Below are 113,366 nucleotides of genomic sequence, written 5' to 3' on the forward strand. Positions count from 1 at the left end.
AAACCATTTGTTCGCTCATGCGTAATATTTTGCTCACGGTCTTGGGCGACTCTCCTTCGTGCAAAGCCAATAAACCCAAGGCGCGTGGGCGAAAATTGGCGTGATGATGCTGTTGCGCCATGCTCTCTAACATGACGATTTCATCGGGCGTGAGTGGTTGACCTAAAAGATTACGTTTCAAGCTTGGCTCCTATGAAGAGCCTATTTTGAAGCAAAATTCATTCCAATTAGTTGCAAGGAACTACTTACGAGGTCTTGGGTCGCTAAAGTACCCGAAGCAGGGAGTAGGTACGATGAGCGCAGCGTAATCGGAGAAATAACACTACAGAGACAAAAGGTATTGTACTCGGCGTTCTAAGCCCTCTGGATTGGCCAAGTATGCTGATGGTGCATGGGTGATAGCAAGCAGCCTAGCGGCTTGAATCATGCTGATACGCTCTAATGGAGTACCAAAGTAGTGCTCGGACGCAAGAGAAAAGCCATAAATTCGATTTCCTATATAGGCCGTTGAAATATAAAAACTTTCTATTTCAGCGTCTGAAAGATGCAGTGGCAACAATATGCCAACGCAGAATTCGGTAAGCTGGCGATGCATTGTTTTCATTTCTTTGACTTGGTTTGAAGCAGATAACGCATTTCGGATTACAGCGTATATGAGGCGTGAGCCGTAAGCTTTTCGAACCATGTCCGTGACGATTTTAGGTGGCTTGCGCTCACTTGGTTTTGCTTCGCTTAGGGTACGTTCAATGTGGAGCACAACGGGTCTAACCATCAAGATGTCGAATACCAAGGTCGCCAGACAGATACAACCTATCAGTACAACAATTGAGATCGCCAACCGACGCAATAAACGTTGCATGGTAATGTCCAATATTCGAGTTAAGCACCTAGTAGTAGATACGATTAGCGCAGCGTAATCGTACGCAAGTCATTTCTCCGATTACGCTACGCTAATCGGGGGGCTGTCCGAAATTCGGTGTAAACCTGCTATCGATTATACGGTTACTGACTGTCCGTTTCTGGCCAACCTCAGCCAAATCACCCCGGCTGCGCGCCGTCGTACCCTTCCACAATCACCAAATCAATCTCGCATGCGCCGTCGCGTAGTGTTTTTGCGGATTGGTATAGGGCGGAGTGGTAGCAGTCGACGGCGGATTGGTAGCTGGGAAATTCGACGATAGTGTTTCTAGTGAGGGTATTGCCTTCTGGCACAGTGTAGCTGCCCGCTCTAGCCAGATACCTACCACCGTATTGGGCAAGCGCCGCAGCATTAGCGGTGATATAGGCTTGAAAAGGCTCAAGCTGGGTGATGTCGAGCCGGACGATCCAGTAGCCTTTGGCCATGGTGTGCTCCCTGATATGAATTGGAAGCAAAACCATACCACAAAGTCAGCGATGCTCGGACAATCAGGTTTCGATCAGCCCGGCCTGTTCCTGCTCGACGCTCTGGTGCGCCAGCGCCAGGTATTCTTTTGATTGCATCTCGGTCAGGCGGCTGGCGGTGCGGAAAAATTCGCTCGCTTGTAGGCCAGAGACATACACCTCTTCCACCGGCACGTCGGCAGCGATGATCAGCTTGACGCGGTGATCGTAAAACACGTCGACCAGCCAGGTAAATCGGCGCGCCAGATTGCTTTGCTCGGGTTTAAGCTTGGGCAGGCCGGAGAGGAAAACGCTGTGATATTCCTGCGCCAGCGCCAGATAATCGGCCTGACCGCGCCCATCGCCGCACAGCACGGCAAAATCGAACCAGATTGCGCCACCGGCGCGGCGACGCGCTTTGACCTTGCGCCCTTCGATGATGACATGCGAATCCTGATCATTGCCGGTGGCCATTTTGCCAAACAGCTCGGCCATTTCGGCCATCGTCGCTTCGTTATTCGGCTGCAGATAGGTGCGCGCGGCGGTGAGCGTGCGCAGGCGGAAATCCTGCCCGCCATCGACATTGAGCACGTCCAGCTTGGCTTTGAGCAATTCAATCGTTGGCAGAAAGTTGGCGCGCTGCAGGCCATTGGGGTACAGGCCGTCGGGCGCATAGTTCGACGTCGTCACCAGCACCACACCGCGATTGAACAATTGCTCCATCAGTCGGCCCAGAATCATCGCATCGGCAATATCGGAAACATGAAATTCGTCGAAACACAGTACACGCACGGCTTTCGCCCATTTATCGGCCACTTTGGCCAACGGATCGTCGCTGCCCTGCTGGGCGCGCAGCTCGCGGTGGACTTCCTGCATGAAATGGTGAAAATGCAGACGCTTTTTGCGTTTGTACGGCAGCCCGGCGTAAAAGGCATCCATCAGAAAACTTTTGCCCCGGCCAACGCCACCCCAGAAATACAGGCCACGCGGCAAATCGGGCGTGGGCAATAGCGTTTTACCAAACAGGCGATTGCGTTTTTGCTTGAACACCATCAGCGCCTGCCACAGTTTTTCCAGCTGCCCGATGGCGGCCGCTTGCGATTCATCGGCGATAAATCCATCTTGCGACTGCAGCGAGCGATACCAGACCAGCGGGCTGACGCCTGATTGTGGCGGGGCAATAACATGTTGCGACATAGATTAATCCGGCAATTCAAGTTGCGCGATTATAGAGTTAACTCGAAAAAAAAGCCCTGTGAATCACAGGGCAATCCATCACTCACGCAGTGAGGCACCCTTGCGGGGAGAGGGCGGGGGGCGTGGGAACAAAATATTAGGCGGCCATCAACACCACCTTATTACTGATTTACACGTCTTGGCGGATGTACATATCTTGCCGCCGCAAAAAAGCCCCGCGAACGGGGCTTTTCCTTTATTCGCCAGTGAAACCCAGCGAATTACAGCGCTTCTGCGTGTTCAGCCAAGTAGCTTGCAACGCCAGATGCATCGGCTTTCATGCCTTTTTTACCTTTGTTCCAGCCAGCTGGACACACTTCGCCGTGCTCTTCGGTAAATTGCAGTGCGTCGATCACGCGCAGCATTTCGTCGATATCACGACCCAGCGGCAGATTGTTCACCACTTGGTGTTGTACCACGCCGTTTTTGTCGATCAGGAAAGAGCCGCGCAGCGCAACGCCTGCATCAGACAATTCAACGTCGTAAGCCTGGCAGATTTCGTGTTTAACGTCGGCAACCAGGGTGTAACCCACTTGGCCGATACCGCCTTTTTCTACTGGCGTGTTGCGCCATGCAGCGTGCGTGAACTGGCTGTCGATTGATACGCCGATCACTTCAACGTTGCGCGCTTTGAATTCGGCCAGACGGTTGTCAAAAGCGATCAGCTCTGATGGGCAAACAAAAGTGAAGTCCAGCGGGTAGAAGAAAATCACCGCGTATTTGCCAGCGGTAGCCGCTTTCAGGTTGTAGCTATCAACGATCTCGCCTGAGCCAAGTACGGCAGCAGCGGTAAAATCAGGGGCTTGTTTAGCAACGAGTACAGCCATGGAGATGCTCCTAGTGGGTTAATTAAAACAGGATGATTTGCTGTATATCAGGGCATGGGCTTTTAAAATCAAGTCGGCCTGATGCGCTAATTGGCCGATTTTGTCACAGCTTTTGAATGCGGTAAAACAGCCATTGCCTTTTTGCTTACAACTTGCCATGATCAAACCACTGCGACTTTTCGAGGAAACCACCATGCGCTTCATTTCACAATTCGCGCTCTCCATGACCTTTGGCGCATTGGCGCTATCGGGTCACAGCATGGCCAGCGAAAAAGTCATTACCATTCTGACCCAGCAAGACGTATTTAATGATTACCAGAAATTCATCGGCCAGCGTGATCCGCTCACGCTTACCCAGTACGGCGGCCCCGGCTCGCGGCGTGATGTGGTCGAGCTGGTGCTGGTGCAGCAGGCACTCAAGGCTGGCGGCAATGAATTGCCGATCAAGATTGTTAAAGTCGACAATAGCAGCGATTCGTACAGCCGCTTTATCAAGGAAATCACCACCGGCAGCGCCACCATGGGCGGCAATAGCGCCTGGCTGATCGATCTGAAACCGCTGGCCGACAAAGTGCATATTTCCGAGCCGGTGATCCGGCAAGGCGAGTTTGAAGCTGGCTTTTACACCACTGCTGATAATGCCGACGCCCGGCTCACCCGTACCCTGCCCGATCTGCAAAAGCTCACCGCCGTGGTGGCCGAAAGCTGGAAGCCCGATGTGGCCACGCTGGAAAGCCTGAAGTTTGCCAATCTGCTCAAAACCCAGAGCTGGGATTCGATGGTGGGCATGCTGAATAAAAAACGCGCCGATGTTCTGCTGGCACCGTTTCAGCCAACGCCGGACTTGTCGATGGATGTCGGCGGCAAGAAACTGGTGCCCATCCAGAATGTGAAAGTCGGCCTGCAAGGCAGCCGCCACTTTCTGGTGAGCAAAGCTGATCCGAACGGCGCGCAAGCGGCTAAGCAATTAAACGCGGGGCTGGAAAAGCTGCGCGAAAAAGGCCTGATCGACAAAGCCTACCGCGACTCGGGCTTTTTCAATAACGCCACCAAAACCTGGAACCGGCTCAACTAATCCTGCACTTTAGCCGAAAAAAACCCGCCACAATCTGGCGGGTTTTTACATCCATGCAGCCAATCTCACTTAATGGCTAGAACCACCCAGCGGCAATACTTCGCGGCCATAAATCTCGTTCAGAATCTGCCCCATCGCCGAGTAAATCGCTGCTGCGCCGCAGATAATGCCTTCGTAACCGGCAATCGTTTTAATCGCCGCACTGCCAGTGAAATCGCCAATGGCCAGCAAGGCAAACAGCAGCGTGAGCGAGCCAAAAATAAACTGGGTAATGAAATTCATGCGCAAAGTGCCAACAAACAGAAAGGCCGTAAAAATACCCCACATCAGTAAATACCAGCCCATAGCGGATTCACTGGCTTTTGGGGCAATACCCCATTGCGGGAATACAATCAGCGCCACTAGCGTCAACCAGAACATGCCATACGACGTAAATGCCGTCATCCCGAAGGTATTGTTTTTCTTCGACTCCAGCACGCCGGCAATCACCTGGGCCAAACCACCGTAAAAAATCCCCATCGCCAAGATCATGGCATTGAGCTCGAACAAGCCGGCATTATGCAGATTGAGTAGGACAGTGGTCATACCAAAGCCCATCAGGCCCAGTGGCGCAGGGTTGGCAGATTGATCTTGCAGGGTGAGCGTGGTGGCAGCAGACATATTGCGTCCTTGGCAAAACTGAAAAAGGAGCGGCATTCTATACTGCAAAACCCTTAGTCGCACTTGGCGCGGATCAATATTTCAGCCCGCAAGGGCATATTTACACGCGCAAGCTGCTTCATATCAATACTGGGCTTAACAAGCTTGCAGCAAAGAGATTGCCGGCCTTAAATATTGTCAAGCCACCATTACCGCGTGCGAAGAAACTGCGAATACGGCAGCGTGCGAGCCATTTTGGCCACCGCGGCTTCATAGCGTGGCAAATAGTGCGCCGCTGTAGGACGAAAAGCGGCGCACAGCTCAACGGCAGGCTCAGGCAGATTAATCATCCGCAACTGCTCACCCAGCCCTAGCCGCTGTATTTCCCGCTGAACCGATAGGGCTTCCGGGCTATAAAAAGCGTTCATTCGCCCCAGCGCCACCTTTTGCAAACTGCGCGCCACAATGCCATCACCCGCCATCAGATCCAGCTGCGCGCTGGACTGCGTAATCAGCGGCGAGCGATAGCCATCTTGCCAAACGCCGATACTAAGCCCCGCCAGATCATCACGGGAGCGAATGCGCTGGATGGGGCCTGAGGCCTTCACTGTCAGCGTTCCCTGCATTTTTAGCCAGGGCTGGCGGCTAAAACGCAGCTGTTTTTCGCGCTCGGGAGATTTGCCCAGATAGAGAATCAGGTCAATCTTCTGATCTTGTAGTAAACGCGATAAGGGCAGCTGGGTATAAACCACTTTGCTCACGCCCATCTGCCTGGCAATCAGATCAAAGTAGGCCAGCGCCGCGCCGGTATGCTGGCCCTGGCGGAACTGGGCGTGCGGCGGCAAATCGAAATAGCCCACATTCAGCGTCTGCCCGGCCCACACCGCCACCGAGCACAGAAAGGCTCCTAAACCCACCCAGATTCGCAACATAAACACCCCGGATTGCATTGATCGCTTTCTGATTTATAGCGCCAAACCGAGCTTGGAAGCAGTTCAATGTGAGCGATGCGGAGCATGTACGATAGCTAAATCAGCGGGCAAGGCTTTTACACTGCCAGCGCGCGGCGCGGATCGCTGCACCATTCGCTCCACGATCCGGGGTAGAGCCGTCCGCCAGTCAGGCCGGCACTTTCCAGCGCCAGCAGATTATGGCACGCCGTTACCCCACTACCGCATTGGTGTACAAGCAGCTCTGGGCTTAACTCACCGAGTAATACCCCCCACTCCTGCTGCAATTGTTCGGCTGATTTAAAGCGGCCATCGCTCAGATTATCCATAAAGAAACGATTGGCTGCGCCCGGAATATGACCACCAACGGGGTCCAGCGTCTCGCCGATGCCGACAAAGCGCTCGGCCGAGCGGGCATCGACCAGCTGGAATTGCGGCTGCGCCAGATTGGCCTCAACCTCTTCAACGCCCACCGCCAGGTGCGGCTGCAATTGCACCGGCAGGTGCTGCGGCTCAATTGCCGCAATGCGATGTTCCAGCTCACCACCTGCGGCCAGCCAAGCGCCCCAGCCGCCATTGAGCACCTGCACCTGGTCATGCCCCAGCCAACGCAGCAACCACCATAGCCGAGCGGCAAATGGGCCGCCACTGGCGTCATAAGCAATCACGCGCGTCGTCGGGCCAATGCCCAAACCACCCAGTTTCAGCGCCAGCGTCGCCGGATTGGGCAAGGGATGGCGGCCATTGCGCCCGGTTTTAAGGCCAGAGAGATCATCATCAAGCGAAATAAAATGCGCACCGGGCAAATGGCTCTGCAAATACGCAGCCCGGCCCGCGTCGGGATTCGCCAGCTCGTGCCGACAATCGATGAGCACCACATCGGCCTGCCCCAGCAGCGCCTGTACTTGGGCCACTTCAATCAATACACCCATTCCCTTCTCCATTGTTTAAGTCTCACAGGCAGTGGTGATGCTGCGTTATTGCGTGAGCAGAGCCACGGCAGCAGCACGAAAGCCGCAGAATACGGCCAATCACAAACAGCGATGTTCTCAATACGTGTTGATCCGAGGCTCGCTGGTGCATCTAGGGCTTTAAACCCCCTTTCGCCCATCGCCGAGGAAGTGGAGCGAGACAAACAGCTTTACCGTTTGGCTCGCGACCGACCGAGGGAAGCCCGGAGGGCCGCCTTCTTTTACTTACTTTTCTTGGCGGAGCAAGAAAAGTGAGTCCCCGTCGCGGATTGCGACTGAAAAACATCGCGCCGAAGGCGCTAAAAGCGATCAACACAAGTTGAGAACATTGCCTCACATTCAGGGGTATAGCGCTACACAGCGCTCATAGCATTCAGTGCAGCCTGATACACCTGGGAAGTAGCTGCAGCAATTACCCGGCCAGCGCTCTGGCGGGTCAAGGCTGCGCCTTGCCAGTCGGTCATAATACCGCCTGCGGCAATCACCACCGGAGCAACTGCGGCAAAGTCGTGCAACTTCAGGCCTTCTTCAATCACCAGATCCAGCCCGCCCGTGGCCACCAGCGCATACTGATAGCCATCGCCGCCGTACACAGTAAAGCGCCCGCCTTGCTGCAATTGCATAAAGGCACTGCGCCCCGCCTCGCTAAAATATTGCGGCCCGGTTGTGCCAATGCGTGCGCGGGCAAAATCGCTAATCTGGCTAATGCTCACCGGCGCATCATTCAGCGTGCAACCCTGCCCCACCACGCCCACCCAGCGCTCGTTGGCAATCGGCTGGTTAATCACGCCCAGCACCGGCACGCCTTTGTAGAGCAAGCCGATCAGCGTCACAAACAGCGGGCGGCCAGTGATAAAAGCCTTGGTGCCGTCAACCGGATCGAGCACCCAGACCCAGTCTGCATCATCGCGCTCGGCGCCGAATTCCTCGCCAATAATGCCGTCTGCTGGCCGCTCGGCGTTAATCAGTGCGCGCATCGCCAGCTCGGCTTCACGGTCGGCCTGCGTCACCGGGCTATCGTCGGATTTGTCATCGATCGCCAGACCGCTGCGATAATACGGACGAATCACCGCCGCGCTGGCATCGGCAAGTTTTTTGGCAAAGGCAATCTGTTCTGGGCTGGCAATCACGGAATTACTCCAAAAAATAATCAGCGTATTTTACGAGCTTTTTATGTCAGTTAATATGCAGCCCCCTATTTTCACGATGGCTTGCGCAGCAAGCTAACTGGCCATCGGCGTTTTAAAACAAAGGCTTGAATGGTTTGAGAATTGTTTTTATTTATATTTATATTTCTATTCAATTACTTAGCTTGAAATTTTCATTTGAAATATCCGACTAAAAGCGTACACTTTTAAACAATCACTGCGGCCAATACCAGCCGCCCACTTCCCAAGACTGGGCAAACCAGCAAGGAGAAATCACGATGCAAGGCGATAAAAAAGTCATCAAGGCACTCAATGGCGTTCTGGCCAACGAGCTGATCGCAATCAACCAGACCTTTCTGCATGCCCGCATGTACCGCAACTGGGGCTTTAAAGGCCTGAACGACAAGGCGTATCACGAATCCATTGATGCCATGAAACGCGCCGACAAGCTGATCGAGCGCGTGCTGTTTCTGGAAGGCCTGCCCAATCTGCAAGATCTGGGCAAATTGCTGATCGGCGAAGACGTACCGGAAATGCTGGGCTGTGATCTGAAACTATTCAGCGCATTTCTCGATCAAGTACGCGCCGCAATCAAGATCTGCGAAGACACACAGGATTATGTCAGCCGCGATCTGCTGGCCGAGATTCTGGAAGACGAAGAAGAATACGTTGACTGGCTGGAAACGCAGCACACGCTGATCAAGGAAATGAGCCTGGCCAATTACCTGCAATCGCAAGCCTTTTCCGCATAAGCCGGTGCCATTCAAGGAGAGATGATCATGAAAGGAAGTAATAAAGTCATTGCCGCGCTGTCCGAATTGCTCGCGGCCGAGCTGACTTCAGTCGACCAGTATTTTGTTCATAGCCAGATGTACCACAACTGGGGCTATAGCAAGCTGTATGAGCGCATCGACCACGAGCGCCAGGATGAAATCGGCCATTCCACGCTGCTGATTGCGCGGATTCTGTTTCTGGAAGGCATCCCGAATGTCGCTGCCCGCACGCCATTGCGCGTCGGCAAGGATGTAAAGGAAATGCTCGAATTCGATCTGCAAACCGAATACGAAGTTGCCGCAGCGCTGAAAAAAGTGATCGCCATTTGCGAAAAAGAGCAAGATTACGTCACCCGCGAAATGCTGATGACGCTGCTGGAAGACACCGAACAGGACCACGCCCACTGGCTGGAACAGCAATTGCATTTGATCAAGGCCATTGGTCTGCCCAACTATCTGCAATCGCAGGCATCCTGAGTATTTCAGGTAGGCACGGCCGATTTGCCGGGCAAGCCCGGCCCGACCGTCGCTCCCAGCCCGGGTTCGCCCGGGCTTTTTGCTGCCCGCGCCCTAGGCTCTGTTGACGTTTGGTTTGCGAGTCGCGTTTGTGCTGGTTTTGGCCTGACACAAGGCGCAAAGCCTGCTACATAGTCATTCTATGAAAAGGTTTTGCAACGCAGTGTTAGACCAAAAACAGCCAAACCCGCAGGGCTGGTCGCTTTTCGCGACCGTAAACCAAACATCAACAGAACCTAGCTACGGGCGTAAAAAAACCCGCCGTGGCGGGTGGGTGCTTGCGACAATGTGCTTCAGGCAAAAGCCAGATCCTGCAAATCGGCCAGCATTTTCTCTTCGTAGGCTTCAACTGATTCTTTCAATACCTGCTTGGCGCAGCTGCTGCATTTACCGCAGCAAGTACCGGTTTGCGTGGTGCGCTGCAGCTGAATGTAAGTGCGCACGCCATCTTGCTCGACGGCTTTACGAATCGCTTTATCGCTCACATTATTGCAAACACAAACAATCATGACTGAGAACCTAATTAATATCCGTTCTCATTATCTTCAAAATCACCGGCACTGACAAGCGTCAACTCACCATCAGCGATAAACGGTCAAGTAAACTATGGGCATCATCAGCAAAAACTATCAGGACTATCCCATGCACCTTATTCACATTGAACGCGCTATCAGCGCCGAGCGCCAAACCGAGCTGGGCATCAAGCGCTGGCCTGTCTGGGAAAAAGAGGTCTCCACTTTTCCATGGACGTATAACTGCAGCGAAATCTGTTTGCTAATCGAAGGGGAAGTGATTGTGACGCCGAGCGGTGGTGAGCCGGTCACGATTTATGCCGGGGATCTGGCGACTTTTCCGGCCGGAATGAGCTGCACATGGCAGATTACTGCGCCGTTGCGTAAGCACTATCAATTTAACTAAAGCCCCCTGATGTCAAGCGGCTAGGCTTGAAAAGCATCCAGTGCCCGCCTCAGGCACTGGCTACTTGGCCTTAAACACTCATCGCGGCAACGCGAGAGACCTGCACCAGATCTTCATCGTGCCATGTCTTATAGCAAAAAGCCGTGCAATCCTCTCGCAAGGCGTGCACGGCTTTGAGTGCGAAATAAAGGATGCTTTATTTCGCACAAACCGGGTCAGTGTCGTTTTCAGCTTGGCCAATCCAGCTCCAGCTTGGGTAGAGCATGCCATTGACCGTGGCATTATTACCGACAAACAATGAGTGCGGCTTATCGAGTTTAGGCCAGCATTTGGCGCTAGGTTCATTCAGTTCAAACACCACATTCCCATAAATCCCATACGGTCCAGTGACGGTGGATTTAGCGTAGGCGGCAAATAGAGTTTGCCCGCCCATACCTAGATTGCCCACAGTGCTTTGGCGCGTGATTTCAGCAGAAGATTTGCCCCTGATGCCCAGCGCATCAATACGCGCCTGAAATCTGCCAGCAAATAGGCATTGGCCGAGAGTTGCACCCGTTTGAAATGATTGCCAGTGCCGCTTGATTTGGCTGCCGATGTGTCACGCACATCAAGCTCAAGTGCCGAATTGCCCGCTTCAAAATCGGCCGACGAAGCGCCGATAACCAAAACCTCCGCGCCTTTCAAATTGGCGAGGAATAAGCTGCTGCTGTCAGTGGCGATAAACTGGGCGCGCGGGGCATTCCAGTCGCTTTTCGTATCCGTCGTGATTCATTGAGATAAACAATCGCATTGGCTTTGGCCTTGACTGCGCTCACGCCGCCAGGCACGGTAATATTGAAGTTGATCAGCTTCACAGTGGCTGAGAGCACCACAATCGCGGCATCTTCAATGCCGTTTTGTATCACACGCAAACGAGCATTTTGACACGAGTTACCGCTGATTTCTACGCCATTACGCTCAATGACGAGCGGGCCATGGCATTAGCCAGTGATCACAAAACGCTGTTTCTCTACATCACGAACGCGGCGCTCGAGCGCACTTTTCAAGGCTTTAGGGTTGCTATTGCAATTGACCTTGATGCTAGAGCCGACGTTATCCATCGTACTGATTGTCGCTTCATTGGCCAATGCTGCTATTGATAAGCCCATCAATACGGTAGCAAATAGGTTTTTGGATAATTTCATGTTGGGTCTCGACTCATTTTTTTGATTTTGCACACCCTGCCGCATATTGGGCAGGGTTGGTGTGGACTATTTTTTAATCAAGTTCTCGTAGATGGTGTTAACCAATTCAGCACCAGTCGTGTCTTGAGATAACTCCCAGGCCATCATCCCACCGAGTTTTTTCTTTTTGGCGAATTCAATTTTTTCTTTCAGTAATTGAACATCGTCATAAACAATGACATCGTTGCCATTCACTTTCCAAACCGCACGCGTTTTCTCATCACGGAATACCTTGCCCGGCAGGTTTTTGACATAGTGATATTTCAGCGTTGATTCACCATCGGGGCCTTTGACAGCAGCCAGGCTCGGCTGGTAAAGGCCGTTGTTTTCTAGGCTGTTCACTTTCCAGCCATAGCCATAAAACGGTACGCCCAATATGAGTTTGTTGGCTGGAATACCACGCGCTAAATAGTCATCGACCGAGCCATCGACCGAAACACGATCTTTGGCCCCGCCATTCAGAACGGCATGATGCCCCGTCGTACCAGACCATGGGCCAGTGAAGTCATAGGCCATCAGATTGATCCAATTGAGGTATGGAATGATTTTTTCTAGCTCGATTTTTTCCGATTTGGACGACGAGGCAGGCGCGGCAATCGTCAGCAGCAAGCCCGGTTTTACGGCATCGATTTGTTTACGAAATTCGGCCAACAGCGCAGTGTAATTTTGCGTGTCTTCTTCGCGCACGATGTTACCTGCATTGCCCGGAGAGGCTGGGTATTCCCAATCGATGTCAAAACCATCAAACACACCGGCGGCAAGACCAGGGATGATCTTGCCTTCTTTGTTGGGCACATTGCCTTTGATGTAGGCATCAACACATGATTTGACGAAAGCTTCGCGATTGGCAGGCAGCGCTGCGTCAGAGAAATATTTAGACCACGTCCAACCGCCAAGGCTGATGACCACTTTGAGGTTCGGATTTTTTTTCTTCAACTGCTTAAGCTGATTCCAGTGGCCAAATATGCCGTTGTCGCCTTCATCGGGCAATCCATCCAAAGTCGCCTCTTTAGGCAATGCGTCCCAGTAGTCGTCACCAGCCGCACCCTCGCCTTTTTTATCTACGCCGATCACGCAGCGGTTGTCTTTGACATTGCCAAAAGCATACTCAAGCACGGTGATTTTGCTGGCCGCGCCGCTGATATCGAGGTTTTTAACATTGAAACCACTGTGTTTACCCCACGCGGTAAAGTACATCACCGATTGAGGTGTAGATGGGCCAGCAACGCCAGCGGTAATCGGCACTACTTTGGCTTCTTTTGCCTCACTGGGTTTAGCCGCCTCCAGCAAGGTCAACTTCACATTATCGATGTAAGCATCTTTGCCAACGCCTTTAGCCGAATCCCATTGCTCCCATTTCAAATGGAAATCGAATTTGCCTTTGAATTCGAGTTCGTAATGCTCCCATTTCTTGGTGTCTTTCAGCCGCTCAGGAAAGCCAGAAGCGGTGCTGGCAATCCAGTAGTATTTTCGACCGGGCAGGCCTTCATCAATGCCCAATGTTCCGCCACAGTTGCCCCCACATGTGCCCAGATAGTCAAAAGAAACCTTATATTTACCGGCTGGAAATTTGCTGCGGGTAAAAATATCACCCACATTCACCGGTTTATCAAATCGAGCAACTTTATTATCCGGATTGAGTGGATCGACAACGATGGACGTATAAATTGGCGACCGATCTTCACCGCCTTGACCGATCCACTGGCTTAAATCCTTTTCAAAATCTTCCGCGAATACGTAATTTGTTGGTGTCGTTTCAGCTTGCGCAAATGCAGATGCAATCAGTAGTGGTAATAGTAGTTTTTTCATGTCGATCTCCATCTGGGTTGAGAGTCAGTGCAGAACGCCTGTAAATCAGGCAAGGTATTCCAATTGAAGAAGGCAGTACCGATTTATTGCTAATGTCGAGCATAGTTTTACCGAGTAGCCACAGGCACAAGCCCACCAGAGAGGGAGGTGATTTTTTTATGCTGCTCTTCACGCTCCCTACTCCTCGTGCGCTGATCGCGATATCAGGGAGCCCCATTAATACACCCCTCAGAAGTAGGCGGGGTCAATAAAGCTCGCGTTTCCGTTAATCAGCGATCAAGCGGCGGACTCTAGTTGCATTTGCCAAGGTTGCTCCAGACACTCCACTCCTGCTTATTCGGGCGCTCGCCAATATTCCACCATTTGGCTTGCATGATCTGGTTATTAAAGGTGACTTTGCTGCCGGCTTGATAGATCTGTTTTTTATTCCATTGCTCGCTGGGGCACTCCGGTAATGGGTTGGCGCGCTGATTGCCGACACCGAGATTCATTGCATTGAGGATATCGCCGTTGTCTTGGCTTAAGACCCAAGCCATGACACCACCTAGTTTGTGCGTGACGGTCAGTTTGCCCTTTTGCTCAACATCACGCGGGTCGTCGTAGCCGATAAAGCTCTTTGTGCTTTCATTCCAAAGATAATGCGAGCCGATATTTGTGTCGTAGCGCACTTCGTAGCCATTTACCCCCAAGCCCTTGCTCCCAATATGGTTTGCATGCAGATCTTTGTAGATAAACTCACCCGGACCCATAAATTGGGAACCAAAGTTTCCAGTTTGGCCTTTACCTGTCATTGGGTTGCCAGGCTCGCGCATGTCCGCCACGTTGGTCCAGCCACGCCCATACATTGCGACACCAAGCACTACTTTTTCAGCTGGCACTAGGCGCAGATAGCTTTGCATGGCGGTATCCAAGCAGAACTGGGTATAGCTGGTGCATTTGAGATTGGTATGGTGACCGACATCGTTTGACCATGAGCCTGCATAGTCATAGCTCATGATATGGACGTAATCGACAAACGGAGAAACCTTATCTAGTGGCAGATCCAGGTAGCCACCTGCTGCGGCAGCGCCCAGTGCGGTGGTCAGTATGTAGTTGCGACCATTCTCATGCCCAAGCGCGGTAAATGCTGTGCGTAAATCGCGCATCAGATCGATAAACCCTTGCCGATCCTCGGGACTACCCAGTTTCACCCCGTCTTGCCACATATTGTCAGTAGGGGCTTCCCAGTCGATATCTATGCCATCGAGTGCAGTGTGGCTGCGTAGGTAATCGACGACCGATTGAACAAAAATGGCGCGTTTGGCCGGATCATTTGCAAAGAAATGAAAGGCATTACCACCTCCCCAGCCGCCAATGGCCGCAGTAATCTTCAGGTGAGGAAAACGCTGCTTGATCTCAAGCATCCGAACATGAGCAGCTACGTCCGAGGTATTTTCATTGACGGCCAGACGATAGTCCGAGCCATTTGCACCGACTTTGGCTCGGTTGGCATCGCATATTGGCTTGTCACCTGAATACTCACCGGGGCCACATACGCGTAAAAATGCGTACACCAGATGCGTTAGATTATTGCCGGCAATCTGGTCGGCAGATTCTTGGCCCCCGAAATACGCGGTGACGACTTTGCCCGACGTCTGCTTAAACGGCTGTGACTTACCGGCAAAGTAGTTGTAATTATCATCGGCGTGTACGCTCGCCATGCCGACCAGCAGGGCTGCTGCGATTAATGTTTTTTTCATACTGTCTCTTCCATCCTTAATGCACTTGATGCGCTTTTTATAGATTGCATCTGGCCCAACCTCTGTTGGCCGGATGTACTGCTGAATTGGCGACAGCAGATGTCGCCAGCTTCCCGCCGCCATACTTTCAATAACGACGAAAATCTAAAGTTCACTGTGCTGCACTAGCCGCAGTCTTTGCATCAATGGCGGAGCAAGGTGTTTGCCCTCGCCCCGCCCACTGCGACAACTGGCATACTTGGGTGAGGTGATGAGTGGGCTCTCACTCAAGATCTGTGCTCAGTGAGCACATTTGCTTACACTGGATTACGTACAAACAAGTGGATATGCTGACTTCATTCTAGCGAGCAGCTTGTTGCGATAGAATGTTCTAACTTGGCAGTAAATTTGTTCAAATATGCGCAAGGAAGTTGAAGTAGAAATAGTGCAAATGAGTCATAGCGGGGCCGCAAACTTTTGTGCAGAAGAACTGATCGCAAGGATTTTGTGAAAACCAGTTTGCACATCAAAGGGGAAGTGATTGTGACTCCGAGCGGTGGTGAGCCGGTCACGATTTATGCCGGGGATCTGGCGACTTTTCCGGCCGGAATGAGCTGCACATGGCAGATTACTGCGCCGTTGCGTAAGCACTATCAATTTAACTAAAGCCCCCTGATGTCAAGCGGCTAGGCTTGAAAAGCATCCTGTGCCCGCCTCAGGCACTGGCTGCTTGGCCTTAAATACTCATCGCAGCGACGCGAGAGACCTGCACCAGCTCTTCAATCGACAGCATGCACAGCTGATGCTGACGGGCAAATTCAAGCAGCGCCTCGCCCCGCATCATGGTGCCATCAGGCTGCATCAATTCGCAGAGCACCGCCGCATCACCACATCCGGCCAGCCGGCTCAACTCAATCGCCCCTTCGGTATGTCCGCGCCGCCCCTGCACGCCCGCGGGATGGGCAATCAGCGGAAAGACATGACCAGGCCGAGCCAGATCCGCAGGTACTGCATCGGGGTGTATGGCTGCAGCAATGGTTGCCAGCCTATCAGCGGCAGATACCCCCGTGGTAACGCCTTCACGCGCTTCGATTGAAACGGTGAATGCGGTGCCATAGCGGCTCTGGTTTTGGCTGACCATTGGCGGCAGATCCAGTTGTCTGGCGCGCTCCGGCGTCAGGCATAAACACACAATGCCGCTGCAATCACGGATCAGCATGGCCATCACCGCGTGACTTAAGGTGCTGGCCGGGCATATCAGATCGGCTTCGTTTTCACGATCCAGATCGTCGAGCAAAATCACCGGACGAGCCGATTGAAACGCCAGAATGGCCTGATTGACACGCAACTCGGCGCTGGAACTGGAACTGGAAGTGCAAAAAGTGGTAGCAATTTCGTTCATGTAAAACGCTCCTTGTAGTGGGCAAGAAAGCGTTCAGGGCACTCTACGCAAAGCGCAAGCGAAAACAGCGCACTCATTGCAAGAATGAATACGCTGCATGTCTTCTCTCATCCGGACTATACCGTCGGCTCAGGCATTTCACCTGATCTGCTGACCCTGCCAGCGGGGAGCTTGCAGGCGCTCGCGGGCTCATCGTTACGATTTACCGCCGGTGGGGAATTTCACCCCCCCTGAAGACGCAAAAGCCAGAAGAATCTGGCTTTTGCAGCATACCACAAGCAGGCTTTTAAAGGCTTTGCAGCTTGAGCCCGATGCTGCCCTTGATGCCCGCAGCATCCAGACCACATTCGGCCAGGATCTGTTTTTGTTCGCCGTGTTCGACGTAACTATCGGGCAGCCCCAGCTGCAGCACCGGTTTGCAGACGCCCGCGGCCATCATGGCCTCGATCACTGCGCTGCCTGCGCCACCCATGATGGCATTGTCTTCAACGGTAACAATCAAATCATGGCTTGCGGCCAGCTCCAGCACCAGCGCGGTATCAAGTGGCTTGATAAAGCGCATATTAGCCACCGTCACGCTCAAGACATCGGTCTCATTCAACGCTTCAGCAGCTGTTAGTACCGGTTCAAGCACCGTGCCGAAAGCCAGAATGGCGACTTTTTTGCCTTGCTGCTCGGCCGCAGGGCGGCGAATTTCGCCTTTGCCCCAAGGTAGCAAGGTCATGCTTGCGTCCACCGCAACGCCCATCCCGCTGCCACGCGGGTAGCGTACACAGGCCGGGCCTGTATGCTGGTAGGCGGTGTAGAGCATCTGCCGGCATTCGTTTTCGTCGCCCGGCGCCAGAATCGCAACATTCGGAATACAGCGCAGGTAAGACAAATCAAAGCTGCCCGCGTGCGTCGGGCCATCGGCACCAACCAAGCCAGCGCGGTCAATCGCAAACGTCACATCCAGATTTTGCAGCGCCACGTCGTGCACCAGCTGATCATACGCGCGCTGCAAAAAGGTCGAGTAAATCGCGACCACGGGTTTAAGCCCTTCACAGGCCAGACCACCGGCAAAGGTCACTGCGTGCTGCTCGGCGATGCCGACGTCGAAATAGCGCTCGGGGTGCTCGGCATGAAAGCGCACCATGCCGCTGCCTTCGCGCATCGCAGGCGTAATGCCGACCAATTTGTCGTCGATTTTGGCCATATCGCACAGCCAATCGCCAAATACTTGGGTAAAACTCGGCTTGCCGCCGCCCTTGCCTGCGGCCATGCCGTCTTCCGGCGTAAAGGGTGTCACAGCGTGATATTTCACCGGGTCAGCCACCGCCAGCTTATAGCCATTGCCTTTTTTGGTGACCACATGCAAAAACTGCGGGCCGCGTAGCGATTTGATATTCGATAAAGTTGCAACCAGCGTTTCCATATCGTGACCATCAATCGGGCCGATATAGTTAAAGCCGATTTCTTCAAACAGCGTGCCCGGCGTTAGAAAGCCTTTAACGCTTTCTTCGCCTTTTTTGGCCAGCTCTTTGAGCGGCGGCATCGCATCGAGCACCTTGCCCGAAGCACTGCGGATACCGTTGTAGAATTTACCCGACAAGAGTTTGGCCAAATAATTATTAAACGCGCCCACATTCGGTGAAATCGACATTTCGTTGTCGTTCAAAATCACCAGCAAATCGGTCAGGTCACGATGGCCGGCGTTAAACAGCGCTTCAATCGCCTGCCCTGCCGTCATGGCACCGTCGCCAATCACGGCAATCGCTTTGCGCTTTTCGCCTTTGAGCAAAGCCGCTTCGGCCATGCCCAGCGCAGCGCCAATCGACGTTGACGAATGCCCGACACCAAAGGTGTCATATTCGGATTCGTCGCGTTTGGGAAAACCTGCCAGGCCGCCCTTCTGCCGCATCGTGTGCATGCGCTGTTTGCGACCGGTAAGGATTTTATGCGGATAGCTTTGATGACCTACGTCCCACACCAGCCGGTCGTGTGGCGTGTCGAACACATAATGCAGCGCCACAGTCAGCTCGACTGCGCCCAGATTCGAGGCGAAATGGCCGCCGGTCTGGCTGACCGAGTCGAGCAGAAATTGCCGTACTTCCTGCGCCACTTGCGGCAAATCTTTGCGCTCAATCTGGCGCAAATCGGCAGGACAGTCGATGGTGTCGAGCAAGGGATATTTTACGGGGCAAGTCATGAATCTATCATCCCATCCACAGGGGTATACCCCTGTAGAGATTATCAGTATTTGCGGTCAACGATATACCCAGCAAGGGCATGCAGTAACTGGGCTTTTTCGCCAAACGGAGCCAGCGCGGCAAAAGCCGCCTGTTTCAATTCTTCGGCTTTCTCTTTGGCGCCTTTCATGCCCAATAAGGCGACATAAGTGGGCTTGTTATTGGCCGCATCCTTACCCGCAGTTTTACCCAAAGTGACGGAATCGGCTTCACAATCGAGAATATCATCGACCACTTGAAACGCCAGCCCGATACATTTGGCGTAATGATCCAGCCCACTACGCTGCTCGTCGCTCAAGCTTGTACCGCAGTAGGAGCCCAGCAGCACGGCCGCGCGAATCAGCGCGCCGGTTTTCAGGATATGCATGCGCTCAAGTTCGGGCAGGCTCAAACTCTGACCCACGCTATACAGATCAATCCCCTGCCCGCCACACATGCCCAGACTACCTGAAGCGCGCGCCAGGATATTGACCATTTTCAATTGATCGCTAGGCTGATCGGCCAAAGTGCTGGCACTGAGCACATCAAACGCCGCCGTTTGCAGCGCATCGCCCGCCAGCAAAGCCGTCGCCTCGCCAAAAGCGACGTGAACGGTGGGTTTGCCACGGCGCAATACATCATTGTCCATCGCCGGCATATCGTCGTGCACCAGCGAGTAGGCGTGGATCATTTCCAGCGCCGCGCCAACGGCTTGCAGGCGTTGCGGATCGGCATCGACCACCTGCCCGGCAGCAAACACCAGCAAGGGGCGAACGCGCTTGCCGCCGTCGAGCACGCTATAGCGCATCGCATCGTGCAAACGTTCCGGGATATGCGTACTGGCAGGCAGGTAATGCGCTAGCGCTTCTTCCATTTGCGCCTGCACCTGTGCCATCCAGTCTTTAAAATCGATCACTGCCGTCATTTAAGCCCCCGCTTCCGGCATGGCTTTCAATTCGCCTGCCTCAAGAATCTTGACCTGTTGTTCGGCGGCAGCCAGCTTGCCCTCGCAAAAGCGCAGCAGCTCGGTGCCACGCTGATACGCAGCCAGACTCTCTTCCAGCGGCATCTGACCGGCTTCCATTTGTAAAATCAGCGCATCAAGCTCGGCAACGCCAGCCTCATAGCTTTCGGGTAAATTCGCTTTCGCTGCTTTGGCCATCAACAATCTCGCAGTCTATCCAGCCGCCATTTCAATACCGCAGGCGAACTTGGGGCTAATTCTAAAGGCCGCTATTCTACCTCAGCAGCAATTTTTTGGCCTTGGCTATCATGCGGCCATGCACAAAATAAGCCGCAGCAAGACCATCGCCCAGAAAGCCAGCTTTCAAGTCGGCTCACTGACAGCTAGGATAAAGATATTCTGAATACAAAGCACACCACGATGAATATTCTGCTCGGAGCCATTGCCAGTAGCGACGCCAACACCCTTCTGCAAGAGGGCTGCTCGCAGCTGCCAGATCAACCGTATCATTTTGCCCATGTCTGTGCCTTTAACGATGAAATCCTGATCCGCCAGGAAGAACATTACCCGAAACCCAGCCGGACTTACCCTGTGGGTTTGCTCTGTCTGGGTTTTAATCAGCATGATTCTGGGCTGACGCTGTTTCGCGAACGAGTGCTGGTGGCACTGCTGGGGCATCTGGAAAATACCGAACAGATCATGAGCAAGCTGACCTCACTGGGTTACTCGCACAATCTGGGGCAGAGCGAAGAAGTCATCGCCGCGCTGATCGACTGGTACGACCGCATCCACAAAAATTTTGCACTGGCTGTTCAGCTGGCGCTCAAGGAATGCCGGGGCTATTTTGCGCTGGCCGCAATCAAGAAAGGCAGTGCAGATAATCTGTATTGCGCCACATTGGGTCCCAGCCTGTTTATTGGGCAAAATCAGGATGGCTGCCATTTTGCCAGCGACGCCGCGCTGATCCGCACCCGATCCTCATTGCTGATCGAGCTTGAATGCGGTGAAATGGCCGAGCTTAATCCACGGCATATTGCCTGCTTTGATACCGAGGGCAAGCCGTGCAAGAAAAGCCCGCTACCTGCCCATGCAGCTGGCCATTTTGACTATCATATGCAGGCCGATATTGCTGCACAGCCCCTGCTGCTGGCACAACTGATCAAGCATTATCAAAACGCACAATTATCCGGCTTTTTGGAGCAGCTGGCAGCCGGGCACCAGTACCAGCGCGTGTTATTGCTGGCCAGCGGCTCGAGCCATCATGCAGCGGCAACGGCGGGCTTCTGGATCGAGCAAATTGCCCAATTACCCGTTCATGTTGAATACGCCAGCGAATATCGGTACCGCAACCTGATTGTCGAGCGCAACACGCTGGTGATTGCCATTTCGCAATCGGGCGAAACCGCCGATACCATTGCGGCCTTGCGGCATGCGATTCAGGCCGGACATCAGGACACACTGGCCATCACCAACCACCCGGCCAGCACCCTCAGCCAGCTGGCCAAGTATCAGCTCACGCAATATGCCGGTGAAGAAATGGGCGCCACCTCGACCAAAACATTTTCGACCCAATTGCTGTGCCTGTATTTTGTCGCACTCAAGCTGGCGGCAGGCAAGCGGATTGATATCAGCATCGCCGCAGCTGAGCTCAATTTGCTGCCCAACGCGGTGGCCGCCGTGCTGAATCTGCAAGATGCACTCAAACAATGGGCACAACAGCTGGCCAAGGTGGAAAACCTGTTTCTGATCGGGCGCAATCTGCATTTTCCGATTGCGCTGGAAGCGGCACAAAAAATGAAGGAAGTCAGCTACATCCACGCCGAAGGCTATCCGGGCGGAGAAATCAAGCACGGCCCCGTCACCCTGATCAACCACACTGTGCCAGTGCTGGCCTGCCTGCCCTGGGACCTGATGGCCGAAAAAATGCTGGCCAATCTGCAGGAAGTGCGAGTCCGTCAGGGTGAAATTTATGTCCTGAGCGATGTGGGTTTAAGCTCGGTGGAGGGGTTTTACTGCATCCGGATGCCGCGCAAGCTGCCGCTACTCAACCCCGTTCTGTATGCGATTGCATTTCAGCTGCTCAGCTACCTGACCGCCATTGCCCGCGGCAATCAGGTCGATACACCACGCAATCTGAGCAAAACACTCGATAAGGAATAAAACGCCTAGGCTTTAACAGCGGCAAGGCATAAAAAAACGCCACGATCTGTGGCGTTTTTCATTCAAACAAAATAATTGGCTAATTATTTTGCTGCGTTAATCATATACAGTGCCGCAGCTTTAAATTCATCATCAGAACCGCTGTAGCCACCTTTGGCCGGCATCGCATTGATGCCTTTAACGCCGTTGGCAATCGCAGCGTCTACACCATTTTTCAGACGAGGCGCCCAAGCTGTCTTGTCAGCAAATTTAGGTGCGCCAGCAGCACCGGAATCATGACAGGCCATACACACCGAGGCGTAGATTTCTTTGCCTTTCACATTAGGATCAATTGCACCGCCAGCTGCTGCACCAGCAACGGCAGGCTCTTCAAACTTGCCACCCACTGCATTGCCCATAAAAGCAACCGCACGTTTGACTTCGTCATCGGTCAGATCAGCCGCGCCACCTTTGGCTGGCATGGCGTTAAAGCCGGCAATCGCGTGCTTGCTCAGCGTTTCAAAACCTTGGGCAAGACGCGCAGTCCAGGCAGCCGCATCGCCAAACTTGGGTGCGCCAGCCAAGCCGGCGCCATGACAGGAGATACACACGCTTTCGTACACGCTCTTGCCGCTGCGTGAACCCGGAGCACCGCCTTCTACAATTTTAACAGCGCCAACTGGCTGCAAGCGCGCCGAAACCGCTTCACCAGTCATTGTGGAACTCGTCAGATTGGTATCCATGCCCGATGTAAACAGCTTGATCAGCAAGTAAACAATCAGTGGCACGCCAATCAAAGCCGCCAGCACCATGCCAGCAACACCTTTCGACGCAGTTGCGTTGGATCCGCTCATGCTGTCATCCCTTGTAGAAATCGTTATAAAAGTGAGCCTAATTCAGCTTCTGTGCGGCAATTATACCGATAATCGCAGCGACCACAAAGCATTCGCCAGCTAGACGTACCCTGCGGAAGCAGTTATTATCTGCCCTCCTCGGATGCACCCATAGCTCAGTTGGATAGAGTGTCAGTTTCCGAAGCTGAAGGTCGCAGGTTCGATTCCTGCTGGGTGCGCCAATCAAATCAAGAGTTTAACCTAAAGCGCCAAGCTCTTACAGCTGACAGAAAATCTCCTCCCTATAGAAGCCAAAACTTAATCGTCGTTCAAGCTGTTGCCACAATTGCGACACCTCAATCCCCGCATATGGTTTTGCTTGGCAAATACTCAAAAAGACAAAATACATTTGCAGTATTCAATTCGCCAAAATACAGGTTTTTAAACAGACACAAAATCATGGACTCAAACACGATAATTGAGCTGGCCATGGGTCAGATCCGGCAGCATCTGCAGCGCCATCCGCAGGCGGCGGATACGCTGGAGGGTGTTCATTCGTGGTGGCTGGCTAGCCAGGAGCCACCAGCCATCACCGAGATGGCGCTCAGGCAATTGCAGGCGAATGGCGAAGTTGAAGCGCTGAATATCTGCCCTCGCCTACTGTGGCGCGCACGGCGTGTACTTGATGAGCCTGGCACGGACATCATCTAGACGTCATCAATTGGCACTATAATCACGGCTTTCTTTATCTGGCAGGCCAGCATGTCCGGCAAATCCCAAGCGAAATGGCAACAAATCAGCAGCACGCTGGCGGATGAAATCCACCACAAGCAACTCTGCGGCCAGTTGCCGATTGAGCCCGTGCTGGCCGAGCGTTTTGGGGTGAACCGCCATACGGTGCGGCGAGCTTTGCAGGAGCTGGAAAATCTGGGGCTGGTGCGCATCGAGCAAGGGCGCGGCACTTTTGTGCAGGAAGACCTGATTGCTTACCGGATGGGGCGCAAGGCGCGTTTTTCGCACAGTCTGGCGGCGCAAAGCCTGGCTGGGCAAAGCAAAATCACGCAGCATTCGGTGGTACTCGCACACGATGAAGTCTGCAAAATGCTGGAAGTGCCCGAAGGTAGCGAGGTACTGAAAATTGACGCGCTCGATTATGCCGACGAGCAAATAGTTGGCGTGAATACCGAATATCTGCCGCTGCCGCGCTTTGCGCAGTTTGCTGAGTTGTTGCGGCAACACGGCGTGATGAGCGAAGCACTGCGTGCCGCTGGCGTGCAGAATGTGTCGCGCAAACTCTCACGCATTACCGCCCGCCTGCCCGGCCCCGAAGTCGCCGCCCAATTGGCGCAGCCCAAAACCCAGCCAATTTTATACGTCGAAAGCGTGTATCAGGATGAAGCTGACCAGGTGATCGAATATGGCATTACCCGCTTTGCAGCCAATACGATTCAGCTGTTGATCGAGCCAGAATAAGGCACCACAGCAAGATTACCCAGTACGAGTATTGGCCTATAGATTAGATCAATATTAATCTACAGGCCAATACCCCTTAGTGATCTGCCTTGCCGGCCGCAGCAGCAAAACGCGCCAGCCATTGATCCAGCCAGCGCGGCGCTAGTCCGGCATCCTCGGCAGCTTCTTTGCGGCGGATCGCGTTGCGCACCATGATTGAACCCAGCCAACGAATCGGCTCAGGCGGGAAATGCCCAAGCGGGCCGCTGACCAAAGCACAAGTGCGCCAGCCCTCTTGTTCCTCGCGCACCATGCTGGCCAAAATCTGCCCGCCAAGATAGCAGGTGCTAACCCCATTACCGGAATAACCAAAGCCATACACGATATGAGGCTGATCCACCAAATAGCCAAAAAATGGCAGCCCCGTTACCGAACGATCCGAAGCGCCAGTCCACGATGCGGCAATCGGTACATCGGCCAATTTTGGAAAAAAGCGGCGAATCGCTTGCTGTAGCATCGGCACGTATTGGCTGGCCTGATCAAAGCTCGCCAGCATGCGTCCGCCAAAGGCAAAGGTATTGCCGCCTTTGCCCAGCATCAAGCGGCCATCGCGGGTGCGGCGATAGTAATGCACAAAAATCCGCGAATCACACACCGCCGCGCCGTGGTTTAAGCCTTGTTGTGCCAATTGATCGGGGCAAGGCTTGGTGATCACCATATCGGATGACACCAGCGCAATGCTGCGCGCAAACTGGCGAAACTGGCTGGCCATCCACGCATTGAGCGCCAGCACGACTTTAGTGGCGCGCACCAATCCGGCGGGTGTACGCAGCTGCGCGGGCTGACCGTAGTTCAAGCTGAGCATCGGGGTATGTTCATAAATGCGCACCCCCATCTGCTCGGCAATCCGTGCCAAGCCGCGCACCAGCAGCGCCGGTTGCACGCTGCCGGCAATCGGTGAAAACTCGCCGGTCAGATGCGCATCCGAGCCCGTTTTGGCTTTGAGTTCTGCGGCCGATAAGCTGCGCCAGCTATTGATACCCTGCGCATCCAGCTCGGCCAGCACCGCATCCATCGCGCCCAATTGGGCCTGATTGGTCGCGGTATATACCGCACCATCAAGCTCCAACTCGGCATCGAGCTGATGCGCGCGGCAAAAATCGGCCATCGCCAAGACCGCTGCTTCCGATCCTTTGACGATGCGTACCGCTTCATCCTCGCCAAACAAGCGGCGTAAAGTCAGGTATTTGGGTGCCAAGGTCAGCACGCAACCGCCATTACGCCCCGACGCGCCGCTGCCGCACAGGTTTTTTTCCAGAATCACGATGTTTAACTCGGGTTGCGCTTGTTTGAGCTGGATGGCGGTCCACAGGCCGGTGTAGCCGCCGCCGACAATACACACATCAGCGTTGATCGTTTCAGCCAGTGGCGTCCGATGGCTGGGGGCTTGGTATCGCTCCTGCGCCAGCGCTTGCGCCATCCAATACGGCTGAAACTCGTCGCGCAAACTCATGGCCGTTCACCGCGCGCCAAGCGGGCCTCGATATCGGCAATCACCGGCATTAAATCAGCGATACTATCAATCACATAATGCGCACCAGCTTGAGTCAGTTTTTCACTCGCCACGCTGCGTCGCTGCACTTGTTGGTCTGCGTCCAGCGCATCCCATTCGTCTTGCGTTAGCCCTACTTCATTGCCGCTAATGGCCAGCCCCACCGTCCACATGCCCGCGTTCAGGCCTTCGGCAATGCCGGGGATGGTGTCATCGACTTTGACGCAGGCGGCTACTTGCACTATGCCCAGCTCAATGACATTGGCCAGCGCCATCCACGGGCCGGGACGCGAGCCCGCAGCCAGATCATCGGCCGCCACAATATGATCAGGGCTAAAGCCGGCTTGCGCTGCCAGCGGAATCAACTGCGTCATCACCGCGCGCGGGTAGCCGGTGCAGCTGCCGATTTTGAGGCCCTGTGCGCGTAGCTGCGCGATGGTGTCAATCGCGCCACGAATCGGCTGCGAAAAATGGCCTACTTGCTCAATTTGCAATGGCATAAATAGTGCATAGATGCGATCAACATCGGCATCGCTCATTGTGCTGCCAAATTTGGCCTGCCAGCGCGCCGACACAGCCGGGATTTGTCCAACCGCTTTAATGTGATCCCATTTGGCCATCCCCATCGGCACGCGTGCCTCGGCCAAGCTGATGTCCACGCCAATCTGGCTAAAGGCCTGCACCAAGACTTGGGTCGGCGCAAACGAGCCAAAATCCAGTACGGTACCAGCCCAATCGAAAATCACCGCCTCAAGCGGGCCGCGTTTTGAGGAAAGTGATGAGTTTATTTGCATGGTATTTATCCTTTTTAGAGAGTTCATCACAACCAGCCGTGCTGGCTGAGCACATCAATCATCGCGTGCGCGGCTTGCTCTAAAGCGGCGGCTTCAATCGCCCCAATGCAGCCGACGCGGAAGGTTTCCACTTCGGTGAGTTTGCCCGGATACAGCAAAAAGCCGCGTTCGCGCATCGCTTGATAAAACGTCGCAAAACGGTAGTCGGGATGCGCTGGCGCATTGAAAGTCATGATGATCGGCGCTTGTAGTTCAGGCCGTAAAAACAGGCGCAAACCCGCGGCTTGCAAGCGGCCAATCAACACCGCGGCATTGGCCTGATAGCGTGCCAGCCGCGCCGGGCGGCCGCCTTCTGCCAAATATTGATCCAGCGCGGCGCGTAAAGCGGCGACCACATGGGTTGGCGGCGTAAAGCGCCATTGGCCAGTGCGCTGCAGATAGTCGTATTGATCGGCTAAATCCAGCGCCAGCGAGTTTGAATTGCCTTTGGCCAGCGCAATCGCAGCGCGCTTGGCCAGCACAAAACCCATTCCCGGCACGCCTTCTAGACATTTACCCGAGGCGGCAATTACCGCAGTGATCGGCTGGCGTTGCAGATCAATATCGAGTGCGCCAAACGATGACATCGCATCGACGATCAAATCCCTCCCCAGCTCGGCCACCGTTTGCGCGATGGCATCGAGCGGGTTCAGTAAGCCGGTGGCCGTTTCGCAATGAATCACGCCAACATGACTAATGCTGTCGTCGGCGCTCAACGCTGCGCGCACGGCGTTCGGGTCAACGGGCGTGCCATCCGGCCAGCGCAGTACGCTGACTTTTCGATGCATCGTGCTAACAATTTTGGCCATGCGCTCGCCATACGCACCATTGGCCAGCACCAGCATATGCCCGTCGCGCGGCAGCAAAGTACCAATCGCCGCTTCAACCGCAAACGTGCCCGAGCCTTGCAGCGGAATGCAGCAGTGGCTGTCGCCGCCATGGGCAATTACGAGCAGATCGGCGCAGACGCTAGCGGTAAGCGCATTAAAATCGCCATCCCACGAGCCCCAATCTTTCAGCATCGCGGTACGGGTGGCCAGGCTCGTGGTCAATGGGCCGGGTGTTAATAGTAGTGGAGCTTGTAACATATCAACCTCATACATCTAGATGAATTTTTAATACCTTAAAAAGCGCATTGCTGCGCTTGATAAGGGGTATTGCCATCGGGAACATATCAATACTGGCTTGCAAACATATACATCACAAGGTATTAATCACGCCAGCGCTGGCTCTTGCGCTGTAGTAGCCAACTCAATACCGCAAAAATGGCGCAGGCAAGCGCCGAGCTGGCGACAATCAGGCTGGCCATCGCTGCGGCTGCAGCAGTATCACCAGCGTCGTCCATATTCAGTACCGAGACCGAAGCGAGCATCGTGTCGGGGGTATAGATAAACACCACCGCCGACACCGTGGTCATCGTGCCAACAAAGAAATAGCGCGCGATATCGAGCACTGCAGGCAGGCACACCGGCAAAGTCACGCGCCATGCGGTGAGCCAGAATGGTACTTTGAGTGAAGCGGCCACCGCTTCAAACTCGCGATCGAGCTGCTTGAGCGCCGTGACGGCGGTTAAATGCGCGGTGGTATAAAAATGCGCAATCGAGCACAGCACCAGAATCGCCTGCGTGCCGTACACGCCATGCAGCGGATTGGACGGATGGTTAAAGAAAAACACATAGCCCAGGCCCAAAACCAAGCCGGGCACCGCCATGGGCAACATCGCCAGCAAATGCAAAGCCTGTCGCCACGGCTGAGCCGCTGCCACTTTTTCAGTCAACCACGCGCCAACAAACACCAGCAGCGTGCCAAACACGGCGGTGCCCAGCGACATCAGCAAGCTGTTATAAAACGCCCCCCAGCCGCCGCCATCAACGTCGTCAAAATTGAAGTGATTGAGCGAGAATTGCATTTGATACGGCCACAGCTTGATAAACGCCGCGGCCACGGCCATCGCCAAAATGGACAGCAAAGCGCCGCTGACTAGCGTGCAAAATAGCAAGGCCAGGCCATCGCGCAGCGGCTGGCGCTGCACCACCAAAGGCTGCGCGCGCGCGCCAAGCATGGCCTGTTGTTTGCGCTGCGCCAGATGATCGAGCACAAATGACAGTAATGCAGGTATCAACAGCAGCACGCCAATCACCGCGCCACGGCTAAAGTTTTGCTGGCCAATCACCTGCTTGTAGGCTTCTAGCGCCAGCACATTAAATTGCCCGCCGATCACTTTGGCCGCGCCAAAATCAATCACCACCAGCGTAAATACCACCACCGCAGCCGAGAGCAAGCCGTAACGCACGCTAGGCAGTGTGACAGTTAGCCATTGGCGGATTTTGCCCGCGCCCAATACCGTAGCGGCTTCATACAGCCGCGCATCGGCCACTCGCAACGCGGTGAGCAATATCATCAAGGCATGCGGAAAGGTATAAAACACCTGCGCAATCACAATGCCCCAAAAGCCATAAATACTGCCGTCGGGAAACCATGATTTCAAAATGCCTTGATTGCCAAACAAATACACCAAGGCAATCCCGGGCAATAAGGATGGCGCCAGCAGCGGCAGCAAGGCCAGCATGCGCATCAGACCTTTGCCCGGCATCGCGGTGCGGCACAAGGCGGCGGCATAGAGATAAGCCAGCGGTAACACAATCAGCGTGGTCACCAAGGCCAGCTGCACGCTATTGAGCGTGCTTTGCAACATGCCCGGCGCAGCCAGACTGGCCGCCATACTCTGCCAGCCCCATTGGCCAGACGCAGGATCAATAAATGCCTGACTTAAAATCGCTACTAGCGGGCCAATCAGCATCATCGCCAAGACCAACACACACAGCCCGGCTAGACCCCAGGCGAAGATTTCACTGCGCGGGCGTTGTTGTGCCGCTTGCATCATTGCTGCGCTCATACCCGTGCCCCACTGCCAAAACTGCGCAAGCGCCCGGGCGGAATCCGCACCGGAATCAATTGGCCATCATCGATGCGCAAATTGGCCATCTCGCGATGCGTGGCCACAATTTGCAACTCGACACCGCCCCATTGCGCCACAGCGACACGCAGCCGGTAGATGCTGCCGATTAATTCACGGTGCAGCAGTTTGCCCAGTGCGGTGTGCGATTCGGGATCCCAGCTGGGCAGCAGCTCGATGTCTTCGGGGCGGATATAAAGCTCGCATGGCTCGCCTGCGCGCAAATTTTGCTCAGGCGCCGTCAGCAAATCGGCCTGACCTAATGTCACGCTGCGCGTACCGCTGGCCGTGGCGCTGAGCCAATTGCAATGCCCCACAAAGTTGGCGACAAAGCGGCTGGCAGGCTGATGGTAGATTTGCTCAGGCGTGCCAATTTGCTCGATCACACCGTGATTCATCACCACAATGCGGTCAGCCATCGTCAGCGCTTCTTCCTGATCGTGCGTCACCATGATGGTGGTCACGTTCAGCCGTTGTTGCAGCGACTTGATCTCGAAGCGCAGGTGTTCACGCACCTGCGCATCGAGCGCTGATAAGGGTTCATCAAGCAATAGCAGACTTGGTGAGGTCGCCAGCGCACGTGCCAGCGCCACACGTTGCTGCTGGCCACCCGAGATTTGCGCTGGGTATTTGCGATCCAGCCCGGGCAGGCCGATTAATTCGAGCAACTCATCAACCCGACGCTGACGGTCTTCCTGCCTGCCTTTCAAGCCATAGGCAATGTTGTCGCGAATATTCAGATTGGGAAACAGCGCATACGACTGAAACACAATGCCATAGTCGCGCTGCGCAGGGCTGGCGCGCGTGATATCGCGGCCCGCTTGCAAAATTTGCCCCTGCTCGCAGCGCTCAAGGCCAGCAATCATGCGCAGCAAAGTGGTTTTGCCGCAGCCCGAAGGGCCCAGCAGGCAAACAAATTCGCCTTTGTTGACGCTCAGGTCGATATTTTTCAGCGCCGTAAAGGCACCAAATGATTTACCCAATTGCCGGATGTCTAACTCTCGATGGTCTAGTTCAGTTTGCATATCACTATTTCACAGTGGGCTCTGCGCTGTGAGTGACACAGCGGCAGCAATAGAGAGGTAATCGGCAAGTGAAGCGGTTGGCAGACCGACTACCTTGGCCTGATCGTCAAAGCGGCGTAGCTGCACGGCGTCAGCGGCATACGGGCGAGCCGCAAATTTGGCCACTTCGGCCTGATTCATCACGCCGCCTTGCAGCTGTAGTGATTGCAATGAGGCGGCCGATAAGCTCGCCAAGTAATCGGCTTCAATCGCACATAAATAGCGCTTGGCTTCCACGTGCAAGGCAATCGGCATCAGTACCGCAGGGCCAAATAGCGGTTTGAGCGCAGTCACTGCAATCGCTTCATGGTGATCATCAATCCCCTGCTCGACATCGTGGTCTTGCTGATTGGCTAATAGATGCCCCAAGTCGTGCAGCAAAGCGGCAGTGATTAAACTCGGGCTGGCACCGGCCAATTGCGCAAAATGTGCGCTTTGCAGCGCATGCTCAAGCTGGCTGATTGCTTCGCCACCATAGAGCTGCACGCCTGCGCTGGCATACCAGCGCCCTAGTTCAGGCAGGGTTTGAATTGTGGGGAACATGCTTTATCCAGACTCGGCCAGCAGGATCGCCAGCCGAGTTGATCAGGTGGGTCGATTACTTTTTAGCTTCTGATTTGCTGTCGTAGCGTTTGGTCCATTCAGCCAGAATGCGGTCGCGATTGCTCGCAGACCAGCGCAGATCCTGCTTGATCAGGCGTTTTTCGTAGTCCGCCGGGATAAAGTTGTTGGGCTTGGCAATGCCGGGCATCGCAACGATGGCGAAGTTTTTTTCATACAGCTCGTTCGCAGATTTGGAAGCCGCCCAATCGGCCAGCTTTTTCGCCGCGTCCAGATTTTTGCTGCCTTTCATAATCGAAGTGGCTTCCAGATCCCAGCCCAAACCTTCTTTCGGGAAGACCAGATCAATTGGCGCGCCTTCGACTTTGAGCTTGGCTGCACGGTATTCAAACGCAATGCCAATCGGGAATTCACCCGCTGCGGCCTGTTTGCAAGGTTTGGAGCCTGAATGGATATATTGCGCGATGTTGTCGTGCAATTTATCCATATACGCCCAGCCTTCTTTCTCGCCGAAAATCTGCAGCCATGCGCTTACATCAAAATAACCCGTACCGCTAGAGGCTGGATTCGGCATGACGATCTTGCCTTTGTATTCGGGTTTGAGCAGATCTTTCCAGCTTTCCGGTTTTTTCAAGCCCAGTTTGGCCGCTTCAACGGTGTTAAAACACACCGTGGCGCCCCACACATCCATACCAACCCATGTTGGCGGATTGCTATCGTCAACGTATTGCTTGCTCAGCTTTTCCACGCCTTTCGGTGCATACGCGTGCAACATGCCTTCTTTTTCAAATACCAGCAGCGAAGAAGCTGCCAGGCCCATCACCACATCCGCTTGCGGATTGCTTTTTTCAGCCAGCAATTTGGCAGTGATAATGCCGGTTGAATCACGCACCCATTTCAATTTAATGCCCGGGTTTTCTTCTTCAAATTTGGCCTGATAGGCCTTGAGCTGATCGGCTTCCAGCGCGGTATAAACCGTCAGCGTGGTATTGGCCAGCGCCAGCGTTGAAGTCAGCAGCGCAGAGAGCGCCAGAGATAGAGCAGTTAGTTTTTTCATTGCGCAGCTTTCCTTGAGGGAGTGGGTTTAAGCGTCACAATTATGTGCATTGCTCCATTACAGCGGCATTACGTCTAGACGAATTTTTAATGTCGCGGCTGCAATCGGCTTGTAGCTTGCCTTGCGTATGCTGCCAAGGTTTGTGCCGGGGTCTGCGCCGGGATTTATTCAACAGGCGATGCAATTTATCAAGGAGAAACCATGCTCACCAGCTGGCTCAGAATCTTTCTGGAAGTCACCCGCCAGGGTGGCGTGATGGCGGCGGCGCGACATTTGCAAATCAGCCAGCCCAGCATCACCAGCCAGTTGCGCAAGCTGGAGGAACACTTTCAGCTGGAATTATTCGAGCGGCGCAATGGCAGGCTGATTCTTACCGACACTGCCGCCAGCCTATTACCCAAAGTTGAGCAATTGCTGCAACAGGAAGCCGATCTGGAATTCGAGCTGCGCCAACACAGCGAGCGCCAGGCCGGGCAATTGCGCATCGGTGCCACGGGTCCGTTTTATCTGCTGCCGCTGCTCGCCCGCCTGCACGCAGCCCAACCGGCACTGCAAGTCGATGTGCAGTTTGGTAATTCGGCCGTGATGCTCGAAGCCCTGCTCAATTATCAGGTCGATCTGGCCGTGACCTCGCAAACGCTGGACGATGCGCGGCTGATGTGTCGCCCGCTGGCCAGCAGCCCGCTGGTCTTACTGGTGCCCAGTAGTGATCCGCTCGCTCACCTCAGCGCAGTGCCTTGCCAGCAGCTGCAGGGCGCGACCCTGCTCACACGCGAGGCTGGCTCGGTCACCCAGCAGGCCGTGGATGCCTTGCTGACCGAGCATCAAATCAGCCTGCAGCGCCGATTGCAGCTGGGTAGCCGCGAAGCGGTGCGCGAAGGGGTAGCACACGGTTTGGGCTGGGCTTTGATGGCCGCCGGTGAAGTGGGCGAACATCCGCGCCTGCGGGCGATTGCACTTAGCGATAGCCAGCATGCCGTGCATGAATATCTGTATTTATTGCGCCAGCGGGCCGAGATGCGCTCGATTCGCAGTTTCTTGCAATTGTTATCGCACAGCGCCGCGACGGGTAAGGCATAAATAAATGCCATCGTAGTTGTACAGTCAGCACTGCGCGTGCTCATCTTTTTTGCCTCAACGTCGTCAGCCAAACCTGATTCCCACTGCACAGAGCAAGACCAAAAAATAACGCCGGGCAATGCCCGGCGTTATTTGCCACGACTCCCCATCAATGCCCACGGCTTCACCGTGGGCGGGAGTACTTACTTGATTTTCACACTGCCAGTCATACTCCATGGCGTCCAGTTCAGACCGCTATCGCGCAAGCGCACGCGGTAGTACCAGGTTTCACCGCTGGCGAGTTGCAGGGCGGCGGGTTTGCTGGCGAAGCGATCATAGCTCGACACATGCGTGCACTGCCCGCCGCGTGAGCCGGTCAGTGTGGTGCAGCTAGCACCTTTGGAGAGTGACCAGCGCTCGAAGGCTTCATTGCCGCCGTCTTGCAGAATCTCACGCGCTTGCAGGGCGTTGGCTAGTGAGAGTTCAGTCATCGACTTACCCGCACGCGTATTGGCAAAGCTCGCTTCGGTGCTACCGGTGTAGAACCAGTTTTCTTTACGCGTCTGGTTGCCCCAGATGTCAAAGGCATCGCTAAAATCCGCATTTTTCGCCAGCTGCCAATGCGCTTCCAGCCCATCTAGCCCTGCTGGTGGCACAAATTGCAGCGTAAGCTCAGCCAGCGCCACCTCGCCCAGATCACGTTGCGGCAAGCTTGGTGGCACCATCAGCGGCTGCTGGGTAATCTGCAGCTGATCAGTCACCGGGAAGGCGGTATTGGTGCCGGTAATCCCGCTGGAGCGGCGCACCATCGCCAAGCTTTGCTGCGGCCCGAAGCGGAAAGTGAGCGTGTTGTAGCCAAATTCATCGCGGGTAATGGTGAAGATATCGAGATCTTTGCCATCACTACCTTGATTGCCGCCCCCTTCCAGCCCACCGCTGGCGCTGGCGGCATTGAGCCACAGGTGTTTGACATCCATCGAATGCCCGCGCGCATAGCTATGCACGTGGCCAAACAGATTGCCAGTGATGGCCTGCGTGCGGCGGCTGTAGTCTTCCAGCTCGGACACAAACTCGCAGGTGGCCATCACTTCGCCATTGCGCCATTTTTCCGACAGACACGGGCCGTGGTTGATGCTGAATACATACGGCTTGGCTTGCTGCTCGGCGCTGGCGATTTGCTGCTTAAACCAATCGAGCTGCGCCACACGGAATTGATCCCAGTACATCGACATCGGCGTCCAGTTGCCATGCGCATGGCGGCCAGAAATCGGCGTGGTATCTAGGCTAATCAGTTTGAGGCCCAGATAGTCGGTACTAAACCAGAAGCCGCGATACAGCGCCGAGCCATTATCCGGCACGCCGGCAAAGTATTTGCGATAGCTTTGCATGGCTTTATTCAGATCAGGCTGCGCCACCTTGGCTGGATTACCCATCTCTTCGGCGAAATACTCGTGATTACCCGGCGCTGGAATAATCGGCACATAGGGGCTCAGTGCCTGCAGGCGGCCAAAGAATTGATTGCGCCACTGATCACGCGAACCGCCACTGGCCACAATATCGCCATGGTGGATAATGCCGGCGATTTTCTCGCTACATTGCACCGGATCGGTACTTTCACATTCGAGCGGAATCACGCCTTTGTTCACGATATCGGTAAAGATCGTGCCACGGCCATCTTGAGTATCGCTAAACAGCACAAACTTGGCCTGCTCGACGCCATCACCGGCTTTGGGCCAGGTTTTGAAGGCATAACGCTGCGAGGTATAGGCTGCCATCCCATCTACACTATGCGTTCGAACGTAATACTCATACAGGGTATTTGATTTTAGCTCGGTGAGCGCCGCGTGCTGCACGGTGGCGTCTTTCGAATGCGGCACCGCGGCAAAGCGGCGGAAGACTTCGCCCGTACCGTACGGCCGCACCCACACTTCGCCTTTCACCTGTGCACTTTCAAACATCACGGTCATCCGATCCGGGCCCGGGCCTTGCAGCGAAGGCGCAATACTGAAGGTCGGCAGGCCAACGCCTGTTGGTGGTTGCTGTGGATCGGGGCTTGGCGTGATCGTCGGCGTGATACTTGGGCTAGGGCTAGCCGATGGCGTAGCGCTCGGCGTTGGGCTAGGCGGCAAAGTGGTCGGCTGCGGTTTCAATGCAGCCAATGGCGCATCCGCTCTGGCGAGGCTTTGCACTTCGGCATCGCTAAGCGAGCGCTGCCATACGGCCAGCTCGTCATATTCCAGCGCAAAGCGCTCGGCCGGATAGCGGCTGTAATAATCACCGCGCGCATCTTCATTGAGCGCCCAGCGATTAAAGCTTGGCAAGATATTCCCCAGCGCCGCGAAATTGAGCTTGATGCGGTTCACAAAACCTTTGTCGTCGGTGGCGGCGGCAGTCAGCACCTTGGCCTGCTCATCGACGGTGAGCGCGATATAGGCCCAGCCTTTGCCTGCGCCCGGCAGATAGCCATCCAGACGCTTGCTGCCATCGCCGATATTGATTTTCAGCCGGCCATCATTATTGCGGCCAATCGAAATACCGGGGTTGAGGCCGGTTTCCCAGTCTTTATTGGCCAGAATGCTGGCGAGCTTATTGCCCATGTCCTCAGGCATGCGCAGCCAGAAGCCGATGGTGTAAGTGCCGCTCAAAGCGCGCGGCAAGAAGAGCGCTGCGCCCTGCTTGGCATCGAGCAACACGCCATTGGCAAAGCGGCCAGTGGCGCGCTGCTGCGGGCCAACCGCTTGCAAGGTGATGCCGGCTACGCTGTCGCTCGCGCCTTGCTCCAGCGGGTAGTAATGCACCAGACCTTGCGTGAGCGAAGCCATCGGCAAGCTGGCTGGGGTGGCGCTCGGTGTTGGCTCTGCGCTTGGTGTAGCGCTGACCACCGGGCTTGGGGTCGGGCTGGGTGATGCTGTTGGTGATGTGGTTGGAGTAATAGCGGGTGTCGGCGCTGCGCTAGGTTCTGGCGTAGCAGTCGCTACTGCGCACGCGCCCAGCTTGCGCCAAGGGCCCCATTCGCCGGATTGGGCGGGTTGATCGCCGCGCGTCCACCATTTGGCTTCATAAATCACCCCTTGCACCTGCACGCGCTGGCCTGCGATATACACCGCTGTGGCTTGCCAGAGCGTGCTGCACTCGCCCGCTGCAGGCGTTTGGGTTGGCGTAGGAGTTAGGCTGGGCTGGCTGGTCGGTTGGCTGCTCGGCGGGACTGTCGGGGAGACTGTCGGCGTCCCAGTGAGAGTTCGCCACAGCACGGGGGTCGCGGCCGGATTCCAGTTCGCGCCCTGAAAGGCCGTATGTGTAACCAGAGAGGTATATTCACGGGAACCATAGCTAACAACGCTTCCAGCAGGATACGTCACACCTTCTTGCCATGGCTCACTGGCAATCGCTTGCCCCGCGCCCAAAGTCAGACAGATTAATTGCGCCAGTAGGGTCGGCGTTTTCAGTTGCTGCATTTTCTCTCTCCATCATCCATGAATTTGAACACCAGTCTGGTGATGGACAGAGATAGTAAAAGCCGACGGTTGCGCCAGAATGTCAACTCACCCCGAACTGCGTGGGTGAGCTATCAGCGATTGAGGGTGTTTTGCAATGCGCAGGCAATTCAGTCCAGCTGCAAAGTATCAAGCTGCCAGACCGAGCGGTCGTAAAAACGCGGCACAGCCTCCGGCGCAAATTTGTCGTAGGGATAGATCACAAAGATCGGGCCTTTGTCGCGTGCAGCCATCGGCTTGCCATTGAGCCGTAGCGCCAGAATCACCTCGTGCTGCAGCGCATCGCTAAACGGGATTTCAACCGCATAATCATTGATCGCAATCGCCTTGATCCTTGTTCCGCTCCCGCCAGCAGCGTTAAGCACATCACGCAGCAAGGGGCCGCGGAAAGTTACTTTGCGTGGATACCATGGCGTGGTGACGGTATGCGATACCTGCGGCAAGGCTTCGAGCATGCGCAAATCAAACTGCGCCAGCTTGCCCTGATTGGGTTTGCTCACTTTGCCCGAGATCGTCAAAATCACCTTGCCAGCCGGTTTGTCCATCGCGCTGGCCGTATTGGCCGCGCCAAGGCCAGCCAGCGCGGCGAGTGCCGCCGTCAGTAGCAGCGCACGGCAGGCGGCTGGCAGTTTTTCCATCGTCGGCGTTTGATTCATCATTATTCAATCCTTGCTTGCGGTAAATTGACTCTTCAATGGGCTGCGGGCATGGCCAGCTGAACCAGCTGCTCGACATCCACCTCATCGAGCTGGGCTGGCGACATAAAACGCTGCGCGTAATCAAACCAGATACGGCTACGCAGGAAATAAACAAACAACTGGGCGTCAATATGCTGGTCTTTGCCCATCAAAGCCATAATGCGCAGCGACTCGGATACGCTCTTGGCCGATTTGTAAGGCCGGTCTGCTGCCGTGAGCGCTTCAAAAATATCCGCAATCGCCATAATCCGGTCGGTCAGCTGCAGCTGCTTGGCGCCAATACGCCGTGGGTAGCCTGTACCATCCATTTTTTCATGGTGATTGGCGGCAATGTCGGGCACCCGCTCCAGATGCGCAGGCCAGGGCAGTTTTTTCAGCATGATCAGCGTTTGCACAATATGGTCGTTGATGGCAAAGCGGTCCTCATCGGTCAAAGTGCCTCGCCGCACGCCCAGATTATGCAATTCGCCCAAGTCTTGCCGGTTGGCAGGCAATTTCATGTCAAAGCCATATACATTTTGCGGATCGCCCCGCTCAACAGGCGGCTTGCGCTCGCCCCAGGCCACCTGATGCTCCGGTTTGTCGGCCAGCACATATTCGCTGGCAGGCAGCTCTGCAGGGGCTGGACGATGACGCGATAGCCGCTGCAGCTCTTCGGCCGATAAACCCAGGCTATCATCAAAGTGGCGTAGCCAGGTTTGCGAGCCGATCTGCTGCAAGCGCGCCAGCGCCTGCTCGGATAAAAATTCCCCGCCCTGATTGCACTGCGCAACAAAAGCAAAATCGGCCTGCAACTGCGCCTGTCTGGCCAGACACGACGCCTGTGCAGCGAGCGCATCGTCCCCTAGCGCAATGGCACGGGCGCAATCGAGCTCGGCATCGCGCCACAGCACTTCAAAGCGCATGCGCACTTCATGAATGCGGTTGTAAATCACCTCAAGTTTGGTGGCTTTATCAACTATGTGCTCAGGGCTGGTGACTTTGCCGCAATCGTGAAGCCAGGCGGCAAGGTAGAAGGCGTAGCGCTCTTCTTCATTGAGGCTGAAGGCGGCGTAGTTGCCGGTGTTTTCGTGAGTCAGCTTATCGGCCAGCATCATCGCCAGCTCGGGCACTCGCTCGCAATGCCCGCCGGTGTACGGGCTTTTGGCATCAATCGCATCGGCCAGCACACGAATCACCGCGTTGAATAATTTCTTTTGCGCCTCGATCAGCTGCCGCGTCTCAATCGCCACCGCCAGCATGCCGCTTAAACGGCTGGCAAATGACATAAATTCGGTAGCGGCATGCTCCTGATCGTCGGGCAAACGCAGTGCCAGCAAGCCTTCCAGCCGCCTGCTGCGGCCCCGCAACTGCAGCATCAGCCGCCCTTCATGCCAGTAGGCATCCTGTGCGGAATCCGATGGCCGATGCGCCAGCGTTTCGGCAAACGAATCGGGCGTGCCGCATTCGGCAGCACGCAGCAGGGAGTCGGAGTCTTGTTGCAGCAGATAGACTGCGGCGGCATCGCAGCGCGTCGCAGTCATGAATTTGCTCAAGACCTGTGCGAGCATGGTTTCAATACGCGGCTCGGCACCGAGCACACGGCTGATCGATAAAAAGGCTTCTATGGTGTTGCTAACATTGTCGATCACCTCACCCAGCGTCTTTACTTCCCTGAGCCGTGGCGGCGGACTTTGCGTGCGACTAAAGTCAAAGCTCATCATCCGCCTTGCCCGCTCGGCAATGTTTTCCATACTTTTACCCATGGCATTACCGGCCAGCCAGCCAAAGGGCAGGAAAAAGACAATCAGGCCAACGGCGATCAGAATCAAACGGTTGCGGCTGCGCTGCAGATCACCCAGCAACTCGTCGGCCGGTGCAGCAACCAGCAGGTGCAGATTACTACCCTCAATCGCGTCAAACGGCAAGGAAACACCCAGCCATTCCTTGCCTTCGATATGGTAGGTCATCGCCTGCCCCCTCTGCGCCGAACCTTCCAGCGAGGATAAGGCTGGCACATCCATTTCTTTGATGTTTTTAAAGCGGATTGTGTCGGTATTGGGCTGCTGCACCAGCACTTTGCTCATATCCTGATAAGCAATCACCAGACCATCGGCATTCAGTAGCGCCAGCTCGGTACCCGGTGTGATATTGAGCCCGCTCAAGCCTTCGGCCAGATCATCCAGCGCCATATCCAGACCAACGATAGTGTCACCATTGCTCGCCAGCTTGGACATGCTGGTGCCAACCTGCCGCGTGGAGAAAAACACATAGGGATTGGATACGACGGTATCTATCGTATCTTTGGCAGCGACGTACCAAGGACGGACGCGCGGATCAAACTGATAATCAGCCATCGGGCGACGCATTTGCAGCTTGTTTTCCGCATCGAAATAGTAAAAAGCCCCTTCCCTGCTGCCATCGGCGCGCTGTGTGACGGTCTGCACCAGAAAGTTGGCTTCGGCGGGCGCCTGAAAGCGCTGGCGAAGCTCGCGACTATCGAGCGGGCGTACCAGCAAAAAATCACCATTGCTGTACGCGACATAGATAGCAGAAACCAGCGGATTGGCCGACAGCTCTTCGGCAAACACGCCGATCCGGCTCAGGCGATCATCCAGCGCCTTGGCCGACACAATCGGATCAAAAGCCAGAATGCGCAAAGTTGCCGCGCCAGGCTCGATCATGCGGCGCGCACGCTCCGAAACAATTTGTCCGGCATCTCTGGCGGTACGGCTGGCCGAATCGAGCAAAATATCGCGTGTTCCCACCCAGCCGATAGAGAGCAGCACGGTGGCAGTGACAATCATCACCAGCATCAGCAGGCAGGACATCACCAGACGAGCAGGCCAGACACGATGAAAGTGGCTCAATTGCGGCTCCTTTGAGCGGTTAACAGTAGAGGGCATTAGCACCCGTTTTTATAGCTTATCTGACACCTAAATTCCCGTATTACCGCAGCACAACCCAGAACTTCAGTAATAAATAGCAAGTTGGCTGTATTTTTTGCACAACCAGCCATCGCTTACAGACTTGAAAACATGAAAAAAATTGTCTGTGATGAAGAACTTAACTTCCAAAACTCTCTTGGCTGCGTACTTTCAAAAAGGAAAGATCATGACCACAGCCCCACGCTCCAGCATTAGCGCAGTAGGCACGATCACGATTGACGAGCAGGGACTGATTTGCTCATTTGATGCTGTATCCGAGCGTATTTTTGGCTACACCCAGGCCGATGTGCTGGGTCGCAATATCTCCATGCTGATGCCAGCGCCCTACCAAAGCGAACATGATCAGTACCTGGGTCGCTATCGGCAGGAAGGCGCGCCGCGCATTATCGGTCAGGGGCGTGAAGTCATGGGCCTGCACCGTAACGGGCATAGTTTTCCGATCTGGCTGGCGGTTAATGAAGTGCGGCTGGGTGGCGAACGGGTTTTTGTCGGCTCAATTGTCGAGCTGTCCGAACAAAAAAGTATCGAGTCTGATTTACTGCAAAGCCAGGAAACCACCCGAGCCATTCTGGCCACGGCGATCAACCCGATTATCACCATCAATGCCAAAGGGATTGTGTGCTCTTTCAATCCGGCGGCAGAAAAGCTGTTTGCCTATGACAGCCATGAAATTCTGGGGCAGAACATCAAAATCATCATGCCGCAGCCCTATCACTCCGAGCATGACGAATATCTGGCACGCTATCTGCGCGAAGGGCATCCGCACGTGATTGGCAAAGGGCGCGAGGTTGTTGGCAGAAAAAAGGATGGCTCGACTTTCCCCATGCATTTGTCGGTAGGCCGCATGGAAATCGGTGGCGAGCCGATGTTTGTTGGCATTATTGTCGATATGACCGAGCGCAAGGCCGCCGAAGCCGAGCTGGCCAATAGCCTGGAAACCACCCGTGCCATTCTGAATACAGCGATTAACCCGATTATCACCATTGATGCAATCGGTCAGGTGTGCTCGTTCAATCCGGCAGCCGAAGCCTTGTTTGGCTACGCCCGCGAAGAAGTTCTGGGGCAAAACATCAAAATCATGATGCCCGAACCTTATCAGTCCGAACACGACGGCTATTTGTCACGCTATTTGCGCGAAGGCAATCCGCATGTCATCGGCAAAGGGCGTGAGGTCATGGGGCGTAAAAAAGACGGCTCTACCTTTCCAATGCACCTGTCGGTCGGGCGCATGGAAGTGGGTGGAGAGCCGATGTTTGTCGGCATTATTGTCGACATCAGCGAGCGCAAAAAAGCCGAAGCCGAATTACTCAAGCACCGCGACCGGCTGGCCGAAATGGTGGCCAGCGCCACCGCCGAGTTGCAGCAGGCCAAAGAAGACGCCGAAGCTGGCGCGCATACCAAATCGGCTTTTCTGGCCAATATGAGCCATGAAATTCGCACACCGATGAACGCGATTATCGGCTTTGCCGAAGTTGTACTGCAGGATGAGACGCTGAGCGAAGCCACGCAGGGCCATGTCAGAACCATCTTGCGTGCCTCGCGCTCATTGCTGGGCATCATTAATGATGTACTGGATATTTCCAAGCTGGAAAGCGGAAAATTTACGCTGGAGGACATCCCTTTTCATCTGCCCAATGTCCTGCGTGATTTGCAGCACACCATCGAGCAGCAAGTGCAGGAAAAAGGCCTCAAATACCAATGTCAGGTCGCCAGCAATACGCCGATGAAAGTGATGGGCGACCCAACCCGGCTGCGGCAGGTTTTACTTAATCTTCTGGGTAACGCAATCAAGTTTACCGATAAGGGCGAAATCGGCTTGCTGGTCATGGCAGGGCCAGAGCCCGACATGTTGCAGTTTTCAATCAGTGACACCGGCATCGGCATGACCGAAAAGCAGCTGGCCAAAGTTTTTGACGCTTTTTCTCAAGCAGACGCCAGCACCACGCGCAATTTTGGTGGCACCGGGCTGGGCACTACCATCAGCAAGCAGATTGTTGAACAAATGCAAGGCCGGATCTGGGCTGAAAGCCTCTGGAAACAAGGCTCGACCTTTCACTTTACCGCCAGGCTGCCCGCCATCAGCACCGAGCAGCGCTGTTTTAATGAAGATGAAAGCCTGCTCAACGAAGCCTATATCTCGCCACGCCTGTTTAATGTACTGTTGGCCGAAGACTTGGAAACCAATGCCTCGCTGGCCTTGCTGCGCATCTCGCAGCAAGGCCACCGGGTAGACTGGGTAAAAAACGGTCGCGAAGCGGTGCAGGCCATGATGCGGGGCGGTTATGAAATCATCCTGATGGACGTGATGATGCCGGATATGGACGGGCTGGAAGCCACCCGCCGCATCCGGGCTTACGAAGCGGCGCACAATAAAACCGCCATCCCGATTATTGCACTCACCGCCAGCGTATTGCACGAAGACCATGTGCGCTGCCTTGGCTCGGGCATGAATTTTGTTGAAGGCAAGCCGATTGACTTCAATATGCTGTTCCGGGCGATGGAAGAAATCGCCCCGGCCAATTTGGGTATCGTGCGCGATACCAGCGCATCGCCCATGGTGCCGATGCTTGAGCCGCTGGCCAAGGAATTTGTCGAGCTGGCCGACATTGTCGATTTGAAAAAAGCGCTGGCCGTCTGGCAAGACCCGCAAATCTATGAAGACGCCTTGCTGCTGTTTTCACGCCAGCAGGCCAATACGATGGCTGCGCTGGGCTCTGCACTGGGGCGCAACCCGCCCGATTATGGCGATGCCTACCGATTGCTGCACGCGCTCAAGGGCATGGCGGGCAATCTTTATCTGAGCCAGGTGTTTAATCTGGTTTGCCAGCTGGATGCTCAGGTCAAGCCGCTGCTCACCGCAGGCGAGAGCAGCGAAAACACGCTGGATCTGCGCACACTGACGCAGCTGGAACAAGCCATGCAGCAGGCCATTACGTCGATTGAAACGCATGTGCAGCGCGAGCAGGCCGAAGAACAAACCGCTTGCTATGATGCAGAGCAGGTTCGCGAGCTGATGAAGCGGCTGCAGGAAGAGCTAGCCCAGCTTAACCCGGATACGGTCGAGCCACTGCTGAAAGATTTGCGCAAATTTTTGCCCTCGGAACAGGTGGCACCACTGTCACGGATGCTCGAATCGTTTGATTTCAATGCCGCACAAGCCCACCTGGCTACACTGGGCGAAACTTTGGGGCTGACAACATGAAAAAAATCCTGATCGTCGACGACGAGCCCAATAATCTGCAAGTTTTGCGGCAAATATTGCGCAGCCATTTTCAGCTCTACTTCACCACCGATGGCCAAAAGGCGCTGGAAGCCGCGTCGCGCTATCTGCCCGACCTGATTTTGCTCGACATCATGATGCCCGAGATGGACGGCTACGAAGTCTGCAGCCGCTTGAAGCAGCAAAAAGAAACGCGCGAAATACCGGTGATTTTCATCACAGCCATGTGCGAATACGAGGACGAAGCACGCGGCTTTGATGTGGGCGCCGTCGACTATATCCAGAAGCCGATTTCGGGCCCCGTGGTTCTGCGCCGCATTCAAACCCATCTGTCGCTGGTGCGCGCCAGATCGCTGGAAGACAGCCAGCGGGAAACCATTTACATGATGGGAATGGCCGGGCATTTTAATGATAACGATACGGGCCAGCATATCTGGCGCATGGCGGCATATAGCGGCTTTCTGGCTCGCGCCATCGGCTGGGACGAAGACATGGCCGAACGCATCGAATTGGCGGCACCGATGCACGACACCGGCAAGATCGGCATTCCCGATAGCATATTGAAAGCCGCCCGCCCGCTGGAGCCGGACGAATGGGAGATTATGAAAACGCACGCCCAGATCGGCCATCTGATTCTCAGCCGCGGCCACTCGCCGCTGTTTGCGCTGGCCGCTGAAATCGCGCTGACCCACCATGAAAAGTGGGACGGCAGCGGCTACCCATCAGGGCTCTCGGGCGAACAAATTCCGGAATCCGGGCGCATTGTCGCACTGGCCGATGTATTTGATGCACTGACCACCAAGCGCCCGTACAAACAGGCATGGAGCTTGGATTCCGCAATCACCGAAATCCAGCGCGGCTCGGGCACGCATTTTGACCCAAGGCTAGTGGAGGCCTTTATGGCTAATCTGGACGCGCTGATTGCGCTGAAAAATAAATGGGAAGAACAGGATAGCCTGACATTTGAAAAAGAGATGCTGCAAAGATAAAGCCGCTTAATCGGGCGCGCAGCCCATCTCGTCCAGCCGCAATAAAATCTCAGTTTTTCTTTCGCGCTTGATCTGCTGCCAGGGGCAGTTTTCCTGTGCGCCTATCATGGCATACAGCAGATTGAGCGATACCCCTCGCTGTTGACGCTGCAGTTGGGCGTATAGCTCGAACGGATCAGCCGCCAGCAATTGCGCCGCATTTTCTATGCCGATCTGCGCCAGCATCTGCTGGCTTTTCGGCCCTAGGCCTTTCAATTTGGCGATTTCCACTTTGCCTCAGACGATGTTCATTTCGCGTACTAATCTATGAGGGGCGCAAAAAAATTTGCCAGTCCCTGTCAGAAAGCCATCACCTTATCCGACCAAGCATCAGACGCCAATCATGGTGTCGCTTAAACCACTTCTGGAGCAAACGATCATGAATAAACAACTCATCCTGAGCACTGCCCTGACCGCTGTATTGGCTGCCGGTGTTTCCGGTACAGCCCTCGCTGCCGACAAGGAAAAATGCTATGGCGTTGCCAAAGCAGGCAAAAACGATTGTGCGGCCAACGGCCACGCTTGCGCTGGGCAAGCCAAAAGCGACAACAATGGCAAAGAATGGAAATACGTTGCGGCAGGCACCTGCGTCGAGATGAAGGGCTCGCTCAAACCAATGTAAGCGCGAAGCAGATCGGGGGCAATACCGGATATACACCCAATGGTATTGCCACCCAAGTTACATTCCAATTAGCCTAGCAAGATATACCCTATGAAAACCACACTACCCCAACTGAGCGGACTGGGCTTGCGCTCTCCCCATTTGCCCACCGTGCTAGAAACCCGCCCGGACGTTGGCTGGTGGGAAGTGCATAGCGAGAATTATTTTGGCGGCGGGCAAGCGGTGGCGCAGCTGCTGCAAATCCGCCGCGATTACCCGCTCAGCCTGCATGGCGTCGGGCTGGGGCTGGGGCGGCTGGGCGAACTGGATGCTCGGCATCTGGCGCAGCTTAAACAGCTGGCCGAGCGTGTCGAGCCTTCAGCCATTTCCGAACATCTGGCGTGGAATCATTTTGCTGGCCGCTATTTTAACGACTTGCTACCCGTACCGCGTGTGCAAGGTGTGGTCGAGCATCTGGCCAGCCACATCATGCAGGTGCAGGATGCGCTGCGGCGCCCCATTCTGATTGAAAATGTCTCGGCCTACGTTGGCTTTGCCGAAGAAATCATGTCCGAGGCCGAGCTGATGGTCGAGCTAGCCCGGCGTACCGGCTGCGGCCTGCTGGTGGATGTGAACAATTTTTACGTCAATACACTCAATCTAGGGCTGGACGCCGAAGCCGAATTAGCCCGGATACCGGGCGAGCTGGTTGAAGAGATTCATATTGCGGGGTTTGAATGGTTTGAAGGCACGGCCGTCGATACGCACGGCGCAGCAGTCAGCACCGAAGTCTGTCAGCTGCTGGGCAACGCCCTGCAGCGCTGGGGGCACAAACCCGTCTTGCTTGAGCGCGATACCCAGCTGGGAAGCTTTGCCGATTTGCACCAGGAGTATATGCAGCTAGAGCAGATGATAAAAAAGCCCCAAGCCAATACCTGCGGGGTGTATAAATGAACTACGCTCAGGCCATCAGCGCATTTGCCCAGGTGCTCAATCATGAAGACGACACCGATCAGCCGCCTGCGGCCAGCGGCCTGCACTTTGCGCACAGGATGCGGCACTACCGTGCCAATTGCCGCCTGAACCGCATTGCAGCGCTGCAAGCGACATTTAGCACCGTCGAGCAATTGCTGGGGGCTGATTTTTTTCGCGCCATGGCGCGCGAATACGTCGATAGCATCCCGGCCACCTCGGCCAATCTGCACGAGATGGGCGGCGAATTCCCCGGCTTCATCGCGCAATTTGCCCCCGCCGCCGCCCTGCCCTATCTACCCGATGTGGCGCAGCTCGATTGGGCACGCTGGCAAGCCTGGCTGGCACCCGATGCGCCAGAGCTGGCCGCCGATCAACTGGCTTTTGTCGCCAGCGACGACTTTGCCAGCTATCGCCTGCAGCTGCACCCCGCCATGCAGCTGGTGGCCTCGGCCAGCTGGCCCATCGCCGACATTCTGGCCATGCACGCTGGTGGCCCAAGCGCCAATCTGGACGCTGGCGGGCAGAAAATCATGATCAGCCGCTACCAATGGCAAACCGTTAGCGACGGGCAATGGGCTTTTTTTAGCGCGCTGCAACAGCGGAGCAGCGTGGGCGATGCACTGGAGCAAGCGCTGGCGGTGGACGAGCACACCGACATCAATCAGGCGCTGTTGTGGTTATTTCAGCAACAACTGGTCTGCGCAGCAGACCGCAGCGGCACAGTTTGCGAAGATACACCCCCACCCCACGCATAAGAGCCGCGCAATGACGCAAGCACTGAACTGGCTGACCGAACATGGCGATGTACTTTACAGCTTTGCCCTGCGCCGCCTGCGCGACCCGCATCTGGCCGAAGAAGCAGTGCAGAACACCTTACTGGCCGCCATTGAGCAGAGCGCCGCATTCAGCGGCGCATCCAGCCCGCGCACCTGGCTGATTGGCATTTTGAAATTCAAAATCATTGATCTATTCCGCGCCCAGCAAAAAGTCACCCAGCTGGACGACGAACAGATGGAATGGCAAACGGTGGGCGAAGACGATCTGTTCGATCAAAAAGGCCACTGGGCTGTGCCACCGCAAGACTGGCACGACCCGGCACGGCTGCTTGACAGCAAGCAGATCAAACAGCAAATCGACGCCTGTCTGGCCCGCTTGCCGCGCCGCATGGCGCAATTGTTCTGGCTACGCGAGCTCAACGACGAGCCCGCCGAGCAGGTTTGTGCGCAGCTGGGCATCAGCAGCGCCAATCTGTACCAACTGCTGTACCGCGCACGCCAAAGCCTGCGCCAGTGCCTAAGCGAAGGAGGCCGCCATGTTGAACTGCCGTGAAGTCAGCTATATGCTCACACTCGCCCCTGAAGAGCCAATTAGCCGCTACCGCAAAATCGGCCTAGGCCTGCACCTGATGATCTGCAAACACTGCCGCCGCAACCAGCAACAACTGCAAACCATCCGTCAATGGCTGGCACAGCAATCCGCCGCCGAAGCCGAACACGCCGACCATCCGCTCCCCGCAGACGTGCGCGAACGCATCGCACAGCAACTGGGCACGCAAGACGAGCACTGAAGGGATTGGTAATTGATAGTCTTGGATTGACCGAGAAGATGCGTCCCAAAGACCAATCAATGCCCCTCGCCCAGAGCGGTTAGGGTTCGGCCAACGCAGACACTCCCTCTTCATTGATGGCTTAATCAGTTGGCCGCTCGACTTTCCGTACGAAGTAGAATCAACGCTTCGCTCAAAACTCAGCAGCGGGGAGCAAGATGTACATCGGTGAGTTAGCCAAAATCACAGGTCTGAGTATTAAGGCCATTCGGCATTATGAAGAGATTGGCTTGATTAAAGTCCCGGCCCGAAAGGGGCAATATCGCATATACGATCAGAGCTATGTGCCGGTTTTGGGCATGATCACCTTGGCCAAAAGCCTTGGTTTTACATTGCTTGAGTTGCAAACGATAGTGCAAGCCAAAACGCAGCAAGGCTTAGTGCCGATCGATTTATTGCGAAACGAAATCGGGATTAAACGTGCTGCGCTCACGACTCAACTAGAGCAAATCAATGGCATGCTCAATGGATTGGCACTGCTAGAGCAAAGTGTGATTCAACATAATCAATGTTTGCTGCAATCTTTGCAAAACCCGCTTGACTCTCCTCTTTAGGGGAGAGTTTATGCTGATGGCTCGATTCAGTTTATGGGAAAACCCAATATGAAAACGGCCTTTATCACTGGTGCAACTTCCGGTATTGGTTTGGCGATGGCGCAGCAATTGTCACAGCAAGGCTACGCATTGATTATTCATGGGCGAGATGCCCGCAAGCTCAGTGAGCTACAAAAAACGCTGCCGAACGTGTGCCATACGATCGTGGCCGATTTGGCCGAGCTGGCACAGCAAGATCGCTTGCTCGCTGAGCTAGCGCAATACCCAGGGCAAATTGATGTAGCCATCAATAATGCGGGTTTCGGTTTGTATGGCAAATGCCTTGAATTATCGGCAACAACCGTTGATGCCATGCTGGCGGTAAATCAAACAGCCGTTCTCAAACTGAGTCGGTATTTTGCATGGCGGATGAGCCAGCAAGGTGGCGGCCACATTCTGAATGTGGCCTCAACGGCAGCATACCAGCCCCAACCCTTCATGGCGGCTTATGCTGCGAGCAAAGCCTTTGTAGCGCATTTTACTGAAGCTTTTGCAATGGAAATGAAGCCGCTCGGTGTTCATCTGATGGTCTTGTCGCCAGGCCGCACCGATACGGGATTTTTTAAATTGAATGGTCGTGATCTTGCTCGGAATGGGAGTGGCACCTTTGCGGCCAAACACAGGATCTCGCCTGCAACCGTGGCGCGAATTGGCCTAAGGGCTTTGTTCAAAGGGCAGCTACGCGAGATTCCGACTTTTGAAAATAAACTCTACGTCTTTTTAAATCGCTTGTTACCTAAGACGTGTGTACTGCATCTCTACAATAAGGCCATGCATAATATTTGATTCTTCATCCAATGGTTTTAGGTTGACAAGCGTGATGTGTAAAGGAAACTCAGGGCTTTTCTTTGTATCAGGCAAAGTGGTGGCACTTTGATTTAAGTAGCCCAAAAAAAGATCTTGTCTGTCTGCTAGGGCCAAGGCATTGATGTTCTGGCTGCAATGAAATAAAGGCCGCAAGCGAATGCTTTGCGGCCTTTCATTTTTAACCTCATGAAGTAGATCCAGCTACCATCGTCAGAAATTAGTCAATCGAGCAAAGTTTGCTGTGTCGTACAAACGATCTGATTTTGCTGGGTTTGAAGCAAGCACGCGAATCATGGGCTTTCTTTAAGTAGCACAAGATCTGCAGTGCCACAGGAGGAGACAAAAGCGTGTTTTTAGCCACCTCGGTTGATTGCAAGCTGACGATTAGAACGGGATGTCGTCTTCAAAGTCGTCAAAGCTTTTTGCCGGGCGTGCTGCTGGCTGTGGTGCGGCTTGTGGGGCCTGGCGTGGGGCTGCTGGGGCGCTGTATTCCTGATTGAAATCATCACCACCGTAGCCACCCTGAGCACCTTGCGAGCCACCCATGCCGCCACCTGCACGGCCGCCGAGCATTTTCATCTCGTCAGCGATAATTTCAGTGGTGTAGCGGTCTGCGCCGGTTTGCTTGTCTTGCCATTTACGCGTTTGCAGTTTGCCTTCGATGTAAACCTGGCTGCCTTTTTTCAGGTATTCACCAGCGATTTCAGCCAGGCGGCCGTACATAGTGATGTTGTGCCATTCGGTTTTTTCCTGTTTGGCACCGGTGTTTTTGTCTTTCCAGCTCTCGGTGGTGGCAATTGAGAAATTGCACACTGCGCCGCCGCTCGGTAGGAAACGAGATTCAGGGTCTTTGCCCAGGTTACCGATCAGCAACACTTTGTTTAACGATGCCATTTAGTTGGTCTCCGCAATCAGTTGTTGTGCTGCCGCTTCATCCCAGCCGTCTTGCAGGACTTTGAGCAGGGCAACACGTTCTTCAATTAATACCACGGCCTCTTTTACACCGCGAATGGCGCCTAGTTTAGCAGACAGTTCGGCCGCATTGCCCGACCAATCTTCGCCAATGTGAAACATTTGGCTCTTCACCGGCAGCGGTGGCTGCATGCCCCAGGCCACCAGCAGCCAGATCGCCATCAAGGCCGTACACAGCGCAAACACCGGCGTGGCGCTGTTGTAATGCTGGTAAAGCCAGCCAGCCAGGGCCGAGCCCATAAACATACTGGCCGACTGGCAGGTATTGTAAACGCCCATCGCCGTGCCCTTGGCGGCGGTCGGGGCGATTTTGGAAATCAGGCTAGGTTGCGTCGCTTCCAGAATATTGAAGGCGATAAAATAAACCCCAAGCCAGAGCACAATCGCCGTCAGGCTGGGCAGCCACAGTGTCATGCCCAGCTGCGCCAGCAACATCAGCGCAATGGCAAACACGAAAACTTCTTTCAGATGGCGCTTTTTCTCGCCGTAAATAATCGCGGGCACCATCAGCACAAAGCCGACCAGCACCACCGGCAGGTACACATACCAGTGATGTGCCACATCAATCCCGCCAATGTCTTTGAGCAAAAGCGGCATCACGGTAAACATCGCCATTTGCGCTGCATGCAGCGCAAATACGCCGTAGTTAAGGCGCAATAATTGCGGGTGACGCAACACCAGCGGCAAGCGGGATGTATTGGCCTCGGCATCCGAATGAAAGCGGCTGATGGCCGGATTGGGAATCACCTTCCACACGCCAATCAGCGCCGACACCGCCAGCGCCGCGGTCAGCAGAAAAATCCCCGGCAGGCCTATCCATTGCGCCAGCTTGGGCGCTGCCACCAGCGAGACGGCAAACGTCGTGGCAATGCTGGCCCCCACCATCGCCATGGCCTTGGTACGGTTTTCTTCGCGCGTCAGATCGGCCAGCAGCGCAGTCACCGCCGCCGAGATCGCCCCCGCGCCCTGCACGGCCCGGCCCAGAATCAGCCAGATAATATGGTCGGCCAGCGCGCACATGATCGAGCCCAGCGCAAACAGCGCCAGCCCGATATAAATCACCTTTTTGCGCCCAACCCGGTCAGACCACATACCGAATGGCAATTGCAGCAGGGCTTGCGTCAAGCCATAGGCACCAAAAGCCAGCCCGACCAGCGCATGGTTTTCACCGCCGGGCATTTTGCCCGCGTATACGGCAAACACCGGCAAAATCAAAAACATGCCCAGCATCCGCAAGGCATACAAACCCGCCAAACCACTGGCGGCGCGCAATTCCAGTTTACTCATCATCTCGCATTACATCCGGCTGGCCCGCAACCCGCGAAAACACGGACCACGTCATCAAGCCGCCCATTTTACCCGATTGCGCCGCATCGCCACTTTTCATGCGGCTTTTATTTGAATTAAACAGGGTATTACCATGTAGGCAATAGCTAGAAAGCGCCACAAAGCAATACCCCATACCTCATTTCTTCAGCCCTCTACCGGCACCGCCAGCCCCCGCAAGCGCACGGTGAACAAACGTACTATGTACTATCAAGCCACTGCATAAAGCGCTACAATCGAAGGCTATTTAATCGCCGGACAACGCCATGTATCGCCCAGCTTCGTTTGCGCCCGACCAACCGATGATCCGTATTCGCGGTGCGCGCACGCACAACCTGAAGAACGTCAATATCGACTTGCCGCGCGGCAAACTGGTGGTGATTACCGGGCTTTCCGGCTCGGGCAAATCATCGCTGGCGTTTGATACGCTGTACGCCGAAGGCCAGCGCCGTTATGTCGAATCGCTCTCCGCCTACGCGCGCCAGTTCCTGCAGCTAATGGAAAAGCCCGACGTCGATTTGATCGAGGGCCTCTCCCCCGCAATCTCGATCGAGCAAAAAGCCACCAGCCATAATCCGCGCTCCACGGTAGGCACCGTCACCGAGATTCACGATTACCTGCGTTTGCTCTTCGCCCGCGTCGGCACGCCCTACTGCCCCGAGCACAATCAGGCCTTGCAAAGCCAGACCGTCAGCCAGATGGTCGACCATGTACTCGCGCTGCCCGAGGACACCAAACTGATGGTGCTCGCGCCGGTAGTGATCGGCAAAAAAGGCGAAAATGCCGACCTATTTGAAGAGCTGCGCGCACAAGGCTTTGTCCGCGTGCGCGTTGATGGCGAAGTATTCGAGCTCGACGAAACGCCCAAACTCGACAAAAACAAAAAACACACGATTGAAGTCGTCATCGATCGGCTGAAAGTGCGTGCCGATTTGCAGCAGCGCTTGGCCGAAAGTTTTGAAACCGCGCTGCGCCACGCCGATGGCCGCGCGATTGCGGTGGAGATGGATTCGGGCAAAGAGCATTGGTTCTCGGCCAAATTTGCCTGCCCGGTCTGTAGCTACAGCCTGCCCGAACTCGAGCCACGCCTGTTCTCGTTCAACAACCCCATGGGCGCCTGCCCAAGCTGTGATGGCTTGGGGCAAAAAACCTTTTTTGATCCAAAACGCGTCGTCGCGCACCCCGAAATCAGCCTCGCCGCTGGCGCGATCAAGGGCTGGGATAAGCGCAATCAGTTTTACTTCCAGATGCTCACCAGCCTGGCGGCGCATTATGGCTTTGACACCGCCACGCCGTGGGAAGAGCTTGATAGCAAATTACAAAATATCATCCTGTTCGGCTCGGGCTTTGATGAAATTGCGTTTATTTATATGAACGAGCGCGGCAGCAAATTCGAGCGCGTGCATAGCTTTGAAGGCATCATCCCCAATTTAGAGCGCCGCTACCGCGAAACCGACTCCATGTCGGTACGCGAAGAATTATCCAAATACCAAAACAACCAAGTCTGCCCCGTTTGCGACGGCGCACGCTTGCGCAAAGAAGCCCGCCATGTACGTGTAGGGGGTAACAACCTGCATGCCCTATCTAGATTGGCTTTGCGAGACACACTCCACTTTTTCCAAAGCTTGGAATTAGAAGGCAGCAAGGCGCAGATTGCCGAAAAAATCGTTAAAGAAATCAGCGAGCGTTTGGGCTTCTTGGTTAACGTCGGCCTCGATTATCTATGCCTAGAGCGCAGCGCCGACACGCTATCGGGCGGCGAAGCGCAGCGGATTCGCTTGGCCAGCCAGATTGGTTCCGGCCTAACCGGCGTGATGTATGTGCTCGACGAGCCATCAATCGGCTTGCACCAGCGCGATAACGACCGACTGATCGGCACGCTAATGCACCTGCGCGATTTGGATAACACGGTCATCGTCGTCGAGCACGACGAAGACGCGATGCGCGCCGCCGATTATCTGGTCGACATGGGCCCCGGCGCGGGCGTGCACGGCGGGCAAGTGATCGCCGTTGGCACACCAGAAGAAGTGTTCAACAACCCCGATTCGATCACCGGCCAGTTTATGACCGGCAAACGCAAAATCGCGCAGCCGGAAAAACGCCGCGTGCCCGATCCAGAGCGCTGGCTGCACCTGATCGGCGCGACCGGCAATAATCTAAAAGACGTCACGCTCGAATTGCCTGTTGGCCTGATGGTTTGTATCACCGGCGTATCGGGCTCGGGCAAATCAACGCTGATCAACGACACGCTGTACAGTATCGCCGCGCGCGACTTGAACGGCGCCGGATGCGAGCCAGCGCCGTACCGCGAAGTAAAAGGTTTGGAGCATTTCGACAAAGTCATCAACGTCGATCAATCACCCATCGGCCGCACACCGCGCTCGAACCCCGCCACCTACACCGGCCTATTTACGCCGATCCGCGAGCTGTTTGCTGGCGTACCCGTTGCACGCGAACGCGGCTACGGCCCGGGGCGTTTCTCGTTCAACGTCAAAGGCGGTCGCTGCGAAGCGTGTCAGGGCGATGGCGTGATCAAGGTGGAAATGCACTTCTTGCCCGACGTCTACGTGCCGTGCGACGTCTGCCACGGCCTGCGCTACAACCGTGAAACGCTGGAAGTGCAATACAAAGGCAAGAGCATCACTGAAGTGCTGAATATGACCGTTGAAGACGCGCTCGAATTCTTCAGCGCCGTACCCACCGTGGCGCGCAAACTACAAACCCTGCTCGACGTCGGCCTCGGTTACATCCGCCTCGGCCAAAGCGCGACGACGCTATCGGGCGGTGAAGCGCAACGCGTCAAACTCGCGCTCGAACTCTCAAAACGCGACACCGGCCGCACGCTGTATATCTTGGACGAGCCAACCACCGGCCTGCATTTCCACGACATCGATTTGCTGCTCAAAGTCGTACAACGCCTATCCAGCCACGGCAATACTGTGGTGGTGATCGAGCACAATCTGGATGTAATCAAAACGGCGGATTGGGTGATCGATCTGGGCCCTGAAGGCGGCGCAGGCGGCGGCCAAATCGTCGCCACCGGCACGCCGGAAGATGTGGCGCATAATAAGGCCAGTCATACGGGGCTGTATTTGGCGAGGGCGCTGGGGATAGCGCGGGAGTAATTGGTTTATGGGTATATGGCTATAGTCAATTATTAGATTGGACTGCAGACATATACCCATACAGCACCAGCGTAGGGCGGGTTAGCCGAAGGCGTAACCCGCCAATTTAGGCGATTGATTTAAACAACAGCTCAGCGCGGGTCTTGACCCGCCCTACATGACTTTTCAATTGGGTAGAACGTTAAGCAAAAGATAAACATAAAATTGAAACTATTAAATCAATCAATTACCGTCTAAAGACAAGCGTCTCTTTGAGTGACGAATTTTCCTATCTAAGCGGGCTAGACGACAGTGTTAGAGAGTTCTTTTTTGAGATGAAAGAAGCATAGAAATTACTTTTTAGAGAATGGTAAATTGTCAGAGTCAATTACAGCTAAACAGATGCAAAACGGAGAGTTGATGATATTGAATGGGCACCATAGGTGGTGGGCTGCAATACAAACTGGATTAGGCAAGGTCGGTGTTGTTATTAGTAAATAACTAAGGAGTTTAAATGGGCGCAGAGAGCTTTAACTTTTCTTTAGTTCCTCCTGGAGTTGAGCCAGTCCTTAGAAATTTTAGTGATGAATTTGGCTCTTCGGTAGCATTTTTCTATGAGGGGAACAGCCGTAGAGGTATAGGTGAAATTTTCAAGGCTAGAGATTTTTTTGATACTTTTGAAAAAATAAATCTGACCCGCTTTGCTTTGGAAAAAAAATACTTATTTCCATTAATTTAAGAATGGAAATGATCACTTATTTTCAGGTAGAAGCTTGCCTGCCTTATCTGGCAGATTTGGCTCTGTGGCGGAAACTAGCCTATTCTTTTTATGATTATCAATTTTTTCATGCGGATATTGGGGTTTTTTCTTCAAATGCAGTTGATATCTTTATTGAAAAACTAAATTAGATAAACAAAGTCAGGCTGGCTTCATTTTTTGATAATTATGGTAACTTTCTTGAAAAAAATACATCATTGCCTGGCAATTGTTTTTACGAAAAAATTAATAGGGATGTGTTTTGAGCCCGCATAGCTCCGTATATGGCCCCCTCCCGGTTTGCAAGCATTTCTCAGCGCAGTAGGGCGTAATCGCCGAAGGCATTACGCCACCTGCATAAAACCTCAAGACCGCCTGCCACGGCGGTTTTTATTTGCCTGCAATTTGTAATCCACCACGGATTGGCGGCTATGCGCCGCGGCACATACCTACCGCAGTGTAGCCCTGAAGGCTAATTTCAAATTAACCTTCATTGATATACCCATGCCATTGCAGTGAGGTCGGCTGAAGCCGCCCCTACAACTACAGCCAATTTGGACGAGAAGCCCGTGGAGCCGCGCCGTTCGGGAAGCGGTTGGCAAGGTTTTAAGATGCGGCTATTTGAGCGTTGCGACGCTAGTGCAACGCGAGTTTGCCGCATCGCCTTGCCAATTGCTGGACGAACGGGGTTTCGCGGCGATCGGGCGCGTTAGGGTTATCAGGGGCAAGGCAAGACTGCCCCTGATTCGTCCGGCGGGCGAAACCGCCGGTTCACCGCCTGCGCCAGCAGGCTATGCCATAGCCAAACAGCCACCACATACTCGCTCGACGCAACTTAGGGGAATTAGCGCAGACCAACGATTTATGTATATACCTGCCGTAGTGTTGCTCTGAAAATTATTCCTTGATTGGCTCTAGTGGACATACCCCCACTGCCAATTAGAACAAATTGCCCGTGGAGCCGGGCCGTTCGGGAGGAGATTGGGCACGACTTAAGAAGTGCTTGTCTGACTGAGCCGATGGCGAGCGGTACATAACGCAAAAACTAATTTTTGTTTCAAATACAACGCTTTGCAGCTGAAAAACTAATTCCTATTGTCATCCCCATAAAAGCATGACAACGTTAGCCACCCTAGCAGCACTAGGGTTTTCCCCAATAAGCATAAGGCTGACGAACCAGCCAATGGATGGAGACACACCATGGAATATCCAACACCGCTAAGATTCAAACTACTCGGGCTCAGCTTAGCCACTTTACTCACATCGCACCTTGCGCAAGCAACCTGCGTTGCTCCCCCACCCTCATTAAATCTTTACCCAAATAATCTCGCCAATGACGAACATAAATTAGGCTTTATGCCCCAACTCACGACCGCTGGCTCTGATTACAGCTGCCCTCACCCATATCTGAAACCAGATGGAACTTGGGGTTATGAGATGCGTGTAGCATACAGAACGGCTACAGTGCTTAATAAGTCGATTGTTCATTCCTTATCCGATAGCGACATGCAAGCGATTGGTTTAGGTAATTTGCCTGCAAGCACAGCGCCACAATGGAGCAGCGACACCATCTACCAGCAAGGCAATAAGGTGCAATGGCAAGGTAGCGAGTACACCGCTCAGTGGTGGACACAAGGTGAAGTGCCAGGCTCATCAGCACAAGGAGCTTGGCTCAAAGCCAGCAATGCTGAATTAAGCGCATGGGATGCCAGCCAAATCTATCAAGCCAATGCCAAAGCGATTTACGACAATAAAGTCTGGCAGGCGCGGTGGTGGAATCAAAACGAAATACCTGGTAGCAATGAATGGGGTGCGTGGCAAGTCACTAATGATGCCTTACCTGCCGCGGGTATGGGACGCTTTAGCGCAGCATTAGAGCTTGAAGCTCAAGGTGCGGATTGGTTCTTAAAGATCAATGTAATGCCCGCTAAACCTAATTTAGCAGCACCATCGTATATCGAAGTACGAAAAAATGGTTTGGCGATTGGCCGCCTGACTGAATTTTCGGTGAGTGCAGTTCAATGCCAAACAGCAGACAGCAATTGCCTGCCCGGTATGTATTGGAGTGCGACAGGATCTTTGAAAGATAGCACTCCATTTACCTTGACTTACAATGGCAGCCTAAGCAATGGCGTGGGGGCGTTTTACAGCGTATGGGCTTGTACCGCAGATAGCCAATGCAGACCAACTAAACTTACTGCGTTTGCGAATCTAAGCTCCATGTATGGTCACAATGGTTACATGACATCAACCATACATCCGACCGAGCCATTTCCACTACGTGACTAATCCTTTCTGACTTCAGCCAACACAGCCTCAATCCTGACTAGATTGAGGCTTTTTATCGCTAACTCGATTCAAATCAAGCTCTTAATCTGCAGTTTTACAGCGCTTATAGCTCCAATTTGCGCAGCAACCGCGGCGCTAATTTATAGACCAACATCAATACCCCCACAAAACCGCTGCGGTATAAATCGGTTAATGCCTCAATGAGCTTGTGTAACGTCGATGTTCAACGCCAATTCCTTCCGCCTGCACCCACGCCGCTTTTCGTCGTGGATTGATATTAGCCACGCCAAATATGGCGGGCGGGTGCAGAAGGTGTCGGTGGCGGCGGATTTTACTTGCCCGAATCGGGATGGCACAAAAGGCCAACTGGGCTGCACTTTTTGCAATAACGCCGGCTTCACCCCGCAGTATGCGCGTGAGAACCCCAACAATATTGGCCTACAGCTCGATACAGGGCTGGAGTTTCTACGTCGCCGCTACCCGCGCACCACGCTCTGGGTCGCCTATTTTCAGGCGTATAGCAATACCCACGGCGAGATCGACCGTTTGATCGAGACCTCGTAGCTCCGATTAGCGCAGCGTAATCGGAGACTTCGCGGCGAAACATCAAATGGGCGATTACGCTATGCTAATCGCCCCTACCGTGCTCGGCGCAGCTGTAGGGGAATTGGTGCAGACCAACGACTTCAGGGTATACATGCCATGGTTTAACCCTAAAGATCAGCCTCAAATTGATCTGTATTAACATACCCCGTAGGGTGCACTGAACTTAGCGAATTGCACCGAATAAATACGCTAGATATTTTCTGCTGCTGTGGTTTTGCTTTGGCGCATAAACACCCATGGTATTTAGCACGGCCTGCCCGTGGAGCCGCGCCGTTTGAAAAAGTTACGACGAGGTTTTAAGCCGCGTTGTGTTTGAGCCACGCGACGTTAGCGCGTGGCGAGTTGAAGCGGCGCCTCGCCGTGGCTTTTTCAAGCGGGGTTTCGCGGCGATCGGGCGCGCGAGGGTTGCAAGGGACGGAGCAAGACCCGTCCCTTGCTCGTCTGGCCGGCGAAACGGCCGGTTCACCGCCTGCGCCAGCAGGCCATGCAATCGTTATAAATTCATGCAAACTGACGATTTTTCACATACATGCCATGGTATTACTCTGGAGATCAATTCTGCTGTTAGTTTGGTTGATATACCCAAACACTAAGTAGCGCCCGTAGCTCCGAAAGAGCAAAGCAAAATCGGAAGGCTTATGCCGCGTCATTTGGTATCTTGCATGCGTTATGCCTCTCTGCTCTCCGATTTCGCCAGGCGATCACGACTCATCCAAATTTGATATTCGAAAAATCATCCGCCACCAGTTCTAACTCACCCGATTCATGCGACCAGATATAAACGGCAGAAGAAAATTCATTATCTTCAATATCTGTGCGAATAAAAACAAGCTGGTCACCACAGCCATTGCCTGCGATGGCAACCGCCTGATCAGGGAAGAAACCACAGTCGCGATAAAAAGCCGTTTCTTTAATGATGTGATTGCAGCTACGCACAAGACGTTTTCGCTCCGATGTATCTGCAATCGGATATTGCTGCCATACATCTCCAGAGACCTCGATACTGCCGCCATTTTCTTTTTGCATGGCAAGGCGGTAAGACTCTGGGAGCGCGGCGCCTAGCGCCAGCTCGGCCGCCTGGATGTATTTTTCATCTAGATTAAAAGGCTTGTTGTTGAGCCATGAAGTTGAAATCAATGTAAGCAAAACAAAAAGGCCTTGGACGAATCCAAGGCCTTTTTACTGATGATCAATCTTGCACACGCAATCGCGCAACTTCATCACTTACGGCAAACCAAGCGCCAATGAATTAATTGCTACCGAACATCCCCAGCAATTTGTCCAGCCACTTGGAGGCGGTCAGGCGTTGCGGCATGGTGCCTTTGTAGAGCATTTCTTCAAGCTGGGCAAAAGCTTCCTTGCGCTGGCCGTTTTCGATACAGCGGGCGATTTCCTGTAAGGCCGGGTCGTCGGATTTAAAAATACCGGCTGTCGAAGTTGGTATCACCGGCTCCAGCGGCGATGGCATCGCAGGCGCCAGCGGACTTAATTCGATTTCGTCGACCGTCTCAACGGCATCAATCTGAATCTCGTCCACTTCGGTGGCGGCGATTGCATCAAGTGCGCTACCGCCCTGATATTGGGTCGTGTCATTGACGCCCGACGTATCCTGCGGAACGTCAGCGACCAGCTCAAAAGTCGGCGCTTCATACTCCACTTGGGTGGTGCTGCTATCGAGGTCAAAGTCGAACTCATGCCCGGTCTGGAGCGTAGACGGCGCGGGAGGCGACTCCAGAACTGCCACTTCATCGGGCATATCCAGCCCCGCTCCGGCGTGAAGGGCGCTGGCAAAGGCCAGATCTTCATTCTTGGCAAAGCGTGGCTCTTCTGGCAGGAGCTGAGGCTCGTTATTCAGATCAAGCGACTGGTACAAAGGATTGGCGGGGTCGATGGACAAGCCCAGCTCCTGCACATTTTTCCAAAGGGCATCGCTGGCAAACTGCAGCCGGAATGCCACCGCTTTTTCCTGAAAAGCCTCTGGCATGCCATTACGCTGGAAAATCTCGAATAATTTCATCCACAAGGCAAGGGCTGCTGGAAATTGCTGGATTTCATGACTCAGCAAATTGACCGCCTGCGGTACTAGGCCGTGATCAAGCAGTAATTGGGCTTCTTCGGTCACATTGCCCGGAGAGACCACGTCCATGTCTTCACTATGCCATTCTTCGTTCTGATCACGGTGAATCGGCGTGCCAATCTGCTGGGTATCGAGCCCGCCAAAGGCCACCGACTGGGCGTAGCCGGCGCTAGAATCAAGCCGTGATTGGGTGCGCAAATACGCGGTGGATGGCGAAATCACGGTGTATAGTTCATCCGGCTCGCTATTTCGTTCCTGCCAGCGACGCCAGCCCAAATAGAGCACCGGAATCAGCAACAGCGCCAGCAAAGGCCACAGCCAGCCCGCCAGAGCGGAATCAGCTGTTTTCGCCGTATCTTCATCCACTTGCTCATCGCTACTTTTGCTACCACCATTTCTCAGGCTGGCTAGCTGCTTTTCCAGCTCGGTCACCTGATATTTCAGCTGCAGCATCTGCGCGGCCTGATCATCCGACTCAAGCGAGAGCAGACGCTCACGCAACTGCAGCGTTTGCTCCGGGGTCAGCGTATTGGGTCTTTGCGTATCAAGATTGATTTCGGACAGACGTAATCTGAATTCGCCCGAACCGCGTGCCAAGTTCGCACTATTGGGAGTGGATGGCTCGCTTTCCAGGCTCAAACGCGGCAGGCTTTCCAGTGGTTTAGCTGCGGGCAGATCAAATTGCAGGGCAGGAATCAACGGCGCGGGAACCGGAGTCGCTTTTTGCTGCGGCATGGGAAGCTGGATACGCCAATCGCCATTCAAGCGCGCGTTGGTATTCTGTGGCAGATCAGGGTTCAGATCATAAATGGCTTCGATCATCGCCTGCTGGCGTGCTTTATCGCGCGGATAATAGCTGGCCGCAATCTTGGCAACCGAATCACCTTCTTCGCTCAGCCAGCTCCCACCGAGCGCGGGTAATTTGCGCCGGATCGTGTTTTTTACAGTGGGCAGCACCGTGTCTGTAGCTTGCTGCGTTACACCCGAGCGATATTCCGGCGGATCAAGGAAAATCCGGTAGTCCCGCTGAAAAACCCGCTCGTCTTCGCCAGGGCATTTGACTTTGACGCCCAGCGTAACCAAAGGCTCGCTGGTGCTTTCTTCGCCACGGATAAGCAGACGACCGCCGCCTACTTCGTACTGATAGACCAGGCGGGCACGACGCAAAACACCGGAGGCATTTTCATCCTGGGGTGACACCAGGCGAAAGCAGTTGGCATTCAGTTCTTCGTCTTCCGCTGCAGCCACAGTAATCGAGGCATTAAAGCGCTCGCCCAAGGCCGAGCGCACGCTGATCTCGCCCAGCATGGCCGCCTGCACGGATGAAAGGGTAAGCGCAGCCATCAGCGCCACAGCAATCTGTCGCAGCAGGTAAACAGAACTAGATTTGGCAGTCGTCAACTCGGTCAAAACAGCGCCCATCACCTAAACGATATCCAAATGGTCAAGCCCTGCCAACACATCACGCTGTTTCGCATCCGAACCATTCAGCTTGATCTGCAGACGCAAATCATTGACCGAGTCGGCGTTTCGTAATGCATCTTCATAAGTGATCCAGCCCGCTTCAAACAAATCAAACAGGGATTGATCAAATGTCTGCATTCCCAGCTCGCGGGATTTTTTCATGATTTCTTTGATTTCGTGAACTTCACCCTTGAAGATCAGCTCGGAAATCAGGGGCGAGTTGAGCATGACTTCAACCGCAGCAACTCGGCCTTTGCCCGATGCATGCGGCACTAGACGTTGCGAAACAAAAGCTTTCAAGTTGAGCGACAAATCCATCAGCAATTGCTGGCGGCGCTCTTCGGGGAAAAAGTTGATAATCCGGTCCAGCGCCTGATTGGACGAGTTGGCGTGCAGCGTGGCCATGCACAAGTGGCCGGTTTCGGCAAAAGCAATCGCGTAATCCATTGTTTCGCGGTCACGAATCTCACCGATCAGAATGACGTCCGGAGCTTGGCGTAGCGTGTTTTTCAGCGCAGCCATCCATGAATCGGTGTCCACACCGACTTCGCGTTGGGTAATGATCGAGTTTCTGTGCTCGTGCACATACTCGATCGGGTCTTCAATCGTAATAATGTGATCGTATGCATTTTCATTGCGATGGCCAATCATGGCCGCTAGCGAAGTCGATTTACCCGAGCCTGTACCGCCGACAAAAATCACCAGGCCACGCTTGGTCATAGCAATGTCTTCCAGCACCGGCGGCAGATTCAACTCGTTGAGCTTGGGTATTTCGGAGTTGATCGTCCGCAGTACCATGCCAACCCGGCCTTGCTGCATAAAGGCATTCACCCGGAAGCGCCCCATCGTGCCGGGGCTGATCGCGAAATTGCATTCCTTGTTGGCTTCAAAGTCTTCCGACTGTCGGTCGTTCATAATCGCCCGCGCCAGCTCTTTGGTGTGCTGGGCGGTCAACATCTGATTCGACACCGGTGTTACACGGCCATCAATCTTCATTGCAGGCGGAAAATCCACCGTAATAAACAAATCCGAGGCATTTTTGCTGCGCATGTGGCGCAGCAAATCGTGCATAAACTTGGCTGCTTGTTCTTTTTCCATTTTTCACCTGCCCCAGCGATTAACCTTTGAAGTTATCCGGAATGGCCGCTTTATTGCGTGCCTCTGCAACCGACACAATATTGCGCTGTACCAGATTTTGCAGACATTGATCCAGGGTTTGCATGCCATGCGCCGAACCGGTTTGAATCGACGAATACATTTGCGCCACTTTATTTTCGCGGATCAGGTTACGGATCGCCGGAATGCCGATCATGATTTCATGCGCGGCCACGCGGCCAGTACCGTCCTTGGTTTTGAGCAGCGTTTGCGAAATAACGGCCCGCAATGATTCGGACAACATCGAGCGAACCATTTCTTTTTCAGCGGCAGGAAACACGTCGACGATACGGTCAATGGTTTTCGCCGCCGAGCTGGTATGCAAAGTACCAAATACCAAATGCCCGGTTTCTGCCGCTGTTAAAGCCAGACGAATTGTTTCCAGATCGCGCATCTCGCCGACCAGCACAATATCCGGGTCTTCACGCAAGGCCGAGCGCAAGGCGTTGGCAAATGACAGCGTATGCGGGCCGACCTCACGCTGGTTGACCAGGCATTTCTTGGATTGGTGGACAAACTCGATCGGGTCTTCCACCGTCAGAATATGGCCGTATTCATTATCGTTGATGAAGTTGATCATCGCCGCCAGCGTGGTTGATTTACCCGAGCCAGTCGGCCCGGTCACCAGCACCAGCCCGCGCGGATTCATCGCTATATCCTGGAAAACTTTGGGAGCATTAAGCTCTTCCAGTGTCAGCACCTTGGACGGAATGGTCCGAAATACCGCGCCAGCACCGCGGTTTTGTACAAAGGCATTGACCCGAAAACGCGCCAGATTGGGAATTTCAAACGAAAAATCGCATTCCAGCGTGTCTTCATAAATCTTGCGCTGGCCATCGTTCATGATGTCGTACACCATATCGTGTACGTCTTTATGATCCATAGCAGGCAGATTGATGCGGCGCACATCGCCATGAACCCGGATCATCGGTGGCAACCCTGCCGACAGGTGCAAGTCCGAGGCCTTATTCTTGACCGAAAACGCTAAGAGTTCCGAGATTTCCATTTATAATTCTTCCTCTTATTCACGAATCAGGCTTGCACTTTGCTGCCGTCGGTGGCAATACTCGCAAACATCCTGACAAAGTTTTGTTCATTATGGCAACGTTATTTGAAGCATGGCAAGGCGTACAAGGCAGGATAGCTGCTGCATGCACAGCCTGCGCGAGAAATACGACAGAAATCACCTTACTGGCAGTGAGCAAAACCTTTCCGGCTCAAGATGTAAGACAATTATACCAGCTGGGTCAGCGCCATTTTGGCGAGAACTATGCGCAGGAGCTGGCCGGCAAGCAGGCTGAGCTGGGCGATTGCGCCGATCTGGTCTGGCACTTTATCGGGCCGCTGCAAAGCAATAAAACCCGCGTCGTTGCCGAATGCGCGCACTGGGTGCACACCATCGACCGCCTCAAAATTGCCGAGCGCCTATCCGCCCAGCGTCCGGCGCATTTACCGGCACTTAATCTGTGTTTGCAGGTCAATGTTTCCGGCGAGGCCAGCAAGTCGGGCATCAGCCCCGTCGAATTAATCACGCTAGCCGAGGCGATTGCCGGGATGCCGCGGGTGCAGTTGCGCGGACTGATGTGCATCCCCGAGGCAACGGATGATGCGGTAAAGCTCGCCAAACAGTTTCAAATCCTGAAACAATGTCAGCTTAAGCTGCAAGAGAACGGCTTTGAACTTGACACTTTATCGATGGGCATGTCGGCCGATTTGGAGCTAGCTATCGCGAATGGCTCAACTTTAGTACGTGTGGGCAATGCCATTTTTGGCGCCCGCCATTACCCTCAGTAGGAATTGCAATGATCATTACCTTTATTGGTGGCGGCAATATGGCCACCGCCATGATTGGCGGCATGCTGGCACAAGGATTTCGCGGCAGTGAGATTCATGTTGTAGAGCCGAACGAAGCCCAGCGGGTCGAACTGACCGCACAATACGGTATTTCAACATCAGCCCCCGGTGAGGCCATTCCGGCCAGCACAGCCATTCTGTTTGCAGTCAAGCCCCAGCAGTTCAAGGCCGTGACTGCCGAGGTGTTGCCCCAGATCGGCAATGCGCTGGTGATTTCGATTGCGGCCGGGATTCGTGTCGATACCCTCTCCAGGTTTCTCGATGGACACCAACGTATTATTCGTGTAATGCCCAATACCCCTGCCCTGGTGCAAGCCGGGATTTCCGGCGTCTACGCCAGCGAAGCGGTCAATGACGCAGATCGCAAGCTGACCAACCGGATTTTATCGTCGATTGGCGAGCAGGTCTGGGTTGACGATGAGCACCAGATTGACGGCATTACGGCCATTTCCGGCAGCGGCCCCGCTTACGTGTTTTATTTTATGGAAGCGCTACAAGCTGCAGCGCGTGCCCAGGGCTTTGCGCCCGATGTGGCGCACAAACTGGCGTATCAAACCTTTGCTGGCGCGGTCAAACTCGCACTCAGCTCGGACGATGACGCGGGTACATTGCAACAGAAAGTGACCTCCAAAGGCGGCACGACCGAACGCGCCATCAAGGCGCTGGAATACAGCGAAGTACGTACCACGATCATTTCCGCCGCCGCCGCCGCCGCCGCCCGCTCGCGCGAGCTGGGTGAAGAACTTGGCCGTGATATCGAACCCTAAGCCGTCAACCCCAAGAGGTGGAGCATGCTGACCAGCGTTCTGGATTTTCTGATCCGCAATCTGCTTGAGTTCCTGATTTTGCTGCTGCTGGCACGGTTTTACCTGCAAGCAGCTAAAGTCTCGTTTCGTCACCCGCTGGGCCAGTTTGTGCTGGCCTTGACCAACTGGCTGGTACTGCCAGTACGCAAGCTGATTCCGTCGATCAAAGGCTACGATAGTACCAGTCTGGCACTGGCCTGGATTACCGCGCTGGTGATGCATTCGGTCTTGCTGGCCATCACGCCTTGGCCATTTGATTTTTATTCCGGCTCGTCGGTGCTGGCTCTGGTTTTGTCGGCGACGCTGGAGCTGGTCAAAATGTCGTTCTATCTGTTGTTTGCTGCAGTGATTGCCCAGGTATTGATGAGCTGGCTGGCGCCATATAATCCGCTTATGCCGATGCTCACAGGCCTGACCGCTCCGTTTCTGCGCCCGATCCAGAAGATCATTCCGCCGATTGGCGGGATTGATATTTCGCCCTTGTTGCTGCTGTTGTTTATCCAGCTGGTGCTCAGCGTAGTGATTGCCCAGCTTGAGCCTTATATTCTGCAAGGCGTCAAACTCATCGGCTAGGATCCCCTAGCTCTTGGAGAGTAGGGATAGTAAGGCGGCTACATTGCTCGGGTGGACTGGGTAGCTCTGGCTACCCAAACAACCAACAAGCCAAGCAGGGGCATGACCCTGAACTCATTGCCAGATATGGACTAGCGATCAATACGTCGCTGGGTATAATCATTCTGGCTATGTGGATCAACCCGGCGATATTCGCCGTCGATAACCTCGTCCTGCGCAGGGCTGGCCGATCCGGCCGCTGGCGCTGATTTCCCCCAGGGCAGAAGTAAAATCAGCGCGATGACGTCGCCAATCAGCCCGGGGATAATCAACAGCACAGCGGCAATATAATAACGCGCGACGCTAAACAGGCTATGCAGGCCCAAACGGCCACTGCGAATGTCGTTCATCAATGTCAAGCCGATGCCCAAACGCTGGTGGCGCAACATCAGGACGCCTAGGGCAAAGCTAAGCAGAACGGCGAGAAAGGCCGGCACAACCCCCACCATGTCTGCCAGCCAGATCAGCGACATGATTTCAAGAAACGGATAAGCCAGCACGCTGGCAAAAACTAAATACGGCATGAATACTCCTTCTCAATCGCTCGTAGTATGGTGCAATTGCCCCGACCAGACCAGCGCACAAACGCTGGCACAGGGCATTATTACCGCACGGCTGGCCGCTTGTGTGAACCAAATGTGCGCGGTACAGTCTGTTTATCACTGGGAGGGTGGAATCGAATCAGCACAGGAAGTTCCATTGATGATCAAAACCACCCTAGCGATGTATCCGCAGCTGGAAAAATGGCTGCTCGAGCATCACCCTTACGATGTACCCGAAATTATCGCGCTGCCTATCGTTGCGGGAGCGCCGGATTATCTGGCCTGGCTGGCCCAGGAAAGCAACGGTGTTGAACAAGGCTCCACTCAATGATGTCGCGTTTTATTACTTGCCTGCTGATGGCACTTTTTTCAATGCTTGCCTGGGGCAATCCGGAATTTTTACCGCCAGAAAAAGCCTTTAAACCCAGCATCGTCCAGCTGGATGCCAATACGGTCGAGCTGCGTTTCGCCATTGCGCCGGGCTATTATCTGTATCGGGATCGCATTCAGGTTAGCGCTACTCCCCTTGCACTCAAAACCCAGCTGCCCAAAGGCGAAATCAAGGATGACCCGAGCTTTGGCAAGGTTGCCGTTTTTCATGAGCAGTTGATCGTCAAGCTCACCAGCCCACAGGCAATACCAAAGCAGCAGGCATTTACCATCAAATTTCAGGGTTGTGCGGAAGCCGGTATCTGCTATCCGCCACAAACCCAGATACTCAAACTGGGGGAGAGCAAAACCCCGGCGCTCAAAGCGCTGTTTGGCGCCAGCTCCGACGGTAACGCCAATAACAATACCCCCGAGTCAGCTTTTTTCGGGGGTAGTTTTTTTGGCACACTGGGGATTTTCTTTCTCGCTGGCATCGGTCTGGCGCTAACGGCCTGCATGTATCCGCTGATCCCGATTGTCTCTGGCATTGTCATCGGGCATCAGCCCGTTAAACGCTGGCACGCCTTAAGCCTGAGTTTCGTCTATGTGCAAGGGATGGCTATTTCGTATACCGCCATCGGCGTTGCGGCTGCAGCCACCGGTACCTTGCTGGTCGTCGCGCTACAGCAACCGTGGGTCATTGCGGCTTTTGCGCTGTTTTTCCTCGCCATGGCGCTGGCCATGTTTGGTGTTTTCAGCGTTCAGCTGCCCAGCAGCTGGCAGAGCCGTTTAAATAGTGCCAGCATGAAGCTGCCGGGCGGCAAATGGACTTCCGTGCTGCTGATGGGCTTGCTGTCAGCCCTGATTATTGGGCCCTGCATTGCGCCACCGCTGGCGGCAGCATTAGCCTACATCGGCCAAACCGGCGATGTATGGCTTGGCGGTGCAGCGCTCTATAGCATGGCTTTGGGTTTGGGGCTGCCACTACTGGCCATTGGCGCATTCGGCTCGACCATTCTGCCCAAAGTGTCCGGCAAGGTGATGCAAGGCGTTAAAATCATCTTTGGCATAGTATTACTCGCTATGGCGCTCTGGATCTCGCGTCCACTATGGGAACCCCACCTGGGTATCGAAGCGCCTCATCAATTGGCATTTCAAACCGTCCGTAGCAATGCCGAGCTTGATCAGGCTTTGCTCGCAGCCAAAGGCCAGGCCGTCATGATCGATTTTTATGCCGACTGGTGCGTGAGCTGTATTGAATTCGAGCGCAAAACGCTGAGCCAACCGGCAGTCCAAGCCGCGCTGAAAGATCACAAACTCATACGGGTTGATGTTACCCAGAATACCGCGGCCGATGCCGCACTACTGTCACGCTATCAATTGTACGGGCCACCTGCGCTGATTTTTTACAGCCCGCAGGGCTTTGAAATCAAAAACAAGGTGATTGGTTTTCAGGATGCGCCACAATTTCTGGCCACCTTAAGCAACAATCAATCCATCTCGTGCACCACCCAGCTTTGTTAGGATTTCATCAAATATGAAAAAATGGCTATTGTTACTGGCGCTGCTTTGTTCACCATTAAGCCAGGCCGCCGATCCATTCTGGCGCATGAGCTTGCCCGACCCACAGGGCAAAGCGCAGGCATTTGCTCAATGGCAGGGAAAGATGCTGATCGTGAATTATTGGGCAACTTGGTGCGGGCCGTGTCGGCAGGAAATGCCCGAAATGATCGCGCTGCAGAAAAAATATGGCAAAACGGTGCAATTTATCGGTATTGCGATTGATGAACCAGTACCCACCGCGCGTTTTGCCAAAGAGCTGGGCGTCAACTACCCCATTCTGATCGGCGGCAATAGTGCGATGAATATGATGCGGCAACAGGGCAATCAACAAGGCGGCCTGCCTTTTACCGTGTTTTTTGACGCCAAAGGCAAGCAGGTTGCCCAGCAGCTAGGCAAAATCAGCCATGAACAACTGGAAGCACAGATAAAAAAATACGCCCGCTAAGGGCGTATGTGGGTGTGGGGTACTCGCAAATCCTAGAAGCCGCAGAACACATCCCGCAGCATGGCAATCACCACCAGCGTGCGAATATCACCCACACGGTAATAAACCCGGTTAGCGTCTTTGCGCGTACGCAAAACGCCTTTTTCCCGCATCAGCGCCAAGTGCTGCGAAATATTCGACTGGGTCGTGCCAACCCGCTCAACAATATCCTGCACACTTACTTCCTGATCGGCCAGCACGCACAGAATCTTCAGGCGCAGCGGGTGCGACATCGCCTTCATCGCCCGTGATGCCTGGTCGATGTGCTCATCATCCATCTCTTCAATTGATTCAATCATTTTCAATTCTTTTATTTATTATGCCTAGCAGACTTGAGCCGAATCAGCTTTGTGCCAAATTACGACGATCCAACATCAGCTTGAGTTAGAATACTAACCGTGTTTGAAAACTATTCGCAACCTAGGACCGCAACTATTTTAGCAAGTTCGGCGCGAATCACCATAGGACTTTGTCATGCCACAACAAATCACTCCCGTATTACTTCTTATTCTTGACGGCTTTGGTTACCGCACTGGCGGCGATGACAACGCCATCTTGCATGCACGCAAGCATCATTTTGATCGTCTGTTCTCGCAATATCCATTTACAACGATTAACGCGTCCGAGCAGTTCGTCGGCTTGCCTGCAGGCCAGTTTGGCAATTCTGAAGTGGGCCACCTTAATATTGGTGCGGGGCGTATTGTGCAGCAGGACATCAGCCGTATCGACTGTGACGTTGCCGACAAAACGATAGGCAACAATCCGGTTTTCAAACAAGCAATTGATAACGTCAAAGCCAGTGGCAAAGCGCTGCACATTATGGGACTGATGTCCGACGGCGGCGTTCATTGCCATGAAAATCACGTGTTTGGCCTGATCGAAGCAGCAAGCCAGGCGGGAGTTAAAGACATCCGTATTCACGCCTTCCTCGATGGCCGTGATACCCCGCCGCGCAGCGCCGAACTTTACCTGCAGCGCCTGCAAACTGTCTGTGATGCAAATAACGCCCGTATCGTCGGTATTGTCGGCCGCTACTGGGCGATGGATAGAGATACCCGTTGGGAACGTGTAGAACCAGCATACAAACTGATCGTTGATGGTGTCGGCCTTTATAGCGCAGAGAGCGCAATTGACGGACTGGAAAACGCTTATAAGCGCGACGAGAACGATGAGTTTGTTTCTGCCACCGTCATCGGCACACCAACGCGCATGGAAGACGGCGATGCGGTCATCTTTATGAATTTCCGTGCCGACCGCGCCCGTCAGCTGACTACAGCATTGACCGCAGCGGACTTTAGCGGTTTTGAGCATCCGCAACGCCAGCCCAAATTTGCCTATTTCTGCACTGCGACAGACTACGGCTCGGCGTACAGCCATCCGGTAGCCTACACCAAAGAAAAAGTGAAAAACGGGTTTGGTGAATACATCGCCAGCCTGGGCTTGAAACAGCTACGGATCGCCGAAACCGAAAAATACCCGCATGTCACGTACTTCCTGTCGGGCGGCGAAGAGAAAGAATTCGCCGGCGAAGACCGTATTCTGGTGCCATCGCCTAAGGTCGCGACCTATGATCTGAAACCGGAAATGTCAGCCGCTGAAGTCACTGACAAAATGATCGCTGCAATCAATAGCAAGCAGTACGCGGCCATCATTTGTAACTATGCCAATGGTGATATGGTGGGTCATAGCGGTATTTTTGATGCGGCAGTCAAAGCCGTTGAAGCACTGGACGAATGTGTTGGCCGTGTCGTTGCGGCACAACTGGCGATTGGTGGCGAGGTGCTGATCACCGCCGATCATGGCAATTGCGAAATGATGTTCGACAAGAACTCAGGCCAGCCACACACACAGCACACCACCGATCTGGTGCCATTCTGCTACGTTGGCCGCCCTGCCCGCCTGTCACCAGGTGGTGCACTCAAGGACATCGCGCCGTCATTACTGGCCATGATGGGTCTGGAGCAACCGACAGAAATGACCGGCCAATCGCTGATCAATTTTCTGTAAATGACATAATTTGGGTTTAGTGAATGCAGCGAATCAAGTAAAGTGATGCACTCTGTCGGTATCCCGAGTCAAAGTTGTGCGTGTACGTCTACTTGCTTCGCTGCAATTCACCTGCCTGATCGCCAGCACGACCAGCTTTGCGGCCCCTGCGGCCAGTAAAGTGACCCAGGCGACCGTTTCTGAGCGAGCCGCCAAACAGGAAGAGCTCAAAGATCTGCGCAGTCAGATTCAGCAACTACAAAAAGATCTCAGCCAGAACGAATCCTCGCGCAATGAAGCCGCCGATGCGCTAAAACAATCCGAACAATCCATCTCCGAAGCCAACCGCGTCCTGAACGAGCTGGCACACGAACGCGCCTTGACCAGCAATGAGCTGGCCAGACTGGAGGCGGATATTGCCCGTACCCGGGTCAATATCCGTGCCAGCCAGCAGCGTCTGGGTAATTTACTGAAAAGCCGCTACAAGCTGGGCCAGCTTGAAGCCTGGCGACTACTACTCAATCAGAAAGACCCTAATCAGCTTAGCCGCGACCTGACTTATTACAAACATCTTGCGCGCTCGCAACAACAGCTGGCGCAACAGCTGGAAAGCCAGCTCAATGAGCTCAATGTGCTGGCCGAGCAAATCCAGCAAAAAAATGCCGAGCTGCAGGAAATCGCCAACAACAAACAGCGCCAGCGCCAGCAGTTGCTGAGTGAGCAATTGGAAAAAAAAGCGGTCGTGAGCCAGCTATCCAAAGAAATCGCCACGCAGCGTAACCAGATTCAAAAACTCGCCGCCGATGAAAAACGTCTGACCCAGCTCACCGAGCGCCTCAATGCCTTGATCCGTCAACAAGAAGCTGCGCGTGCGCGCCAACTGGAAATACAGCGGCAGCAAGTCAGAAAACGTGCCGAACAGTTGGCCAAAGCCAAGGCTGAACGCGCCGCACGGCAGGCGAAGGCCGAGCAAAAAGCCAAAGCGGCTGGCAAACCGGCGCCAACGCCAGAGCCAGCCCCTAAAGAAGAAGTGGCCAGCGTTAATGATGCGCTACCCGATCCGACACAAGCTGGAGCCAAATTTGCCTCACTCAAAGGCAAGCTGAGTTTGCCGGTGAAAGGCGTGGTGATTGGACGGTTTGGTGCGCCACGTGGCGAAGGCGGCAGCTGGAAAGGGTTGATGATCAAGGCAGGCAGCGGCCAGTCTGTGCATGCCATTGCCAGCGGACGGATAGTATTTGCCGACTGGCTGCGTGGCTTTGGCAATTTACTGATTATTGACCATGGCAGCGGCTATATGAGCCTTTATGGCGCCAACGAAAGTGTCTTGAAACGCGTTGGCGATACCGTCAAACCTGGCGATGTGATTGCCACCGTCGGCAACAGCGGTGGCATGGCAGAATCTGGCGTATACTTTGAAATCCGCCAAAATAGTCGTCCACTCGACCCATTGCAGTGGGCCAAATAACACAAATAGGAAAATCCCGGGATGTCCAACAAACCCTATAGCCGCTGGCAAAAAGTAAGTCTTTTGGCTGCGGGAGCCGGTCTCGGCGCCGTTTTGAGCTTGTCGTTCAATGCCACTGCAGACAAAGAAGCCAGCAGCAATCCCCTGCCGATTGATGAATTGCGGGCTTTCTCAACGGTATTTGGCCTGATCAAGCAAAGCTATGTCGAACCCGTTGAAGACAAAAAGCTGATCAACGAAGCCATCAAAGGCATGGTTAGCGGTCTTGATCCGCACTCAAGCTATCTGGACGAAGAAGCGTTTAAAGACCTCAAGGTCAATACCCAAGGCGAATTTGGCGGACTGGGCCTGGAAGTCAATATGGAAGATGGGCTAGTGCGGATTGTCTCGCCGATTGAAGACACACCAGCTTATCGTGCCGGCATCAAAACTGGCGATTACATTGTCAAAATTGACGATCTGCAAGTACAGGGCCTGTCGCTCAATGACGCCGTATCAAAAATGCGTGGCAAAGCAGGCACGACGGTGACACTGACCATCTTGCGCAAGGGCGAACCAAAGCCACTGGTGATGACGCTCAAACGCGCGATTATCAAAACCCAGAGCGTGAAATCCAAACTGGCCGAACCGGGCTATGGCTATATCCGCATTACCCAGTTCCAGGAAAAAACCACGGAAAACCTGGCATTGGCCATTGAAGCGCTGTACAAGGAAAACAAAACGCCCCTGAAAGGGCTGGTGCTGGATCTGCGTAACGATCCGGGCGGCCTGCTGGATGGTGCGGTCGGCGTATCTGCCGCCTTCCTGCCTAAAGACGCACTGGTTGTTTACACCGAAGGACGGACTGCCGATGCCAAAATCAAGCTGACGGCCAGCCCGCAGTATTATCAGCGCGACAGCGGCAAGGATTACTTTAAAAATACGCCCAAAGACGTGAAAACCGTACCAGTGGTGGTACTGGTCAACGGCGGCTCGGCTTCGGCTTCCGAGATTGTTGCAGGCGCACTGCAAGACCATAAACGTGCGCTGGTTGTCGGCACGCAAACCTTTGGCAAAGGCTCGGTGCAAACCATCTTGCCGATTGATGCCAAGAGCGCGCTGAAACTCACCACCGCCCGCTACTTCACGCCAAATGGCCGCTCGATCCAGGCCAAAGGCATTACACCGGATATCGTGGCCGAAGAAGCAACGCTTAACGGCAAGGAAGACAACGGTTTCCGCCTGCGCGAGGCCGATTTGGGTCGCCATCTGGATAACCCGACCGACAAAGAGGCAGGCAAAACCAGCCCAACACCAAGCGAAGCGCCAAAAGCCACCGCCAAACCGGCAGCCAAAGCCGCGAGCACTGCCGAGAGCGAAGAAAATCCGCGCGAGCTGGCATCCAAATCGGATTACCAGCTGCAGCAGGCTTTGAACGTGCTCAAAGTGCAACATCTGCTACTGAGCAAACCTGCCAGCAAATAGTCTGGCATCACCCAGCAGCTTCCCCTCCACCCCCTATACGGCGCAGCCCTATAGGGGGTATTTCATTGCAGAGCAAATACTACTTAGCCTACAAGACAATACCCTGACCATACCTAAGTAAGCATCTCTGCAAGCAAACTCCATTACATGCAAAAACCTGCTGCACAAAGCCCGAAAAAGGTTTAATCTAAAACAACGATAAGACTTATCGAGGGGGCGCAGCATGAAACAGCATCACGACGACATCAAGCACCGCGAAATTGTATTCAGTGCACAGCCTCTGGATCAGGCCAGCCAGGCCGCCCGCCTGCTCAATCGCATCCCCGGTGTTGAAAGCCAGGTTTTCGCCAGCCAGAATCGCATCTCGGTGCAATATCACATCGACGAGCACACCCTGATCGAGCTGGAGACCCGCCTGCAAGAGGCTGGCTTTCATCTGGACAACAGCATCTTGCAAAAAATCAAACGCGCGCTGGCGCACTATTGCGAAGAAGTCCATTACGACAACCGCGCGATTCCTGAGCACAATATCAAAAGCCGCGATGTCTACGTCAAAGTCTGGGAAAAGCACCCGCACGGTGATCATGACGAAACACCGGAAGAATTACGCCGCTATCTTTAAGACCCTGCACCACCTTGATATGGCTTAAGCCAAGCGAAGCCCTGATGGTTATAATCAGGGCTTCAACTTTTTCAACTTCTGTAGCGGCCCTACCATGACAGTTTGCCCAACCCGCAGCGCCCGCATCGAGCTAGATGACGCCAAATTACTGCGCTACAGCCGCCATATTCTGCTCGACGAGCTGGGCATCGAAGGGCAGGAGAAAATCAGCGCCGCGCATGTGCTGATTATCGGCGCGGGTGGGCTGGGCTCGCCGCTATCGCTGTATCTGGCCAGCGCCGGCATCGGCACGCTGACTATTATCGACGACGACGAGGTGGATCTGACCAATCTGCAGCGCCAGATTGTCCACACTCAGGCACGCGTGGGCAGCAACAAGGCCGAATCGGCCAAAGCAACGCTCAGCGCACTGAATCCCGACATCACCATCCACGCGCTTGGCGAGCGGGCCAACGATCAGCGCCTGCTCGATCTGGTGCTGGCCGCCGATGTGGTGGTCGATTGCTGCGACAATTTTGAAACGCGCCATGCCGTCAATCGCGCCAGCGTACTGGCCAGAAAACCGCTGGTGTCAGGCGCGGCGGTGCGTTTTGACGGGCAGATCACCACCTTTGATCCGCGGGTGGCCGACGCGCCGTGCTATCACTGCCTGTTTGGCGACGAAGGCGAGGCCAATGACAGCCCTTGCGCCACCTTTGGCGTCTTTGCCCCGCTGGTGGGCATTATCGGCGCGGCACAGGCTGCGGAAACCCTGAAAGTGATCACCGGCTGCGGCGATATTCTGCACGGCAGGCTACAGCTGTACGACGCCCGCACGGCGCGCTGGCGCGAAATGCGCTACAAAAAAGACCCCGCCTGCCCGGTCTGCGGCGCACGGGTTTGAGCGCATGAACGATAAACATCGCCGTCCTTCGATGCAGGACGTGGCCGATCTGGTCGGCACCTCCAAAATGACCATCAGCCGCTATTTGCGCGCCCCGGAGCTGGTGGCGCCAGGCACCGCAACGCGGATTGCCGAAGTGATGGCGAAATTGGGCTACATCCCCAGCCGCGTACCCGAAATGCTGGCCAATGATCGCAGCCGTGCAATTGGCGTCTTGCTGCCGTCGATGTCCAATCAGGTTTTTGCTGCCGTTGCGCAAGGCATTGAAGAAGTCACCGTGCCAGCGGGGTACCACGTGCTCTACGGCCATTACGGCTATGACGCCGAGCGTGAAGCCGAGCAAATTGCGCAATTATTGTCGTTTCATATCGACGGGCTGATTCTGGCCGAATCGAATCACACCGAGCGCGCGCTGAAAATGCTGGGTGTGGCAGCCATTCCGGTGCTGGAAATGATGGACTTGCCCGCCAGCCCGATTGATCAGGCCGTGGGTCTGGATCATCAGGCTGCAGCGGCAGCCATGGTCAACGCCATGCTCTCGCGTGGCAAGCGCCAGATTGTGTATCTGGCCGCCCGGCTGGATCAGCGCACGCGCATGCGCGAAAACGGTTATCGGCAGGCCATGAGTGCGGCAGGTTTAGCCAGCCATGTGATCCACACCAATGCCGCGTCGACATTTAGCCAGGGTGGCGAATTACTCGCCCGGGCGCAGGCTGCAGTGCCGCAGCTGGACGGTGTTTTCTGCACCAATGACGACATTGCCGCCGGCGCCTTGCTCGCCGCACAGGCGCAAGGCTTGCGCGTGCCGGAGGACATCAGCATTGCTGGCTTTAACCATCTGGATATTGGCCTGGCACTGCAACCGCAGCTGGCCAGCGTGATAACGCCCCGGCACGCCATCGGCCGCAGCGCGGCACAGCGCTTGATTGCCCGTATCAATGGCGAGACATTCGCCGCGCCCGTGCAAGACCTCGGTTTTGAGCTGTTCCTCGGCGGCAGCATTTAGCCCTCTTTCGGCTACACTACATACCCAGCTGCGTATTGCCTTGTAAGACAATAAAATCATTAGTTACAGCCATATACCCCTACAAAGCCAGAATACTGCTTTACCCTAAGTACAATCCCTAGTCTGATCTGGATCAAAAATGTAGCAAAAGCTATTGCCACTACAAACTGGAATGGCGCAAAATGTTACGCATAACATGTTACCAGTAACATTTTCGATTGGAGTCGAATATGAACCCCGTTAAATCCAGAATTTATGTCCTGATGGGCGTCTCCGGCTGTGGCAAATCAGCGCTGGCAACGCGTCTGGCGCACGAGCTGAACGCAGCATTGCTCGATGGTGATTTCTTGCACCCGCGCGCCAATATCGAAAAAATGGCCTCGGGCCAGCCGCTTAATGACGATGACCGCGCGCCGTGGCTAGCGGCGCTGAACGACGCCGCCTTTGCCATGCAGCGCACCAATCCGGTGTCACTGATTGTGTGCTCGGCACTTAAAAAGGCCTATCGCGATCTTCTACGGCAAGGCAATCCCAATCTGAGCTTTCTGTTTCTGGACGGCGAATACGATCTCATCGCCGCACGTTTGCAAGCCCGGCAAGGGCATTTTCAAAAGGCAGGCATGCTGCAATCACAATTTGCCACGCTGGAACGCCCGGATGCGAGCGAACCCGATGTAGTTCGCATCGACATCGCGCCGCCGCTGGCCGATGTCGCCGCCGCCGCCCGTTTGGCCATTCAGTCACAGGAATAAGATCATGGATACTTTTACTCTGATTTTCACGGCGCTGGGCTCGGTGCTGTTGCTGCTATTTTTGGTGATGAAAGCGCGCTTGCATGCTTTTGTTGCGCTGATGTTGGTGTCGATTGGTGCGGGGATTTTCTCCGGCATGCCAGTGGATAAAATTGCCGATACCATGCAAAAAGGCATGGGTGGCACCTTGGGCTTTCTGGCCGTGGTCGTCGCGCTGGGCGCGATGTTTGGCAAAATTCTGCATGAAACCGGCGCACTCGATCAGATTGCGGTCAAATTGCTCGATAAATTTGGCCATAGCCGTGCCAACTATGCACTGGGCATTGCCGGTCTGATCTGCACGCTGCCGCTGTTTTTTGATGTGGCGATTGTTCTGCTGATCGGCGTGGTGTTTGCCGTGGCTCGCCGCACTGGGGGCAATGTGATCAAGCTGGCGATCCCGCTCTTTGCCGGCGTTGCCGCCTCGGCCGCCTTTTTGCTCCCCGGTCCTACGGCGATGCTGCTCGCTTCACAAATGAAGGCCGATTTTGGCTGGATGATTGTACTGGGTCTGGCCGCCGCGATTCCCGGCATGCTGCTGGCAGGGCCGCTGTTTGGCAACTTGATCAGCAAGCATGTCACGCTGGCTTTGCCCGCCGATGTGAGCGAGCCCAGCCTTGGCAAAGGCCAGATGCCATCGTTTGGCTTTAGCATATCACTGGTCTTGTTCCCGCTGATTCTGGTGGGGCTCAAAACCATCGTGGCGCGTTTTATTGATAGCGACAGCACGCTCTATCCGTGGCTGCAGCTCATCGGCCATCCGTTTACGGCGATTCTGGCTGCCTGCATGCTAGCCATTTATGGCCTGGCACTTCGCCGTGGCATGAGCCGGGAAAAAGTCATGGAAGTCTGCAGCGCTGCGCTGCAACCAGCCGGGATTATCCTGCTGGTAACTGGCGCTGGTGGTGTATTCAAGCAAGTACTGGTTGATTCCGGGGTCGGCCCGGCACTGGGTAATGCGCTGATCGGCGCGGGTCTGCCGATTGCTCTTGCGTGTTTTGTCTTGGCGGCTGCGGTGCGGGTGATTCAGGGCTCGGCCACCGTCGCCTGCCTGACAACCGTGGGACTGGTCTTACCTGTGATCGAGCTGGCAGGCTACTCGGGAGCACAACTGGCGGCACTGTCGATCTGTATCGCGGGTGGCTCGATTGTATTAAGCCATGTGAATGATTCGGGCTTCTGGCTATTCGGCAAATTTACCGGTGCCAGCGAAGCACAAACACTGAAAACCTGGACGGTGATGGAAACCATTCTGGGTAGCACGGGTGCGGCGGTGGGGATGATTGCATTTAGCCTGCTCTAGACCAGACGCTGGCCGTCAGTGCTGCCCTGCGGGCACTGATGGCCACATCCACCAGTGGACTTAGAAAAACTCAATACCGTCGTCCAGCTCGCTCGATTCAAGCAGCCTCACATTGCCAGCCAGCTCGATCGCTTCGTTGATCGCAACGCCGCGCAAAATGGCATCAAACAGGATTTTTTCCTGCTCCATGGTGTATTGCGAACGGATTCTTTCCTGCAGTTTTAACCACTCGGCGGGTACAAACATCGCCTGACGATCGGAGACCAGTCCCGCTAGCGCGCTCAATGTGCCGCAGACATGCTCCAGCCGCTGCGAAAGCCGGTCATAAAACTGGAATGCAACTACCGATTTGATATTCTGCTCGCTAATTTGCGTGACGCGCTCTTCCAGATTTAATTCGTCGGGCAATTGATGGACAAATTCAAGCAAATCACTTTTCAAAGCGTGAATTTGTTCGGAAGTTGTGGAGAACGAAGTCGCCAGCTGATTGAGCGAGCTGCTGCTGTCCTCCATCGCGTGGCGAATTTGGGCAACCACAATCCCCAGCATCAGTATGGTCTCTTGCACCTGACTCCAGCTTAGATCTGGATTTTGTGCGGCAGAGCCGCCTTTGGGTATCTCAACCATGATGTCGGCCTTGTTAAATAACGCTGCAATACAAGCGTTATAGAAGCCATCCGGTGAGCTTGCTAAACAGATCAGCCCGCCTGCGCCACAATCTGTAACTGCAGCCGAGCAAAATCATGCGACACATCCCAGCTCTGGACGGTGTCGCTGGCCACAGCGCACAAGGCCTGCCCTGGCAAATGCCAGATGGCCAAGTGCCAGCATTCCGGATCTGTGCTGAATAATTGCCAGCCCCCCTCATCGGGCAACAGCTCAAAACGGCTCAAACCGCCGACCAAACCAGTTCCCAGCGCTTTTAGCAGGGCCTCTTTGGCCACCCACATATGATAAAAGAGACTCAGCTGCGCCTCGCCAGCCCTCGCGTGCAGCGCGGCACATTCACGAGCGGAAAAATATTGCCCGGCAATCGCCAGCACATTGCGTCTGGGCTGGATGGATTCAATATCCAGCCCCACCCGCCCTTCCCCCAAGACCACGCCAGCCCACGAGGCTGTATGTGACCATGACAATCCATCGGGTGCAGGCCAATTCACGGCCTGCGGGCGGCCACTGGCTTGCGTCTGCAGTGCAGGTTCGAGACCTTGCCCCTCAAGCAGACTGATTGCCAGATGCCGCGCAGCGCAAAATTGCCTTTGTCGTGCCGGATGGCTGATTCTGACCAGTCGCTCTTGCTGCGCCTGATCCAGCCAGTGAGCCACCGGGGGAATCTCGCTCGCTTCAGCCAGCGACATCAAAGCCAATTGCGCCATGGTTTTCCTTTCTGCATAAAAAAAGCGACCAGTACGGTCGCTTTTGACTATCGGCAAGCTTGCTCTGGTTTATACCGAGAACGACGATCCGCAACCGCAAGTTGATTGTGCGTTCGGGTTTTTGATGGTGAACTGAGAGCCTTCCAGGCTTTCCACATAATCAATTTCCGCGCCAACGAGGTATTGGTAGCTCATCGGGTCAACCAGGAGGGTGACGCCGTTTTTGCTGATTGGCGTGTCGTCTTCGTTAACGATTTCGTCAAAGGTAAAGCCATACTGGAAGCCTGAACAGCCACCGCCCGTTACAAACACGCGCAGTTTCAGATCTGGGTTGCCTTCCTCGGCGATCAGCTCGCTCACCTTCGCAGCAGCGTTATCGGTGAAAACAAACGGTAGGGGCATGTCGGTTTCGGTGGTCATTACAGCTCCGAAGAAATAATAGTTGACTAAAACACTATGGATTATCCGCTCGAACACGAGCAAGGTCAATCTGCAGCCTGCACCGCAGAGACAAATTTACGCTTTTTTCGGCTCGGTGCGCGGCACGTCGGCAGGCGATACTTCTTCGCGCTTGCCATTGTGTACATGGACCAGATGCCCTTCAATCACCGCGCCCGGGTGCATTTCCAGAGTCTTGTACGCCAGATCGCCCACAATGCGCGATTTGGCCTGCAGCTCGACATAATGACTGACTTCAATCGGGCCGCGGATTTCGCCATTCAGAATCAGGTGGCTGCACTGCACCTTGCCTTCGATTCGTGCTTTTTCACTGATCACCAGCGTGCCATTTTTTTCGTCAGCCATGCTGACATTGCCAACAATAATGCCATCAACGCGCAAACCACCGGCAAACTGTACATCACCAGTCAAAGTGGTACCGTGGCCGATCAGGCTATCAATTTTGGTGCTGCCTTTTTTCTTGCTAAACATACTGTCTCCTTAGATTTTTTTCTGGCAACTGGCCTGAACCTGATTCCCTTCTTCGCCAAAAAACTGTACGTCCATCAGCAAATTACTCGCGCCAGCGGGCGGAGCCAGCTCGCCTTCCAGCTTGGCGTAGTGCTTGGCTTTCACCGGAATCAGCGGATCAAGCCCCTGACTGATCCGGCCTTTCTTGCCCGCATCCAGATATTGCAAATTAACCTGCAGGCGGCCAAGTAGTTCGTCAGTACGGTTCGTCCCCTGCACCAACAGCAAGCGGTAGCGGTATTTCCCCGGCTCGATGGCTTGCAAATCGCAGGCCACAAAATTGGCGATGCGCGAGCGATCATTGCTTTGCAGCAGCGATTCAAAAAACGAGACCGTTTCACGCATAGCGGACAGGTCCTGCTGCGCCTGATTTTGCTGGCGCACCAAGGCATCGCGTTCGGAGCTTAGAATGGTCACTTGCTGCGCAAGCAAAGCCGACTGCGCCGCCAAGGAAGCAATCTGCGCCTGCGTTTTTTGCGTCGAGGATTGATGCTCGGATTGCACCTGCGCTTGCAGGGTGAGCAACTGACGTTGCCCCAGCCAGTATCCGGCTGCAAGCATTGCCAGCATTAGGCTAGCGAGCAATACCCACCGAAGCAATATGCGCCGCCAGCTGTCTTGCGGCCGCAGAGCCAGCGGCGCGGCGGTAAGCCGCGCCCGGTGAGCCCGATATAAACGCTTGATCGGCATGCCCGATTATGGCAACAAAGGGACAACGTCCAGACCGTGCTGCTCTGGCAAACCAAACATCAGGTTCATCACCTGCACCGACTGACCGGAGGCGCCTTTAACCAGATTATCTTCCACCACCAGAATCACCAGCAAATCACCGTTACCTGGGCGATGCACCGCGATCCGTGCCGTGTTGCTGCCGCGCACTGAACGCGTTTCCGGGCATGAGCCAGCAGGCATCACATCGACAAATGGCTCGCCTGCAAAGCGCTCTTCAAACAGTTTTTGAATATCAGCCGCTTTGCCAGCTTCGGTTAAACGCGCATAAATCGTCGAGTGAATACCGCGAATCATTGGCGTGAGGTGCGGCACAAAAGTCAGCTCAACCGGTGCGCCGTGAATTGCCGACAAGCCTTGCATGATTTCGGGTGAGTGGCGATGACCTTTGACGCCATAGGCTTTGAAATTGTCAGCGCTTTCAGCAAACAGCGTACCCACTTCGGCTTTGCGACCCGCACCAGAAACGCCGGATTTGCAATCGGCGATAATCCCGCTCGTTTCAATGAGTTTTGCACCATTTTCGATCAGCGGCAGCAGGCCAAGCTGGACTGAAGTCGGATAGCAGCCAGCCATGCCAATCAAACGGGCCGATTTAATGGCGTCACGGTTCACTTCCGGCAAGCCATACACCGCCTCAGCCAGCAGATCGGTGCAGCTATGCTCCATTGCGTACCACTTAGCGAATTCTGCCGGGTCTTTCAGACGGAAATCTGCGGCCAGATCAATCACTTTAACGCCCGCTTCAAGCAATTCGCGCGCTTGTGCCATCGCAACGCCATGCGGCGTGGCAAAGAACACGACATCACACTCAGTCAGCTGAGCTTCTTCAGGGTTAGAAAAGGCAATCTCAACACGGCCGCGCAAGCTAGGGAACATCTCGGCTACTTTCATGCCGGCTTCTTTGCGCGAAGTAACAGCACGCAGCTCTACATCAGGGTGACGCGACAAGAGTCGCAATAATTCAACACCGGTGTATCCCGTACCGCCAACAATCCCTACTTTGATCATGCCTTTATCCTCAGTAAATATCAGCACGATCATAAAACAAAAAAGGGGTCAGGTGTTAGGTGTGAGACGCAAAACCGGGGCGTAAAGGAGAAAGAATTGCAAAAACGGCGAGTAATAAAAAAGCCACCCCGAAGGATGGCTTTTCTGCAGAACCCGAAAAACGAATTAACGTTTTGAGAACTGTTTGCGACGACGCGCGCCACGCAGACCGACTTTCTTACGCTCAACTTCACGAGCGTCACGAGTAACCAGACCTGCTGATTTCAATGCTGGCTTCAGAGCTGCATCGAATTCGATCAAAGCACGAGTAATACCGTGACGAACCGCACCAGCTTGGCCAGATTCGCCGCCGCCGACTACGTTTACCATGATATCGAAAGCTTCGAGGTTGCTAGTGATTTCCAGTGGCTGACGAACGATCATGCGGCCAGTTTCGCGAGCGAAGTACTGATCCAGATCTTTACCGTTTACCACGATATTGCCAGTACCTTTGGTGATGAACACACGAGCAACTGAGCTCTTGCGACGACCGGTACCGTAGTTGTATTTACCTACCATGATGCAATTCCTTTAGTTCTGCTTAGATAGCAAGAGATTTAGGTTCTTGCGCGGCGTGCGGATGTTCGCTGCCTGCGTAAACTTTCATCTTCTTGATCATTGCGTAGCCCAATGGACCTTTTGGAAGCATGCCTTTAACAGCAAACTCCAAAGCACGGCCAGGGAATTTGTTTTGCATTTCAGTGAAGGTACGCTCGTAGATACCACCTGGGTGACCCGTGTGACGGTAGTATTTTTTCGATGTAGCTTTATCGCCAGTAACGCGGAGCTTGTCTGCGTTTACCACAACGATGTAGTCGCCAGTATCGACGTGCGGGGTGTATTCAGCTTTATGTTTGCCACGCAGGCGTTTGGCGATCTCGGCAGCGAGACGGCCCAGCACTAAGTCTGTGGCGTCCACAACGAACCACTCGCGCTTCACCTCGTGCGGCTTGGCAGAAAAGGTTTTCATGACTGCTAGTCCACGTTTTTGATTTTGAGAAAGTCGAGAATTCTAACGAAGAAGTGAGCACCCTGTCAAAGAGTTTATTCAATCGGTGTGCAGATACGGGACGGGGGCAAAAAAAACGCAATCCAGTTTGACCCAGATTGCGCGAAATCCACCAAAAATGGAGGATGGAGGAGACGACACCAAGCAGGCCTGATGTCACCGCCGATTATCTATGACATATCCACGTAAGGCAAGCGGATTTGGTGCAACGCGATAAACGGGCGCACCAAAAAGAGTCGGCACAGATCTACAGGCATCGGAACTGATTTACCGTTAAAATATGAAAACCACCGATCAAACCGCCGCGTAAGGCCAAAAGGAGAAACACGTGAAAGTTCGTGTCAAATGGGTAGAGGAAGTAAGTTTTCTGGCGACATCGGAATCGGGTCACGCCGTACTGATGGATGGCCCGCCAAGCGGCGGTGGCCGTAATCTGGGGCCGCGCCCAATGGAAATGCTGCTGATGGGCATGACCGGCTGCTCGACTTACGATGTGATCCACATCCTGAAAAAAGGCCGTGCCGACGTGCGTGACTGCGTGGTTGAAGTTGACGCAGAGCGCGCAGAGACCGACCCCAAGGTATTTACCAAGATCCATCTGCACTTTATCGTAACGGGCAAAGCGCTCAAGCCTGAAGTGGTTGAGCGGGCCATCAAGCTCTCGGCTGAGAAATATTGTTCGGCGTCGATCATGCTGGGTCAAGTCGTACCGATTACGCATGATTTTGAAGTCCGCGAAGCCAACTAAGTCTTTCTCGACTGATCGTCCGATCAGTGCGGCTGGGCTGTGGCGGCCAGACTCTTGCGAAAGAAATACGCCGCCACCAGCACGCCTGCCACCCCCAGTAGCGTTAGCAAGATAATCATCCAGGTCTGGCGACGCCCTGACTGCATCGAGCGCTGTACCGCCTGCTCGACAAATTGCTCTTTGAAGTGGGCATGCTGCGCCAGCGCCGTGGTCAGACTCTCGCCAGCAGGCTTCCACTCGCTTTCGACCACCACGACTGCAGCTTCCCGCTGATTGGCATTGGAATGGTGCAGCACTTTTTCCAGCGCCGCCAGGTATACCTTGAAGAGCCGGATATCCTGCTCGATCAGCTCTTTGTCACGCTGATTAACCACCAGAGTGCGCTGATACTCATCGAGCAAGCTCTGGGTTTCGGTGATATTGCGCCGGATGGTGGCCTCATGTGGCGCTTTTTTTGCCGTCTCGGCGTACGAGAGATGATACAAAGCGTTCACGCGAATCAGCAGAAAATCACGCTCGATCCCGGAAAGAATGGCCAGACTGCGGATAATGCTTTCGTCGGTAAACTCCAGATCGTCGGCCATGCGTTGCGTGCTGAGCACACCAATCAGCCCGATCAGGATCAGCGCTGAAATCGCGCCAAATACAATGGCCAGAAAACGCTGATTGACCGTTTTAGCCATAACGCCGACTAGGCCCGCTCCTGCTCTAACTGAATATAGTGCGCATCAATCTGCGGCGCAGTAATTGCATCCACTACGGTTAAATCACGCACAGCAAGGCGCCGCAAAGCCACGCGCCCGGCAAAATAATGCATGACGCAGGCATAAAGGCCATGCGCCAGGGCAATAAACACAAAGCCCATCGCCACCAGCACATGCAGTTGGCGCACAAAGCCCATGGCTTGCGGGTTGAGCGTCATCGGTACGGTCATGCCCAGCACACTTTGCCCGGCCAGATAGGCCACACTCAGCAACACGCCGCTGCAGGCCAGAAAGCCGATCAGGCCATACAGCAAGGCATGCATCACTTTGGCCACCAGCACCTGCGCTTCATCCTCGCCACACGGCGCGGGCGCACCATAGTGGCTTAGCACCAGCAAACGCAGCAGGCTCACGCCGAAGCTCATTTGCCCCAGCACCGAATGCGCCTGCAACCAGAACGCATGGGCGCTACTGCCACGGCCAAACCATTGCGCCAGCCCCAGCGCCAGCACGATTCCCAGCACCAGCAGCACCGTCAGCCAGTGCATCAGAACCGAGAACGGATGATACTGCTCTGCCTCTGGTTGAATATTCGGGGTCATGGCAAGTCGATATCCGTCGGGTTGTTAATTTTGCCATCAGTTTCGGAATACAGCCATGCGTAGGGCAAGCCGATCAGCAAAGCGCCGCCCACAATATTGCCCAGCGTGGCCGGAATCAGATTCAGCGTCACAAAATCGGTCACCGCCAGATCGGCTCCGGCCAGAATCGCCGCCGGAATAAAGAACAGATTGGCAATACTGTGCTCCATCCCCAGCGCGACAAAAGTCATTACCGGTGCCCAGATCCCCACCATGCGCCCCAGCGTATCCTTGGCCGAATAACCCTGCCAAGCCGCCACACAGACCAGCATATTGGCCAGCACGCCTTTCATAAAGACCACCTGAAACGGCTGGTGAACCTTGTGTTCGGCCAGATTGATAATGTAAGCCGTCCAGGGCTGATGGGCGCTGAGCAGGCCGGTCATATAGGCAAATGCCCAGGCAGCAAACAGCGCGCCACACAGATTGCCCAGATAAGATACACCCCACACCCGCACCACTTCCTGCAGGCGCACCTTACGGCGATACCAGGGCACCATTTGCGTTGCACAATTGGAGGTAAAGAGATCCGCCCCGGTGAGCACAACCGCAATAAAGCCAATCGGAAAGACGGCGCCAAACAGCAATTTATCCAGCCCGGGGTTTTCAGCCAGCAGTTTGGTTGCGCCCCCCGCCACCACTACGGCCAGCAAAGCGCCCAGCGAAATAAAAATGCCGCCCAGAAAGGCCATCACCAGCAAGCGTGGAGGCCGCAGCGCGGCTTTGCTGAGCGCAGCGTCGTCGATGTAATTGACCAGATGGTCGGGGCTTAAAATATTGGAAGCAGCCATTTATTCTTACCAGCAAGACATGCAGAGATCATATTCTAGGCGCTTAGCCAGCGCAAAAGATCACCACAATTACCTAAAACCAGCAAAAAGAGCCGAACAATCGGCTCTTTTTGCGGCAAATCAAACTTCTGCGCCCTGTACTAGCGGCCTGCTGCGCTCAGGGCCACATTGCCCAGCTGCGCCTGCTTTTTCGCCAGCTCGCGATTAACAAACAGCTTCATCGCCACTGATACGGCAAAAGCAAACAGGAAGATGGCTGCAAACACCACCGTCATGGCTGCGTAGCTACCTGATGCTTCACGCAGGAAGGATGCGAACGACGAGCCCACTAGCCCTGCCATCGCCCAGGCAGTCAACACATAGCCGTGGATCGCACTCACCTGCTTGGTGCCGAACAGATCACCAATATACGCGGGCAAGGTTGAGAAGCCGCCGCCGTAGCACGTCATGATCAGATAGAGCACCGCCTGAAACACCAGCGCGTCGCGCATTGAAGGCAGGAAATAAAATGCCACCACTTCAATGGTAAAGAACGTGATGTAGGTATTCGGGCGACCCAGATAATCTGACATCGTCGCCCAGACCAGTCGGCCGCCGCCATTAAACAGCCCGATCATCCCGACCACGGCACCCGCCGCCAGCGGGCTCATGCCAGTGACTTCCTGCGTCATCGGCGAGGCCACCGAAATCACCGCAATCCCGCAAGTGATATTAATAAACATCATGATCCACAAACCATAGAATGGTTTGGTTTTCACCGCCTCATTGGCCGTCATCGGCATCAGATCCATCGCCACTTTGGCTTTACCGGAGGCCTGGCTTTCTTCAAAGCCAGCCGGTTTCCAGCCTGCAGGTGGCGGCTCCAGGTAGCGGGCCGAGGACAACATCACCACCGCGTACAAAATACCCAGCGTGTAGAAAGTATTGGCAATCCCAACGGTCTGGATCAGCTCGGCCATCAGCGGCGCGCCAAAGAAGGAGGCAAAGCCAAAGCCCATAATCGCCAGCCCGGTCGCCAGACCACGACGATCAGGAAACCATTTCATCAGCGTAGAGACCGGCGTGACATAACCCGTTCCCAGACCTACTCCACCCAAAACGCCGTAACACAGATACAGCATCCAGAGATTACCGATCGAAACAGCAAAACCCGCACCGAGCAAACCCAGCGACCAGCAGATGGCTGAAATCGTGCCAGAAAAGCGCGGGCCACGTTTTTCGACCACATGCCCCATGACCGCCGCCGACATGCCCAGCATGAAAATCGCCAGACCAAAGGTGAAGCCGACTTCTTTCAGACTCCAGCCAAATTGCGCCATCAAAGGTTTGGAAAAAACGCTCCATGCATATACGGAGCCAATCGAGATATGAATCCCGACCCCTGCTGCTGCCATTAACCACCGATTCTTAGCCATCACGACCTCCAGTCACTGAAATTGCGCGGGTCTTTATTGATTTGATAAAGATTTTTGCGTCAGGACTAGATTGCCATTTTGCTTACGAGCACATCTTGACTGTAATCAACAAGGCACTATTACACAGAGGCGGAGATCAAGCCGGATGGAATAAAGATGAATCAAGGCGACTGGGGTATTGCCATACAGCGATTAAGCAGCAATAGCTCCATGGCAATACCCCCATCAAGACTCTGATTTAAATGCGGTAGGACAAACTGGTCATCACTTTGGAGGTGGCGCTCATCAGCTTCACCACCGGCATGGGCAGTGGCGCTGCGCCCAAGGCGATGGCCTGTTCGGCGTGGCTGGTTTCATCAATGGCCATTTGCGTCACAATCGCGCGGCTTTTGGCGTCCTGCTCGGGCAACTGCGCCAGATGGCTTTCTAGGTGCGCCGTAACCTGGCGCTCGGTCTCGGCCAGAAAGCCCAGATTCCATTTATCGCCAATCAGCCCTGCGGTCACCCCCATGGCAAACGAACCGGCGTACCACAGCGGATTGAGCAGGCTGCGATGGCTGCCCAGCTCATCGAGCCGCTGCCGCGTCCAGGCCAGATGCTCGACTTCTTCAGCCGCCGCCTGTTTCAAAGCCTCACGCGCCGCAGGCTCGCGCGCGGTGAGCGCCTGCCCCTGATACAGCGCCTGCGCGCACACTTCGCCGCAATGATTCACCCGCATCAGGCCTGCCGCGTGGGTTTTTTCTGCCTCGCTCAGCTCGACCTCGGCCAGCTCGCGATCAGGATGAGGGCGAACACTCGTCGCGGGGGCCGCCAAAGTGCGCAAAACCGTGTCGAATTCGCCAATTAATTGGTCCAGAGTGGGTAGTTTGAACATGAGTGAGCTCCATCAGACGCACAATTCTACACCGCTGCCGTGGTATGATTCGTTGATATTTTTCATCTTTGATTCCGCTTCGGAATTCCAATCAGCAGGACGCCCCATGAAACGCTTTGTCGCAGCCGCCGCACTGGCACTTTCTAGCCTGGCCGCATTCGCAGCCAACCCGCAAATCGAAATGGTGACCTCCAAGGGCAAAATCGTCGTCGAGCTTTATCCGGAAGCCGCGCCCAAAACGGTGGCCAACTTTCTGCAATACGTCAAAGCCAAGCATTATGACGACACGGTTTTTCACCGTGTGATCAATAATTTTGTCGTCCAGGGCGGTGGGTTTAACGCGCAAATGGAGCAAAAACCGACCAAAGCCGCGATTGAAAACGAAGCCCAGATGGCTTTCGAGAAAGGCCTGAAAAATGACCGGGGCAGCATTGCCATGGCGCGCACCGGCGCACCACACTCGGCCACCAGCCAGTTCTATTTCAATCTGGTCAATAACGACTCGCTGAACTACCCTTCGTTTGACAAATGGGGCTACACCGTTTTTGGCAAAATTGTCAGCGGGATTGAAGTGATCGACCAGATCGCCAAAGTACCGACGCTGCCGGGCGATGTCCCCGCAGAAGCCGTCAAGCTGATCAGCGCACGCGAGCTGCCCGCCAAACCGGGCAAAGCGGCGTCCAAAGTCGCGGCGCCCAAAGCCAGTAAATAATTCAAATCCATCTTCATACCGACAGGAGAGACTCTGATGAGCAAAGTAAAACTGAGCACCAGCAAAGGCGATATCGTTCTGGAATTGAACGCTGAAAAAGCGCCGATTACCGTGGCCAACTTTCTGCAATACGTGAACGACGGCCACTACGATGGCACGATTTTCCACCGCGTGATTGATGGCTTCATGATTCAGGGCGGCGGTTTTGCACCGGGCATGAAAGAGAAAAAAGACGGCCGCGCCAGCATCCAGAACGAAGCGGACAATGGCCTGAAAAACGATATTTACACCATCGCCATGGCGCGCACGCCTGATCCACACTCGGCTTCGGCGCAGTTCTTTATCAATGCCGCCGACAACGACTTTCTGAATTTCCGCAGCAAAACAGCACAAGGCTGGGGCTACGCGGTATTTGGCGCGGTAGTGGAAGGTCAGGACGTGGTGGATGCCATCGAGAAAGTCAAAACCGGCAGTAATGGCTTTCATCAGGACGTCCCCAAAGAAGACGTGATCATCGTCAAAGCCGAAGTGCTGGCTTAATTACCCTGAAGCGACATCCCAACAAGGCGCAGTATTCTGCGCCTTGTTGTTTTCTGACGGAGTTGGCCATGGCTTTTTCTGCGACAGAACGCCACACCTTGCTGCAACTCAAAGGCGTTGGCCCCACAGTGATCACCCGTTTGGAACAGATGGGAATTGACTCCCTGGCCACGCTGAGCCAGCAACACTGTGCTGATCTTGTTGCGCACGCTGCGGCCATGCTCGGCAGCAATTGCTGGAAAAATAGCCCGCAAGCTCGCAAAGCCATTCAAGCGGCGATTGAACTGGCACAGCGCACTACACCCTAGAAGTGTTTCATGTCTGCACGCACACTATTTATTTCCGACTTGCACTTATCCCCCGCCGACCCGGCCACCGTGGCGGCTTTTCGGCATTTTCTGGCGCACACCGCCAAGCAGGCGCAAGCACTGTATATTCTGGGCGATCTGTTTGAATACTGGCTGGGCGACGATCAGCTGGACGACGACTTTTATAGCGGGATAGCGCGCGAGCTGGCGCAACTGGCCGACAGCGGCGTGGCACTGTACTTTATGGCGGGCAACCGGGATTTTCTGCCCGGCCAGCGCTTTGCCCGTGAGGCGCGCCTGCGCATCATTGCCGACCCGAGCGTGATCAACCCTGCCGGGCAAGCGCTGCTGCTGGCGCATGGCGATGCGTATTGCACCGACGATCTGGCCTATCAGCGCTATCGCAAGCTGGCGCGCAACCGGCTAGTGCAATGGATCTGGCTGCATCTGCCACGCCGGATGCGCGACCGCGAAGCGGCCAAATTGCGGCAAAAATCGCAAGCCATGAACCGGCACAAAGCCATGATGATCATGGATGTGAACGATGTAGCCATTGAAGCCGCAATGCAAAAATGCACCTGCCAGGTATTGATCCACGGCCATACGCACAAGCCAGCTGTACACATATACCCATCAGGTACGCGCTATGTATTACCCGACTGGCATCAGGGGCAAGGCGGCTATCTGCTGCTGGATGGCGCTAGGCTCAGCCTACATCGGCTCGATGGCCAGCCGCTTACTGCGCCAGTTCAACCTTAACCCAGACGCTATAGCGCGTCAGGCTGGCGCGCTGATCAACCCCGGCCAAGCGGCGCCGATCACTGGAGCTTTCGGCCTGAGTCTCGCCAATGGGCAGCCATTCGCCCAGCCGGCCTTCCACTTCGCTATACACCTCATGCACATTAACGCGGCCATCGCGCTGCAAGCTGCTGGCCTGCGGGGCAATTTTCAGGCTGATACGCTGATCGCCCAATAGGGCCGGGGCAACATAATACCCGCTGCCCGCCACCTGCCAGACACCGCCGTATTGGCGTATCTGGTAAGCCGGGCGGTGAATAAAGCTCAGTTGCGGCACAAAGCGCTGCTGCCCCAGCATAATCATCGCCGTACCGCCATCGAGCGTGCGCAAAGTCTGCTGGCTGACTGCCGTGCTGCGGCCCTGTTGCTGCTCCAGCCCGAGATCAAGCCGGGCCTCGCTTCCCTGAGCACCAATCACCACCCGGCCTTGTGCATCGAGTGCCTGCACTTGCCGCTCGGCCAGCGAGCGCTGCTCGACGGTAATCGTCAAACTGCGCACCGGCTGATCCAGCTGCGCGGCCAGCGCTCGAATTTTCCGGTAGCTGGCTTCGTCGGGCGCGGTGACAATAATCTGGCCGGAAAACGAGCGCACCGCCGCAGCCGGAAAAGCATCCTGCAAGGCCGCAGCCAGCTGCGTCGCCAGCTGGTGCCGGGGCGTAAAGGTCTCGACATATTCGGCGCGCAATGTCATTGACATACCCAGCATGAGTATTGCCATACAGCCAATAATCAGTTTGCCATTCATAAACATACCCCAATCAGTTGATCGGCAACATCATTACCGCACGCCCGTCTGTCTCGCAGATTAAGCAGCCCAAAGCGCCGCCGGGGGCTAGACTGGATAATCAGCGCTTTGGCTCTATGCTCATCATGCCCATTCAATCCGCACCAGCATCTTCACCCACGCCCGCACTCAGCCACACCCACGCGCTGGATGTCGAGGAGATTAGCACGCGATTGGGCGTTACGCCCGCGCAAGGGCTCGATGCCGCCGCAGTACGGCAGCAGCGCAGCGTATTTGGCGACAATACCCTGCCACAAACGGCCATCCGCAGCCGCTGGCGAGTGCTGATCAGCCAGTTTCGCAGCACACTGATTCTAGTGCTACTTGGCGCAGCGCTGCTCTCGGCGCTGATCGGCAATCTGAAAGACGCCGCTGTTATTCTGACCGTGGTGCTGATTAATGCACTGGTGAGCTTTTATCAGGAATATCGCGCTGAACAAAGCCTGTCGGCGCTCAAAGCCATGCTGCCGCCGCAAGCTTGCGTGCGACGGGAGGGCTTGCGCTGCAACGTCGATGCCAGCGAGCTGGTGCCCGGCGATATTGTGCTACTGGAAGCCGGTGATCGCGTCCCCGCCGATGGGCGGATTATCGTCGCGGCCGGGCTGGAAATTGACGAATCAACGCTCACCGGCGAATCGATCCCGACGCGCAAAGACGCTGGCGCGGCGCTCAGCCAGAACACTACGCTGGCCGAGCGGCACAATATGGCCTACATGAACACACTGCTCACGCGCGGCCGAGCCGAAATCATCGTCAGTGCCACCGGGCTGGCGAGCGAAATGGGGCAGATTTCGCTCGCGCTGGCCAATAGCCGGGAAGCGCCCACCCCGCTGCAGGAGCAGCTCGACCGGCTGGGGAAAAAACTCGGCCTGATCGCCATTGTGCTGGTGGGCATGCTGGCGGTGCTCGAATGGCTGCGCGGTGAGCAACTGGCGCATATCGTCATCAATGCCATCGCACTGGGCGTCGCGGCCATTCCTGAAGGTTTACCGGTGGTCGTCACGGTGACGCTGGCGCTGGGTATGCACAAAATGGCCAAACAGCACGCGATTGTAAAACGGCTGGCCAGCGTGGAAACGCTGGGCTGCACCACGGTGATCTGTTCGGACAAAACCGGCACGCTGACGCTAAACCAGATGACCGCCCGCACGCTGTGGTATCAGCAACGCCATTTTGCGATTAGCGGCCAGGGCTATCAGCCCGCAGGCGAAGTCACCGCGCTAGACGCCGCTCCGCTGCCGGACTTTTCCACGCTGAGCAGCGCGCTCACCGCCTGCAACGACAGCCATCTGAATGGCGAACAAGTGATTGGCGACCCGATGGAAGCGGCCTTGCGCGTGCTGGCGGGCAAGCTGTCCGCGCCCATCGCCAGCCCGGTGCGGCTGGCCGAGGTGCCGTTTGACAGCAGACACAAATACATGGCGACCTTTCATGCCGACGCCGGGGGCATACTGCTCTACGTGAAAGGCGCACCCGATGTACTGCTCAACTTGTGCAGCCACATCCAGCTGGCCGATCGGGTGCAGCAGATGGATCAGGCCGGACGCGAAGCGGCGCTGCAGCATTATCAACAATTGGCTGCTCAAGGCTTGCGCGGTTTGCTGATTGCCTACCGCCAGCTCACGCCAGACCAATCTGCGAAGTTTGCGCAGCAGGGTGAGCGGCGCGATGAGCGGCACGATGAACAGGCCGCGCAGATGGCGCACGTGCAACATCTCACTTTGCTCGGCCTGATCGGCCTGCAGGATCCACCGCGTCAGGAGGCTGGCCGCGCCATTGCGCACTGCAAGCAGGCAGGCATTGCCGTCAAAATGATCACCGGCGATCATCAAACCACGGGGCAGGCCATCGCCAATCAGCTTGGGCTGACGGGGCACTGCATCACCGGCGCCGAGCTGGACAGCATGAGCGACGCGGAGCTGGCGGCCAAAGTTGACGAGATCGCCGTCTTTGCCCGCGTCTCGCCCGCACACAAGGTAAAAATCGTCGCCGCACTGCAAGCCAAGGCGCATGTTGTGGCGATGACGGGCGATGGGGTGAATGATGCTCCAGCGCTCAAAACTGCCGACATCGGCATTGCCATGGGTAAAAACGGCAGCGCGGTCGCCAAGGAAGCCGCCACCATGGTGCTCACTGACGACAATTTCGCCACCATCGTCAGCGCCATTCATCAGGGGCGCACGCTGTATGAAAACATCCTGAAATTTGTGCGCTTTCAGCTCTCAACCACCATTGGCGCGGTGCTCACGGTGTTTGTCGCCCCATTGCTGGGCTTGCCCGCGCCTTTTACGCCGATCCAGATTTTATGGATCGCCATCATTATGGATGGCCCGCCAGCGATTTCGCTCGCGCTCGACCCGGCGCGCGACGACATTATGGCGCAAGCGCCGCGCAGCCAATCCGAAGCAGTGCTGACCGCGCCACGGCTGAGCCGAATTTTGGCCTACGGCGCAACGATGATGGTTGGCACACTCGGTGTGTTGGCGTGGGAATTACAGCACGGCAGCCCCGAGCGCGCGGCAACGATGGCGTTCACGACCTTTGTGCTGTTTCAGTTTTTTAATGTGTTTAACGCCCGCAACGAGCGCCACAGCGCGTTCAACGGCCATTTTTTCACCAACCGCATGCTGTGGATGTCGCTCTTGGCGGTACTTAGCCTGCAAATCATCGCCGTGCATTGGCCGATTGCGCAAAGCCTGTTTCATACCCACGGCATGGCGTGGAGCGACTGGCCAATCTGCATCGCCGTTGCGTCCAGCATTTGGCTACTAGAAGAAGGCCGAAAATGGCTGTTTCGGCTCTGCTGCAGAGCATAGGGTATAGGGCTATAGATCAGACTGTATAATAGCTACAACACCATACCACCCATGGTATTTTATACAGGTAAGAGCAGAGCCACCGCTTGCGCTTCAACCGCATCGCCCTCGCCCACCGGGCCAAGCTTTTCGTAAGTCTTGGCTTTAACATTGACGCAGCTCGGGTCAATTCCCAAATCAGCGGCAATATTGGCGACCATGGCCGGAATATGCGGCGCCATTTTCGGCTGCTGAATCAAAATCGACGCATCAATATTGCCCACGCGCCAACCGGCAATCCGCACTCGATCCACCGCCTCGCGCAGCAGCACGCGGCTATCGGCGCCCTTGAACTCGACCGCAGTATCAGGAAAATGCCGGCCAATATCGCCCAAGCCTGCGCCGCCCAAAATCGCATCGGTAATCGCATGCAGCAAAGCATCAGCATCCGAATGGCCGAGCAAGCCTTTTTCATAGGGTATATGAACCCCGCCCAGAATTAACGGGCGTTCCAGCACCATACGGTGCACATCCCAGCCTTGGCCGATACGGAAAGGTAAACCCATCTTCATGTCCTTGAATTTAAATATGCTTAACTCGGCCAATTGTTAAATTATTCAACCCTACTATTTATTTCATTCTATTCAAAATAGATACTAAGCGGGAATTCAAATCCGAACAAATTTTGGTTTTGTTAGCCTGCACAAAAGGCAGATGGTCTTTTGCTACATCCTGTTCCACTTTATTGACGACTGCCAATAAATATTCACTTCCTTTACCTACACCTAACTTTTCATCACCCTCTTTTTTTACAGCATCGATTGCCGAATGATATTGATTGGCATATTTGGCGGCGATTTGCTTAAAGTCCCCTTCACGAGCGCATGCTTTAGCTTCAACGCGAGCAGACTCAAATAAAGTTAGGCTTTTAACTGCCTGGTAGTCATTGGCAATCGCAAACGTCGAAATAAATACAAGAAATAAAGTGAAAGTAAATTTCATAAATATTCCAATTTTAAATAAGTGCAAATAATTGCGTACAAGCGTGGAATGAGCGAAGTTCGCAAACCACACTCCAGCCCATTTATAGATCGCGTTGCAACAATAAACCCGCCAACGCCAAATCCTGCGGATAAGTCACTTTCAAATTCCACGGGCTGCCCATGACGAGTTTGGGTGATTTACCGAGGCGTTCGAGCGCGCTGGCTTCATCGGTAATATCGGCAACATGGTCGGGCAAGGCGTCTTGCAGCGCGGCAAGGAGTTCGCCACGGCGGAACATTTGTGGGGTTTGCGCTTGCCATAGGCCATCGCGCGGCGTCGTGCGAGCAATACGTTGTTCTGCCGCAGCAATCTTCAGGGTATCTGCCACTGGCACAGCCAGAATACCTCCTACAGCGTCATACTCCAGCTCGGTAATCATGCCATCGACTTGCGCACTCGTCAGGCATGGCCGTGCGGCGTCGTGCACCAGCACCCAGCTCTCATCCGCTGCATCGATCGCGGCCAAGCCATTCATCACCGATTCGGCACGGCTCGCGCCGCCGACGCGCAGCACCAGCAGGCGCTCCAGACCGCCGAGCAAAGCCGCCCAATCATAGCTACCCCACCATTCGTCTTCGGGCGAAATCACCACGACGACCTGATCAATTTGCGCCGCGCGGAGCAGCGCGCGCAGCGTATGCGCGATCAGCGGCTGGCCAAGCAGGTCGAGGTATTGTTTCGGCGTGGCGCTGGCCATGCGGCTGCCGCTACCGGCGGCGGGAACGAGGGCGATCTTTTTCATTACTCTTCCGGATACGCCACGTACACATCGCGAATAATCACATCGCTGCGCGCGGTGAGCCAGGCGGCGATCAAATCGGCGACGGGTTGATCTTCGATTGCGGCGACGCCGTATTGGCGTACCACCAGCCATTTCGGTGCTTCGCTGGCGACGTTGAAGTCAAAGTCAGCGACGGGCAGATTGGCCTCTGCCGCTACTTTAAACAGGGTATCTTGCGCAGCCTCATCCGGCACTTCGGCTTCAATCACATACGTGGCTGCGGTATGTTGATAGATGCGTTCGAGCACTTCGTAAACGGGGTAGCTCACGCCGTCAACTTCACGCGCGCCACGCGGCACGCCGTCGAGCAGCAGAATATCGCCGTGGCCGATTTCCAGATCGGGCAACGGCACGCCCGATACCAGCGCGCGCGCCGGGTCGATGCGTTGGCCAAAAATCACTTCCTGATGCTTGCCAACGCGGATGCGGATGGCTATGCGTTCAGTGCCAGATTGCAAACCCGCTAATTCGTCGGCGCTGTAGTGATGCCCAAACTTGGCCCAAGCCTGTGCGGCACTGGCCCAATCTTGCTTGGCGGTGGCGGCGATGCCTAGATTCCACCACGCGGCTTCGTCGTCGGGTTTGATTTCGAGTGCGCGCGCATTGTGTTGCTGGGCTTTGACCCAATTGCTCGGTTCGCTGTGTTTATACAGCAGCGCCAAATCGTAATGCGTTTGCGCGTCTTGCTCGTCGAGCGCCAAGGCGGCCAGAAAATGTTGCTCGGCCTTTGCCAGCTCGCCCTCTTCCCAAGCGGCGTGGGCGGCGGCCTTTAATTCGGTGGTATTCATGCAAACACTCATGATGTTAAGCCTCAGGTGCGGCGGGTTTCGGTTCTAGGGTGCGCCACAGACAATCGGCTTTATTAATTTTATCGAGTTCATCCAGATAGGCGTGGTGCAGCGCCAAATCTTCAGCGCTAGGCTGGGTACGAATCAGTGGCGCGCGCAAGCTGCGGCGGGCAGCATCGGCGGCGGCTTCTTCCTGCGTGGGCGCAAAGTCGATCAGCAGGCTGTCCTGCCCGCGCGTCATCGCCATATAGACTTCGGCGAGCAATTCGCAGTCGATCAAGGCGCCGTGCAAAGTACGGCCAGAGCGATCGACTTCGTAGCGATCACACAGCGCGTCCAAGCTATTGCGCTTGCCTGGCCACAAATCTTTGGCCATTTTCAGCGTGTCGGTCACGCTTTCGACGTAATCTTCGATTTTGCCGCGCCCGAGCTTGCCTAGCTCCATATTCAGATAGCCGACGTCAAACGGCGCATTATGAATAATCAGCTCGCTACCACGGACAAACTCCAGAAACTCATCGACGATGGCGGCAAATTTGGGCTTGTCCGCCAGAAACTGTGTGGTCAGGCCGTGGACATTCAGCGCGCCCTCTTCCGAATCGCGCCCCGGATTGATATAGCGGTGCAAATGGCGATCTGGGGCGGATAGCTTGCGGTCTATCATTTCAACCGCAGCAATCTCCAGAATGCGGTTGCCGTCTTCGACGCGCAAACCTGTAGTTTCTGTGTCGAGGAAAATTTGTCTATTACCCATAGCCGATCTGCTCAATTTAATGAAGGGTATTGTAATGGATCAGGCCCTACCCGACACGGTTTCATACTGCAGTGGCTCTGCATGCCGGCAGCGCATAGATTGCGCAGCCATAAAAAAACCCGCCTTCAACAGAAGTGCGGGTTTTTGCAACACACAGCGGTAATTAGCTGCGTACGCGTTTGAATGCCAGACCTTCAGCGTCAAACAGCATGCTGTGTTTTTCCGGGAATTTGATGCGTACTGAATCGCCGTATTTCAGGCCAGTCATATTCGATGGCAATTTGGCACAAATGATTTCGTTGATGCCAGGGATTTCAACATAAGCCAGAACGATATCACCCAGGTGTTCGGTCAGATCAACACGCGCCGGGATGCCTTCCGGATCGTTTTCTTCGCACAACTGGATGTGTTCCGGACGAATACCCAGAGTCACTTTATCGCCCACTTTAGCCGTTGATGCATTCACGGCAGCACGAACGCTAATGCCTTTTGGCAAGCGAACAACCGCGGCGCTTTGCTCAACGCCAACAACTTGCGCTTCAAAAATATTCATTTTTGGTGAGCCCAAGAAACCAGCAACGAACAAGTTCGACGGGTTTTCGTACATTTCCAGCGGCGTGCCAACCTGCTGAATCACACCAGCATTGAATACCACGATACGGTCAGCCAAGGTCATCGCCTCAACCTGATCGTGCGTTACGTACAGCATGGTGGTTTTCAATTCTTGGTGCAATTTAGACAACTCAACGCGCATATTCATACGCAATGATGCGTCCAAGTTAGACAATGGCTCGTCGAACAAGAAGACTTTTGGATTACGTACGATAGAGCGACCAATCGCTACACGCTGACGCTGACCACCTGACAAAGCCTTTGGCTTACGCTCAAGCAAGTGCGTCATTTGCAGAATTTCAGCGGCTTTTTTCACGCGCTGATCGATTTCGGCTTTGGGTGTACCCGCCAGTTTCAAGGCAAAGGCCATGTTATCGTACACAGTCATGTGCGGGTACAGGGCGTAAGACTGAAACACCATCGCAATACCACGTTTTGACGCGTGAATATCATTCGACAGCGTGTCGCCGATGTACAACTCACCCGAGGTGATTTCTTCCAGACCCGCAATCATCCGCATCATGGTTGATTTACCGCAGCCTGATGGGCCTACGAATACAACGAATTCACCATCTTTAATTTCTAGATCCGCACCTTTGATGACGCATACGTCTTTGGTGTAGTTCTTTTTGATATTTTTTAGAGTTACGCTAGCCATTTTGATTTCCTTAATTCTGAATTGGGTATTTTGTAAAGCGCCAATGCACGGGCATTTTATTTAACAGCACCATCCATGCCGGAGATAAAGTAGCGCTGAGTGAAGGCGAAGAAGATCAGTACAGGAATAACCGTCAACACAATCGCAGCCATCAAAGTGTTTTGCGAACCAGACAGCGGGCCAGTCAAATCGTTAAATACACCCACTGCCAACGGTTGCATGTCTTTGGCACGCATCACAATTGAAGACCAGATGTATTCGTTCCACTGATTCACCAGGGTAAAGATCGCCAAAGCTGCAATAGAAGGCGTCGTTACTGGCAACATCACGCGCCACAGAATTTGCATTTCGGTCGCACCGTCTACACGGGCTGCATCGATCAGATCTTGTGGTACCGCTTCAAAAGCCTGTTTCATCAGGAAGATACCGAAGGCACCCGCCACACCTGGCAATACCACACCCAGGTAGCTGTTCATACCAATCAGTTTTTTCCAGGTGGCGGCATCACTACCCGTCAGCGTCAGTTGCAACCAGTCAGCAAAGTTACCCAGTTTCACAATCGTGATGTAGTTAGGTACCAGCGCGGTTTCCTGGGGCAGCATCAGCGTTGCAATAATCGCAACGAAAATAAAGTTGCGACCAAAGAAACGCATCCGTGATAGTGGATATGCAGCCAGAACAGAAATCACTACCGTGCCGACAACAGCCAGCGTGGTGATAATGACCGAGTTTTTGAAATAAACCGAAAACGGAATTTCTACGAAAACTCGCTCAAACCAGACCAGCGTAGCACCAATGCCGTAGCCACCGGCTTCATCCGCAACGTGCGGCAAGAAGCTGTCCGGAAACAGGTAAGCATAAGAGCCATCGCTTGACAGACCGAACGACAAAGCCCACAACAACGGAAACATGGTGAACAGACCAAACGCCGACAAGCTGGCATATTGGAGCACCACGCTAAAAATCCGATTCAATTCCTTACTTTTAAACATGCTATTTTTCTCCCAGAAGGCTGATTATTTTTCGCCGAAGAAGCGGAATTGGATGGCTGCCAAGATCATGCAGAAGAATGTCACCACCAAACCAGCTGCTGCCGCAACACCAAAGTCATAGTTACGGAAGGCTTGATCGTAAACATAATACAAGGCAGTGTAAGTCTCAGCCTTGCCATCAGTCAGCACCAGCACTTCAAGGAACACTTTCAACGCACCAATTGTTGACAGCATCGTACACAGCAAGATGGTTGGTTTAACCATTGGAATCGTGATCTTCCAGAAACGATCCCAGGCATTTGCACCATCCAGAATCGCAGCTTCTTCTACTTCGGCAGGAATTGCTTGCAGGCCTGCGAGGTAAAGAACCATGTAGTAACCCAGACCTTTCCAGAGCGTGAAGATCATGATTGAGTACATGGCAATGTCAGGATCGCCCAGCCAGTCGATATCAACCAGTTGTTCCTTAGGATAAATATGCAGGAAATGCACAATTTCTGTTAGAAATGAATTGAGCATACCGTCATATTTGAAAACGAACTGCCAAACAATACCAGCAATCGAAATGGCAGTAATAACTGGAATGTAGTAAACCGCACGGAAGAAAGTCATGCCCGGCATTTTGTTATTGACCAGTTTAGCAATCAGCAAAGAACCAAGCTGGATCGCAGGCACAACGAGCAAGAAGAATAAAGAGTTTTTAACGGCCTGATGGAATAAATCTTCTTCCCAGATTCGTTTGAAGTTCTCGAAGTTATTCCACTCGACAGCACCCCCTGCGATTTCATAATGATTGAAAGCCAAATAGGTGTTGAAGCCCACGGGCCAAAATACAAAAACACCCATCAGGATCAAGGCGGGGGCCAAGAAGAAATAGGCCATAAAGTTGGAGTTTTTCACGTTTCGACTCTTCGGTGCGTTACAGACAGGATAGATAATAACTCAATACACAGCGTTTGTGACTTGATATTAACCAAAAACAGCCGCATTTACAGTGCTGGCATTATAACCGAGGCCATCCAAAAATCACATATTTGCTTGCGTCTTTTGCGGCGAATCAGTTCAACATATCAGCCGAAATGGCCTGCAAACTAATGACTTACACAATAACAAAGCTCTGACACAAGAAAGCAAAACATTAGACAAATCTAATTAATAACCCGATCATCAACATTCCCAAAAATGGTGCAAATGGCAGCGGCAATTAATTTGAATTATCCGAGAATAAAAACAAAAAGCGGTAAGTGCAATTAAGCACTTACCGCCTCAATCTTGCTAGCTAATATTATTTAGCAGAAAGACGCTTGTTAGAATCAGCAACAGCTTCGTCCAACGCTTGTTTCACAGAAATACGACCTTGCAGAGCAGCTTCGATTTTAGCGTCCATTGCTTTAGACAATGCGCCTTCATCAACATTACCTGGCAAGTCTTTCAGGAACAGGTGACGAGTTTTGTCGATAACCAGACCACCCATTTTGAATGCTTTCTTGCCTGGATCAGTCATGTCATTCAAAGATGGATCTTTAGAAGCTGCAGCATTTGCGGTCTTAGTAGAAGCAAATGTGTAAGAAGCTTTAGCGAACTGCTCTTGAGCCCACTCACCAGTAATGAAGTTACCAGCAACGCCTACAGATTTCATGTCTTTCTGGCCTTTTGGAACTACGTACATAGTAGTCCAGCCGCCGAATGCCAATTTGCCGTTGTCGCCCAATGGGAAGGTAGTAACGTCAGCAGCTTTGTAAGCAGCTGGGTTAGCATCTTTAATTTTCTTAACTGCGTGGCCGCCTTCAGCGAACATGCCTACGCCGCCGTTAGCAAACATAGCGATTTGTTCGTCGAAAGTCAGGTTAGTGTCTTTAACGATTGTGCCCGCTTTGTAAGCATCAGCAAATTTTTGTACCAGAGCTACGTGTTTAGGGCTGTTGTAAACAGCTTTGCCGTTCTGGATAACTGGCAGACCTTCGAACATGAACCAGCCAGTGAAGCCGTCTTGCAATTTAGGAGCCCAGCCTGGTTTGCCAGTAGCTGCGTGGATTTTCTTAGCTGCAGCAAATACGTCGTCCAGAGATTTGAAGTCTGGTTTAACGCCAGATTTAGCCAACAAATCTTTGTTGTAAACCATTACAGCAGTAACTTGGTATGAAGGGAAACCGTACAGTTTGCCGTCAGTAGTTGCATTAGCCAAAGCTGCGCCAGTGAATTGAGCTTTGTTGATGATGCTGTCAACTGGAGTCAACAGCTTAGGAGCCATTTCAACCATCCAGTTAGTTGGAACCAGTGCCAAGCCTGGAACGTTACCTTCAGCAACAGCAGCAACGATAGCTGGCTTCATTGCGCCCCAGCCGAGATCTTTATGAACCAGCTCAACGTCTTTTTGTGAAGAGTTGAATTTAGCAACAACTTCTTTGTGGTATGCATCGTAAGTTGGAGCCAAAGAGTGAGACCAGAACTCAACTTTAGTTGCAGCTTGAGCAGACATGATTGATGCAGCGAACAAAGTAGCACCAACGATAACAGAACGCTTAAAGTTCATAACAACTCCTAACATGGACATGAATACGCGCAACACTGGGTCGCAGAAAAATACACAAGATTTACAACTGCAAAACTACTTTAAATCACAACAAATTTCAGAGTCAACACGAATTTCCAAGTTGTCAAAATGACGCAAAACCAGCTGATCTGCGTACAACTACTTCGAACATGCATCGATTTGCGGCATGAAGCCCAACACCAAGAAACCGGCAACCATTCAGTTGCATTTCAAGCGGTAAAGCATCTGCTGTCTGAAACCATAACGGCAAGAGTACCGCAATTCATTGGCAGGGTGAACCTCGGTTCGGTCAAAAAAACCCCTCTTTGCTAGACGGAAAAGCGCTGCGAAGTTTGGCGCTGGGCAAGCCATAAATCATTTCCATCAAAAATCTGTAGGCAAAAACCCGAATGGTTTTCAAAAACTACACAACACGGAAGCCATCTACATTTTTTATCCTTTCAAATCAGTGCAATAAGCTAAAAACAGAAGCCTACAAACCCTGAAAAATGTTGTTTTTTACTTTTTACAACCAACAGAAAGTACAAAAAAACCCTAATCGGCCAAACCCCGCCAGATCAGCAACACGGTTTTTGCTCTTCAAAATAACCCCAGAAAATGCAGCATCCTCTGTGTATTTTTGTATCATCAACGCAACATTTTGAAAAAAAAGCGTGCAAACCGAAGTTAACACGCTTTTGGGTGACGAAATTCACACTGTTTTAACGATAAAGCTCAACGACAAAGTCGTAGTAGTCACTTCTGAACCAGGAATGGGTCAATTCGACCGCAGCACCATCCTCCAGATAACCAACCCGGGTCAGGTGCAGCATTGCGGCCCCGACTTCAACGCCTGTTAAAGCTGCCAGCTCGGGAGTAGCATTGACTGCGCCAATATTCTGGATCGCCCGCACCACGCTCAGATTGGCATCACGCATAAAATCATACAAAGACTCGCCGATTTTCTCGGGCTCAGGCACGTAGTGGTATGGCAGCGAGGTTCGCTCAACCGCCATAACAACATCGTTAGCCAGGCGCAAACGCTCCAGATGAGCCACCCGACTATTCGGGCTTAGATTCAGGCGCAGCAATTCCTCGGAACCAGCCAACATGATTTCGCGCTTAAGCCATTTTGATGCTGGGCGAAAACCGCGCTGCTTGAGCATCTCGGACAGGTTAGTTAAACGCGTGAGCGGCTGCTCAAGCTTGGGCGTGATATAGGTACCCGATCCCTGACGGCGCAGGATGAGCCCCTGATCAAAGAGCAAATCGAGCGCCTTGCGCGCAGTCACCCGCGAAATGCCGAGCACTTCACAAAATGTACGCTCGGAAGGAAGGGGATCGTCTGCTTTCCAGAAGCCGGCATGAATCGCGGCGGCCAACTTGTGGCCGAACTGCAGATACAACGGTGTCGCACTATCATTATCCGGTTTTAAGACCAGCAATTTATTCAGGTTTTGCATACCACCCCACCTTCCCGCTTTGATGTATTACTTATTTATTTGTATTCACGCGCGACCAAAATCAAAGCGCCGGCACATGAATCTTTTTGTGGTCGGGCAGTGCTGGCCAGAAAATCAGCCGGAATATAAGGGCGCAGCGCTTCGGACAAGCCGCCACCGCAAATGGCAATCGGCAATTCCGGTGCAGTTGAGCGCAAAGCGGCGGCGATATTGACGATTTCTTGGCCTGCGTCGTTCAAAAAGCTGCGTGCCACTTCATCGCTAGCACCAAACTCAACCACGATAGGCGAAAGAGAAGCGCATTCGGTCTGCTTCATTGCGCCCATCCATTCAAAAACTTTCTCGCGCGTATCGCCAGTTACCGTCAGCAATTTGCGACCAAAGTCGGTCAGCGGGCGACGGCCATCCATAATGCGCTGCACGTGATTAATCGCCTTCAGACCCAGATAGGCACCCGAGCCTTCGTCTGAGGTTGGAAAGCCCCAGCCACCCACTTCAAGGCGTTCACCACTTGGTAACCATGCTTCGCCGATCGAGCCGGTACCAATCGCAATAATGGCTCCATGCGCGCCGTTATGCGCGCCCAGCAGCGTTGAGTAGCCATCGGTTTCAACAATAATGCGGGCAAAGCCGGGGTTTTTGTTTTCAAATTCCTGCGCCCATGCTTTTACCGTAACACCTGACAAGCCAAAACCCACTGCGCACTTGCTGAAGTCGCATTTGTCGATACCCAGTTTTTTAAATGCTTCCCGGATCGTCAGCGTAATATTGGTCCAGGCCTTGTCCACGCCTTGGCCCAATGCTGATGGGCCACCTTCGGCACGAACCTTTTCCACGCCATCCAGGCCTGCAATCGTTACTCGCGTACCCGTGCCGCCACCATCAACACCAATCAAAAACTCGATTTGACTCATTATTCACTCCCCTCCACTGCATTAAATTCAGGCTGGGCCGCTCTGGGCTCAAACCCATTTGGTTTGGAAAAATCAGACCAGTTGCACCGTGCTCCATCCGCAAAACCGGCGCAACACTAACAAAATCGGGAAAATTCAACTGCAATATAGCCAATGCAATTAGCCATACAAGCATACCAATTTAGTGATGCCGGCAAGCAGTGTCAATTGGCTGGCATAAAAAAACGCCCAAATCTGTGGGCGTTTTGTTTTTAGCCAAATCTGCGCAACATTAAATCTTTTTAACGTGCAGACCGCATTCCTTGTTTTCGGGATTTTCCCACCACCAGCGTCCGGCTCGAATATCCTCACCCATCGCAATGGGCCGCGTACAGGGTGCACAGCCGATTGATGGCACATGCTGATCGTGCAATTTATTGTATGGAATATTCTCGGCACGGATATACGCCCAGACTTCTTTTTCGGTCCACTCAATCAACGGGTTGAATTTCTCCAGGCCATTACCAGCATCAAACTCCTGATAGCCCAGATCGGTGCGCGTTGGCGACTGCTCGCGGCGCAAACCGGTTACCCAGGCTTTGCGATCTTTCAGCGCACGCTGCAACGGCTCGATTTTGCGGATATGGCAGCAAGATTTGCGCAGCTCAACCGAATCATAGAAAGCATTGATACCGTTCTGGTTGACATACTGTTCAACGGCAGCCGTATCAGGGAAATAAACCCGGATCGGATGTGACGGATAAGCTGAGGCCACTTCCTGCATCAGGGTATAAGTCTCGGCAGGCAAACGGCCGGTATCCAGACTGAAAATATCAATCGCCACCTGGTGCTTGGCCAGCAAATGGGTAATCACCATATCTTCGGCGCCAAATGAATTGGCAAATACTGCAGGCGAATATTCCGCCGCAATGCGTTGCAGCAGGGCAATTGATTCGCTTAATTTCTGTTCAAAGTTCATTGCAACAATCCATTGTCAATTTAAAAAGCCAGTTTCCAGCCTATCATCGCCAGCATCACCGCCAGACAGGGGCGCAAGACCGTGTCCGACACCCGCCCTGACAGATGACTACCCAGATAAATACCAGGCAAAGAGCCCAGCAACAAATACCCAAGTAAGCCCCAATCCATATTACCCATTCCGGCATGCCCCAAGCCTGCCACTAAGGTCAGCGGCACCGCATGCGCAATTTCGGTACCCACCAACCGCTTGGTTGGCAGCAGCGGATAGAGTACAAACAAGGCCACGGTACCCAAAGCGCCAGCGCCAATTGAAGTTAGCGTCACAATCGCGCCCAGCAACACCCCTGTCAAAACCGTCAGCAGATTCAGTCGTGGGCCAGCCACATGAAACGCGTCGCCCGCATGTCGCTGCGAAAAAGCGATCATCTGCTTTTTAAACACAATCGCCACCGCAGTAAACAGCAGCGCAAAGCCAAGGCCCTGCTTGATCACCCGGTTTAGCGCCTCGGTATCGGCATGCAGATTATGCAGCACCAGCAGCGTTAATGCAGCAGCCGGTACGCTACCCAAGGCCAGCCAGCCGGTGATAGTCCAGTCGATATTCTTGTTTTTCTGGTGGGCATGCACGCCACCGGCCTTGGTAATTGCGGCATACAGCAAGTCAGTACCGACTGCCGTGGCCGGGTTGATGCCAAAGTACAGCAAAATTGGCGTCATCAATGACCCACCGCCCACACCAGTCATGCCGACAATAAAACCCACCACCAGCCCTGCGATTACAAAGCCATACCAGACTGCATCCATCCCCAACCCCAAAGCTTTTTTCTTAAGCGCCCAATGATAACGCGCAGCAATAGTGCCCTATATACTATTCTGTTATCATTTTAGAACCAATGGTTATGTCGGGAGGGCAAACGATGAAGCTGCAACAATTGCGTTATCTGGTTGAAGTCGCCAAACAGGGGCTGAATGTCTCGGAAGCCGCAGAAAAGCTGCATACATCCCAACCGGGCATTTCCAAACAAATCCGTCTGCTGGAAGACGAGCTGGGCGTGCAGATTTTTATCCGTAACGGCAAACGCGTTGTGGATATTACCGCGCCGGGTCGCGAGATTCTACGCATTTCCGAGCGCATCCTGATGCAATCGCAAAATCTCAAGCGCATTGGCGAAGAATTTGTGCAGGTTGAAAACGGCAGTCTGACCATTGCCACCACACACACGCAAGCCCGCTACGCCCTGCCCAAAGTGATTCAGTCCTTTTTGCAGCGCTACCCGAAAGTACGCCTGTCGATCAAGCAAGGCAGCCCGATGCAGATCAGTGAAATGGTCGTCGATGGCAGCGCCGATCTGGCCATTGCCACCGAAGGGATCGACCACTACCCCGAGCTGGCCATGCTCAATTGCTACGACTGGAACCGCTGCATTATTGTGCCCAAAGCACATCCGCTAACCATGCTGAACCGCCCGCTCACCATCGCCGACATCGCTGCCTGGCCTTTGATTACCTATGATTTTGCCTTCACCGGCCGCTCCAAAATCAACCGCGCCTTTGAAGAGCAAAATCTCACGCCCAATGTCGTACTCACGGCCATCGACTCGGACGTCATCAAAACCTATGTCGAGCTGGGGCTGGGTATCGGTATTCTGGCAGGCATGGCTTACGAGCCTGAGCGCGACACCGCACTGACAGCCATCGACGCCGCGCACCTGTTTGAAGCGTCAACCACGCACATCGGTATGCGCAAGGATGCCTATTTGCGCGGCTACGCCTACGACTTTATCGCGCTGTTTGCTCCGCACCTGACGCGTGCTGTCGTGCAGGACGCACTGCTGTGCGAAGGCGAAGAAGGCTATGAATAAGCCAAACCGATAGCCAATTCAAACCCAAGGGTATATCCCTGTAGAGCTTATTCAAGAAGCGCTACAGGAATATACCCCGATATCACTTCAAACCCTTCTGCTGCGCCCAGAAAATTCCGCAGACCGTTTTAGCGTCGGTGATTGAGCCGTCGATCACGCCTGCCACCATCTCGTCGATGCTCATGCTGATGCACTCAACAAACTCACCGGCATCGAGCTGCGCTTCGCCAGCGCTGAGATCGCGCGCTAGAAAGAGTTTAATTTCTTCGTCGGTGTAGCTGATGATGGGGTGCAGAACGCCAAGATATTCCCAGCTACTCGCGGTGTAGCCGGTTTCTTCGAGCAATTCGCGCTTGGCGCATTCAAGCGGATCTTCCCCCGCTTCGAGTTTGCCAGCCGGAAACTCGATAAACACGCGATGCAGCGGATAGCGGTACTGGCGTTCCAGCAGCAAGCGGCCATCCGGTAATTGCGGAATGATCATCACCGCGCCGGGATGCAGGATATATTCGCGCGTCGCCTCGGCGCCATCGGGCAGGCGCACCGTATCGCGGTTCACATGTAATAAATTGCCATCAAAAACGCGCTGGCTGCTTACTGGCGCTTCAAACAGGTGGAGATCTTCAGTCGACATTCGGTGTTCCCAATAAAAAACGGCTACCTCATCGGTAGCCGTCAGTGGCTAGAAGGTAGCTAGATTTTACACCTAACACCTCACACCTATTCCTGCAAAAGTTCTCACACAAGACGCCGAGCCGCAGATAGTACAAGTCGTACAGCAAGGCGAGGCAACGAAGTGTGTGGACTTTTGCTTTAACTCTCACAATTTGACCGGCGTCGTATGCCAGATTCTTTCAGCATATTCGGCAATCGTGCGATCCGACGAGAAATGCCCCATACCGGCAACATTCAGAATCGCTTTCTTGGCCCATTCTTCCGGCCTGGCGTACAAGGCATCGACTTTATCCTGTGTCGCAACGTAGGATTCATAATCGGCCAGCAGCTGATAATGATCACCCCAGTTCACCAGCACGTCGAAAATCACGCGATAGCGTTCAGGCTCGCTCGGGCTAAAGAAACCGTTCGCCAATTGATTGAGCACGTCGCGCAATTCGCTATTGCTCTCGTAAATAGCACGCGGGTTGTAGCCGTCGCGACGCAGGGCATTAACCTGCTCGGTGGTATTACCAAAGATAAAGATATTCTCTTCACCCACGGCGTCGAGCATTTCAACATTGGCACCGTCTAGCGTGCCAATCGTCAATGCGCCATTGAGCGCAAACTTCATATTGCCGGTGCCCGATGCTTCGGTACCCGCCGTAGAGATCTGCTCGGACAAATCCGCCGCCGGAATAATAATTTCGGCCAGACTCACACTGTAGTTAGGCAGGAACACCACTTTGAGTTTATCGCCAACACGCGGGTCATTGTTGATTTTGACGCCGACATCATTAATCAGCTGGATCACCAGCTTGGCCATCTTGTAGGCCGAGGCGGCTTTACCGGCAAACACCACCACGCGCGGCTGAATTTTTGCATCGGGATCGCGCAGAATGCGGTTGTAACGCGTGATCACATGCAAAACATTCAGCAACTGGCGTTTGTATTCGTGAATGCGCTTCACCTGCACGTCAAACAAGGCATCCGGATTGATGACACCACCCAGATTGCGGGCCACATACTTGGCCAGCCTTTCCTTGTTGCTGCGTTTGGCGGCGCGAAATGCCTGCACAAATTGCGGGAAATCGGCCGACCCTTTCAGCTCGGCCAATTCATTCAGGCGCACACGCCAGGTCTGGCCAATGGCTTCATCAATCAGTCCCGATAGCGACGGATTGGCCAGCGCCAGCCAGCGACGCGGTGTGACACCGTTGGTCACATTGGTAAAGCGATCCGGGAATACTTTGGCAAAGTCGGCAAAAATCGATTCAACCATCAGATCCGAATGCAGCGCTGACACACCATTGACAGTGTGGCTGGCCACAACGGCCAGATAGGCCATCCGCACTTTGCGGTCACCATGCTCTTCGATCAGAGAGACCGAGCGCAGCAAATCATGATCGCCCGGGAAGCGTGCCACCACATCTTTGAGGAACATTTCGTTAATATCAAAAATGATCTTCAAATGACGCGGCAAGAGGTGGCCCAGCATATCCACTGGCCAGGTTTCCAGCGCCTCGCTCATCAGCGTGTGATTGGTATAGCTAAATACCTTGCGGGTAATGGCCCAGGCCTGCTCCCACTCGTAGCTGGCCTCATCCATCAGCACCCGCATCAATTCGGGAATAGCGAGTACCGGATGCGTGTCGTTCAGGTGAATCGCAACCTTGTCGGCCAGATTATCGAGCGTATCGTGGTTCAAATGATGGCGGTGGATGATGTCCTGTACGCTGGCGGCAACAAAGAAATACTCCTGCCGCAGGCGCAGCTCTTTACCGCTATAGGTTGAGTCATCCGGATACAGCACGCGCGAAACGTTTTCCGAGACATTTTTCTCGGCCACTGCAGAGAAATAATCGCCTTCGTTAAATTTGGACAGATTGATTTCACGCGTTGAACGTGCAGTCCACAGGCGCAGCGTATTGGTTGCGGTCGTATCAAAGCCAGGAATAATCACATCGTGGGCGACAGCCAATACGTCGTTATGCGTATCAATCCAGCGCACTTTCTTGCCATCGTGCTCCAGACGGCCGCCAAAGCGCACGCGGTAGCACACTTCATCGCGCGGAAAGTCCAGAATATTCACCGAGCCCAACCAGGTATCGGGCACTTCAACCTGACGGCCTTCGATAATGCGCTGCTTGAACATCCCGAACTGATAGCGGATACCGTAGCCCATACCAGGAATACCCAGTGTGGCCATCGAATCAAGGAAACACGCCGCCAAACGACCCAAACCGCCATTACCAAGCGCCGCATCGGGCTCCATATGCACCAAATCATCATAATCGATGCCCATCTCATCGAGCGCGGCACGTACAGTGTCTTCCATATCCAGCGCAAGCAAGGCATTGGACAGCGCGCGGCCGATCAGAAACTCCATCGAGAGGTAGTAAACGCGCTTTACATCCTGCGAATATTGCGCCCGCGTGGTTTGCATCCAGCGCTCGACCATCTGGTCGCGCACGGTCAGAAAAGTCGCGTCGAGCCAGTCTTTGGGCTGCGCGGCGATCGGGTCTTTACCGATGGTGTACATCAGCTTGTTGGCAATCGCCTTTTTAATGGCTTGAACGTCCTGATGGTCAGTTACATCATATTGAAACGGCATACTCATCGAATGCACTCCAGTGTTTTAAATCTATTGAGGCGATCACTCACAGCAAATCGTGATTGTTAAATCATGAGCATCGCTGATGAAACGGGCGAGAAGTACGAGTACAAGGCAAACCACGAACGAAAAACCGGAATGTACTTGATGTACATGAAGATTTTGAGCGAGGGGTTTAACGCAGTGATCGTGCTTCGCAGCCGCTTCTATTTAAGCGCCTAGGGCGCGGTATAACTGCATATATTGTTCTGCGGCGGCCTGCCAGCCAAAATCGCAGCTCATTGCGGTTTTTCGCACCGCTTTCCACTCTTTCGGTCTTGCCCACAAGGCAAATATCCGACGGATACCCCGGGTGAGTTCTTCACCGGAGAAGCCGTCAAATACTGCGCCGGTGGCAATACCCTCCTGCAAATTTTCCAGACTGCAATCGGCCACCGTATCGGCCAAGCCGCCAACACGGCGCACCAGCGGCAAAGCGCCGTATTTAAGGCCATACAATTGTGTTAGCCCGCAAGGCTCGTAGCGGCTGGGCACCATAATCACATCGCTGGCTGCCATAATCTGATGCGAAAAGGCTTCGTCATAGCCGATTCTGACCGCGATCTGCGCCGGATTTTCGGCCGCCGCCACGCGAAATGCGCTTTCCATCGCTGCATCACCGCTGCCCAGCAGCACAAATTGCCCGCCGCGCGAGGTGATTTCATGCAGGCGCTCGAGCACCAGATGCAAGCCCTTTTGCTCGGTGAGGCGGCTAACCACGGCAAACAGTGGCGCGTCCGTGCTTTCCTGCAACCCCAAAGCTTGCTGCAAAGCCGCCTTGCACTTGGCTTTACCAGTCATTTTGTCAGCGCTATAAGTCGCGGCAATTAAAGCGTCGCTGGCCGGATTCCAGACCGCCCCGTCAACGCCATTGAGCACGCCCGACAAAGCCTCGCCCCGATCCCGCAACAAGCCATCCAGACCGCAGCCTTGCTCGTGGCCGGTAATTTCACGCGCATACGTTGGCGATACCGTGGTCACGCGGTCGGCAAAGTAAATGCCGGCCTTCATAAACGACAGATGGCCGTGAAACTCGACGCCATTGACATCGAAAAAGTGCGCGGGCAAATCCACTGCCGCAAAATCGGATGGGGCAAACACACCCTGATAGGCCAGATTGTGAATGGTAAAGACCGTTCGCGCAGGATGCCCCACGGCGGCAATATACGCAGGCGCCAGACCGGCATGCCAGTCGTGCGCATGGACAACCGCAGGCCGCCAAAATGGATCGACACCTTCAGCCAGACGCGCAGCCACCCAGCCCAGCAGGGCAAAACGCACATGATTATCGGCGTACGGATGCTGATTGCCATCCTGATACGGATTGCCGCCCCGGCCATACAAATGCGGCGCATCAATCAGATACACACCAACGCCTTGCGCTGTAGTCCCGAATAGCAAGCGCACTTCACCGGCAAAGCTTTGCAATGTGGCCACTTCACCGCTAATGCTCAGGCCATCGCGAATAGCGGGAAAACCTGGCAATACAACCCGAACATCGGCGCCCTGCTCGCCCAGCGCCAGCGGCAAAGCGCCACTGACATCGGCCAGGCCGCCGGTTTTCAGCAAGGGAAACATTTCAGCGCAAACATGGAGAATTTTCATCTTCAAACCCTGTGAGGAGTGAGGCGTGGCGCGTCTCACAATTTAGCCAGCATGTCCTTGGTAATCAGCGTCACACCACCTTCGGAACGATAGAAACGGCGTGCGTCTTCTTCGGCGTTTTCACCGACAATCAGGTTTTCCGGAATCTCGCAGC

At 54.2% G+C, this 113,366-nt stretch carries 116 protein-coding genes, 1 tRNA gene and 1 riboswitch (1 of these 118 running past the window's edge); of the genes, 46 read left to right on the top strand and 71 right to left on the bottom strand.

Features of this window, described 5'->3' with window-relative positions:
- From FLS37_RS09300 to FLS37_RS09320, 5 genes are all read right to left on the bottom strand, one after another.
- The coding region (locus FLS37_RS09300) for a hypothetical protein (protein WP_157315105.1) at window positions 1-181 on the bottom strand (181 nt) is incomplete at its 3' end.
- A gap of 141 nt (window positions 182-322) precedes the next feature.
- Window positions 323-859 (bottom strand): transglycosylase domain-containing protein, encoded by a 537-nt coding sequence (locus FLS37_RS09305; protein ID WP_157669621.1) that lies wholly within the window; start codon window positions 857-859, stop codon window positions 323-325.
- Window positions 860-1,038: 179 nt separating this feature from the next.
- Window positions 1,039-1,344 carry a DUF1330 domain-containing protein gene (locus FLS37_RS09310; RefSeq protein ID WP_157669622.1) on the bottom strand — a complete coding sequence of 102 codons (306 nt, stop codon included), beginning with the start codon at window positions 1,342-1,344 and terminating at the stop codon, window positions 1,039-1,041.
- 63 nt (window positions 1,345-1,407) lie between these two features.
- Complete coding sequence (gene zapE / locus FLS37_RS09315; protein WP_157669623.1) at window positions 1,408-2,559, bottom strand: cell division protein ZapE; 1,152 nt, start codon at window positions 2,557-2,559, stop codon at window positions 1,408-1,410.
- Between the two features lie 260 nt (window positions 2,560-2,819).
- Window positions 2,820-3,425, bottom strand: a complete 606-nt coding sequence (locus FLS37_RS09320) for a peroxiredoxin (RefSeq protein ID WP_157669624.1) — start codon at window positions 3,423-3,425, stop codon at window positions 2,820-2,822.
- Between the two features lie 193 nt (window positions 3,426-3,618).
- On the opposite strand from FLS37_RS09320, the gene FLS37_RS09325 reads away from it, so the two are divergent.
- Complete coding sequence (locus tag FLS37_RS09325) at window positions 3,619-4,500, top strand: hypothetical protein (RefSeq protein ID WP_157669625.1); 882 nt, start codon at window positions 3,619-3,621, stop codon at window positions 4,498-4,500.
- 69 nt (window positions 4,501-4,569) lie between these two features.
- Here the strand turns inward: FLS37_RS09325 and FLS37_RS09330 are convergent, their stop codons facing one another.
- From FLS37_RS09330 to hisN, 4 genes are all read right to left on the bottom strand, one after another.
- Window positions 4,570-5,160 carry an acetate uptake transporter gene (locus FLS37_RS09330; protein ID WP_198314560.1) on the bottom strand — a complete coding sequence of 197 codons (591 nt, stop codon included), beginning with the start codon at window positions 5,158-5,160 and terminating at the stop codon, window positions 4,570-4,572.
- A gap of 188 nt (window positions 5,161-5,348) precedes the next feature.
- Window positions 5,349-6,071, bottom strand: a complete 723-nt coding sequence (locus FLS37_RS09335) for an ABC transporter substrate-binding protein (protein WP_157669626.1) — start codon at window positions 6,069-6,071, stop codon at window positions 5,349-5,351.
- A gap of 116 nt (window positions 6,072-6,187) precedes the next feature.
- Window positions 6,188-7,021 (bottom strand): sulfurtransferase, encoded by an 834-nt coding sequence (locus FLS37_RS09340; protein WP_157669627.1) that lies wholly within the window; start codon window positions 7,019-7,021, stop codon window positions 6,188-6,190.
- Between the two features lie 392 nt (window positions 7,022-7,413).
- Window positions 7,414-8,190: a histidinol-phosphatase gene (gene hisN, locus FLS37_RS09345; protein WP_157669628.1), complete on the bottom strand. Its 777-nt coding sequence runs from the start codon at window positions 8,188-8,190 to the stop codon at window positions 7,414-7,416.
- Window positions 8,191-8,486: 296 nt separating this feature from the next.
- On the opposite strand from hisN, the gene bfr (FLS37_RS09350) reads away from it, so the two are divergent.
- Together bfr (FLS37_RS09350) and bfr (FLS37_RS09355) are read left to right on the top strand one after the other, a co-directional pair.
- Entirely contained in the window at window positions 8,487-8,960 is a 474-nt protein-coding gene (gene bfr / locus FLS37_RS09350) for a bacterioferritin (protein ID WP_157669629.1), read from the top strand.
- A 27-nt stretch (window positions 8,961-8,987) separates the two neighbouring features.
- The gene (bfr, locus tag FLS37_RS09355; protein ID WP_157669630.1) at window positions 8,988-9,458 is read left to right on the top strand and encodes a bacterioferritin; all 471 of its coding nucleotides are present in this window, start codon (window positions 8,988-8,990) and stop codon (window positions 9,456-9,458) included.
- Window positions 9,459-9,790: 332 nt separating this feature from the next.
- Here the strand turns inward: bfr (FLS37_RS09355) and FLS37_RS09360 are convergent, their stop codons facing one another.
- Window positions 9,791-10,006: a bacterioferritin-associated ferredoxin gene (locus FLS37_RS09360; protein ID WP_157669631.1), complete on the bottom strand. Its 216-nt coding sequence runs from the start codon at window positions 10,004-10,006 to the stop codon at window positions 9,791-9,793.
- Window positions 10,007-10,139: 133 nt separating this feature from the next.
- On the opposite strand from FLS37_RS09360, the gene FLS37_RS09365 reads away from it, so the two are divergent.
- Window positions 10,140-10,415, top strand: coding sequence for a cupin domain-containing protein (locus FLS37_RS09365; protein WP_157669632.1), 276 nt, complete (start codon window positions 10,140-10,142; stop codon window positions 10,413-10,415).
- A 196-nt stretch (window positions 10,416-10,611) separates the two neighbouring features.
- Here the strand turns inward: FLS37_RS09365 and FLS37_RS09370 are convergent, their stop codons facing one another.
- From FLS37_RS09370 to FLS37_RS09395, 6 genes are all read right to left on the bottom strand, one after another.
- Entirely contained in the window at window positions 10,612-10,848 is a 237-nt protein-coding gene (locus FLS37_RS09370; protein ID WP_157669633.1) for a hypothetical protein, read from the bottom strand.
- A gap of 2 nt (window positions 10,849-10,850) precedes the next feature.
- Window positions 10,851-11,081, bottom strand: coding sequence for a hypothetical protein (locus FLS37_RS09375; RefSeq protein ID WP_157669634.1), 231 nt, complete (start codon window positions 11,079-11,081; stop codon window positions 10,851-10,853).
- A 14-nt stretch (window positions 11,082-11,095) separates the two neighbouring features.
- A complete protein-coding gene (locus FLS37_RS09380; protein ID WP_157669635.1) occupies window positions 11,096-11,326 on the bottom strand; it encodes a hypothetical protein in 231 nt (76 codons plus the stop codon).
- A 69-nt stretch (window positions 11,327-11,395) separates the two neighbouring features.
- Window positions 11,396-11,599, bottom strand: a complete 204-nt coding sequence (locus FLS37_RS09385; protein WP_157669636.1) for a hypothetical protein — start codon at window positions 11,597-11,599, stop codon at window positions 11,396-11,398.
- A 66-nt stretch (window positions 11,600-11,665) separates the two neighbouring features.
- Complete coding sequence (locus tag FLS37_RS09390; RefSeq protein WP_157669637.1) at window positions 11,666-13,447, bottom strand: glycoside hydrolase family 18 protein; 1,782 nt, start codon at window positions 13,445-13,447, stop codon at window positions 11,666-11,668.
- 290 nt (window positions 13,448-13,737) lie between these two features.
- Window positions 13,738-15,309 carry a glycosyl hydrolase family 18 protein gene (locus FLS37_RS09395; protein ID WP_157669638.1) on the bottom strand — a complete coding sequence of 524 codons (1,572 nt, stop codon included), beginning with the start codon at window positions 15,307-15,309 and terminating at the stop codon, window positions 13,738-13,740.
- A 363-nt stretch (window positions 15,310-15,672) separates the two neighbouring features.
- Here FLS37_RS09395 and FLS37_RS09400 point away from each other — a divergent pair, with 363 nt between their 5' ends.
- On the top strand, window positions 15,673-15,831 hold the full coding sequence (locus FLS37_RS09400) for a cupin domain-containing protein (protein ID WP_198314561.1): 159 nt from the start codon (window positions 15,673-15,675) through the stop codon (window positions 15,829-15,831).
- A 70-nt stretch (window positions 15,832-15,901) separates the two neighbouring features.
- Here the strand turns inward: FLS37_RS09400 and ribB are convergent, their stop codons facing one another.
- The 4 genes from ribB to FLS37_RS09420 all read right to left on the bottom strand — a co-directional run bounded on the left by ribB (window position 15,902) and on the right by FLS37_RS09420 (window position 19,936).
- The gene (ribB, locus tag FLS37_RS09405) at window positions 15,902-16,567 is read right to left on the bottom strand and encodes a 3,4-dihydroxy-2-butanone-4-phosphate synthase (RefSeq protein ID WP_157669640.1); all 666 of its coding nucleotides are present in this window, start codon (window positions 16,565-16,567) and stop codon (window positions 15,902-15,904) included.
- 95 nt (window positions 16,568-16,662) lie between these two features.
- Window positions 16,663-16,809, bottom strand: a riboswitch (FMN riboswitch).
- A gap of 44 nt (window positions 16,810-16,853) precedes the next feature.
- Complete coding sequence (gene dxs / locus FLS37_RS09410) at window positions 16,854-18,755, bottom strand: 1-deoxy-D-xylulose-5-phosphate synthase (protein WP_157669641.1); 1,902 nt, start codon at window positions 18,753-18,755, stop codon at window positions 16,854-16,856.
- Window positions 18,756-18,799: 44 nt separating this feature from the next.
- Entirely contained in the window at window positions 18,800-19,699 is a 900-nt protein-coding gene (locus FLS37_RS09415) for a polyprenyl synthetase family protein (RefSeq protein ID WP_157669642.1), read from the bottom strand.
- A complete protein-coding gene (locus FLS37_RS09420; protein WP_157669643.1) occupies window positions 19,700-19,936 on the bottom strand; it encodes an exodeoxyribonuclease VII small subunit in 237 nt (78 codons plus the stop codon). It lies immediately after the preceding gene.
- A 222-nt stretch (window positions 19,937-20,158) separates the two neighbouring features.
- Between FLS37_RS09420 and FLS37_RS09425 the strand changes: the two genes are divergently transcribed.
- A complete protein-coding gene (locus FLS37_RS09425; RefSeq protein ID WP_157669644.1) occupies window positions 20,159-21,898 on the top strand; it encodes an isomerizing glutamine--fructose-6-phosphate transaminase in 1,740 nt (579 codons plus the stop codon).
- An 83-nt stretch (window positions 21,899-21,981) separates the two neighbouring features.
- Here FLS37_RS09425 and FLS37_RS09430 read toward each other — a convergent pair whose 3' ends face one another.
- Window positions 21,982-22,731, bottom strand: coding sequence for a cytochrome c5 family protein (locus tag FLS37_RS09430; RefSeq protein WP_157669645.1), 750 nt, complete (start codon window positions 22,729-22,731; stop codon window positions 21,982-21,984).
- 144 nt (window positions 22,732-22,875) lie between these two features.
- On the opposite strand from FLS37_RS09430, the gene FLS37_RS09435 reads away from it, so the two are divergent.
- The 3 genes from FLS37_RS09435 to phnF all read left to right on the top strand — a co-directional run bounded on the left by FLS37_RS09435 (window position 22,876) and on the right by phnF (window position 24,183).
- Window positions 22,876-22,952 (top strand) — tRNA-Arg (locus FLS37_RS09435).
- Between the two features lie 247 nt (window positions 22,953-23,199).
- Entirely contained in the window at window positions 23,200-23,421 is a 222-nt protein-coding gene (locus FLS37_RS09440; protein WP_157669646.1) for a hypothetical protein, read from the top strand.
- Between the two features lie 51 nt (window positions 23,422-23,472).
- On the top strand, window positions 23,473-24,183 hold the full coding sequence (gene phnF / locus FLS37_RS09445; protein WP_157669647.1) for a phosphonate metabolism transcriptional regulator PhnF: 711 nt from the start codon (window positions 23,473-23,475) through the stop codon (window positions 24,181-24,183).
- Window positions 24,184-24,259: 76 nt separating this feature from the next.
- Here the strand turns inward: phnF and FLS37_RS09450 are convergent, their stop codons facing one another.
- The 7 genes from FLS37_RS09450 to FLS37_RS09480 form a co-directional block, all read right to left on the bottom strand.
- On the bottom strand, window positions 24,260-25,675 hold the full coding sequence (locus FLS37_RS09450) for an FAD-dependent oxidoreductase (protein WP_157669648.1): 1,416 nt from the start codon (window positions 25,673-25,675) through the stop codon (window positions 24,260-24,262).
- Window positions 25,672-26,508, bottom strand: a complete 837-nt coding sequence (gene phnX, locus FLS37_RS09455) for a phosphonoacetaldehyde hydrolase (protein ID WP_157669649.1) — start codon at window positions 26,506-26,508, stop codon at window positions 25,672-25,674. Before phnX ends, FLS37_RS09450 begins: the two co-directional genes overlap by 4 nt.
- A gap of 26 nt (window positions 26,509-26,534) precedes the next feature.
- Window positions 26,535-27,635: a 2-aminoethylphosphonate--pyruvate transaminase gene (locus FLS37_RS09460; protein ID WP_157669650.1), complete on the bottom strand. Its 1,101-nt coding sequence runs from the start codon at window positions 27,633-27,635 to the stop codon at window positions 26,535-26,537.
- A 122-nt stretch (window positions 27,636-27,757) separates the two neighbouring features.
- Window positions 27,758-29,443 carry a putative 2-aminoethylphosphonate ABC transporter permease subunit gene (locus tag FLS37_RS09465; RefSeq protein ID WP_157669651.1) on the bottom strand — a complete coding sequence of 562 codons (1,686 nt, stop codon included), beginning with the start codon at window positions 29,441-29,443 and terminating at the stop codon, window positions 27,758-27,760.
- Window positions 29,440-30,528: a putative 2-aminoethylphosphonate ABC transporter ATP-binding protein gene (locus FLS37_RS09470; protein ID WP_157669652.1), complete on the bottom strand. Its 1,089-nt coding sequence runs from the start codon at window positions 30,526-30,528 to the stop codon at window positions 29,440-29,442. The genes FLS37_RS09465 and FLS37_RS09470 overlap by 4 nt, the downstream gene beginning before the upstream one ends.
- Window positions 30,529-30,537: 9 nt before the next feature.
- Entirely contained in the window at window positions 30,538-31,110 is a 573-nt protein-coding gene (locus FLS37_RS09475; protein WP_157669653.1) for a phosphonate degradation HD-domain oxygenase, read from the bottom strand.
- Window positions 31,111-31,165: 55 nt separating this feature from the next.
- Window positions 31,166-32,185, bottom strand: coding sequence for a putative 2-aminoethylphosphonate ABC transporter substrate-binding protein (locus tag FLS37_RS09480; protein WP_157669654.1), 1,020 nt, complete (start codon window positions 32,183-32,185; stop codon window positions 31,166-31,168).
- Window positions 32,186-32,386: 201 nt separating this feature from the next.
- Between FLS37_RS09480 and FLS37_RS09485 the strand changes: the two genes are divergently transcribed.
- The gene (locus FLS37_RS09485) at window positions 32,387-33,265 is read left to right on the top strand and encodes a LysR family transcriptional regulator (RefSeq protein WP_157669655.1); all 879 of its coding nucleotides are present in this window, start codon (window positions 32,387-32,389) and stop codon (window positions 33,263-33,265) included.
- 182 nt (window positions 33,266-33,447) lie between these two features.
- On the opposite strand, the gene FLS37_RS09490 is transcribed toward FLS37_RS09485, so the two are convergent.
- From FLS37_RS09490 to FLS37_RS09500, 3 genes are all read right to left on the bottom strand, one after another.
- A complete protein-coding gene (locus FLS37_RS09490; protein WP_157669656.1) occupies window positions 33,448-36,699 on the bottom strand; it encodes a carbohydrate-binding protein in 3,252 nt (1,083 codons plus the stop codon).
- Between the two features lie 149 nt (window positions 36,700-36,848).
- Window positions 36,849-37,397, bottom strand: coding sequence for a molybdopterin-dependent oxidoreductase (locus FLS37_RS09495; protein WP_198314562.1), 549 nt, complete (start codon window positions 37,395-37,397; stop codon window positions 36,849-36,851).
- 32 nt (window positions 37,398-37,429) lie between these two features.
- Window positions 37,430-40,285 (bottom strand): HD domain-containing phosphohydrolase, encoded by a 2,856-nt coding sequence (locus FLS37_RS09500; protein WP_198314563.1) that lies wholly within the window; start codon window positions 40,283-40,285, stop codon window positions 37,430-37,432.
- Window positions 40,286-40,529: 244 nt separating this feature from the next.
- Here FLS37_RS09500 and FLS37_RS09505 point away from each other — a divergent pair, with 244 nt between their 5' ends.
- Window positions 40,530-43,565, top strand: coding sequence for a PAS domain S-box protein (locus FLS37_RS09505; RefSeq protein WP_198314564.1), 3,036 nt, complete (start codon window positions 40,530-40,532; stop codon window positions 43,563-43,565).
- Window positions 43,562-44,572 (top strand): two-component system response regulator, encoded by a 1,011-nt coding sequence (locus tag FLS37_RS09510; RefSeq protein WP_157669659.1) that lies wholly within the window; start codon window positions 43,562-43,564, stop codon window positions 44,570-44,572. Before FLS37_RS09505 ends, FLS37_RS09510 begins: the two co-directional genes overlap by 4 nt.
- 6 nt (window positions 44,573-44,578) lie before the next feature.
- Here the strand turns inward: FLS37_RS09510 and FLS37_RS09515 are convergent, their stop codons facing one another.
- Window positions 44,579-44,842 carry a TfoX/Sxy family DNA transformation protein gene (locus tag FLS37_RS09515; RefSeq protein ID WP_157669660.1) on the bottom strand — a complete coding sequence of 88 codons (264 nt, stop codon included), beginning with the start codon at window positions 44,840-44,842 and terminating at the stop codon, window positions 44,579-44,581.
- A 148-nt stretch (window positions 44,843-44,990) separates the two neighbouring features.
- Here FLS37_RS09515 and FLS37_RS09520 point away from each other — a divergent pair, with 148 nt between their 5' ends.
- From FLS37_RS09520 to FLS37_RS09550, 7 genes are all read left to right on the top strand, one after another.
- Complete coding sequence (locus tag FLS37_RS09520; protein WP_157669661.1) at window positions 44,991-45,233, top strand: DUF2282 domain-containing protein; 243 nt, start codon at window positions 44,991-44,993, stop codon at window positions 45,231-45,233.
- 90 nt (window positions 45,234-45,323) lie between these two features.
- Window positions 45,324-46,166, top strand: coding sequence for a DUF692 family multinuclear iron-containing protein (locus tag FLS37_RS09525; protein ID WP_232522558.1), 843 nt, complete (start codon window positions 45,324-45,326; stop codon window positions 46,164-46,166).
- Complete coding sequence (locus tag FLS37_RS09530) at window positions 46,163-46,942, top strand: DNA-binding domain-containing protein (RefSeq protein ID WP_157669662.1); 780 nt, start codon at window positions 46,163-46,165, stop codon at window positions 46,940-46,942. Before FLS37_RS09525 ends, FLS37_RS09530 begins: the two co-directional genes overlap by 4 nt.
- A 10-nt stretch (window positions 46,943-46,952) precedes the next feature.
- Entirely contained in the window at window positions 46,953-47,516 is a 564-nt protein-coding gene (locus FLS37_RS09535) for a sigma-70 family RNA polymerase sigma factor (RefSeq protein ID WP_157669663.1), read from the top strand.
- Window positions 47,500-47,754, top strand: coding sequence for a hypothetical protein (locus FLS37_RS09540; protein ID WP_157669664.1), 255 nt, complete (start codon window positions 47,500-47,502; stop codon window positions 47,752-47,754). The genes FLS37_RS09535 and FLS37_RS09540 overlap by 17 nt, the downstream gene beginning before the upstream one ends.
- 197 nt (window positions 47,755-47,951) lie before the next feature.
- Entirely contained in the window at window positions 47,952-48,347 is a 396-nt protein-coding gene (locus FLS37_RS09545) for a MerR family DNA-binding transcriptional regulator (protein ID WP_157669665.1), read from the top strand.
- Between the two features lie 48 nt (window positions 48,348-48,395).
- Entirely contained in the window at window positions 48,396-49,172 is a 777-nt protein-coding gene (locus FLS37_RS09550; RefSeq protein ID WP_157669666.1) for an SDR family oxidoreductase, read from the top strand.
- 405 nt (window positions 49,173-49,577) lie between these two features.
- On the opposite strand, the gene ssb is transcribed toward FLS37_RS09550, so the two are convergent.
- Together ssb and FLS37_RS09560 are read right to left on the bottom strand one after the other, a co-directional pair.
- A complete protein-coding gene (ssb, locus tag FLS37_RS09555) occupies window positions 49,578-50,087 on the bottom strand; it encodes a single-stranded DNA-binding protein (protein ID WP_157669667.1) in 510 nt (169 codons plus the stop codon).
- The gene (locus tag FLS37_RS09560; protein ID WP_157669745.1) at window positions 50,088-51,452 is read right to left on the bottom strand and encodes an MFS transporter; all 1,365 of its coding nucleotides are present in this window, start codon (window positions 51,450-51,452) and stop codon (window positions 50,088-50,090) included.
- 305 nt (window positions 51,453-51,757) lie between these two features.
- On the opposite strand from FLS37_RS09560, the gene uvrA reads away from it, so the two are divergent.
- From uvrA to FLS37_RS09590, 6 genes are all read left to right on the top strand, one after another.
- On the top strand, window positions 51,758-54,616 hold the full coding sequence (gene uvrA / locus FLS37_RS09565) for an excinuclease ABC subunit UvrA (RefSeq protein WP_198314565.1): 2,859 nt from the start codon (window positions 51,758-51,760) through the stop codon (window positions 54,614-54,616).
- Between the two features lie 354 nt (window positions 54,617-54,970).
- A complete protein-coding gene (locus FLS37_RS17155; protein ID WP_157669668.1) occupies window positions 54,971-55,096 on the top strand; it encodes a ParB N-terminal domain-containing protein in 126 nt (41 codons plus the stop codon).
- Between the two features lie 13 nt (window positions 55,097-55,109).
- Window positions 55,110-55,334, top strand: a complete 225-nt coding sequence (locus FLS37_RS09575; protein WP_157669669.1) for a hypothetical protein — start codon at window positions 55,110-55,112, stop codon at window positions 55,332-55,334.
- A 2-nt stretch (window positions 55,335-55,336) separates the two neighbouring features.
- Window positions 55,337-55,504 (top strand): hypothetical protein, encoded by a 168-nt coding sequence (locus FLS37_RS09580; protein WP_198314566.1) that lies wholly within the window; start codon window positions 55,337-55,339, stop codon window positions 55,502-55,504.
- A gap of 1,048 nt (window positions 55,505-56,552) precedes the next feature.
- Complete coding sequence (locus FLS37_RS09585) at window positions 56,553-57,641, top strand: carbohydrate-binding protein (protein WP_157669671.1); 1,089 nt, start codon at window positions 56,553-56,555, stop codon at window positions 57,639-57,641.
- A 219-nt stretch (window positions 57,642-57,860) separates the two neighbouring features.
- Entirely contained in the window at window positions 57,861-58,205 is a 345-nt protein-coding gene (locus tag FLS37_RS09590) for a hypothetical protein (RefSeq protein ID WP_157669672.1), read from the top strand.
- 750 nt (window positions 58,206-58,955) lie between these two features.
- Here FLS37_RS09590 and FLS37_RS09595 read toward each other — a convergent pair.
- The 4 genes from FLS37_RS09595 to FLS37_RS09610 form a co-directional block, all read right to left on the bottom strand.
- Window positions 58,956-59,393: an SMI1/KNR4 family protein gene (locus FLS37_RS09595; RefSeq protein ID WP_198314567.1), complete on the bottom strand. Its 438-nt coding sequence runs from the start codon at window positions 59,391-59,393 to the stop codon at window positions 58,956-58,958.
- Window positions 59,394-59,496: 103 nt separating this feature from the next.
- Window positions 59,497-61,749, bottom strand: coding sequence for a FimV family protein (locus FLS37_RS09600; RefSeq protein ID WP_157669673.1), 2,253 nt, complete (start codon window positions 61,747-61,749; stop codon window positions 59,497-59,499).
- Window positions 61,750-62,886, bottom strand: a complete 1,137-nt coding sequence (locus FLS37_RS09605; protein ID WP_157669674.1) for a PilT/PilU family type 4a pilus ATPase — start codon at window positions 62,884-62,886, stop codon at window positions 61,750-61,752. It lies immediately after the preceding gene.
- A 19-nt stretch (window positions 62,887-62,905) separates the two neighbouring features.
- On the bottom strand, window positions 62,906-63,949 hold the full coding sequence (locus FLS37_RS09610) for a type IV pilus twitching motility protein PilT (RefSeq protein ID WP_157669675.1): 1,044 nt from the start codon (window positions 63,947-63,949) through the stop codon (window positions 62,906-62,908).
- A gap of 92 nt (window positions 63,950-64,041) precedes the next feature.
- Between FLS37_RS09610 and FLS37_RS09615 the strand changes: the two genes are divergently transcribed.
- The 3 genes from FLS37_RS09615 to FLS37_RS09625 are packed head-to-tail and all read left to right on the top strand — an operon-like array spanning window position 64,042 to window position 66,176.
- Window positions 64,042-64,737 carry a YggS family pyridoxal phosphate-dependent enzyme gene (locus FLS37_RS09615; protein WP_157669676.1) on the top strand — a complete coding sequence of 232 codons (696 nt, stop codon included), beginning with the start codon at window positions 64,042-64,044 and terminating at the stop codon, window positions 64,735-64,737.
- A gap of 8 nt (window positions 64,738-64,745) precedes the next feature.
- Window positions 64,746-65,564: a pyrroline-5-carboxylate reductase gene (gene proC / locus FLS37_RS09620; protein WP_157669677.1), complete on the top strand. Its 819-nt coding sequence runs from the start codon at window positions 64,746-64,748 to the stop codon at window positions 65,562-65,564.
- A gap of 24 nt (window positions 65,565-65,588) precedes the next feature.
- Window positions 65,589-66,176 carry a YggT family protein gene (locus FLS37_RS09625; RefSeq protein WP_232522559.1) on the top strand — a complete coding sequence of 196 codons (588 nt, stop codon included), beginning with the start codon at window positions 65,589-65,591 and terminating at the stop codon, window positions 66,174-66,176.
- A 131-nt stretch (window positions 66,177-66,307) separates the two neighbouring features.
- Here the strand turns inward: FLS37_RS09625 and FLS37_RS09630 are convergent, their stop codons facing one another.
- Window positions 66,308-66,739 (bottom strand): FxsA family protein, encoded by a 432-nt coding sequence (locus FLS37_RS09630; RefSeq protein ID WP_157669678.1) that lies wholly within the window; start codon window positions 66,737-66,739, stop codon window positions 66,308-66,310.
- Here FLS37_RS09630 and cutA point away from each other — a divergent pair.
- From cutA to FLS37_RS09645, 3 genes are read left to right on the top strand one after another with little or no spacing between them, the layout of a single operon-like run.
- Window positions 66,738-67,088 carry a divalent-cation tolerance protein CutA gene (cutA, locus tag FLS37_RS09635; RefSeq protein ID WP_157669679.1) on the top strand — a complete coding sequence of 117 codons (351 nt, stop codon included), beginning with the start codon at window positions 66,738-66,740 and terminating at the stop codon, window positions 67,086-67,088. The two genes, FLS37_RS09630 and cutA, sit on opposite strands and share 2 nt — an antisense overlap.
- Window positions 67,085-68,650, top strand: a complete 1,566-nt coding sequence (gene dsbD, locus FLS37_RS09640; RefSeq protein WP_157669680.1) for a protein-disulfide reductase DsbD — start codon at window positions 67,085-67,087, stop codon at window positions 68,648-68,650. The genes cutA and dsbD overlap by 4 nt, the downstream gene beginning before the upstream one ends.
- 13 nt (window positions 68,651-68,663) lie before the next feature.
- Window positions 68,664-69,134, top strand: a complete 471-nt coding sequence (locus tag FLS37_RS09645) for a TlpA disulfide reductase family protein (protein ID WP_157669681.1) — start codon at window positions 68,664-68,666, stop codon at window positions 69,132-69,134.
- A 32-nt stretch (window positions 69,135-69,166) separates the two neighbouring features.
- On the opposite strand, the gene FLS37_RS09650 is transcribed toward FLS37_RS09645, so the two are convergent.
- The gene (locus FLS37_RS09650; protein ID WP_157669682.1) at window positions 69,167-69,472 is read right to left on the bottom strand and encodes a helix-turn-helix transcriptional regulator; all 306 of its coding nucleotides are present in this window, start codon (window positions 69,470-69,472) and stop codon (window positions 69,167-69,169) included.
- Window positions 69,473-69,647: 175 nt separating this feature from the next.
- On the opposite strand from FLS37_RS09650, the gene gpmI reads away from it, so the two are divergent.
- The 8 genes from gpmI to gntU all read left to right on the top strand — a co-directional run bounded on the left by gpmI (window position 69,648) and on the right by gntU (window position 78,696).
- Window positions 69,648-71,180, top strand: a complete 1,533-nt coding sequence (gene gpmI, locus FLS37_RS09655; RefSeq protein ID WP_157669683.1) for a 2,3-bisphosphoglycerate-independent phosphoglycerate mutase — start codon at window positions 69,648-69,650, stop codon at window positions 71,178-71,180.
- 76 nt (window positions 71,181-71,256) lie between these two features.
- Window positions 71,257-72,627, top strand: a complete 1,371-nt coding sequence (locus tag FLS37_RS09660; protein ID WP_157669684.1) for a murein hydrolase activator EnvC — start codon at window positions 71,257-71,259, stop codon at window positions 72,625-72,627.
- 21 nt (window positions 72,628-72,648) lie between these two features.
- Window positions 72,649-74,091: a S41 family peptidase gene (locus FLS37_RS09665; RefSeq protein WP_157669685.1), complete on the top strand. Its 1,443-nt coding sequence runs from the start codon at window positions 72,649-72,651 to the stop codon at window positions 74,089-74,091.
- A 223-nt stretch (window positions 74,092-74,314) separates the two neighbouring features.
- Window positions 74,315-74,713 carry a hypothetical protein gene (locus FLS37_RS09670; protein WP_157669686.1) on the top strand — a complete coding sequence of 133 codons (399 nt, stop codon included), beginning with the start codon at window positions 74,315-74,317 and terminating at the stop codon, window positions 74,711-74,713.
- A 94-nt stretch (window positions 74,714-74,807) separates the two neighbouring features.
- On the top strand, window positions 74,808-75,596 hold the full coding sequence (locus FLS37_RS09675) for a molybdopterin-synthase adenylyltransferase MoeB (RefSeq protein WP_157669687.1): 789 nt from the start codon (window positions 74,808-74,810) through the stop codon (window positions 75,594-75,596).
- Between the two features lie 4 nt (window positions 75,597-75,600).
- Window positions 75,601-76,602, top strand: coding sequence for a substrate-binding domain-containing protein (locus tag FLS37_RS09680; protein ID WP_157669688.1), 1,002 nt, complete (start codon window positions 75,601-75,603; stop codon window positions 76,600-76,602).
- A gap of 230 nt (window positions 76,603-76,832) precedes the next feature.
- A complete protein-coding gene (gene gntK, locus FLS37_RS09685) occupies window positions 76,833-77,354 on the top strand; it encodes a gluconokinase (RefSeq protein ID WP_157669689.1) in 522 nt (173 codons plus the stop codon).
- A 4-nt stretch (window positions 77,355-77,358) separates the two neighbouring features.
- Window positions 77,359-78,696 (top strand): gluconate transporter, encoded by a 1,338-nt coding sequence (gene gntU / locus FLS37_RS09690; RefSeq protein ID WP_157669690.1) that lies wholly within the window; start codon window positions 77,359-77,361, stop codon window positions 78,694-78,696.
- Window positions 78,697-78,756: 60 nt separating this feature from the next.
- Here the strand turns inward: gntU and FLS37_RS09695 are convergent, their stop codons facing one another.
- The 8 genes from FLS37_RS09695 to rplM form a co-directional block, all read right to left on the bottom strand.
- Complete coding sequence (locus FLS37_RS09695; protein ID WP_157669691.1) at window positions 78,757-79,323, bottom strand: hypothetical protein; 567 nt, start codon at window positions 79,321-79,323, stop codon at window positions 78,757-78,759.
- Window positions 79,324-79,394: 71 nt separating this feature from the next.
- The gene (locus FLS37_RS09700) at window positions 79,395-80,072 is read right to left on the bottom strand and encodes a 4'-phosphopantetheinyl transferase superfamily protein (protein WP_157669692.1); all 678 of its coding nucleotides are present in this window, start codon (window positions 80,070-80,072) and stop codon (window positions 79,395-79,397) included.
- A 69-nt stretch (window positions 80,073-80,141) separates the two neighbouring features.
- Window positions 80,142-80,492 carry an iron-sulfur cluster insertion protein ErpA gene (erpA, locus tag FLS37_RS09705; protein ID WP_157669693.1) on the bottom strand — a complete coding sequence of 117 codons (351 nt, stop codon included), beginning with the start codon at window positions 80,490-80,492 and terminating at the stop codon, window positions 80,142-80,144.
- 96 nt (window positions 80,493-80,588) lie between these two features.
- Window positions 80,589-81,002, bottom strand: coding sequence for a polymer-forming cytoskeletal protein (locus FLS37_RS09710; RefSeq protein WP_157669694.1), 414 nt, complete (start codon window positions 81,000-81,002; stop codon window positions 80,589-80,591).
- Between the two features lie 9 nt (window positions 81,003-81,011).
- Window positions 81,012-81,611, bottom strand: a complete 600-nt coding sequence (locus tag FLS37_RS09715; RefSeq protein ID WP_157669695.1) for a DUF6776 family protein — start codon at window positions 81,609-81,611, stop codon at window positions 81,012-81,014.
- Window positions 81,612-81,737: 126 nt separating this feature from the next.
- Window positions 81,738-82,781: an N-acetyl-gamma-glutamyl-phosphate reductase gene (argC, locus tag FLS37_RS09720; RefSeq protein WP_157669696.1), complete on the bottom strand. Its 1,044-nt coding sequence runs from the start codon at window positions 82,779-82,781 to the stop codon at window positions 81,738-81,740.
- Window positions 82,782-82,946: 165 nt separating this feature from the next.
- Window positions 82,947-83,339 (bottom strand): 30S ribosomal protein S9, encoded by a 393-nt coding sequence (rpsI, locus tag FLS37_RS09725; RefSeq protein ID WP_157669697.1) that lies wholly within the window; start codon window positions 83,337-83,339, stop codon window positions 82,947-82,949.
- A gap of 22 nt (window positions 83,340-83,361) precedes the next feature.
- Window positions 83,362-83,790, bottom strand: coding sequence for a 50S ribosomal protein L13 (rplM, locus tag FLS37_RS09730; RefSeq protein ID WP_157669698.1), 429 nt, complete (start codon window positions 83,788-83,790; stop codon window positions 83,362-83,364).
- Between the two features lie 367 nt (window positions 83,791-84,157).
- Between rplM and FLS37_RS09735 the strand changes: the two genes are divergently transcribed.
- The gene (locus FLS37_RS09735; RefSeq protein ID WP_157669699.1) at window positions 84,158-84,577 is read left to right on the top strand and encodes an OsmC family protein; all 420 of its coding nucleotides are present in this window, start codon (window positions 84,158-84,160) and stop codon (window positions 84,575-84,577) included.
- Between the two features lie 23 nt (window positions 84,578-84,600).
- On the opposite strand, the gene FLS37_RS09740 is transcribed toward FLS37_RS09735, so the two are convergent.
- The 5 genes from FLS37_RS09740 to coq7 form a co-directional block, all read right to left on the bottom strand.
- Window positions 84,601-85,260 (bottom strand): MCP four helix bundle domain-containing protein, encoded by a 660-nt coding sequence (locus tag FLS37_RS09740; RefSeq protein WP_157669700.1) that lies wholly within the window; start codon window positions 85,258-85,260, stop codon window positions 84,601-84,603.
- An 8-nt stretch (window positions 85,261-85,268) separates the two neighbouring features.
- Window positions 85,269-85,883 (bottom strand): cytochrome b/b6 domain-containing protein, encoded by a 615-nt coding sequence (locus FLS37_RS09745; RefSeq protein WP_157669701.1) that lies wholly within the window; start codon window positions 85,881-85,883, stop codon window positions 85,269-85,271.
- Window positions 85,880-86,713, bottom strand: coding sequence for a formate/nitrite transporter family protein (locus FLS37_RS09750; protein WP_157669702.1), 834 nt, complete (start codon window positions 86,711-86,713; stop codon window positions 85,880-85,882). Before FLS37_RS09750 ends, FLS37_RS09745 begins: the two co-directional genes overlap by 4 nt.
- A gap of 140 nt (window positions 86,714-86,853) precedes the next feature.
- A complete protein-coding gene (locus FLS37_RS09755) occupies window positions 86,854-88,128 on the bottom strand; it encodes an OFA family MFS transporter (protein ID WP_157669703.1) in 1,275 nt (424 codons plus the stop codon).
- A gap of 238 nt (window positions 88,129-88,366) precedes the next feature.
- The gene (gene coq7 / locus FLS37_RS09760) at window positions 88,367-89,002 is read right to left on the bottom strand and encodes a 2-polyprenyl-3-methyl-6-methoxy-1,4-benzoquinone monooxygenase (RefSeq protein WP_157669704.1); all 636 of its coding nucleotides are present in this window, start codon (window positions 89,000-89,002) and stop codon (window positions 88,367-88,369) included.
- 106 nt (window positions 89,003-89,108) lie between these two features.
- On the opposite strand from coq7, the gene FLS37_RS09765 reads away from it, so the two are divergent.
- The 4 genes from FLS37_RS09765 to FLS37_RS09780 all read left to right on the top strand — a co-directional run bounded on the left by FLS37_RS09765 (window position 89,109) and on the right by FLS37_RS09780 (window position 91,321).
- A complete protein-coding gene (locus FLS37_RS09765; RefSeq protein ID WP_157669705.1) occupies window positions 89,109-89,714 on the top strand; it encodes a peptidylprolyl isomerase in 606 nt (201 codons plus the stop codon).
- Window positions 89,715-89,750: 36 nt separating this feature from the next.
- Complete coding sequence (locus FLS37_RS09770; protein WP_157669706.1) at window positions 89,751-90,254, top strand: peptidylprolyl isomerase; 504 nt, start codon at window positions 89,751-89,753, stop codon at window positions 90,252-90,254.
- Window positions 90,255-90,322: 68 nt separating this feature from the next.
- The gene (locus FLS37_RS09775) at window positions 90,323-90,562 is read left to right on the top strand and encodes a helix-hairpin-helix domain-containing protein (RefSeq protein WP_157669707.1); all 240 of its coding nucleotides are present in this window, start codon (window positions 90,323-90,325) and stop codon (window positions 90,560-90,562) included.
- 9 nt (window positions 90,563-90,571) lie between these two features.
- Complete coding sequence (locus FLS37_RS09780; protein ID WP_157669708.1) at window positions 90,572-91,321, top strand: UDP-2,3-diacylglucosamine diphosphatase; 750 nt, start codon at window positions 90,572-90,574, stop codon at window positions 91,319-91,321.
- On the opposite strand, the gene FLS37_RS09785 is transcribed toward FLS37_RS09780, so the two are convergent.
- Window positions 91,299-92,105 (bottom strand): hypothetical protein, encoded by an 807-nt coding sequence (locus tag FLS37_RS09785; protein WP_157669709.1) that lies wholly within the window; start codon window positions 92,103-92,105, stop codon window positions 91,299-91,301. The two genes, FLS37_RS09780 and FLS37_RS09785, sit on opposite strands and share 23 nt — an antisense overlap.
- A 125-nt stretch (window positions 92,106-92,230) precedes the next feature.
- Here FLS37_RS09785 and FLS37_RS09790 point away from each other — a divergent pair, with 125 nt between their 5' ends.
- On the top strand, window positions 92,231-94,960 hold the full coding sequence (locus FLS37_RS09790; RefSeq protein WP_157669710.1) for an HAD-IC family P-type ATPase: 2,730 nt from the start codon (window positions 92,231-92,233) through the stop codon (window positions 94,958-94,960).
- Between the two features lie 59 nt (window positions 94,961-95,019).
- On the opposite strand, the gene ispF is transcribed toward FLS37_RS09790, so the two are convergent.
- From ispF to FLS37_RS09855, 13 genes are all read right to left on the bottom strand, one after another.
- Entirely contained in the window at window positions 95,020-95,505 is a 486-nt protein-coding gene (ispF, locus tag FLS37_RS09795) for a 2-C-methyl-D-erythritol 2,4-cyclodiphosphate synthase (protein WP_157669711.1), read from the bottom strand.
- A 64-nt stretch (window positions 95,506-95,569) separates the two neighbouring features.
- Entirely contained in the window at window positions 95,570-95,941 is a 372-nt protein-coding gene (locus tag FLS37_RS09800) for a hypothetical protein (protein WP_157669712.1), read from the bottom strand.
- Between the two features lie 82 nt (window positions 95,942-96,023).
- Window positions 96,024-96,725 carry a 2-C-methyl-D-erythritol 4-phosphate cytidylyltransferase gene (ispD, locus tag FLS37_RS09805; protein WP_157669713.1) on the bottom strand — a complete coding sequence of 234 codons (702 nt, stop codon included), beginning with the start codon at window positions 96,723-96,725 and terminating at the stop codon, window positions 96,024-96,026.
- On the bottom strand, window positions 96,725-97,552 hold the full coding sequence (locus tag FLS37_RS09810; protein ID WP_157669714.1) for a hypothetical protein: 828 nt from the start codon (window positions 97,550-97,552) through the stop codon (window positions 96,725-96,727). Before FLS37_RS09810 ends, ispD begins: the two co-directional genes overlap by 1 nt.
- A 16-nt stretch (window positions 97,553-97,568) precedes the next feature.
- Entirely contained in the window at window positions 97,569-98,306 is a 738-nt protein-coding gene (dnaQ, locus tag FLS37_RS09815) for a DNA polymerase III subunit epsilon (protein ID WP_157669715.1), read from the bottom strand.
- A 163-nt stretch (window positions 98,307-98,469) separates the two neighbouring features.
- A complete protein-coding gene (locus FLS37_RS09820) occupies window positions 98,470-99,576 on the bottom strand; it encodes an ABC transporter ATP-binding protein (protein WP_157669716.1) in 1,107 nt (368 codons plus the stop codon).
- A gap of 56 nt (window positions 99,577-99,632) precedes the next feature.
- Complete coding sequence (locus FLS37_RS09825; protein WP_157669717.1) at window positions 99,633-100,568, bottom strand: carbohydrate ABC transporter permease; 936 nt, start codon at window positions 100,566-100,568, stop codon at window positions 99,633-99,635.
- A gap of 24 nt (window positions 100,569-100,592) precedes the next feature.
- Window positions 100,593-101,468 carry a carbohydrate ABC transporter permease gene (locus tag FLS37_RS09830; protein ID WP_232522560.1) on the bottom strand — a complete coding sequence of 292 codons (876 nt, stop codon included), beginning with the start codon at window positions 101,466-101,468 and terminating at the stop codon, window positions 100,593-100,595.
- A 385-nt stretch (window positions 101,469-101,853) separates the two neighbouring features.
- Window positions 101,854-103,101, bottom strand: coding sequence for an ABC transporter substrate-binding protein (locus FLS37_RS09835; RefSeq protein WP_157669718.1), 1,248 nt, complete (start codon window positions 103,099-103,101; stop codon window positions 101,854-101,856).
- Window positions 103,102-103,823: 722 nt separating this feature from the next.
- The gene (locus FLS37_RS09840; RefSeq protein WP_198314569.1) at window positions 103,824-104,564 is read right to left on the bottom strand and encodes a GntR family transcriptional regulator; all 741 of its coding nucleotides are present in this window, start codon (window positions 104,562-104,564) and stop codon (window positions 103,824-103,826) included.
- Between the two features lie 35 nt (window positions 104,565-104,599).
- Entirely contained in the window at window positions 104,600-105,478 is an 879-nt protein-coding gene (locus FLS37_RS09845; protein WP_157669719.1) for a BadF/BadG/BcrA/BcrD ATPase family protein, read from the bottom strand.
- 271 nt (window positions 105,479-105,749) lie between these two features.
- Window positions 105,750-106,436, bottom strand: a complete 687-nt coding sequence (locus FLS37_RS09850) for a phosphoadenylyl-sulfate reductase (RefSeq protein ID WP_157669720.1) — start codon at window positions 106,434-106,436, stop codon at window positions 105,750-105,752.
- Window positions 106,437-106,456: 20 nt separating this feature from the next.
- The gene (locus FLS37_RS09855; protein WP_157669721.1) at window positions 106,457-107,242 is read right to left on the bottom strand and encodes a sulfite exporter TauE/SafE family protein; all 786 of its coding nucleotides are present in this window, start codon (window positions 107,240-107,242) and stop codon (window positions 106,457-106,459) included.
- Between the two features lie 113 nt (window positions 107,243-107,355).
- Between FLS37_RS09855 and cysB the strand changes: the two genes are divergently transcribed.
- Window positions 107,356-108,300 carry an HTH-type transcriptional regulator CysB gene (gene cysB, locus FLS37_RS09860; RefSeq protein WP_157669722.1) on the top strand — a complete coding sequence of 315 codons (945 nt, stop codon included), beginning with the start codon at window positions 107,356-107,358 and terminating at the stop codon, window positions 108,298-108,300.
- An 82-nt stretch (window positions 108,301-108,382) separates the two neighbouring features.
- On the opposite strand, the gene FLS37_RS09865 is transcribed toward cysB, so the two are convergent.
- The 4 genes from FLS37_RS09865 to glgC all read right to left on the bottom strand — a co-directional run.
- Window positions 108,383-108,934, bottom strand: a complete 552-nt coding sequence (locus FLS37_RS09865) for an NUDIX domain-containing protein (protein ID WP_157669723.1) — start codon at window positions 108,932-108,934, stop codon at window positions 108,383-108,385.
- A 186-nt stretch (window positions 108,935-109,120) separates the two neighbouring features.
- Entirely contained in the window at window positions 109,121-111,574 is a 2,454-nt protein-coding gene (glgP, locus tag FLS37_RS09870; RefSeq protein ID WP_157669724.1) for a glycogen/starch/alpha-glucan family phosphorylase, read from the bottom strand.
- 204 nt (window positions 111,575-111,778) lie between these two features.
- Window positions 111,779-113,212: a glycogen synthase GlgA gene (gene glgA / locus FLS37_RS09875; RefSeq protein ID WP_157669725.1), complete on the bottom strand. Its 1,434-nt coding sequence runs from the start codon at window positions 113,210-113,212 to the stop codon at window positions 111,779-111,781.
- 35 nt (window positions 113,213-113,247) lie between these two features.
- Window positions 113,248-113,366, bottom strand: the final stretch of a protein-coding gene (gene glgC, locus FLS37_RS09880; RefSeq protein ID WP_157669726.1) for a glucose-1-phosphate adenylyltransferase. Its footprint extends 1,156 nt past the window's final position; 119 of the gene's 1,275 nt are visible here — the last part of the coding sequence; the start codon falls outside the window, past its right edge; its stop codon occupies window positions 113,248-113,250.

Source organism: Chitinibacter sp. GC72, assembly GCF_009760905.1.
GTDB lineage: Bacteria > Pseudomonadota > Gammaproteobacteria > Burkholderiales > Chitinibacteraceae > Chitinibacter.

What these genes read in the sequence shown, in the direction of transcription:
- FLS37_RS09305 (WP_157669621.1), bottom strand. Translation starts at nt 859, where the DNA reads ATGCAACGTTTATTGCGTCGGTTGGCGATCTCAATTGTTGTACTGATA.
- FLS37_RS09310 (WP_157669622.1), bottom strand. Translation starts at nt 1,344, where the DNA reads ATGGCCAAAGGCTACTGGATCGTCCGGCTCGACATCACCCAGCTTGAG.
- zapE (WP_157669623.1), bottom strand. Translation starts at nt 2,559, where the DNA reads ATGTCGCAACATGTTATTGCCCCGCCACAATCAGGCGTCAGCCCGCTG.
- FLS37_RS09320 (WP_157669624.1), bottom strand. Translation starts at nt 3,425, where the DNA reads ATGGCTGTACTCGTTGCTAAACAAGCCCCTGATTTTACCGCTGCTGCC.
- FLS37_RS09325 (WP_157669625.1), top strand. Translation starts at nt 3,619, where the DNA reads ATGCGCTTCATTTCACAATTCGCGCTCTCCATGACCTTTGGCGCATTG.
- FLS37_RS09330 (WP_198314560.1), bottom strand. Translation starts at nt 5,160, where the DNA reads ATGTCTGCTGCCACCACGCTCACCCTGCAAGATCAATCTGCCAACCCT.
- FLS37_RS09335 (WP_157669626.1), bottom strand. Translation starts at nt 6,071, where the DNA reads ATGTTGCGAATCTGGGTGGGTTTAGGAGCCTTTCTGTGCTCGGTGGCG.
- FLS37_RS09340 (WP_157669627.1), bottom strand. Translation starts at nt 7,021, where the DNA reads ATGGGTGTATTGATTGAAGTGGCCCAAGTACAGGCGCTGCTGGGGCAG.
- bfr (WP_157669629.1), top strand. Translation starts at nt 8,487, where the DNA reads ATGCAAGGCGATAAAAAAGTCATCAAGGCACTCAATGGCGTTCTGGCC.
- bfr (WP_157669630.1), top strand. Translation starts at nt 8,988, where the DNA reads ATGAAAGGAAGTAATAAAGTCATTGCCGCGCTGTCCGAATTGCTCGCG.
- FLS37_RS09360 (WP_157669631.1), bottom strand. Translation starts at nt 10,006, where the DNA reads ATGATTGTTTGTGTTTGCAATAATGTGAGCGATAAAGCGATTCGTAAA.
- FLS37_RS09365 (WP_157669632.1), top strand. Translation starts at nt 10,140, where the DNA reads ATGCACCTTATTCACATTGAACGCGCTATCAGCGCCGAGCGCCAAACC.
- FLS37_RS09370 (WP_157669633.1), bottom strand. Translation starts at nt 10,848, where the DNA reads ATGGGCGGGCAAACTCTATTTGCCGCCTACGCTAAATCCACCGTCACT.
- FLS37_RS09385 (WP_157669636.1), bottom strand. Translation starts at nt 11,599, where the DNA reads ATGAAATTATCCAAAAACCTATTTGCTACCGTATTGATGGGCTTATCA.
- FLS37_RS09390 (WP_157669637.1), bottom strand. Translation starts at nt 13,447, where the DNA reads ATGAAAAAACTACTATTACCACTACTGATTGCATCTGCATTTGCGCAA.
- FLS37_RS09395 (WP_157669638.1), bottom strand. Translation starts at nt 15,309, where the DNA reads ATGGCGGCGGGAAGCTGGCGACATCTGCTGTCGCCAATTCAGCAGTAC.
- ribB (WP_157669640.1), bottom strand. Translation starts at nt 16,567, where the DNA reads ATGAACGAAATTGCTACCACTTTTTGCACTTCCAGTTCCAGTTCCAGC.
- dxs (WP_157669641.1), bottom strand. Translation starts at nt 18,755, where the DNA reads ATGACTTGCCCCGTAAAATATCCCTTGCTCGACACCATCGACTGTCCT.
- FLS37_RS09415 (WP_157669642.1), bottom strand. Translation starts at nt 19,699, where the DNA reads ATGACGGCAGTGATCGATTTTAAAGACTGGATGGCACAGGTGCAGGCG.
- FLS37_RS09420 (WP_157669643.1), bottom strand. Translation starts at nt 19,936, where the DNA reads ATGGCCAAAGCAGCGAAAGCGAATTTACCCGAAAGCTATGAGGCTGGC.
- FLS37_RS09425 (WP_157669644.1), top strand. Translation starts at nt 20,159, where the DNA reads ATGAATATTCTGCTCGGAGCCATTGCCAGTAGCGACGCCAACACCCTT.
- FLS37_RS09430 (WP_157669645.1), bottom strand. Translation starts at nt 22,731, where the DNA reads ATGAGCGGATCCAACGCAACTGCGTCGAAAGGTGTTGCTGGCATGGTG.
- FLS37_RS09440 (WP_157669646.1), top strand. Translation starts at nt 23,200, where the DNA reads ATGGGTCAGATCCGGCAGCATCTGCAGCGCCATCCGCAGGCGGCGGAT.
- phnF (WP_157669647.1), top strand. Translation starts at nt 23,473, where the DNA reads ATGTCCGGCAAATCCCAAGCGAAATGGCAACAAATCAGCAGCACGCTG.
- FLS37_RS09450 (WP_157669648.1), bottom strand. Translation starts at nt 25,675, where the DNA reads ATGAGTTTGCGCGACGAGTTTCAGCCGTATTGGATGGCGCAAGCGCTG.
- phnX (WP_157669649.1), bottom strand. Translation starts at nt 26,508, where the DNA reads ATGCAAATAAACTCATCACTTTCCTCAAAACGCGGCCCGCTTGAGGCG.
- FLS37_RS09460 (WP_157669650.1), bottom strand. Translation starts at nt 27,635, where the DNA reads ATGTTACAAGCTCCACTACTATTAACACCCGGCCCATTGACCACGAGC.
- FLS37_RS09465 (WP_157669651.1), bottom strand. Translation starts at nt 29,443, where the DNA reads ATGAGCGCAGCAATGATGCAAGCGGCACAACAACGCCCGCGCAGTGAA.
- FLS37_RS09470 (WP_157669652.1), bottom strand. Translation starts at nt 30,528, where the DNA reads ATGCAAACTGAACTAGACCATCGAGAGTTAGACATCCGGCAATTGGGT.
- FLS37_RS09475 (WP_157669653.1), bottom strand. Translation starts at nt 31,110, where the DNA reads ATGTTCCCCACAATTCAAACCCTGCCTGAACTAGGGCGCTGGTATGCC.
- FLS37_RS09480 (WP_157669654.1), bottom strand. Translation starts at nt 32,185, where the DNA reads ATGAAAAAACTAACTGCTCTATCTCTGGCGCTCTCTGCGCTGCTGACT.
- FLS37_RS09485 (WP_157669655.1), top strand. Translation starts at nt 32,387, where the DNA reads ATGCTCACCAGCTGGCTCAGAATCTTTCTGGAAGTCACCCGCCAGGGT.
- FLS37_RS09490 (WP_157669656.1), bottom strand. Translation starts at nt 36,699, where the DNA reads ATGCAGCAACTGAAAACGCCGACCCTACTGGCGCAATTAATCTGTCTG.
- FLS37_RS09495 (WP_198314562.1), bottom strand. Translation starts at nt 37,397, where the DNA reads ATGATGAATCAAACGCCGACGATGGAAAAACTGCCAGCCGCCTGCCGT.
- FLS37_RS09505 (WP_198314564.1), top strand. Translation starts at nt 40,530, where the DNA reads ATGACCACAGCCCCACGCTCCAGCATTAGCGCAGTAGGCACGATCACG.
- FLS37_RS09510 (WP_157669659.1), top strand. Translation starts at nt 43,562, where the DNA reads ATGAAAAAAATCCTGATCGTCGACGACGAGCCCAATAATCTGCAAGTT.
- FLS37_RS09520 (WP_157669661.1), top strand. Translation starts at nt 44,991, where the DNA reads ATGAATAAACAACTCATCCTGAGCACTGCCCTGACCGCTGTATTGGCT.
- FLS37_RS09525 (WP_232522558.1), top strand. Translation starts at nt 45,324, where the DNA reads ATGAAAACCACACTACCCCAACTGAGCGGACTGGGCTTGCGCTCTCCC.
- FLS37_RS09530 (WP_157669662.1), top strand. Translation starts at nt 46,163, where the DNA reads ATGAACTACGCTCAGGCCATCAGCGCATTTGCCCAGGTGCTCAATCAT.
- FLS37_RS09535 (WP_157669663.1), top strand. Translation starts at nt 46,953, where the DNA reads ATGACGCAAGCACTGAACTGGCTGACCGAACATGGCGATGTACTTTAC.
- FLS37_RS09540 (WP_157669664.1), top strand. Translation starts at nt 47,500, where the DNA reads ATGTTGAACTGCCGTGAAGTCAGCTATATGCTCACACTCGCCCCTGAA.
- FLS37_RS09545 (WP_157669665.1), top strand. Translation starts at nt 47,952, where the DNA reads ATGTACATCGGTGAGTTAGCCAAAATCACAGGTCTGAGTATTAAGGCC.
- FLS37_RS09550 (WP_157669666.1), top strand. Translation starts at nt 48,396, where the DNA reads ATGAAAACGGCCTTTATCACTGGTGCAACTTCCGGTATTGGTTTGGCG.
- ssb (WP_157669667.1), bottom strand. Translation starts at nt 50,087, where the DNA reads ATGGCATCGTTAAACAAAGTGTTGCTGATCGGTAACCTGGGCAAAGAC.
- FLS37_RS09560 (WP_157669745.1), bottom strand. Translation starts at nt 51,452, where the DNA reads ATGAGTAAACTGGAATTGCGCGCCGCCAGTGGTTTGGCGGGTTTGTAT.
- uvrA (WP_198314565.1), top strand. Translation starts at nt 51,758, where the DNA reads ATGTATCGCCCAGCTTCGTTTGCGCCCGACCAACCGATGATCCGTATT.
- FLS37_RS09575 (WP_157669669.1), top strand. Translation starts at nt 55,110, where the DNA reads ATGGGCGCAGAGAGCTTTAACTTTTCTTTAGTTCCTCCTGGAGTTGAG.
- FLS37_RS09580 (WP_198314566.1), top strand. Translation starts at nt 55,337, where the DNA reads ATGGAAATGATCACTTATTTTCAGGTAGAAGCTTGCCTGCCTTATCTG.
- FLS37_RS09585 (WP_157669671.1), top strand. Translation starts at nt 56,553, where the DNA reads ATGGAATATCCAACACCGCTAAGATTCAAACTACTCGGGCTCAGCTTA.
- FLS37_RS09590 (WP_157669672.1), top strand. Translation starts at nt 57,861, where the DNA reads ATGTTCAACGCCAATTCCTTCCGCCTGCACCCACGCCGCTTTTCGTCG.
- FLS37_RS09605 (WP_157669674.1), bottom strand. Translation starts at nt 62,886, where the DNA reads ATGGAAAAAGAACAAGCAGCCAAGTTTATGCACGATTTGCTGCGCCAC.
- FLS37_RS09610 (WP_157669675.1), bottom strand. Translation starts at nt 63,949, where the DNA reads ATGGAAATCTCGGAACTCTTAGCGTTTTCGGTCAAGAATAAGGCCTCG.
- FLS37_RS09615 (WP_157669676.1), top strand. Translation starts at nt 64,042, where the DNA reads ATGGCAACGTTATTTGAAGCATGGCAAGGCGTACAAGGCAGGATAGCT.
- proC (WP_157669677.1), top strand. Translation starts at nt 64,746, where the DNA reads ATGATCATTACCTTTATTGGTGGCGGCAATATGGCCACCGCCATGATT.
- FLS37_RS09625 (WP_232522559.1), top strand. Translation starts at nt 65,589, where the DNA reads ATGCTGACCAGCGTTCTGGATTTTCTGATCCGCAATCTGCTTGAGTTC.
- cutA (WP_157669679.1), top strand. Translation starts at nt 66,738, where the DNA reads ATGAATACTCCTTCTCAATCGCTCGTAGTATGGTGCAATTGCCCCGAC.
- FLS37_RS09630 (WP_157669678.1), bottom strand. Translation starts at nt 66,739, where the DNA reads ATGCCGTATTTAGTTTTTGCCAGCGTGCTGGCTTATCCGTTTCTTGAA.
- dsbD (WP_157669680.1), top strand. Translation starts at nt 67,085, where the DNA reads ATGATGTCGCGTTTTATTACTTGCCTGCTGATGGCACTTTTTTCAATG.
- FLS37_RS09645 (WP_157669681.1), top strand. Translation starts at nt 68,664, where the DNA reads ATGAAAAAATGGCTATTGTTACTGGCGCTGCTTTGTTCACCATTAAGC.
- FLS37_RS09650 (WP_157669682.1), bottom strand. Translation starts at nt 69,472, where the DNA reads ATGATTGAATCAATTGAAGAGATGGATGATGAGCACATCGACCAGGCA.
- gpmI (WP_157669683.1), top strand. Translation starts at nt 69,648, where the DNA reads ATGCCACAACAAATCACTCCCGTATTACTTCTTATTCTTGACGGCTTT.
- FLS37_RS09665 (WP_157669685.1), top strand. Translation starts at nt 72,649, where the DNA reads ATGTCCAACAAACCCTATAGCCGCTGGCAAAAAGTAAGTCTTTTGGCT.
- FLS37_RS09670 (WP_157669686.1), top strand. Translation starts at nt 74,315, where the DNA reads ATGAAACAGCATCACGACGACATCAAGCACCGCGAAATTGTATTCAGT.
- FLS37_RS09675 (WP_157669687.1), top strand. Translation starts at nt 74,808, where the DNA reads ATGACAGTTTGCCCAACCCGCAGCGCCCGCATCGAGCTAGATGACGCC.
- FLS37_RS09680 (WP_157669688.1), top strand. Translation starts at nt 75,601, where the DNA reads ATGAACGATAAACATCGCCGTCCTTCGATGCAGGACGTGGCCGATCTG.
- gntK (WP_157669689.1), top strand. Translation starts at nt 76,833, where the DNA reads ATGAACCCCGTTAAATCCAGAATTTATGTCCTGATGGGCGTCTCCGGC.
- gntU (WP_157669690.1), top strand. Translation starts at nt 77,359, where the DNA reads ATGGATACTTTTACTCTGATTTTCACGGCGCTGGGCTCGGTGCTGTTG.
- FLS37_RS09695 (WP_157669691.1), bottom strand. Translation starts at nt 79,323, where the DNA reads ATGGTTGAGATACCCAAAGGCGGCTCTGCCGCACAAAATCCAGATCTA.
- FLS37_RS09700 (WP_157669692.1), bottom strand. Translation starts at nt 80,072, where the DNA reads ATGGCGCAATTGGCTTTGATGTCGCTGGCTGAAGCGAGCGAGATTCCC.
- erpA (WP_157669693.1), bottom strand. Translation starts at nt 80,492, where the DNA reads ATGACCACCGAAACCGACATGCCCCTACCGTTTGTTTTCACCGATAAC.
- FLS37_RS09710 (WP_157669694.1), bottom strand. Translation starts at nt 81,002, where the DNA reads ATGTTTAGCAAGAAAAAAGGCAGCACCAAAATTGATAGCCTGATCGGC.
- FLS37_RS09715 (WP_157669695.1), bottom strand. Translation starts at nt 81,611, where the DNA reads ATGCTGGCAATGCTTGCAGCCGGATACTGGCTGGGGCAACGTCAGTTG.
- argC (WP_157669696.1), bottom strand. Translation starts at nt 82,781, where the DNA reads ATGATCAAAGTAGGGATTGTTGGCGGTACGGGATACACCGGTGTTGAA.
- rpsI (WP_157669697.1), bottom strand. Translation starts at nt 83,339, where the DNA reads ATGGTAGGTAAATACAACTACGGTACCGGTCGTCGCAAGAGCTCAGTT.
- rplM (WP_157669698.1), bottom strand. Translation starts at nt 83,790, where the DNA reads ATGAAAACCTTTTCTGCCAAGCCGCACGAGGTGAAGCGCGAGTGGTTC.
- FLS37_RS09740 (WP_157669700.1), bottom strand. Translation starts at nt 85,260, where the DNA reads ATGGCTAAAACGGTCAATCAGCGTTTTCTGGCCATTGTATTTGGCGCG.
- FLS37_RS09745 (WP_157669701.1), bottom strand. Translation starts at nt 85,883, where the DNA reads ATGACCCCGAATATTCAACCAGAGGCAGAGCAGTATCATCCGTTCTCG.
- FLS37_RS09750 (WP_157669702.1), bottom strand. Translation starts at nt 86,713, where the DNA reads ATGGCTGCTTCCAATATTTTAAGCCCCGACCATCTGGTCAATTACATC.
- FLS37_RS09755 (WP_157669703.1), bottom strand. Translation starts at nt 88,128, where the DNA reads ATGGCTAAGAATCGGTGGTTAATGGCAGCAGCAGGGGTCGGGATTCAT.
- coq7 (WP_157669704.1), bottom strand. Translation starts at nt 89,002, where the DNA reads ATGTTCAAACTACCCACTCTGGACCAATTAATTGGCGAATTCGACACG.
- FLS37_RS09765 (WP_157669705.1), top strand. Translation starts at nt 89,109, where the DNA reads ATGAAACGCTTTGTCGCAGCCGCCGCACTGGCACTTTCTAGCCTGGCC.
- FLS37_RS09770 (WP_157669706.1), top strand. Translation starts at nt 89,751, where the DNA reads ATGAGCAAAGTAAAACTGAGCACCAGCAAAGGCGATATCGTTCTGGAA.
- FLS37_RS09775 (WP_157669707.1), top strand. Translation starts at nt 90,323, where the DNA reads ATGGCTTTTTCTGCGACAGAACGCCACACCTTGCTGCAACTCAAAGGC.
- FLS37_RS09780 (WP_157669708.1), top strand. Translation starts at nt 90,572, where the DNA reads ATGTCTGCACGCACACTATTTATTTCCGACTTGCACTTATCCCCCGCC.
- FLS37_RS09785 (WP_157669709.1), bottom strand. Translation starts at nt 92,105, where the DNA reads ATGAATGGCAAACTGATTATTGGCTGTATGGCAATACTCATGCTGGGT.
- FLS37_RS09790 (WP_157669710.1), top strand. Translation starts at nt 92,231, where the DNA reads ATGCCCATTCAATCCGCACCAGCATCTTCACCCACGCCCGCACTCAGC.
- ispF (WP_157669711.1), bottom strand. Translation starts at nt 95,505, where the DNA reads ATGGGTTTACCTTTCCGTATCGGCCAAGGCTGGGATGTGCACCGTATG.
- FLS37_RS09800 (WP_157669712.1), bottom strand. Translation starts at nt 95,941, where the DNA reads ATGAAATTTACTTTCACTTTATTTCTTGTATTTATTTCGACGTTTGCG.
- ispD (WP_157669713.1), bottom strand. Translation starts at nt 96,725, where the DNA reads ATGAAAAAGATCGCCCTCGTTCCCGCCGCCGGTAGCGGCAGCCGCATG.
- FLS37_RS09810 (WP_157669714.1), bottom strand. Translation starts at nt 97,552, where the DNA reads ATGAATACCACCGAATTAAAGGCCGCCGCCCACGCCGCTTGGGAAGAG.
- dnaQ (WP_157669715.1), bottom strand. Translation starts at nt 98,306, where the DNA reads ATGGGTAATAGACAAATTTTCCTCGACACAGAAACTACAGGTTTGCGC.
- FLS37_RS09820 (WP_157669716.1), bottom strand. Translation starts at nt 99,576, where the DNA reads ATGGCTAGCGTAACTCTAAAAAATATCAAAAAGAACTACACCAAAGAC.
- FLS37_RS09825 (WP_157669717.1), bottom strand. Translation starts at nt 100,568, where the DNA reads ATGTTTAAAAGTAAGGAATTGAATCGGATTTTTAGCGTGGTGCTCCAA.
- FLS37_RS09835 (WP_157669718.1), bottom strand. Translation starts at nt 103,101, where the DNA reads ATGAACTTTAAGCGTTCTGTTATCGTTGGTGCTACTTTGTTCGCTGCA.
- FLS37_RS09840 (WP_198314569.1), bottom strand. Translation starts at nt 104,564, where the DNA reads ATGCAAAACCTGAATAAATTGCTGGTCTTAAAACCGGATAATGATAGT.
- FLS37_RS09845 (WP_157669719.1), bottom strand. Translation starts at nt 105,478, where the DNA reads ATGAGTCAAATCGAGTTTTTGATTGGTGTTGATGGTGGCGGCACGGGT.
- FLS37_RS09850 (WP_157669720.1), bottom strand. Translation starts at nt 106,436, where the DNA reads ATGAACTTTGAACAGAAATTAAGCGAATCAATTGCCCTGCTGCAACGC.
- FLS37_RS09855 (WP_157669721.1), bottom strand. Translation starts at nt 107,242, where the DNA reads ATGGATGCAGTCTGGTATGGCTTTGTAATCGCAGGGCTGGTGGTGGGT.
- cysB (WP_157669722.1), top strand. Translation starts at nt 107,356, where the DNA reads ATGAAGCTGCAACAATTGCGTTATCTGGTTGAAGTCGCCAAACAGGGG.
- FLS37_RS09865 (WP_157669723.1), bottom strand. Translation starts at nt 108,934, where the DNA reads ATGTCGACTGAAGATCTCCACCTGTTTGAAGCGCCAGTAAGCAGCCAG.
- glgP (WP_157669724.1), bottom strand. Translation starts at nt 111,574, where the DNA reads ATGAGTATGCCGTTTCAATATGATGTAACTGACCATCAGGACGTTCAA.
- glgA (WP_157669725.1), bottom strand. Translation starts at nt 113,212, where the DNA reads ATGAAAATTCTCCATGTTTGCGCTGAAATGTTTCCCTTGCTGAAAACC.